Source organism: Massilia hydrophila, assembly GCF_020208145.1.
GTDB lineage: Bacteria > Pseudomonadota > Gammaproteobacteria > Burkholderiales > Burkholderiaceae_D > Telluria > Telluria hydrophila.
Window position 1 is genome coordinate 681823 of sequence record NZ_JAHYBX010000001.1, and the last position, 111293, is coordinate 793115.

Here is a 111293-nt window from a genome sequence, read left to right on the forward strand (position 1 = left end):
CGGCGTCCAGCGATCCCCAGTCGAAGAAGCCGGAAAAGGAAAAGCACAATCCGCATCCGCCGTTTTCCAAGCGCCAGTTCATCCAGTGCCTGCAGACGGGCGCCCAGCGCTTCGGCTGGGAACGGCGCAACGCCAGGCCGGCCTCGGTGCGCGACGGCCGCTGGCTGGTCGGCATGGGCATGGCCGCGGCCTTCCGCGACAACCTGCTCACCAAGTCGGCGGCCCGGGTGCGCCTGGACCGGCGCGGCATCCTGACGGTGGAAACCGACATGACCGACATCGGCACCGGCAGCTATACCATCATCGCGCAGACCGCCAGCGAGATGATGGGCGTGCCACTCGAGCGGGTGCGGGTGCGCCTGGGCGACTCGAGCTTCCCTGCATCCTGCGGCTCGGGCGGGCAGTGGGGCGGGAACAATTCGACGGCAGGGGTGTATGCGGCCTGCATGAAGCTGCGCGAGGCGGTGGCGCGCCAGGCCGGGCTGGATCCGGAACGCGCCATCTTCGCCGATGGCCTGGTGCGCGCCGGCGGGCGCAGCCTGCCCCTCGGCGAGGCGGTGGGCGGGCGCGAGCTGGTGGGCGAGGACCTGATCGAATACGGCGACATCAACACCCGCTTCCAGCAATCCACCTTCGGCGCCCACTTCGTGGAAGTTGGCGTGGACGCGGTGACCTGCGAGGTGCGCATCCGGCGCATGCTGGCCGTGTGCGCGGCCGGGCGCATCCTCAATCCGAAGACCGCGCGCAGCCAGGTGATCGGCGCCATGACGATGGGGGCGGGCGCGGCCTTGATGGAAGAGCTGGCGGTCGACAAGCGGCTCGGCTACTTCGTCAACCACGACCTGGCCGGCTACGAGGTGCCGGTGCATGCCGACATCCCGCACCAGGAAGTGATCTTCCTCGACGAGGTCGATCCGATGTCCTCGCCCATGAAGGCCAAGGGCATCGCGGAGCTGGGCATCTGCGGGGTGGCGGCGGCGATCGCGAACGCGGTCTACAACGCCACCGGGGTGCGGGTGCGCGAGTACCCGATCACGCTCGACAAGCTGATCGGCGGCATGCCGCTGTCGGTATAAGGCGGGGACGCTTGCGGCGCGGTGACAATGCGTGAGCCGATCCGCTTGCGCATCTGCTATCCTCGCCTGCTTCGATCCCGCGCATTTCGCAGCATGAAGCAGTCCGCCACCCTCATCGCTCCCGCACCGGCACAGCGCCGCCTCGACTGGCTGCAGGTGGCCGCCGGCTTCGCGCTGCTGTCCTGCATCGTGATGGTGTGGCGCTGGGGCGGCACGGTGGCCGATTCGCAGGCCTACTACGACACCGCGCGCTGGCTGCGCGGCGAGCTCCCGGCCAGCAGCCTGGAGGCGCCTTTCCCGTACCGGCTCCTGGTGCCGGCCCTGGCGGCGGCGCTGCCCGGCGAACTGCGCAACGGTTTCGCCATGCTCAACTGGCTGCTGGTGACGCTGGCGGCCTGCCTGGCGTCGGCCGCCGTGCTGCGCGCCGGCCTCGGACCGCGCCGGGCGGTGGCGGCCGGGCTGCTGCTGATCGTCTCGCTGCCGACCTTCTGGTATGCGCCCTACCTGGTGGTCGATCCTGGTTCGGTCTGCGCGCGCGCCGCCTTCGTGCTCGGAGTGGTGAGCGGCCAGCCCTGGCTGGCCGCCGCGGCCGGCCTGGCCGGCACCGCCGTGCGCGAAGAGAACATCCTGCTGCTGGTGTGGCTGGTCGCGATGCGCCGCATCGCCATCCTGCCCGGCCTGGCCGTGCTGGCCGCGGCGCTCGCATGGATCGTCGCGGTGCGCTGGTGGCTGGTCACCGGGCTGCCGGCCTATCGCTGGACGCCCGGCTGGCGCCAGGTACTGCGCGCGCTGGGCGACTGGCGCTCGCTGGCGTCGATCGCCGGCAGCGCCGTGCTGGTGGCGCCGCTCGCGCTGCTGGGCTGGCGCGCCGCGCCGCCTGTCGTGCGGCCGCTGGCGGGGCTGCTGGCCCTGATGGCGCTGCCGCCGCTGTACGCGGCCCTGTGCGTGCGCGTCGATGGCCGCGCGGTGTGGGGCCTGTATCCGTTCCTGCTGCCCTTTGCCGCCTGCGCCGGGCTCGAACGGACGGCGCGCCGTTGACGGATTCGCTGGAAAGGCTATACTGGCCTGACAGTCCCGCCATTTCACCCAGACGCTCCCAGACCGGTCCACCCATGCATTCACCACGCTTTCCATCGCCGCACTCGGGCGCCTGCCGCCAGGGCAGGGGCTTTGCCGCGTCCGTGGAGCGTGATTGCGCGGCCGTGTCGCGAGCGGTGCAGCAGTCTTCGCGCAACCTCGCCTGGCTCGTCCGGGCTCGGTGAGGACCGTCCGCACGCGTTTTTCCGTCCTCCCGAGCGCCCCGCATCTTCGACTATCGCGCCAGCCGGCTTCCTTCAGCGCCGGTACGCCATCCGCCCGCCATGGCGCGGGCACACTATCAGGAGTAGACAATGAAACCGACCATCCTCGTGTCCTGGCTGGACATGGACCGCCTCGACCGCATGCTTGATGCCGTGCCGGCCTCGCAAGTCGCCGCGCGCGACGCCCTGCTCGAAGAACTGGGCCGCGCCACCCTGGCCGAACCCCAGGACATCCCGCCCGACGTGGTCACCATGAACTCGCGCGTGCGTTTTTCCTTCGACGACGCGGAGGAAGAGGTGACGATGACGCTCACCTATCCGAAGGACATGGCCGGCCAGCCCGACCAGCTGTCGATCCTGACGCCGGTCGGCACCGCATTGCTCGGCTTGAAGGTGGGCGACACCATCCGCTGGGAGCGGCCGGACGGCGCCATGTTCGCACTCACCGTGCGCGGCATCGAATACCAGCCTGAAAGCGACGGGAAATACCACCGCTAGCGGGGCGCGCTTCGCCTCCCTGCAGCAGCGCGACCAGGGCGGCCACGATGGCGCAGGCGATCCAGGCCGACCACAGCGTATGGCTCAGGAAGTGCGCTCCGCGCATCTGCTGCATCCAGCCCAGCGCCAGCCCCGGCAGCAGGCACAGGCCGAGGGCGCGCAGCGCCCGGCGTGGCGGACCGGGCAGCCATAACACCACCAGCGATACCAGCCACAGCGCGCTCGAGGCGTGGCCGGCCGGCAGGCAATGGCCGGGCAGGACGCCGGGCGGCAAGGACGCGAACAGGCGTAGATGGGGCGCGGCGCCGCCGTAGCGCGCCAGGTCCCAGGGACAGTAGGCGTTGCTGGTCTGCTTGAGCAGGCTGGTGACGAGCGGCACCAGCACGGCCGCCCAGGCAATCACGCGCAGCCGCAGCCGCGCGTAGTGCCGGTCGAGCGGCGCCTGCGGCCAGAGCGCGTCGGCCAGCGCGGCGCCGATGAACAGGACCGCCAGCGCCGTCAGCACGGCCTTGAGGAAGGTATGGCCGAAGCTTAGCGTCAGCCAGGCCTCGCGCCACGGAAAGGAGGCGCTGGCGCGGTCGTACAGGAGGTCGGCCAGCAGCAGGTCGGCATCCGTCCAGTATCCGAGCGCGAGGATGCCCAGCGCGGCCAGCGCCAGCGCTGCGGCGCTCCAGCCGCAGGCCGCGGCGCCAAGCAGCCGCCGCGGGACCGCCTCGCGCTCCGGGTGGACGCCGGCCGGGGCATCCGCTTCAGCCTGGGCCGCAGGCAGGGAATCAGTTGCGAACGCAGGCATGGAACAGGTCGAGGCGGGGATTCAGGACGGCGGTCTCGATGTTCAGCATGCCGAGCACCGAGTGGAACACATTGTCGTGCGAAAGCGTCTGGTCGCGCCGCGCCTGCAGGCAGGCACGGTCGATGCGGAAGCGCTGGCTGAAGCCGTCCGACATCCAGAGCATCATCGGCACATGGGTCTGCTCGTCGGGCGCGAACAGGTAGGGCGCGCCGTGCAGGTACAGGTTGCCTTCGCCGAGCGATTCGCCGTGGTCCGAGAAGTACAGCAGCGAGGTGTCGAGGTCGCTGTCGCGCGCTGCCTCGCGCAGCATGTCGATGGTGCGCGCCAGGAAGGTGTCGGTGTAGAGAATCGTGTTGTCGTAGGCGTTGACGATCGAGGCACGCGTGCAGCGCTCGAATTCGCTGGTCTCGCACACCGGCCCGAAGCGGCCGAAGCCTGCCGGATAGCGCTTCGCATATTCCGGACCGTGGCTGCCCTTCTGGTGCAGGACGACGACCAGGTCCTTGCCCGGACGCCGGATCAGTTCCGGCAGGCCGTCGAGCAGGACTTCGTCATGGCATTCGTCGCTGCTGCAATGCGGCTTGCCGGGCGCCGGCGCCGACAGGTCGGCGAATTCCACGCGCGCGCAGACGCCCTTGCAGCCGGAATTGTTATCGCGCCAGAGCACGCGCAAGCCCGCGTGCGCGAGCACGTCGAGCAGGCCTTCCTGGTTGCCGGCGCTACTGTCGTCGTAGTGCTCGCGGGCAAGGGCGGAGAACACGCAGGGCACCGACACCGCGGTGGCGGTGCCGCAGGAGCGGACCCGGGTGAAGTTGATCAATCCCGGTTCGCGCGCCAGCAGCGGATTGGTCGGACGCGCATAGCCGTCCAGCGAGAAGTTGGCGGCGCGCGCGGTCTCGCCGACCACGATCACGGTCACCGTGCGGCGCGCCTGGCCGGCCCAGCGGCTGCCCTTGACGGCGTCGCGGCCGATCGGGGTCAAGGGCGTCGGCTTGCTCCAGCGCTGGCGCAGGTAGCCGTTCAGCGCCTGCACCACGTTGGTGGGCGTGAGCAGGTAGCGCAGTTCGCGATGCTCGCGCACGGCCGGCGCCAGGGTCTTGAACAGCAGCACCAGCAGGATGACGGCCGCGGCCAGCGCGCCGGCGGCGATGCCAACCCGCTGCGCCAGACCGCGCGCCCCTGTTGGAAACCGGACCTGCACCCGCGCCACCAGCAGCGAAGGCAGGCCGGCGGTCAGCGCGACGAAGGCGGCCAGGCGCCAGTTCAGCAGCTCGCCCGCTTCGCGCAGGTCGGTCTCGACCACGTTCTGGATCATTGTCCGGTCGATCAGGATGCCGTATTCGTTGATAAACCACGCCGAGGCGGAGGCGATCAGGAGGAAGGCGATCAGCGCCGGCTTGGCGACGAAGCGGAAGCTGAACGGGGTCAGGAGCGCGTGGAACAGCAGCAGCACGATGGCGAAACTGCCGGCTAGCAGTGGCAGGTGGGCCAGCGAAACGCCGCCGACGGCGTGGATGAAGGCCGACCAGAAGTTGATGTTGGCGGCGCTGGCCAGTAGCAGGGAAACGGCAAAGACCAGCAGGTTGGCGCTGATGCGCGGGGAGGAGAGCTTGTGCACTTCGGTATCGTTTCAGGGCGTGCAGCCGGAATGGCGGCAGTCCTGGCAAGGATACGCAGCGCGGCGTCAGCGCCCCGTCAGCGGGACGTTAGGCTGGCGTGAACCCGGGTCCGACGTGAAGCCGATGGTGAAGCGGCTGCCACCCTCGGCCCGGGCTTCGTAGGCGAAACCGGCTCCGAGGAAGTCGCAGATGCGGCGCGCCAGCGCCAGCCCGAGGCCGGTGCCGCCGGACCCGCTGGACGGCACGCCGCCGCCGCTGCCCAGGGTGGCGACCACGGCGGGCGGCAGGCCGGGCCCGGTGTCTTCGACGACGACCCGGCCGGGCAGCACCCGCAGCACGACTTCGCCGGCGTCGGTGTACTGGCAGGCATTGCGCACCAGGTTGCCGATCGCGGCCGCGCACAGCTCGCGCGGCGCGCGCACCGCCAGCGCCGCGCTCTCGTCGAAGCGCAGCGCGACCGGCTTGCCTGCCAACAGCGAACGGTACTTGTCCGCTTCGTCGCGCGCGACCTTGGCCAGGTCGACCGGGGCCTGGCTCCCCAGTTCGGGGGCGCGCGCCAGCAACAGCAGCACGGTGACGCATTCCGCCGCTTCGCGGGCGGCGCGGTAGATGCGCTCGGCCGGGGCGCGCAGTGCGGGCGGGGCGTCCTGCAGCAGGATCTCGGCGGCGCCCATGATGACGGTCAGCGGGCTGCGCAGCTCGTGGCTGACATCGCCGGTGAAGTAGCGTTCGCGGTCGAGGAAGGCGCGCAGCTCCGCGGTGTGGGCCTGCAGCGCGCGGGCCAGCACCCCCAGTTCGTCCTTGCGCCCGGTCAGGGTTGGCGGGACGCTGTCCTGGCCGACCGCCTGCGCCAGTTCGCGGATCGGCGTCACCACGCGCGTGCCCAGGAAGCCGCCCAGCAGCGTGGCCAGCAGCATGAAGCCGACGAACACGGCGGCGAACATCGAGTACACCACCAGCTCGATCTTGTCATAGTCGCTTTCATGGTCGACCAGCACCCAGCCGCCCTGCGCGTCGTGCCCGGCCAGCACGTGCAGGCGGGTGGGACCGACGTCCACCTTGTGCACGCCGTCGGCCAGGCCGCGCAGCGGGGCGGGAATCGCCGCGCCGCGCTGGAAGCGCAAGCCGGCAGGCATGTCCACGTCCAGGCCGGCGGTGTGGCGCGGCGCGGCCCAGGCCACGGCGGCCTCGAGCCGCTTGTCGACCAGCTGCACCTCGATGCCTTCCACGGCGACTGCGGCGATTGCGGCGAACAGGGCGGACGCGCCCAGTCCGAACAGGACAAAGGCGACCACGATGCGCCGCTTCAGCGAGTCAGCGCGGCGCATCGCGCTCGGACGGGCGAGGGTCCGGTTCCGGCTGCACCAGGCGGTAGCCGACGCCGGCGACGGTCTGCAGCATCGGTGTGGCGAAGGGCTTGTCGAGCGCCTGGCGCAAGGCGTGGATGTGAGTGCGCAGGGCGTCGCTGTCGGGACGGTCGTCGCCCCACACGGCCTGCTCGAGCGTCTCGCGGCTGACGATGCGCGGCGCCGCCGCCAGCAGGCAGCGCAGCAGCGTATAGCCGGTGCGGGTGAGCTGCACCGGCACGCCGGCGCGGCTGGCTTCCTGCATCCCGGGGTCGTAGCGCAGTTCGCCGAAGCGCAGGGTAGCGTGCAGCGCGTGGGCCGAAGCCGCGCGCCGCACCAGCGCCTTGAGGCGCACTTCGAGTTCGACCAGCGAGAAGGGCTTGACCAGGTAGTCGTCGGCGCCGCTGTCGAAGCCGGCCACCTTGTCGCTCAGGCTGTCGCGGGCGGTGAGCATCAGCACCGGCGTTGGCTTGCCGAGTTCGGTGCGCAGCTTGTGGCACAGTTCCAGCCCGTTCAGGCCGGGCAGCATGACGTCGAGCACGATCACATCGTAGTCGTGCTCGGACGCCAGCGCCAGTCCGCCGTAGCCGTTGCGGGCCGAATCGAGCTGGTGGCCGCGCGGTTCCAGGAAACCGTAGAGGTTGGCGAGGATGTCAGGGTGGTCTTCGACGATCAGGATGCGCATCCGCCTATTCTAGTGCACAGCTGCCGTGTTCAGCCATCCATCGGTACGGCGGCGTTGGCAAACGGACAGGCTTGCATTATCGTAGGCAGGTTTTCACGCGCTTCGCCTCGAAGCCTTCCCGACCGCTACCGAAAGCCGCCATGCCACGACTCCTTGCCGCCGCCATCCTTTGCCTGGGTTTCCTGGGCGTGCTCAACACCGCCCGGGCCGCCCCGGCCGATCCCGCCCTGGCCAGCCAGGTGAACGCCTTCGTCGACGCATGGCACGACGACGCCGCCCACGCGCGCATGGCGTATTTCGACAAGATCGCCCCGGACGGCGTCTACATCGGCACCGACCGCACTGAACTGTGGCAGCGCGACGCGTTCAAGGCCTGGGCCAGGAAGTACTTCGAACGCAAGTCGGCCTGGAACTTCAAGGCGACCCGCCGCAACGTCTACGCCTCGGCGGACAAGTCGCTGATCTGGTTCGACGAACTGCTCGACACCCCGAACATGGGCCCCTGCATGGCCAGCGGCGTGATCCGCAAGACGGCCACCGGCTTCGAGATCGTGCACTACCAGCTGTCGATGGCGGTACCGAACGAGTTGGCGGGGCAGGTGACGAAGCTGATCGCCACCGGAAAATAAGGCGGCCCGTCCGCCACGCACCGTACGCGCTGCGGGTATCATCCACCCATGATGCACCTGAATCCTCCCTACGTCGGCCGGTTCGCGCCATCCCCGACCGGCCCGCTGCACGCCGGTTCGCTGGTCGCGGCCCTGGCCAGCTATCTCGACGCCCGGGCGCACCATGGCCGCTGGCTGGTGCGCATCGAAGACATCGACGAGGGCCGCAGCGTGCCCGGCGCGGCCGAGGCCATCCTGGCCCTGCTCGAACGGCTGGGCATGCGGGCCGACGGCGAGGTCGTGTGGCAAAGCCGGCGCAAGCACCTGTACCAGGCGGCGGCCGAGCGCATCGCCCACCACACCTATCCGTGCGGCTGCAACCGGCGCGAGATCGCCGATTCGCGCCTCGGTTTCGCTCCCGACGGCGCGGCCATCTATCCAGGTACCTGCCGCCATGGGTTGCCGCAAGGACGCGCCATGCGCAGCCTGCGCCTGCGGGTGCCGGAGCCGGGGTATGACGTGGTCGGCTTCAGCGACCGCTTCGCGGGCGACGTGAGCCAGCGCCTGGCGGCCGAGTCGGGCGACTTCGTGCTGAAGCGTGCCGACGGCTTCTGGGCCTACCAGCTGGCGGTGGTGGTGGACGATGCGGAACAAGGCGTCACCGACGTGGTACGCGGTGCCGACCTGCTCGACTCGACGCCACGCCAGATCTTCCTGCAGCGCGTGCTCGGGGTGCCGACCCCGCGCTACCTGCATGTGCCGGTGGTGCGCAATGCCGATGGCGAAAAGCTTTCCAAGCAGACCGGCGCGCTGGCGCTGACCCCGGGCGACGAGGCAGGAGCGGTGGAAGCGCTGCTGCAGGCCGCGCGTTTCCTGCAACTGGAGCTGGAGTTGGGACCAGGCCAGCCGGCATCGCTGGCGGCGTTCTGGGATGCGGCGCTGCCGGCCTGGCGCCGCTTGCTGGCGTCGCGGCCGGGTGCGGCACTGGCCTGAGGACGCGACGCGATCCGCCCGCGGCCCTTGCCTTATTGCGGGTTGCGCATGATGGTGATCTGGCCGTCCGCTTCCAGGAAGGCGCACTTCATTTCCGGGCGCGGGCAGTCGTGCTCGCGCAAGGCTTCCTCGAGGTCGGACTCGGACAGGCGGCAGCGCCGTACGATCTTCTCGAAGAACACGCCGTCGCGCCCGATCAGCACGGCGCTGCCATCGACGAACTTCTCGAAGCGCGCGCTGCGCGAACTGGCCAGGGCCACCAGGGAATTGATGGCCACCAGGGTGGCCGCGGCGATCAGGCCGCCGACGAGGGAGTCGTCGCCGCCGTTCAGCGAGTTCGAGACCGCCTCGGACAGCAGCATCACGACCAGCAGGTCGAAGGGCGTGAACTGGCCCACGGTGCGGTGCCCGGACAGGCGCACCATGACCAGCAGCAGCAGGTAGACGGCCAGGCCGCGGACGATAAATTCCCACCAGGGCAAATCCATGTCGAACATATCCACTCCGTGAATGACACCGACCGGACTATTGTAATCAAATCGTCAACATCCTGGTTTCAAGCGTGCGCCCGGGCTCATCCGGACGGAGGAGGCAGGCAGGGCGGGGAGCCAGGCGGCTGCGCGGCTTCCCAGGCGGCCAGCGCCTCCTGGTAGCGCGCCAGCGATTCTTCGTAGAGGTCGAACACGCAGGGCACGCAGCCGCTGCGGCAGCAATCCTCGAGCTCCGGCGCAAGGGGCGGGACAGGGCGGGCGGACGCAGGCACGGGGACGTCGGGCGTGTTCATGGAACGAGAATAAATGATCCAGGCCCCTGCGTCGAGCCGCGCCCCGCTGCCCCTCGCTAGCCGCGCCGGTAGGTGTGCAGCTGGAATACCGGCCTGCCCCCTGCGCGGCCGCATACACCGTCCATGGTTTCGTCCTTGCCCAGGACGTGGGTGAGCCGGCTGCCCTCGGGCTTGCCGGCGCAGGCCGCGTGGGCCGCCTCGGGTACTTCCGGCAGCGGTGGCGGGGCGGGCGGTGCCGGTGGCATGGCGGGCAGCGCAGGGATGGCAGGCATCGGGGGGAGCGCGGGTAATGCGGGCGGCGCGGGCAGTGCGGGCAGGGCCGGTGCATGCCGTGCGCGCCGTCCCGCCGGCGCTGCCGGCGGGGCCGGAGGCGCCGGGATCGCGGACGGTTCGGGCGGTGCCGGCGGAGGTGGCGGAGCTGGCGGGGCCGGCGGCGACGGGCAGTTCCCGTTCACGGTCGCGGTGCAGGTGACGTGGACGAACACGCCGGCGTGGGCGCCGGGCGTGCTCCCTCCCAGCAGGACCAGGGTGGCCAGGATGGCCAGGACGGGCTTGCGTGAGGTGTGGTTGCGGTGCATGGTGGTCTCCTTGGCTGCGGCCCGCGCCGGTGGCGGGCCATGGATGCATCATGCCCCCCAAATGTGGAGAAAACGTGGAGCGGCGCCGCTACAGGTCGTAGCGGTAGCCGAGGCCATAGATCGAGCGGATCGCGTCCAGCCCGGGCGCGGCGGCATCGATCTTGCGCCGTAGATTCTTGACGTGGCTGTCGATGGCGCGATCGGTCGCATCCAGGCTGTCGGCGCGCGCGCAGTCGAGTAGCTGGGCGCGCGAAAAGACCTGGCCCGGACGGCGCGCCAGCGCGGCCAGGATCGCGAACTCGCTCGGCGTCAGGTCGAGCGGCTGGCCATGCACCAGGACCCGGCGCGCCGCCTCGTCGACCAGCAGGACAGCAGCAGGGGCAGGGGCGGACGCCGTACCCCCGGCGCGGCGCAGGATGGCCTTGATACGGGCCATCAGCTCGCGCGGGCTGAACGGCTTGCACAGGTAGTCGTCGGCGCCGGCCTCGAGCCCGAGCAGGCGGTCGATTTCCTCCACGCGCGCGGTCACCATGATGACCGGCAGCGCACTGCGCGCGCGCAGCGCGCGGCACAGGGCCAGGCCGTCCATGCCGGGCAGCATCAGGTCGAGCACGACCAGCGCGGGCGGCTCGTCCCGGATCGCCGCCAGCGCCGCGCGGCCGTCGCCGATCACGCGCGCCGTGTAGCCGGCCGCGCGCGCATAGTCGGCCACCAGCGCGGCCAGTTCCGCTTCGTCCTCGACGATCAGGATGGTCTGGCTCATGCGCGCCGGCCTTCTTCCGCGGCCAGCGGCAGCGCGAGGGTCGCGCGCAGGCCGCCCAGGGTCGAGTGGGCGAAGTCGAGCCGCCCGCCTTGCGCCTCGAGCAGGCGGCGGCACAGCGCCAGGCCGAGCCCGGCACCGCCGTGGGCGCGGCCGCGCGAGGCGTCGACCCGGTAGAAGCGTTCGCCCAGGCGCGCCAGCGCTTCATCGGGCACGCCGGGCGCACTGTCTTCGAGCACCAGGTGCAGATGTGCGGATCCGGCCTGGGCCTGCAGGCGCAGGCGTCCGCCCGGCGCCGTATAGCGCAGGCTGTTCTCGAACAGGTTGTCGAGCACCTGGCGCAGACGGTCGGGGTCGGCCAGCACCGGGCCGGCAACGGGCGGCGCACCCAGCTCCAGCGCCAGCCCGGCGGCCTGCAGGCGCGCGGCGAAGCCCTGCGCGTGGGCGGTGGCGAAACGCCACAGGTCGAGCGCAACCGGCTTGCAGTCGAGGGCGCCGACGTCGGCGCGCGCCAGCGCATACAGTTCGTCGATCAGCTTGTTCAGGCTCAGTACCTGGCGCAGCATCGCCGCCAGCGTGTCCGGGGTAGCGCTGCGCACGCCATCCTGCAGCGCTTCGAGCTGGGCGCGCAGCACGGCCAGCGGGGTGCGCAGCTCGTGCGAGGTGTCGGCCACCCACTGGCGGCGCGCGCCCTCGGCGCTGCCGAGCTGTTCGGCGAGCGCGTTGAAGTGACGGGCCAGCTCGCCCAACTCGTCGCTGCGGGTATCGGCCAGCCGCACCGTGAAGTCGCCCTGCGCCAGGGCGCCGGCACCCGCGGCGAGGCGCGCGATCGGCTGGCGGAAGTGGCGCGCCAGCAGCACCGCCGCCAGTGCGCTCAGGGTCACCGCCACGGCCACGATCAGGGCCAGGCTGCTGCGCAGCTGCTCGAGGAAGGCGAGCGCCATGGCGTCGCTCGGCCGCGGGCTGCGGGCCACGCCCAGGTAGCCCAGCGTGCGCCCATCGAGCACGATGGGGCGGCGCGCCAGCGGCAAGACACCCTCCGGCGGCAGCGCGCGGCCCGCGAGGTAGGCGCCCCCGGCATCGAGCAAGGTGACGCGCTGCGCGAGCGAAGCGCCGGCAGGGTCGGCAGCGTCGGCCGGGACGGATGGCGGCGCTGGAGCGAAGGGCAGGGGCGGCAGGAGCGCCGGGGGCGCGGGTGGGGCTGGCGGTACGGAGGGCGCGGGAGGCGCCGGCGGAGCAGGTGGCGCGAGCGACAGGGCATGGCGGATGTCCGGCTGCCCCGCCCCGCGCTCCCCGCGCTCGGCATGGTCCGCGCTCGCGCTGGCCGGCGTGGGCAGCTGCGGCGCCGCGGCGGCGGCCGGCGCCTGCGGGGCGGCGGTTACGGGAGTCACGGGAGGCACGGGAGGCACGGCAGGCGGGGCGGGCACACGGCGCTGGCGGGCCTCGTGCAGGCGCGCTAGTTCGGCCGCGACCCAGCCGCGCCTGGCATCGGCCGCGGGCAGGAAGGTCCAGCCGCCCGCATCGCGGTAACGCGCGGCCAGGGCGCCCGACAATTCGTCGAGACGGTCGAGTTCGATGCCAACCGCATAGTCGCCAAAACTCGCCAGCACGTTCTGGCGCAGCAGGTAAACGGCGCTGGCGGCTACCGCGAGGATGGCGAGCAGGACCGACAGGAAGAGGCGATGGCCAATGGAGAATTTCACAATAGGAGGTCAGTCCGGGACTACATGGTGCAAATCAATTTGTTCTAAGTATTGCTTTCCAGCGCCGCATCTGTTCTACCACGGCAGCAAATCATAAAAATTTTGCACGAATAATTACTTCCTGAATGCCAGCAAATTCACTGAAGGTGGCAAGGTATTGTCCTACAAATCGCTTGCCGAAAGTCCGTGGTGTGCTATGGAGGCCTTGGTTAGGATGACCCTGTCTCAGCCACTTCGGCTGGTCATTCAACAATGAACAGGAGGCAACTATGGCATCGAACAAGCAAACCGGCAACCAGGGCGGCAACCAGGGCGGCAACCAGTCCAACAAGCAGTCCGGCAACCAGGGCGGCAGCAAGCAGAGCGGCGACACCAGCAACCGCGGTTTCGCTTCGATGGATCCGCAGCGTCAGCGTGAGATCGCTTCCGAAGGCGGCCGTGCCGCGCACGCCTCGGGCAATGCGCACGAGTTCGACTCGGAAGAAGCGCGCCGTGCCGGCTCGATGAGCCACGGCGGCGGCGGTGGCGGCAGCCAGCAGAGCGGCGGCCAAGGTGGCCAGGGTGGCCAGGGTGGCCAGGGTGGGCAGGGCGGCCAGCGTGGCCAGGGTCAGGGCGGCAACCAGGCAAGTAGCGGCGGCACCCGCGGCGGCACGCCTGAGCAGCATGCGCGTGCCGGCTCGCAGAGCCACAAGAACGACAAGGGCTGAGGCCCGGTGCGGGGCGTGGGCGCGCTTGCTGGCTGCGCGCGCCACGCCCCTTGGCAAGCTCAATATACGTCGCGGCGGTAGCGGCCTTCGGCGCTGAGCGCGTCGAGGCCGCCGGCGCCGAGGATCTCCAGCAGCGCCTCGTGCACGCCGCCTGCCATCCCTTGCAGGCTGCCGCAGACGTAGATCGCGGCGCCATTTTCTACCCAGCGGCGCAGTTCCTGCGCCTGTTCGCGCAGCCTGTGTTGCACGTACGGGGCCGGTCCGCCATCGCGCGAGAAGGCCAGGTCCAGGCGCGCCAGTGCGCCCGCCGCCAGCCAGCCCTGCAGCTCCTCGCGGCACACGAAGTCGTGGGCCGCGTTGCGCTCGCCGAACAGCAGCCAGTTATCGCCCTTGCCCTGATCGATGCGGGCCTTGAGCAGCGCGCGCAGGCCGGCCAGGCCGCTGCCGTTGCCGATCGCGACCAGCGGCCGCGCGGCATTGCCATTCAGGCGGAAACGCGCGTGCGCGCGGACCCGTAATGAAATCCTGTCTTCCGGCGTGGCGCCCTGGCATAGCCAGCCCGAGGCCGCGCCGGGACTGCCATCAGGGCGCCGCTGCAGGCGCACCAGCAGTTCCAGCCGGCCCTCGGACGGCAGCGAAGCGATCGAGTATTCGCGCGGGTGGTCCGGGTCCGCCGGCACGCTCACCTGGGCCAGGTCGCCCGCTTCCCAGTGCGGCAGCGCGCCTGCGCGCGGTGCCAGCGCGATGCGCAGCAGCGGTGCGCCGGCGCTGCCGGGATTGAGCACGGTGCGTTCCAGGATGCGCCAGTCGCCATAGGCCGGTGCTTCCCAGTCGGGCGCGTCGCTGGTGCCGGCCAGGCGTCCGAGGTGCTGCTGCCACGCCGTGAGCGCGGCCGGGTCGCCGCGGTCGACGTCGATGCGCTCGAACAGGGGCGTGGCGCCGCGCGCCGCCAGCCAGCCGTCGAGGGCGCGTCCGAAGCCGCAATAATGCGTGTAGCTGCTGTCGCCCAGCGCCAGTACCGCATAGTGCAGGTGCGCCAGGTCGGGTGCGCCGGCCATGGTGGCGCCGGCGAAGCGCGCGGCGCTGTCCGGCGCATCGCCTTCGCCATAGGTGCTGGCGATGAACAGCACGCGCGTCGCGCGCGCCAGCATGTTGTCCGCCAGGTCCGACATGCAGACCGCGCGCGCCGGCAGGCCGCCGGTGCGCAGGGTGGCGGCGCTCTGGCCGGCCAGGTACTCGGCGCTGCCGGTCTGGCTGGCATAGACCACCAGCCAGTCGGCCTCGCCCGACCCGGGCTGCGGCTTCGGGCGCGGCGCACGGGCGCGCCAGATCGCCAGGCACATGGCCAGGTAGCCGCCGCACAGGGCCAGCGCGCTGCCCCAGCGCAGCGGGTCGGTGCTGAATGCCGCCAGCATCATTGCAGCAGGGCGCGCCAGGCGGCCGAGCGGTGTTCCACCAGGGCGCTGCCGCTGCCGCGCACCAGGTAGCGCGCCGCGATCCCGCGCGCGTCGGCAAAGGCGATGCCGGCGCCGGGACCCATCACCGTCAGCGCGGTGGACAGGGCGTCCGCCGCCATGCAGCGGTCGGCGACCACCGTGCAGGACGCGACCCCGTTGTCCAGGGGGCGGCCGCTGCGCGGGTCAAGCGTGTGCGCCAGGCGTCGGCCGTCGTGGGTGAAATGGTTACGGTAGTCGCCCGAGGTGGCGATCGCCAGGCCGTGCAGGGCCACCACGGCCTGCGGCGCGGCGCCATCCGGCACGCCCTCGATCTCGACCCACCACGGTTCGCCGTCCGGCTTCATGCCGGCGCCGCGCAGTTCGCCGCCGACTTCGAGCAGGTAGTGACGCACGCCGTGCCGTTCCAGGCACAGGGCGAGGCGGTCCACGCCATAGCCCTTGGCGATCGCGGACAGGTCGAGCTGCACGCCGCCCGGCTGCAGCAGGCGGCGCCCGGCACGCTCCAGGCGCGGCGTATTGCCGGCGCGGCGCGCCAGGGCGGCGGCCAGGTCCCGCTCCTGCGGCGGCTGGAAGTCCGGGGCGTCGTGGCGCCCGTGCGGGCCGAAGCCCCACATCGCCACCAGGGCGCCGGCGGCCGGATCGTAGGCGCCGTCGGTGTCGGCATGCACCTGCAGGGCCAGTTCCATCACTTCGTGGAACTGCGGCGGCAGCGGGTGCCAGCTGCCGCCAGGCGCGCGGTTGTAGCGCGAGAGCAGGGAATCGGTTTCCCAGTGGCTCATCTGCTCGACGATCTCGTCCAGTTCGCACTGCAGCGCGGCGGCCAGGTCCGCCTGCTGGCCGGGCGGGACCAGCATGCTAGCCGACCAGCCCGTCCCCATGGACCGGCCCGCGGCCTGGCGCAACGTGCTGCCCGCTGGCGGCAGGGCCAGGTCGATCGCGTGGGGAACCAGGACGGCGCGCATCGCTCCCCTTATTCCGGCAGGATCTCGAAGGTGGCGGAATAGGCGTAGCGGCGCGAGCCCGGCTCGCCCGGTCCCTTGCCCTGGTCCACTGGATACTTGGCGCTCAGCCAATAGCGGTTCGGCGCCGGCAGGGTGAAGCTGGCTTCGCCCTTGGCATCGGTGCTGAGGCGGATCTCGTTGATCGTGCCGCGGTACTTGACCCCGGCCGGCACCATGCTGAAGGGGAAGTTGGCGAGCGGCTTACCGTCCAGCTGGAAGCGGAACTTCGCCGGCTCGCCCGCGCGCAGGTCGTTCGGGTGGGTGACCGGCACCAGCTCCAGGCCCTGGCCGCTCGGCTTCAATGCGCCGTTCGACAGCTTGTTGGCGGAGACGAAAGTCTCCATGCGGGTGTGGGTCGTGGATTGCTGGATGTCGGTGGCCCCGGCCGGGATCTCCTTGGCCACGCTCTGTTCGGTGCCACGGAAGCGTTTGGTCTCGCCGCCGACCTTGTAGCTGCCCATGACGTTGTTCGACACCATCGCGATGCGATAGGTGCCGTCCTGCGGCAGGCGCAGGTCGAGGGTGCTGCGCAGCTTGCCGAGCACGGCGCCCTGGGCCAGGGCGGTGATGCCATCCGGGCCGGTGACGGTCACGCCGTCCATGCGCAGCGGCACGTGGTCGAACTCGAACAGGCCTTCCGAGACGGCGCCGTCGATGGTGACCCAGGCTTCTTCCTTCTCGACGAAGGAGGTGGAGGGCAGCATCCAGCCGCGGTGGGCGCTGGCGGCGAAGGACAGGCTGGCCAGGGCCAGCAGCAGGACGGACTTCTTGGCGAGGTGCTTCATCGTGGGGTCTCCGGACGGTGTTATTGGATGGCGATCGCGACGGCGCCGAGTTCTTCCTTGCCGCTGGCGCTGGCCGCCAGCTTGCCCTTGGCGGGCAGGGTGAAGGGCACGCGCACCAGTTCGCGTCCGCCAGCTTCGCGCGCCGCTTCCACCACCAGCTTGTAGTCGCCGGCCGGGAGCTTATCGGTGGCGCCCGCGAACTTCATGCTGTGGCTGCCGGCCGCCCTGGTGGCGCCGCTCACGCCATCGATCGGCAGCGTGAGGTCGCGCCCCGCCTTGCGCCACCAGGTGCGCAGGTCCTTGACCCATTTTTCGCCCGCGTTGTCCTTCTTCTTGACGTCGTACAGCAGCGCCAGGTTGGAGGCGATGGCGCCGTCGCCCTTCTCGATCCAGATCGCGACGTAGGGCTTGTGGTATTCAGCCACCTGCAACTGGGGCAGTTCGAACTTCACGGACAGGTCGGCAGCCACGGCCCAGCTTGATACGAAGGGCAGGGTCAGTGCGAGCGAGTGGGACAGTTTCATGAGCTTGCCTTATAGGGATGAGGTAACGAGAAGATCAGCTTGTCAATCAATGGACGAACAGCAGGGCGATCACGGCCGGCAGCACGATGCCGAAGCCGATCACCGGCCAGGTCGAAGGCCGGTTGGCCGCGTGGTATTTCAGGATCAGGAAGCCGGTGACGCAGAACACCACGCAGGCGATGGCGAAGATGTCGATGAACCAGCTCCAGACGGTGCCCGTGTTGCGGCCCTTGTGCATGTCGTTGAGCCAGGAGATCCAGCCGCGGCTGGTTGCCTCGTATTCGGCGCCGCCATCGACGGCGATGCGCAGCCAGGCGTCGCCGCCCGGGCGCGGCAGGGCGACGTAGGCGTCTTCCTCGCTCCATTCGGCGCGCTTGCCGCGCACGTCGAGCGGGAAGCTGGCGTTGGCCCAGTCCGCGATCTCGCTCGGCAGCGGCACCTGGGCATCGACATGCTGCGCCGCGAATGCTTCCAGCTGGGCGCGCAGCGGTTCCGGCAGCGTGCGTTTCAGGCGCGTGACTTCGGGCTTGGCCTCGATCTGGGCCGCGTGGTTGAGGGTGAAACCGGTAAAGCTGAACAGGAGCATGGCCATCAGGCAGATCGCCGAGCTGATCCAGTGCCACTGGTGCAGCTGCTTGAGATAGACGGCGCGCCGCGCGCCGGGCAGGGCGGGCGCTGCTGGCGAGGAAGTGGCTGACGTGGATGGTCCGGTTGAGCTCATCGTCAAATGATAACGATTATCATTTACGTGGTCAACCGCCTGCGTGCACCTTTACAAATAGAAATAATAAAAACTGGCGGCAGTGACTGTCCGGCGCGAAAGCTTGCGTTACAATGTTGCGGGCCGTGCCAGGCCGCCTGGACGCGTCCTGGCCCGGCCAGCCAATGAAATACGTCCTTCCCCCACAACTTGATGTAGTAAGTGCGATCCGCTAACCGGTCAGGCCGTGTCGCGGAAGGTTAGACTAACCCGCCCCAACCTCGCGAAGCGCGAAGAAAGGTGAGCAAGAATGATGCAGCAACAGAATGCGAACTCGTACCTGTTCGGCGGTAATGCGCCGTACGTGGAAGAGTTGTACGAAGCCTACCTGAACAATCCGGGTTCGGTCCCGGAAAACTGGCGCGCCTATTTCGACCAGATGCAGCACGTGCCCGCCGTCGACGGCTCCAGCCGCCCGGACGTGGTGCACTCCTCGGTCGTCGCCTCCTTCGCGGAACGCGCCAAGCAGGGTCCGATTCGCACCGTGGTCGCCAACCCCGACCCCGAACTCGGCCGCAAGCGCGTCGCCGTCACCCAGCTGATCGCCGCCTACCGCTACCTCGGTTCGCGCTGGGCCAACCTGGACCCGCTGCAGCGCCAGGAACGTCCGCCCCTGCCGGAACTCGATCCCGCCTTCTATGGCTTCACCGAAGCCGACCTCGACACCGTCTTCACCATCAGCAATACCTACTTCGGGAAAGAAACCGCGCCGCTGCGCGAAATCCTGAACATGCTGCGTGATACGTACTGCCGTTCGATCGGCGCCGAGTTCATGTACATCAGCGATCCGACCGAGAAGCGCTGGCTGCAGGAGCGCCTGGAGTCGATCCGCTCGACCCCGACCTTCACCGGCGACAAGAAAAAGCACATCCTCGAGCGCCTGACCGCGGCCGAAGGCCTGGAGCGCTACCTCCACACCAAGTACGTCGGCGCCAAGCGCTTCTCGCTGGAAGGCGGCGAATCCTTCATCGCCTCGATCGACGAAGTCATCCAGCGCGCCGGTGAAAAGGGCGTGCAGGAAATCGTCATCGGCATGGCCCACCGCGGCCGCCTGAACGTCCTGGTCAACACCCTGGGCAAGAGCCCGGCCGACCTGTTCGAAGAATTCGAAGGCAAGCACGCCGACGACCTGCCGGCGGGCGACGTGAAATACCACCAGGGCTTTTCGAGCGACATCTCGACCCCGGGCGGCCCGGTCCACCTGTCACTCGCTTTCAATCCATCCCACCTCGAGATCGTCAACCCGGTCGTCGAAGGCTCGGTCAAGGCGCGCATGGAACGCCGCGGCGACCGCAAGGGCAAGGAAGTGCTGCCGATCCTGGTGCACGGCGACGCCGCATTCGCCGGCCAGGGCGTGGTCATGGAAACCCTGAACCTGGCCCAGACCCGCGGCTACGGCACCGGCGGTACCGTCCACATCGTCATCAACAACCAGATCGGCTTCACCACCTCGGACCCGCGCGACGCCCGTTCGACCATCTACTGCTCGGACGTCGTCAAGATGATCGAGGCGCCGGTGCTGCACGTGAACGCCGACGATCCGGAAGCGGTCGTGCTGGCCTCGCAGATCGCGATGGACTACCGCACCGAATTCGGCAAGGACGTGGTGGTGGACATCGTCTGCTACCGTAAACTCGGCCACAACGAGCAGGATACCCCGGCCCTGACCCAGCCGCTGATGTACAAGAAGATCGCCAAGCACCCGGGCACCCGCAAGCTGTACGCGGAAAAGCTGGCGGCGCAGGGCACCATCGAAGCCACTGGCGGCGACCAGCTGGTGGCCGAATACCGCAACGCGATGGATGCAGGCAAGCACACGGTCGACCCGGTGCTGACCAACTTCAAGAACAAGTACGCCGTCGACTGGGCGCCGTTCCTGAACAAGAAATGGACCGACGCCTGCGACACGGCCGTGCCGCTGACCGAACTGAAGCGCCTGGCCGAACGCATCACCAAGGTGCCGGAAGGCTTCAAGCCGCACTCGCTGGTCGAGAAAGTCCTGAACGACCGCGCCACCATGGGCAAGGGCGAGATGAACCTCGACTGGGGCATGGGCGAGCACCTGGCCTTCGCCTCGCTGCTGTCCTCGGGCTATGCGGTGCGCCTGTCTGGCCAGGACGCTGGCCGCGGCACCTTCGTGCACCGCCACGCCGTGCTGCACGACCAGAACCGCGAGCGCTGGGACCAGGGCATCTACCTGCCGCTGGCCAACGTCTCGGACAACCAGGCCAACTTCACCGTGATCGACTCGGTGCTGTCGGAAGAAGCGGTGCTCGGCTTCGAGTACGGCTACTCGACCGCCGAACCGAATACGCTCACCATCTGGGAAGCCCAGTTCGGCGACTTCGTCAACGGCGCCCAGGTCGTCATCGACCAGTTCATCGCCTCGGGCGAAGTGAAGTGGGGCCGTGCCTCGGGCCTGACCATGATGCTGCCGCACGGCTACGAAGGCCAGGGTCCGGAGCACTCGTCGGCCCGCATCGAGCGCTTCCTGCAGCTGTGCGCCGACAACAACATGCAAGTGGTGCAGCCGACCACGGCCGCCCAGATCTTCCACCTGCTGCGCCGCCAGATGGTGCGCCAGTTCAGGAAGCCGCTGGTGATCTTCACGCCGAAGTCGCTGCTGCGTAACAAGGATGCCGGCTCGCCGCTGACCGACCTGGCCAAGGGCGGCTTCCTGCCGGTGATCGGCGAGGTGGACGAGAAGATCGATCCGTCCAAGGTCAAGCGTGTGCAGGTTTGCTCGGGCAAGGTCTACTATGACCTGGTCAACACCCGCAAGGCACGTGGCGCCAGCGACGTGGCGATCGTGCGTATCGAACAGATGTACCCGTTCCCGCACAAGGCTTTCGCCGCCGAACTGAAGAAGTTCAGCAACGCGACCGAGGTGGTGTGGGTGCAGGACGAGCCGCAGAACCAGGGTCCGTGGTTCCAGATCCAGCACAACATCTTCGAAAACATGGAAGATGGCCAGCGCCTGGCCTATGCCGGCCGCTCGGCATCGGCGTCACCGGCGGTCGGCTATGCCGACAAGCATGTGGCGCAGCAAAAGGAGCTGCTGGAGACCGCGTTCTCGAAGTTGAAGGGTTTCATCCTCACCAAGTAAGCAAGAAGAAAAACACCACTGCCCCCGGCGCTCAGGCCCGGGGGCCTTTGCATACAGAATACATAAACGGAGCTACATCAAATGGCACAAATCGAAGTCAAGGTCCCCCAACTGTCGGAATCGGTTGCTGAAGCAACCCTCCTGTCCTGGCACAAGAAAGTCGGCGAACACGTGTCGCGCGACGAGAACATGATCGACATCGAGACCGACAAGGTGGTCCTGGAACTGCCGGCCCCGAGCGAAGGCGTGATCGTCCAGCTGCTCAAGGCCGACGGCGCCACCGTCGTCGCTGGCGAAGTCATCGCCATCATCGACACCGAAGCTTCGGCCCAGACCAGCCCGATCGCGGTGAAAGCCGTCCCGTCGGCCGCCCCGAATGCGCCGATCGAAGCCCCAGCCGCTGCCACCGCCGCAGCGCCGTCCGGCTCGAAAGGCGATGTCGCCATGCCGGCCGCCGCCAAGATCCTGGCTGACAACAACATGAGCGCATCGGATGCCACCGGCACCGGCCGCGACGGCCGCGTGACCAAGGGCGACGCCCTGGCCGCCGTTGCCAACAAGCCGGCCGCAGCTCCCGCGGCGGCCGCCGCTCCGGCACCGAAGCTGCAGCAAGTGGCCGCCCCGGTCGCGAACCTGGGCGACCGTCCGGAAGAGCGCGTGCCGATGAGCCGCCTGCGCGCCCGCATCGCCGAGCGCCTGCTGCAGTCGCAGCAGACCAACGCCATCCTGACCACCTTCAACGAAGTCAACATGAAGCCGGTCATGGACCTGCGCGCCAAGTACAAGGACAAGTTCGAGAAGGAACACGGCGTCAAGCTGGGCTTCATGTCCTTCTTCGTCAAGGCCGCCGTCGCCGCGCTGAAGCGCTACCCGATCCTGAATGCGTCGGTCGACGGTAACGACATCGTCTACCACGGCTACTTCGACATCGGTATCGCCGTCGGTTCGCCGCGCGGCCTGGTGGTGCCGATCCTGCGCAACGCCGACCAGATGTCGATCGCCGACATCGAGAAGAAGATCGGCGAATTCGGCCAGAAAGCCAAGGAAGGCAAGCTGACCCTGGAAGACCTGACCGGCGGCACCTTCTCGATCTCGAACGGCGGCACCTTCGGCTCGATGATGTCGACCCCGATCATCAACCCGCCGCAGTCGGCGATCCTGGGCGTGCACGCCACCAAGGACCGCGCCGTCGTGGAAAACGGCGAGATCGTGATCCGTCCGATGAACTACCTGGCGATGTCGTACGACCACCGCATCATCGACGGCCGCGAAGCCGTGCTGGGCCTGGTGGCCATGAAGGATGCGCTGGAAGATCCGTCGCGCCTGCTGCTCGACCTGTAATCGACGGCAGGCTTGTATGCAGACATGCCCGCGCTCGCGGGCATGTCCCCAACACCAGTGAGGACCGCCATGATCTCCGATGAAATCCGGCGTTTGCACGAACTGCACCAGGCCGGCGCGCTCTCCGACGCCGAATTCGAGCAGGCCAAGGCGAAAGTCCTGGCCAGCGAGAAGGTGAGCCTGGACAAGGATGGCCGCAGCACCGGCACTGGCACCAGCGCCAGCGCCAGCGAGGGCCCGGCGCCCGGCAGCTTCGAGGCCAAGCTGCGCTCCCTGCGCCGCTCGCGCCACGACCGCTGGCTCGGCGGCGTCTGCGGCGCCCTGAGCATCGGCTTCGGCATGGACATCTATGCCTGGCGCCTCGTGTTCGTCCTGCTGGCCCTAGTAACCTCCGGTGTCGGGGCGCTGGCTTATCTGGCGCTGTGGATCTTTATCCCAGAAGAATAAATAAGGAAGCTATTCATGAGTAACGAGAAACAATTTGACGTCGTCGTGATCGGCGGCGGCCCCGGCGGCTACATCGCCGCCATCCGTGCAGCCCAGCTCGGCTTCAAGACCGCCTGCATCGACGCCTGGAGCAACGCGGCAGGCAAGCCGGCCCCCGGCGGCACCTGCACCAACGTCGGCTGCATCCCGTCGAAGGCCCTGCTGCAGTCGTCGGAACACTTCGAGCACGCCGGCCACGCCTTTGCCGACCACGGCATCAAGGTCGGCGGCCTGGAACTCGACCTGCCGACCATGCTCAAGCGCAAGGACACCATCGTCAAGCAGAACAACGACGGCATCCTGTTCCTGTTCAAGAAGAACAAGGTGAGCTTCTTCCACGGCCTCGGTTCGTTCGGCGGCAAGGATGAAAACGGCTACACCGTCAACGTGACCGGTCCGACCAATGACACCTTGACTGCCAAGAACGTCGTCATCGCGACCGGTTCGAACGCCCGCCAGCTGCCGGGCGCGGAATTCGACGAGAAGCTGATCCTGTCGAACGAAGGCGCACTGGCGATCGACGCCGTGCCGAGCAAGCTGGGCGTGATCGGCGCCGGCGTCATCGGCCTGGAAATGGGCTCGGTATGGCGCCGCGTCGGTGCCGACGTCACGGTGCTGGAAGGCCTGCCTACTTTTCTCGGCGCGGTCGACGAGCAGATCGCCAAGGAAGCGCACAAGCTGTTCACCAAGCAGGGCTTGAGAATCAACCTGGGCTGCAAGATCGGCGCGATCACCAAGGGCGAGAACAACGTCACCGTCAACTACGCCGATGCGACCGGCGCCGAGCAGACCGCGACGTTCGACCGCCTGATCATCTCGATCGGCCGCGTGCCGAACACCAACGGCCTGAATGGCGAAGCGGTCGGCCTGCAGCTGGACGAGCGCGGCTTCGTGGTCGTGGACGACGAATGCCGCACCAGCCTGCCGGGCGTGTGGGCAGTCGGCGACGTGGTGCGCGGCCCGATGCTGGCGCACAAGGCGGAAGAAGAGGGCGTCGCGGTTGCCGAGCGCATCGCCGGCCAGCACGGCCACGTCAACTTCAACACCATCCCCTGGGTCATCTACACCTCGCCGGAAATCGCCTGGGTCGGCAAGACCGAGCAGCAGCTCAAGGCCGAAGGCGTGGCGTACAAGGCCGGCACCTTCCCGTTCATGGCCAACGGCCGTGCGCGCGCGCTCGGCGATACCTCGGGCATGGTGAAGTTCCTGGCCGATGCCACGACCGATGAAATCCTGGGCGTGCACATCGTCGGCCCGGTCGCCTCGGAGCTGATCTCGGAAGCCGTCGTCGCGATGGAGTTCAAGGCCTCGTCGGAAGACATCGCCCGCATCTGCCACGCGCACCCGTCGCTGTCGGAAGCCGTCAAGGAAGCCGCGCTGGCGGTGGACAAGCGTTCGCTGAACTTCTAAGTAACACAGGCGTTACCGCCTTGGTAGGGTGGGCGGGTTCCCCGCCCGCGCGTTCAACTTCCGCGTGAATGGCCTCGGAGCGGGCCAGGATGCCTGGTTTGAACGCGTGGGCGGGAGACCCGCCCACCCTACGTTTTAACGATTGAATTAGATGAACGTCCAAGAGTATTACCAGCACGCGCTGACCGAGCGCGGCTTCACGTCCGACCCGGCGCAACAGGCCGCCGTGGACCGCCTGCAGCAGGCGTACGACGACTGGGTCCGGTACAAGGCCCAGCGGTCGTCCGCTTTCAGGCGCCTCATCAACCGTCCCGACGTCCCGAAGGGCGTCTACATGTGGGGCGGGGTAGGGCGCGGCAAGTCCTTCCTGATGGACTCGTTTTATTCCGTGGTGCCGGTGGTGCGCAAGACGCGCCTGCACTTCCACGAATTCATGCGCGCCGTGCACGGCCAGCTGGACGAACTGAAAGGCGTGGCCGATCCGCTCGACGAAGTCGCGAAGCGCATCGCGAAAAAATACCGCCTGATCTGCTTCGACGAGTTCCACGTTTCCGACATCGCCGACGCGATGATCCTGTACAACCTGCTCAAGGCCCTGTTCGACAACGGTGTCTCGTTCGTGATGACCTCGAACTACGAGCCTTCCACCCTGTATCCGGACGGCCTGCACCGCGACCGCATGCTGCCGACCATCGCACTGCTGAAGGACAAGCTCGACATCCTGAACGTGGACGCCGGCAACGACTACCGCAAGCGCGCGCTGGAGCAGGTGCAGGCCTACTACACCCCGCTCAACGCGAAGTCCGACCAGCTGCTCCGCGCGGCCTACGCCAAGGTGGCCGACACCGCCGACGAGAGTCCGATCGTGCACATCGAGAACCGCGAGATCCGCGCCCTGCGCCGCGCCGGCGGCGTGATCTGGTTCGACTTCGCCACCCTGTGCGGCGGGCCGCGCTCGCAGAACGACTACCTGGAATTGGCTTCGCGCTTCCATACCGTGATCCTGTCCGGCATCCCGGCCATGTCGGCCGGCCAGTCCTCGGAAGCGCGCCGCTTCACCTGGCTGGTGGACGTGTTCTACGACCACAAGGTCAAGCTGATCATGTCGGCCGCGGTGGAGCCGGAAGAACTGTACACGCAAGGCATGCTGGCAAACGAATTCCACCGCACCGTCTCGCGTATCATTGAAATGCAGTCGCGCGAATACATGCTGGCCGAGCGCCGCGGCGCGGCGGACGCCATCGCCTGAACCGAAAGGAAACCATGAACACGCATCCCATCCTGCGCGCACGCGCGGCCGGCCTGGCGCTGGCCGCGGCCCTGAGCCTGGGCGCCTGCGCCAGCGTCGCGCCCGGCCCGACGGCCGACGCGGTCGAGCCGAGCACGTCGCTGGCCCAGGCCGACGCGCGGCTGACGGCGGTGGCCGTCGAGCGCACGGCGATCGAAGCGCGCTATGCCGAACGGGAAGCGCTCTGCTACGAGAAATTCTTCGTCAACCACTGCCTGGACGAAGCCAAGGAGCGCCGCCGCGTGGCCCTGGCCGCCCAGCGCAACATCGAGATCGAGGCCGAGCGCTTCAAGCGCCGCAGCAAGGTGGAGGAGCGGGACCGCGAGATGGCCGCCGCAGAAGCCGCCTACCAGGCCGAGGAAGCCCAGCTGGCGGCCGAGTCGGCGCCACCCAAGCCGCGCGAGACCAGCGAGCTGCCGCCGCCCAAGCCGTCGGCCACGGCCGCACGTGTGGCGCGCCGCGATGCCCGCGCCGCGCAAGAGGCGGCGAGGGCGCCGCTGGAGGCGGCCGAGGCGGCGGAGAATGCGCGTGCCTTTGAAGATCGCAAGCGCCGCGCGGAACAGAAGCAGCGCGACGTGGCCGAACGGGTCGCCGAGCGCGAGGCCAAGGCGGCCGCCCGCCGCGCCGAGGAAGAACAGGCCAAGGCCAAGAGGGCGCAGCAGCAGCCGGTACCCGCGCCCGCGCCCAAGCGCTAAGGGCGCGCGGCGCTCAGCCCGCCCGGCCGGGCTTGCCGGCCGCTCCCGCTTGCAGCGGCTGGACCAGCTTGATGATTGCCAGCGAGCAGTTGCCCCCCTTGCCCTGGGACCGTTCCTGCGCCTTGTTGATCAGCATTTCGGACGCCTGGCGCGGCGTGGCCCTGCTGGTCGCGGCCGCCAGTTCCGCATCGGTGAAGAAGTGCCATAACCCATCCGAGCACAGCAGGAACCCGTCGCCCGGCGCCAGCCCTTCGTGACTGCCGATGGTGACGAAGGGGTGCTTGCGGCTGTTGCCCAGCACGTTCAGCAGCAGCTTCGACTTGCGGTGGTTCCTGGCCGCCTCTTCCGGCAGGCGTTCGCTGGCCACCAGGTGCTGGACGTAGGCGGCATCGTTGCTGCGCGCGACGCATTTGCCGTCCTGGAAACGGTACAGGCGCGAATCGCCCACGTGGCCCCAGACCGCTTCGCCGTGCGGACTAAGTACCAGCCCGACGAAGCTGGCGTGGGCTTCGGCCTGGCTGGCGACCGCGTTCATCTTGATCACCAGGTGGGTCTCGTCGACGATGTCGCGCAGCAGCCGGGCCAGGCGCTCGCGGCCCGGCCCCTCGCCCGGCTTGAACTCGTCGAAGACCTGGCGCGCCGTGTGCAGCAGCTGGTCCGAGGCGGCCGCGCCGCCGCTGCCGTCGGACAGCACGGCCAGCACGTAGCCAGGGGCGCGCGCCCCGGTCAGCAGGGCGACGCGATCATTCTGCTGCGGGCGGTTTCCGATGTGCTGGGCAGTCCCGGCTTCGATCTTGAATGTTGTCATAAACCACTATTTCCTAGACGCCTGCGCCGATCTTTGTTGGCGGCAACCTCAGCCTGGATTAAACTATGCACCCAGAAGCCGTGGTGTTGCAAGCCGAACACAGCCGGCCGCTACCCAGCCGCAGCATGCCGGCGCCATTGCCACGCTCCCGCAAACGCCTTGAACCGAACTGTTTGGAACAGCTACCATGACCGACGTCCAGGATATCCAGCGCCGCATCATCGAACTCGACGTGGAACACCGCGACCTGGATGCCGTCATCTCGATGCTGGCCGCGGACGGCCATGCCGACCAGCTCCAGCTGCGCCGTTTGAAAAAGCGTAAGCTGCAGCTCAAGGATCATATTACGCTGCTGAAGATGCAGCTGGTGCCCGATATTCCGGCCTAAACTGCGGCCTGCATCCGCGGCCTGAAACCGCGGCCTGGAACCGCAGCCCGAGATCCGGGCCTGAGAGCGCGGCCGGAAGCCGCCACCGGCGAACCCAACAACAGCCATTAAGAAATACGCATTTTGACCGACCACCTTCCCGCCTCCGCTGCGGATTCCGGCGCTGGCGCCAGAAGCGGCGATGTCCTGCCGCCCGCCTGCACTCCCGGCAAGTACGACGACGAGCTGGACCGCCTGTTCGGCCCCGGCGGCCCGCTGGCGCCCGCGGTCGGCACCTTCAAGCCGCGCCAGTCGCAGACCGAGATGGCCAAGGCCATCGCCCAGGCGATCGCCGACCAGAAGGTCTTGATGGCCGAAGCCGGCACCGGCACCGGCAAGACCTTCGCCTACCTGGTCCCGGCGCTCCTCTGGGGCGGCAAGACGATCATCTCGACCGGTACCAAGAACCTGCAGGACCAGCTGTTCCTGCGCGATATCCCGACCATCCGCGCCGCCCTGCGCGCCCCGGTGTCGGTGGCCCTGCTCAAGGGCCGCTCGAACTACGTCTGCCACTTCCACCTGGAACGCACGCTGAACAACGGGCGCCTGACCTCGCGCGACGACGTCGGCCACCTGCGCGAGATCTCGCGCTTCATCAAGATGACGAACTCGGGTGACAAGGCGGAGCTGGCCAAGGTGCCGGAGACCGCCACCGTCTGGAACCTGGTCACCTCGACCCGCGACAGCTGCATGGGCGCCGAGTGCCAGTACTACCAGGACTGCTTCGTGATGAAGGCGCGCAGGGAAGCGCAGCAGGCGGACGTGGTGGTGGTCAACCACCACCTGTTCTTCGCCGACGTGGCGCTGAAGGATACCGGCGTGGCCGAGCTGCTGCCGTCGGCCAACACCATCATCTTCGACGAGGCGCACCAGCTGCCCGACACGGCGACGCTGTTCTTCGGCCAGTCGGTCTCGACTTCGCAGGTGCTGGAACTGTGCCGCGACGTGCTGGCCGAGGGCCTGGCCCATGCCCGCGGGCCGGACTGGGCCAAGGTCGTCACCGTGGTGGAAAAGGCCGCGCGCGACCTGCGCCTGACCTTTCCGGAAGGCGGCACCCGCCTGTCGCTGCCGCAGATCCTGCCTACCTCCGCCTTCTTCCCGGCGCTGGACAAGCTCAAGGAAGAACTGGCCGGCATGATCACGGTGCTGGAAGAGCACGCCGCGCGCGCCGAAACGGTCGAGGCCTGCCGCGTCCGCGCCCAGGAGCTGGCGGCGTCCTTCGACGCCTGGAAGCCGGATACGAAGAAGGGCAAGGCGGTGGAAGGGGACGACGCGGCCGTGCTGTGGGTCGAGGCGTTCAATTCCTCGCTGCAGCTGCACAAGACGCCGCTGTCGATCGCGCCGATCTTCACCGGCCAGCGCGAAGGCACGCCGCGCAGCTGGATCTTCACGTCGGCGACGCTGGCCGTGAAGAACGACTTCAAGCATTTTTCCGACCAGATGGGCCTGACCGGCGAGCCGGCCATGACCTGGCCCAGTCCCTTCAATTATGGCGAGCAGGGCATCCTGTACGTGCCGACCGGGCTGCCGGAGCCGAATTCCTTCCAGTACACCGACGCCTGCGTCGACAAGGCGCTGCCGGTGATCGAGGCGGCCGGCGGGCGTACCTTCTTCCTGTGCACCACCATCCGCGCCGTGAACAAGGTGGCCGAGCGCCTGCGCGAGGAATTCGCCGCGCGCGGGCTGGACTTCCCCCTGTTCGTGCAGGGCGAGCGGGGACGCACCGAGCTGCTCGATTCCTTCCGCAACGCCGGCAATGCGGTGCTGGTGGGCAGCCAGAGCTTCTGGGAAGGCGTGGACGTGCGCGGCGATGCGCTGTCCCTGGTCATCATCGACAAGCTGCCTTTCGCCCCGCCCGACGACCCGGTGCTGGCGGCGCGCATCGAGGTGATGGAAAAGCAGGGCCTGAACGGCTTCATGCACCATCAGCTGCCGGAGGCGATCATCACCCTGAAGCAGGGCGCGGGGCGCCTGATCCGCGACGTCGACGACCGTGGCGTGCTGATGATCTGCGATCCGCGCATCATCACCAAGCCCTACGGGCGCCGCATCTGGCAGAGCCTGCCGCCCTTCAAGCGCACGCGGGTGCAGGAAGAGGTGATCGACTTCTTCAACCCCGGAGCCCTGGCTGACGCGGCGGACCTGAACGCCTGACGGGGCTTTGGTAGGGTGGGCGGGTTCCCCGCCCACGCGTTCAACAAGCAGTAATGCGCTACGGAGCGGACAGGGATGCGTGATCTGACCGCGTGGGCAGGGAACCTGCCCACCCTACGATGGGCGTTACGGGCAGATCACTACTTTTCCGGTCACCTTGCGCTGCGCCATGTCCGTCAATGCCCGCGCCGTCTCCGCCAGCGGATAGCGCGCCGACACCAGCGGCTTGAGCTTGCCTTCCGCCATCCAGCCCAGCATCTGCCGCATCGCCGCCAGGTTCGCCGCCGGTTCCTTGCGCACGAAGTCGCCCCAGAACACGCCGACCACCGAGGCGCCTTTCAGCAGCATCAGGTTCCAGGGCAGCTTCGGGATCTCGCCCGCCGCGAAGCCCACCACCAGGTGGCGCCCGCGCCAGGCGATCGAGCGCAGCGCCGGTTCGCTGTACTTGCCGCCAACCGGGTCGTAGATCACGTCCGGCCCGCGCCCGCCGGTGGCCGCCTTCAGTGCCTCGCGCAGCTCTTCCCGTTCATAATTGACCAGCACGTCCGCGCCGTGGGCGCGGCACACCGCCAGCTTGTCATCGCTCGAAGCGGCCGCGATCACGCGCGCCCCCACGGCCTTGCCGATCTCGATCGCCGCCAGGCCCACGCCGCCAGCCGCGCCCAGCACCAGCAGGGTCTCGCCCGGCTGCAGGGCGGCGCGGTCCACCACGGCATGGTGCGAGGTGCCATAGGTGAGGGTGATCGCGGCCGCGGTATCGAAGTCCATGCCAGGCGGGATCGGCATCAGGGCCGCGGCCGGAGCCAGCGCCTGTTCTGCAAAGGCGCCGGTGCGGGTGAAGCCGATCACCGCCTGGCCCGGCGCGAAGCCGGTCACCCCTTCACCCACCGCGCGCACCGTGCCGGCAAATTCGTTCCCCGGCGTGAACGGCAGTTCGGGCCGCACCTGGTACTTTCCCTGGACCGTCAGCACGTCCGGGAAGTTGACCCCGGCCGCCTTCACGTCCACCGCCACCTCACCCGCACCGGGTACCAGGTCGGGCAGGTCCTCGATGACGAGATGGTCGATCGGGCCCCAGTCCTTGCAACGCACGGCTTTCATGTTGTTTCTCCTCAGGTTCGTTAGCGGGCGCATTATGCCTGAAGGGCGCCCGGTACCGGAATGGCTTGCGTGGCAATACAATTGCAACATCCTTGGTGAGATAAGTCGCCTTTGGGCAACAAAAAACGCAGCCCCGGCGAACGAAGGTGGGGTTGCTTCAGGTAAAATCCCAGACATGCGAATTCTTATCAGTAACGATGACGGCTACCTGGCGCCTGGTCTCAGCGCGCTGGCCGAGGCCTTGTCCGCGATCGCGGACATCGTGGTGGTCGCGCCCGACAGCAACCGCTCGGGCGCGTCGAATTCGTTGACACTGGACCGTCCGCTGACGGTGCAGAAGGCTGCCAACGGTTTCCACTTCGTGAACGGCACGCCGACCGACTGCGTGCACATCGCCCTGACCGCGATGGGCGACGCCCCGCCCGACCTGGTCGTCTCCGGCATCAACAATGGCCAGAACATGGGCGACGACACCCTGTACTCCGGTACCGTCGCGGCCGCAACCGAGGCTTATCTGTTCGGCATCCCGGCAATCGCCTTTTCACAGGTGAATCCGGGCTGGGCCCACGTCGACGCCGCCGCCCGGGTCGCGCGCGAGATCGTCGAGCGCCGCTTCGACAAGCTCGAGCTGCCTTTCCTGTTCAACGTGAACATCCCGAACCTGCCGTACGAAGAGATCGGTCCGCTGACGCCGGCGCGCCTGGGCCGGCGCCACCAGGCCGAGCCGGTGGTGCGCGCGCAGGATCCGCGCGGACGCGAGATCTTCTGGATCGGCGCACCCGGCGCTTGCCGCGATGCGGGCGAGGGCACCGACTTCCATGCCACCGCGCAGGGCAGGGTGGCGATCACGCCGCTGCAGGTCGATCTCACCCACCGGGCCCAGCTCGACCTGCTGCGGGGCATCCTGTGAGCGGCAGCGGCGACGACAAGCGCAGCACCTTTCCGCTGCCGCTGTCTTCGGTGACCGGATCCGGCACGCGCCGCCCGGGAGCGCCGGCGCCGGTTGCCACGCCCCAGACCGCCACCCGCAACGCCGCCCACACGGCGGCCGGCAAGGGCGCCGCGCTGCCGCCGGCGGCGCCGCTGCCCTCGCCGCGTCCGCCCGGCTATGCGCAGGTCCATCCGGCCAGCGCCCCGGTCGCGCCGCGTTCCGAACTGATGGCATCGGAGGCCGTGCGGCGCGCCATGGTGGCGCGCGTGGCGCGCCAGGGCGTGCGCGACGGGACCGTGCTGGGCGCGATGGAAGCGGTGCCGCGCCACCTGTTCATCGAGCCGGCCCTGTCGGCCCAGGCCTATGTCGACGCCTCGCTGCCGATCGGGCACAACCAGACCATTTCGCAGCCCTACATCGTGGCGCGCATGATCGAGGCGATGCGCGAAGCGCAGCCGGCCGGCGGCCTGCTGGGCCGGGTGCTCGAGATCGGCACCGGCTGCGGCTACCAGGCCGCGGTGCTGGCCCTGGTGGCGCGCGAGGTGTATTCGATCGAGCGCATCCGACCGCTGCACGAGCTGGCCAAGAACAACCTGCGGCCGCTGAGGATGGCGAACCTGCGTTTGCAATATGGCGATGGTATGCTAGGCTTGCCGCAGGTTGCGCCCTTCGACGGCATCATCCTCGCCGCGGCGGGGCTCGAAGTGCCGCGCGCCCTGCTCGAACAACTGGCCATCGGCGCGCACCTGGTCGCGCCGGTTGGCGCCCAGGTCCAGCACCTGCAACGCATCACCCGCATCGGCAAGAACGAATGGGCCAGCGAGACGCTGGAAGCCTGCCATTTCGTGCCGCTGCGCCCCGGCACCGTCTAGCGCGCTGCGCGCGGGTGGCCTGTTGGCCACTGCCGGGTCAACCCAGCCGGCGCGGCCGGCGTTGAAGAGCCTGGTCCGCCTGGCATGGCCGCACCTTGACGGTGCATGGTCGACGATGTCCGCCGGCGCGTCCCGTCCTGCCCCCGTGGACCGGAGGCGCGCGCCAGAACATGAACGGAAAACAGAAAGACAATGAACCAAGCACCCCGATTAGCACTGCTCACCCTCGCCCTCGGCCTGCTGGCCGGCTGCAACTCCCTTACCCGCGAGGCCCCGGTGGTCGAACGCACCACGCGGCCGGCGGCCGAGCGTCCCCGTCCGAACCAGGCCGCGCGCGCGGAAGAACCGAAGGACGAGAAAGGCATGTACACCGTGCGCCGCGGCGACACCCTGCTGCGCATCGCGCTGGACCATGGCCAGGACTACCGCGACCTGGTGGCCTGGAACAACCTGGCCGATCCGGATGACATCAAGGTAGGCCAGACCCTGCGCGTGGCCGGGCCGGAGCGCAACGCGCGCGCCGCCAGCGTGCAGACCCAGCCGGTGCCAACGCCGCCGAGCGCGACCCCGCCGCGCAAGACCGCGCCGCGCGCCGACAAGCAGCCGTACAACGACAGCGTCGCCCAGGCCCAGCCCGAATCGGGTTCCCGCACCGAGCCGCGCAGCGTCCCGGTCCCGGCCGCACCAGCACCAGCACCGGCCGCGCCGGCGTCCGCCATCGCGGCGGGCACCACCGTCACCGCCAGCGACGACGAGAAACTGAGCTGGATGTGGCCGGCCGACGGCCGCATCGTCGCCACCTTCGACGAGGCGCGCAACAAGGGGATCGACATCGCCGGCCGTCCAGGCCAGCAGGTGGTGGCGGCCGGCGCCGGCAAGGTGGTCTTCGCTGGCAGTGGCATCCGCGGTTATGGTAATCTTGTTATCGTCAAGCATAACAACAATTTGCTGTCGGCATACGCGCACAACCGCAAGATCGTCGTCAAGGAAGGCGACAACGTGGCCAAGGGCCAGATGATCGCGGAAATGGGCGATTCGGATGCCGATTCGGTGAAACTGCATTTCGAAATTCGCCAACAGGGCAAACCCGTCGACCCGTCGAGGTTCCTGCCCGGCCGATAGGAAGGGTATGACGCAGCCTCCGCACTCGCTGGACCAGCAGGATACAGACGAGTTTCCGGACGATCCGGAGCGCGAAGGAGCGCCTGCGGCTGAAGAGGAGGAGCTCGCGTCCCCCCATCCCGAAGTCGCCTCGGTGGACGAGCTGCGCAAGGTCTTGCAGGCCGAGCTCGCCACCGATACCACCCAGCACTACCTGAACCAGATCGGTACCCGGCCGCTGCTGTCGGCCGCCGAGGAAGTCGGCATCGCCACCCAGGCCAAGGCGGGCGACTTCGCGGCGCGCCAGAAGATGATCGAGCACAACCTGCGCCTGGTGGTCTCGATCGCCAAGCACTACATCAACCGCGGCGTCGTGCTGCTCGACCTCATCGAGGAGGGCAACATCGGCCTGATGCGCGCCATCGACAAGTTCGAGCCGGAGCGCGGGTTCCGCTTTTCCACCTACGCCACCTGGTGGATCCGCCAGAGCATCGAGCGCGCCATCATGAACCAGGCGCGCACGGTGCGCCTGCCGGTGCACATGGTGCGCGAGCTGAACGCGGTGCTGCGCGCCAAGTACCACCTCGAGGCCAAGGAGCGCGACGGCAAGGACGCCTCGGCCGAGGACATCGCCAGCCTGGTCGGGCGCCCGGTGGAAGAGGTGCAGGACATCCTGGCCCTGTCGGAACATGCCGCCTCGCTCGACGCGCCGCTCGACAGCGACCCGGGTTCGAGCCTGATGGACATGTTGCCCGACGACGGCGGGGCCAGTCCGGACGCGCGCGCCGAGCAGCACGAGATGACCGAGCTGGTGCGCGACTGGATGGCGCGCCTGCCGGACAAGCAGCGCCTTGTCGTCACGCGCCGCTTCGGGCTGGACAACGATGACCCGGCGACGCTGGAAACCCTGGCCGAGGAGATGGGCGTGACGCGCGAGCGGGTGCGCCAGATCCAGCAGGAAGCCCTCGTCAAGCTCAAGCGCTCGATGGCCGCGCGCGGCGTGGTGCGCGACTCGCTGCTCTGACCGGCCCGGCCGGCGCCAGGTAGCGCCGGCCCCGTTTCCTTGCTATCATGCCCGCCGGGCCGCTTGCGCCCATTTTTTATTTGCGAACTCCCCGCACAGCCAGTCCTGTGCCCACTCCCTATTTTCTTTTGACCAGCATGCAAGAAACTTTCATCGACATCAAATCCCTGGATGCGGACGCGCGCGGCGTCGGCCACCTCGAGAACGAAGACGGCAGCCCCGGCAAGGTGATCTTCGTCGAAGGCGCGCTGCCCGGCGAACGCGTCAGCTTCGAGACCCTGCGCAAGAAGAAGAACTGGGAGTCGGGACGCATGCTCACGCTGCAGCGCGCCTCGTCGATGCGGGTGGAGCCGAAATGCCAACACTTCGGCTACTGCGGCGGCTGCTCGATGCAGCACCTGGAGGCATCAAGCCAGGTGGCGATGAAGCAGCGCGTGCTGGAAGATAACCTCTGGCACCTGGGCAAGGTGAAGTCCGAGATGATCATGCGCCCGATGTACGGCCCGACCTGGGACTACCGCTACCGCGCGCGCCTGTCGGTGCGCCACGTGGCCAAGAAGGGCGGGGTGCTGGTCGGCTTCCACGAGCGCGCCTCGTCCTACGTGGCCGACATCACCTATTGCGAGATTCTGCCGGACCACGTGGCGCGCCTGATCGTGCCGCTGCGCGAGTTCGTCGGCCAGCTGTCGATCTACAACCAGATGCCGCAGATCGAAGTCGCCATCGGCGAAGAGGTGACCGTACTGGTGATGCGCATCATGGCTCCCTTGAGCCCGGCGGACGAGGAACTAGCGAAGGCCTTCGCCGACCAGTGGGGCATCCAGTGGTGGCTGCAGCCGAAGGGCCCGGACACCGCCTATCCCTATTACCCGCTCGGCAAGGAGCTGTACTACACGCTGCCGGAATTCGGCATCCGCATGCCATTCAAGCCGACCGACTTCACCCAGGTGAACCACCAGATCAACCGCGTGCTGGTGGCGAAGGCCCTGCGCCTGCTGGACGTGCAGCCGGGCGAGCGCGTGGCCGACCTGTTCTGCGGCCTGGGCAACTTCACGCTGCCGCTGGCGACCCAGGCGCGCGAGGTGGTAGGCATCGAAGGCAGTACGGCGCTCACCACGCGCGCGCTGGAAAACGCGCAGGCCAACGGCCTGGCGCGCAAGACCTCGTTCTCGACCCGCAACCTGTTCGAGGTGACCAAGGACGACCTGGTCGCCCTCGGCCGTTTCGACCGCATGCTGGTCGACCCGCCGCGCGACGGCGCGATGGCCCTGGCGCTGGCGCTGGCCGACCTGCGGGAGACGCACGAGGAGCTGATGCCGCAGCGGATCGTGTACGTGTCCTGCAGCCCGTCCACGCTGGCGCGCGACGCCGGCATCCTGGTGCACAAGGCGGGCTATGTGCTGAAGAAGGCAGGGGTGTGCAATATGTTCCCGCATACCTCGCACGTGGAGTCGATCGCGGTGTTCGAGCTCGGTGCGAAGCCGGCGGCTGCCGCCGCATTCGAGCTTCCCGCCGAAGCCGTATAAGCGTAGGGTGGGCGGCTTTGCCGCCCACGCGGTCAACCCACGGCACTGCAGCCCGCGCAGCTGTTCAACTTACAACGATCACCGCGTGGGCGGGGACCCGCCCACCCTACGAAATCCGCTCTAGCGACGCGGGCAATAAAAAAGCCGACCAGCGGTCGGCTTTTTCGTTTCGGCTGGAACCGTCAGTCGCGGTCGCCGCCGGCAATGCCCAGCAGGTGCAGCAGGCTGGTGAAGATGTTGTACACGTCGAGGTAGATCGACAGCGTGGCCGAGATGTAGTTGGTCTCGCCGCCGTTGACGATGCGCTGCACGTCGTACAGGATGAATGCCGAGAAGATGCCGATCGCGAGCATCGAGATCACGATCGACAGCACCGACATCTGCAGGAAGATGTTGGCCACGGCCGCCAGCAGGATCACGATCACGCCGGCGAACAGCCAGCTGCCCATGCCCGAGAAGTCGCGCTTGGTGGTGGTGGCGATGCTGGCCATCACGGCAAACACGCAGGCGGTGCCGCCGAAGGCGGTCATGATCAGCGTGCCTCCGTTGCTATAGCCCAGCGTATGGGTCAGCAGCGGCGCCAGCATCAGGCCCATGAAGAAGGTGAAGCCGAGCAGGAGTGCGACACCGATGGCCGAATCCTTGAATTTCTGGATCGCGAACATGAAGCCGAAGGCCACGACCATGAACATGATCAGGCCGAGACCGCCGAGCTGCAGCGATACGCCGACGAAGGCGCCCAGCACGGTCGGGATCATCGACAGCGCGAGCAGCCAGTAGGTGTTGCGCAGAACATTGTTGCGCGCGACCTGGCCACGGCCTGCCTTGGTCAGGTCGATCGTACTGCGGGGTTGCGAATTAGGGAACATGGTGCCTCCGGTTGGTGGATGAGCGTCACTGAAAACCATACTAGCAAATGCTTAGCAGAGCCTTAAATCGGGACGATTTTGCGCAGCAACTCTACCACTTTGCTTGCCAGTGCCGCAATATCGGCTATATGAGGGATGTATGGTAAAATTAAAGGTTGATTCAGTTCCAAATCGGGTCGCAAGAACCCCTTCAAGTTCTTGAAAAAAATCATTTTTAATATTGGAGTTTACATGGCAATCGAACGCACCCTGTCGATCATCAAACCGGACGCAGTTGCAAAAAACGTGATCGGCCAAATCTATAGCCGCTTCGAAGGCGCTGGCCTGAAAATCGTTGCTGCCCGCATGACCCAGCTGTCGCAGGCCGAAGCCGAAGGCTTCTACGCCGTGCACGCCGCACGTCCGTTCTTCAAGGACCTGGTCAACTTCATGATCTCGGGTCCGGTGATGATCCAGGTGCTCGAAGGCGAAGGCGCGATCCTGAAGAACCGCGACCTGATGGGCGCCACCGATCCGAAGAAAGCCGACGCCGGCACCATCCGCGCCGACTTCGCCGACTCGATCGACGCCAACGCCGTGCACGGTTCGGACGCTGCTGAAACCGCTGCCGTGGAAATCGCGTACTTCTTCCCGGCACTGAACGTCTACTCGCGTTAATTAGTAGGGGGAGCGCATCCGGGGCGCGCCCCGGTAAATTTCCCCCGGACTAATTTAAATGAGTAAACCACTCGCCCGCGGCCTCGGGTCGGCGCGAGTGGTTTCAGGAAATAAAGGATTTTGCCATGACGACGCTCACCAACCTGCTGGACTTCGATCCCGCGCAACTCGTTGCGTACTGCGCCGAGCTGGGTGAGAAACCGTTCCGCGCCAAGCAGCTCCAACGCTGGATCCACCAGTTCGGCGCGTCGGATTTCGACGACATGACCGACCTGGCCAAGTCGCTGCGCGAGAAGCTCAAGACCCGCGCCGAGATCCGTGCGCCGGGCATCATCAGCGATCACACGTCGAGCGACGGCACCCGCAAGTGGCTGGTCGACGTCGGCAATGGCAATGCCGTGGAAACCGTGTTCATCCCGGAAGAAAACCGCGGCACGCTGTGCATCTCGACCCAGGCAGGCTGCGCCGTCAACTGCCGCTTCTGCTCGACCGGCAAGCAGGGCTTCAACCGCAACCTGACCGTGGCCGAGATCATCGGCCAGCTGTGGATGGCCGAGTTCGAGCTGCGCCGTACCAAGGGCATCGAGCCGGGTCCGAAGGGCGAGCGCCAGATCACCAACGTGGTCATGATGGGCATGGGCGAGCCGCTGCTCAACTACGAGCCGACCGTTACCGCCCTCAAGCTGATGCTGGACGATAACGCCTATGGCCTGTCGCGCCGCCGTGTCACCCTGTCGACATCGGGCGTGGTGCCGAACATCGACAAGCTGTCCCAGGACGTGCCGGTGGCCCTGGCCGTGTCGCTGCACGCGTCGAACGACGCCCTGCGCGACATCCTGGTGCCGCTGAACAAGAAATACCCGCTGCGCGAACTGCTGGCCGCCTGCAAGCGCTACCTGGCATTCGCCCCGCGCGACTTCATCACCTTCGAGTACTGCATGCTCGACGGCTTCAACGATTCCGACGAGCACGCGCGCGAGCTGATCGCGCTGGTGAACGACCCGGTGGTCGGCGTGAACTGCAAGTTCAACCTGATCCCGTTCAACCCCTTCCCGGAATCGGGCCTGACGCGCTCGAAGAACCCGCGCATCAAGGCCTTCGCCGAGGTCCTGATGAATGCCGGCATCGTCACCACCGTGCGCAAGACGCGCGGCGACGACATCGACGCCGCCTGCGGCCAGCTGGCAGGGGAGGTCAAGGACCGCACCCGCGTGGCCGAGCGCATGGAAAAGATGGCCGAGTACCAGAAGAAGTTCGGCGCCGATTTCGGGCGCATCGTGGAGATCCCGTCCTGATGGTGCGCGCAGCCGGCCGCGCCGTGTTCCTGGCGCCCGTCCTTGCGTTCGGCCTGCTGGCCCTGCTGGCCGGCTGCGCCAGCAATGGCGCCGGCAGCGGCGGCGAACTGAAGACCGCGTCCGACGTGACCGTGACGGAAAAGCGCGCCGCGATCCGCCTGCAGCTGGCGGTCGGCTACTACCAGAACGGCCGCTACGAGACCGCGCTGGACGAGGTGAAGCAGGCGATCGCCATCGATCCCTCGAATGCCGAAGCCTATGGCCTGCGCGCGCTCATCTACACGGCGATGGGCCAGCTCCAGCTGGCCGACGACAACTACCAGCATGCCCTGCGCATCGAGCCGCGCAACCCGGACCTGTCGAACAATTACGGTTCCTTCCTGTGCCAGTCGCTGAACAAGCCGGCGCAGGCGATGTCTTATTTCGACGCCGCGCTGCGCAATCCGGCCTACCAGACGCCGGTAAGCGCGCTGGTGAATGCGGGCGTGTGCAGTATCCGCGGCAAGAATTTCCAGGCTGCCGAGCGCTATCTGCTCGACGCCTTGCGCTACAACCCCGACCTGCAAGCCACCAATGCGGGACTGGCGCGGATTTATTACGAGCGGCGCGACTACACGCGCGCCGGTTTTTTCATTAACCGCCTGATCGAGACTTCGAAACTCGACACGCTGTCGGCGGATGCGCTCTGGCTGGCGCTTCGGGTGCAGCGCAAGACCGGCGAGCGCAGCCTGGAGCCGAGCCTGGCTGCCCAGTTGCGGCGCCGCTTCCCCGGTTCGCCCGAATATGCGGCTTTCGAGCGCGGCGCATTTGATGAGTGAGACAAGTACCATGAACGAGCATGCAGACCAGCCGGCCACGCCTGGCAAGGACGCCGGCATTCCCGGCACCACCCTGCAGTCCCAGCGCGAGGCGATGGGCTGGAGCGTGGAGCAGGTGGCCGACCAGCTGAAACTGGCGCCGCGCCAGGTCGTGGCGCTGGAAGCGGGCGACTACGCCTCGCTGCCGAGCCCCGCGGTCACGCGCGGTTTCGTGCGCGCCTATGCCAAGCTGCTGAAGATCGACGCCGCCCCGCTGGTGGCCAAGATCGAGATGAACATGCCGCCGGAAGCCCGCGCCGGTGCTACCGCGAGCCTGCCGCGCCGTGAACAGCGTCCGACCTCGTTTTCGCAGAGCCGCTTCCCGATCGGCGGCAAGCGCAACCGCGTGCCGGCCGGCCTGATCGCCGGCGCCATCGCCGTGATCGCGGCCGGCGCCGCGCTCTGGCATTTCGGCCTGCTGCCGGGCAGCCAGCGCGAGGATGCCGCCGCCGGCGCCGTGCTCGAGACGCCGATCGTGAGTCCGGCGGCGCCGGCTGCCCCGGCCGTGCATGATCCGCTGCAGAACCCGTCCGTGCCCCTGATCTCGGTGCCGGCCCCGGGCAGCACGCCGCCGGCCCCGGCCGCCTCCCCGGCTCCAGGCACCGCACCCGGCACGACGGCGCCGGCCACGCCCGCGACGCCTCCTGCCGCCAGCCTGGCCGCGCCGCCGGCCACCGCCGCCACCGTTACTGCGGCCGCCGGCGCGAATCCCCTGGTGCTGGACGTGCGCGAGGATTCCTGGATCGAAGTGCGTCCGGCCCGCGGCGGCAAGCCGCTGCTGTCGCGCCTGGTCAAGGGGGGCAGCACCGAGACGCTCGAGGTGGCCGAGCCGGTCAGCCTCGTGGTCGGCAACCCGGGCGGCGTGTCGGCCACCCTGCGCGGCGCGGCCGTCGGCCTGCCGCAGGTGCCGGGCAAGACCATCGCCCGCGTCTCCCTGAAATAAGCATTGGACAGCCAGAGCATGGAACAGAACATGATCGTCAACGACGCCTGCCCGGCAGCGCCGGCAGGACCGATTCCCTCCGGCCCGCTGGCGCGCCGCGCCAGCCGCAAGGTGGCGGTCTCGCACGGCCAGCGCACCGTCTGGGTCGGCGGCGACGCGCCGGTGGTGGTGCAGTCGATGACCAATACCGATACCGCCGACGCGATCGGCACCGCGATCCAGGTGAAGGAACTGGCGCGCGCCGGTTCCGAGATCGTGCGCATCACGGTGAACACGCCGGAAGCGGCGGCCGCCGTGCCGGCGATCCGCGAGCAGCTCGACCGCATGGAGATCGACGTGCCGCTGGTAGGCGACTTCCACTACAACGGCCACCTGCTGCTGCGCGACTATCCGGAATGCGCGCAGGCGCTCTCCAAATACCGCATCAACCCGGGCAACGTGGGGCAGGGCGCCAAGCGCGACACCCAGTTCGCCCAGATGATCGAGATCGCCGCGAAATACGACAAGCCGGTGCGTATCGGCGTCAACTGGGGCTCGCTCGACCAGTCGCTGCTGGCGCGCATCATGGACGAAAACGCGTCGCGTGCGAATCCGTGGAGCGCGCAGGCCGTGATGTACGAAGCGCTCATCACTTCCGCGATCGAGAACGCCGTACGCGCCGAGGAAGTGGGCCTGGCGCGCGACAAGATCATCCTGTCGTGCAAGGTCTCGGGCGTGCAGGACCTGATCGCGGTGTACCGCGAACTGGCGCGTCGCTGCGACTACCCGCTGCACCTGGGCCTGACCGAGGCCGGCATGGGCAGCAAGGGCATCGTCGCCTCGACCGCGGCGCTGTCGGTGCTGCTGCAGGAGGGCATCGGCGACACCATCCGCATCTCGCTGACCCCGGAACCGGGCGGCGACCGTAGCAAGGAAGTCGTGGTCGGCCAGGAAATCCTGCAGACCATGGGCCTGCGCAAGTTCACGCCGATGGTGATCGCCTGCCCGGGGTGCGGGCGCACGACGTCCACCGTGTTCCAGGAACTGGCGGACAATATCCAGACCTTCCTGCGCGAGCAGATGCCGGAGTGGAAGAAGACCTACCCGGGCGTGGAAGCGATGAACGTGGCCGTGATGGGCTGCATCGTCAACGGTCCGGGCGAATCGAAGCATGCGAACATCGGCATCAGCCTGCCGGGCACGGGCGAGTCGCCGGCCGCACCGGTGTTCGTCGACGGACAGAAATACGCCACCCTGCGCGGCGAGCGCATCGTGGAGGAGTTCAAGACCATCGTGCTGAACTACGTGCAGAAGAACTACAGCCAAGAGGCAGTGGCGCAATAAGATATCCGTACGGTGGGCGGCAAAGCCGCCCACCGTACGAAAGAAAGCTAACAATATGTCCAAACCAGAAAAAATCGTCGCCGTCAAAGGCATGAACGACATCCTCCCGCAAGACGCACCGATGTGGGAGCTGTTCGAGAACACCGCCGAGACCATCCTGAAAAGCTACGGCTACCAGAAGATCGTCACCCCCATCGTGGAGGACACCAGCCTGTTCGCGCGCGCGATCGGCGCCGTTACCGACATCGTCGAGAAGGAGATGTACTCCTTCGAGGATTCGATGAACGGCGACCAGCTGACCCTGCGTCCCGAGGGCACGGCCGGCGCGGTGCGCGCCGTCATCGAGCACAACCTCGTCTACGACGGCCCGAAGCGCCTGTGGTACAAGGGCCCGATGTTCCGCCACGAGCGTCCGCAGCGCGGCCGCTACCGCCAGTTCTTCCAGATGGGTGCGGAAGCCGTCGGCTTCTCGGGCCCGGACATCGACGCCGAGCTGATCATGCTGTGCCGCCGCCTGTGGGACGACCTGGGCCTGCAGAACGTGCGCCTGGAGCTGAACTCGATCGGCAATGCCGACGAGCGCCTGCGCCACCGCGCCGACCTGATCGCCTATCTCGAGAAGCACGAGGACATCCTCGATGCCGAAGCCAAGCGCCGCCTGCACAGCAATCCGCTGCGCATCCTCGACACCAAGAACCCGGCCATGCAGGAAATGGTCAATGGCGCGCCGAAGCTGCTCGACTACCTGGGCGAGGAGTCGCTGGCCCACCTGGAAGGCCTGAAGAAGATCCTCGATCGCAACGCCGTGCAGTACACCATCAACCCGCGCCTGGTGCGCGGCCTGGATTACTACAACCGCACCGTGTTCGAGTGGGTTACCGACGAACTGGGCTCGCAGGGCACGATCTGCGCGGGCGGCCGCTACGATCCGCTGATCGAGCAGTTCGGCGGCAAGCCGACGCCGGCGGTGGGCTTCGCGATGGGCATCGAGCGCATCATCGAGCTGATGAAGGGCCTGGGCGACACCCAGGCACCAAGCCAGTGCGACGTCTACCTGGTGCACCAGGGCGAGGAAGCCCAGCAGCAGGCCTTCATCCTGGGTGAGCGCCTGCGGGATGCCGGCCTGGATGTTGTGTTACATTGCGCAACGCCGGCCGGCGCGGGCAGCTTCAAGAGCCAGATGAAGAAGGCCGACGGCAGCGGCGCCGCCTTCGCCGTGATCATCGGCGAGGACGAGGTCGCGTCCGGCCAGGCCGTGGTGAAAGCCATGCGCGGCGAGGCGAGCGAACAGCAGCAGTCGAAAGTGGCCTTCGAGGCGGTGGTCGATCACGTGGTCGACCAGATCGTCGGCGGCGGACACGATTGCGATGACGAGAACTGCAACGAGCACGGCCACCACCACCGTCCCTGATCCAGCAACAGACCGATCCACCACCACTAGAAAAACATAGAGCAGACCATGGCATACGACCTCGAAGAACAGGAACAGATAGCGAACTTCAAGGCCTTCTGGGCCCGTTTCGGCAACCTCATCATGGGCGTGCTGATCGTCGCGCTGCTGTCCTACGCCGGCTACAACTATTGGAAGTCGCACCAGCGCAACCAGGCGGTGGAAGCCTCGGCCCTGTACGACAGCCTGCAGGAATCGCTGGCCGCGAACGACAATGCCAAGGTCCAGCGCATCGCCGGCGACATGCAGCAAAAATACGCGGGCACCGTGTACGCGCAGATGGCAGCCCTGGGCGCGGCCAAGACCGCGTTCGAGGCGAACGACCTGAAGACCGCCAAGACCCAGCTGCAATGGGTGGTGGATAAGGGCGGCGAGGAATACCAGGCCATCGCCAAGGTGCGCCTGGCCGGCGTGCTGCTCGACGAGAAAGCCTATGACGCCGCCCTCAAGCTGCTGAACGACAAGTTCCCCGAGCAGTACGCGGCCGAAGTGGCGGACCGCAAGGGCGACGTGCTGGCGGCGCAGAACAAGCTGGCCGAAGCACGCCAGGCCTACGTGGCCGCGCTGGCCGCCATGCACAAGGATCATCCGGGCCGCCAGCTGGTCCAGGTGAAGCTCGAAGCCATCGGCGGCACCGTGCCGGCCGCGGCGGATGGGGCGAAACAAGCGCAAGCGCCCGCCGCCGCCGCTTAAGATCCCGATCGACAGGCCCGCGCCCGCCCCTGCGGCGAGCGCGGGCTTTGCGTCCTCTACAGTCCAGGAACAAGGTTAAAGAATATGCGTATTAGCAGCAAACTTGTCGGTGTTGGTGTACTGGCCCTGATGACGGGCTGTTCGAGCCTGAGCCCGTCCAGCGCGATCAACAAACTCAGCGGCCTGAATCCGTTCTCGTCGAAGTCGAAGGCCGACCAGCCGGCCGCGCTGGTCGAACTGCAGGCGACGATGGCCGTGCGCACCGCGTGGAAGCTGGACATCGGCAAGGCCGGCGCCTACCAGTTCTCGCCCGCGCTGGCGGGCAACACGGTGGTGGTGGCCGGCGCCGGCGGCGACATCGCACGGGTCGAGGCCACGACCGGCCGCCTGCTGTGGCGCACCAAGGCCGGCAGCGAACTGACGAGCGGCGTCGGCACCGACGGTAACCTGATCGTGGTCGGCGGCGCCAAGGGCAGCCTGATCGCGTTCGACATGGACGGCAACAAGCTGTGGACCTCGCAGCTGTCGAGCGAGCTGCTGTCGGCGCCCGCCGTGGGGCAGGGCATCGTCGTCGCGCGCAGCCTGGACAACCGCATCGTGGGCCTGGACGCCAAGACCGGCGACAAGAAATGGACCGTGCAGCGCACCTCGCCCGCGCTGACCCTGCGCACCGCGCCGGGCATGGTGGTGAGCGGCAGCGACGTCATCATCGCCCAGCCGGCCGGCCGCCTGTCGTCCTTCCTGCTGGCCACCGGCGCACCGCGCTGGGACGTCGAAGTGGGCGTCGGCCGCGGCGCCACCGAACTCGAACGCGTGACCGACATCGGCGGCTACCCGGTGCTGTTCGAGGGCGACGTCTGCGCCGTCACCTACCAGGGCCGGATCGGCTGCTTCGACGCCGCCGCCGGTTCGACCAAGTGGACCCGCGACATGTCGTCCGAAGTCGGGGTGGCGGTCGACCAGCGCTTCGTGTTCGCGCCGGACGACAAGGGCGCACTGTACGCCTACAACCGCGACACCGGCGCCAACGCCTGGAAGAACGACAAGCTGGCCTTCCGCCGCCTGTCCACGCCCGTCTCCTACGGCCGCGCCGTGGCGGTGGGCGACTACCAGGGCATCGTGCACTTCCTGTCGCGCGAGGATGGCGCTTTCCTGGCGCGCGCCGCCACCGATGGCAGCCCGATCGTGGGTACGCCGCTGGTGGCCGGATCGCACCTGATCTTTCAAACACAAAACGGAACTGTGGCCGCGATCGCGGTCGAATAGAATAAAACAATGAAGCCGGTAATTGCACTCGTTGGTCGCCCAAACGTCGGGAAGTCGACCCTATTCAACCGCCTGACCCGCTCGCGGGACGCGCTGGTGGCCGACCTCCCTGGCCTGACCCGCGACCGCCACTATGGCGAAGGCCGGATCGGCGAACGGCCGTTCCTGGTCATCGACACGGGCGGTTTCGAACCGGTCGCCAAGGAGGGCATCATGCACGAGATGGCGCTGCAGACGCGCCAGGCGGTGGCGGAAGCCGACGTCGTCGTGTTCATCGTCGATGGCCGCCAGGGACTGACTCCGCACGACAAGACCATCACCGACTACCTGCGCAAGCAGAACCGCAAGGTGATGCTGGTGGTGAACAAGTCGGAAGGCATGAAATACACCTCGGTCACCGCCGACTTCTACGAACTCGGCATGGGCGACCCGTACGTGATTTCCGCCGCCCACGGCGACGGCGTGCACGACCTCGTCAACGAGGCGCTCGACTTCGCGTTCGAGAACCGTCCCGACGAGGAAGACGAGCCGGAACACCCGGACCATGGCATCAAGATCGCCATCGTCGGCCGCCCGAACGTCGGCAAGTCGACCCTGATCAACACCCTGGTCGGCGAGCAGCGCGTGATCGCCTTCGACATGCCGGGCACCACCCGCGATTCGATCGAAGTGCCTTTCGAGCGCGAAGGCAAGAAGTACACGCTGATCGACACCGCAGGCATCCGCCGCCGCGGCAAGATCTTCGAAGCGATCGAGAAGTTTTCGGTGGTCAAGACCATGCAGTCGATCTCGGACGCCAACGTGATCATCCTGCTGCTCGACGCCCAGCAGGACATCTCGGAGCAGGACGCCCACATCGCCGGCTTCATCCTGGAATCGGGCCGGGCGCTGGTGGTGGCCGTCAACAAGTGGGACGGCCTGCAGTCGGACCAGCGCGACCAGGTCAAGACGGACCTCGACCGCAAGCTCGATTTCCTGTCCTTCGCCAAGACCCACTTCGTGTCGGCCCTGAAGGGTACCGGCATCAGCCAGCTGATGAAGTCGGTGGATGCGGCCTACGCCGCGGCGACCGCCAACCTGTCGACGCCGCGCCTGACGCGCGCGCTGCAGGAAGCGATCGAGAAGCAGGAACCGAAGCGCAAGGGCAGCACCCGTCCCAAGATGCGCTATGCGCACCAGGGCGGCCAGAATCCGCCGGTCATCGTCATCCACGGCAATGCGCTGGAAGCGGTCAGCGAGCCTTACAAGCGCTACCTGGAGAGGCACTTCCGCGATACCTTCAACCTGGTCGGGACCCCCGTGCGCCTGGAGCTGCGTACCGGTAAGAACCCGTTTGCCAAGGAGCAGAAATAGCCAGTGCAGTACGACAAAGAGTGGCGAAACAGGTTACAGTAGCTTAGGGCTTTCATTCGCCAAGCTGAATCGGGCCCAAGCACTTGAAATTTGGCAAATCGCCTCGACTTTTTAACTACAACAACATTACGGAGCTGTTATGAGCAACAAAGGGCAACTGTTACAAGACCCATTCCTGAACGCACTGCGCAAGGAGCACGTCCCCGTCTCCATCTACCTTGTGAACGGCATCAAACTGCAAGGCCATATCGAATCCTTCGACCAGTACGTCGTCCTGCTGCGTAACACCGTGACCCAGATGGTCTACAAGCATGCCATTTCCACCGTCGTCCCGGCTCGCGCCGTCAACCTTAACCTCGACTCCGAAGCAGAGTAAGGCCGATGGCTGACGCCCCCGGCAACACCACCATGCGCGCAGCGCTGGTCGGCATCGACTTCGGTACTGGCGACTTCACCGCCAGCCTGGAAGAGCTGTCCCTGCTTGCGCGCTCCGCCGGCGCCGACCCGATCACCACGATCACGGCCCGGCGCAGCAGTCCCGATCCCGCACACTTCGTCGGCAGCGGCAAGGCAGACGAAATCAAGCTGGCCTGCCAGCTCGACGCGATCGACATCGTCATCTTCAACCACGCCCTGTCGCCGGCCCAGCAGCGCAACCTCGAGCGCCGCCTGGAAGTGCGCGTGGTCGACCGTACCAGCCTGATCCTCGACATCTTCGCCCAGCGCGCCCAGAGCCACGAGGGCAAGCTGCAGGTCGAGCTGGCCCAGCTGCAGCACCTGGCCACGCGCCTGATCCGCGGCTGGACCCACCTGGAACGGCAAAAGGGCGGTATCGGCCTGCGCGGTCCGGGTGAAACCCAGCTCGAGACCGACCGCCGCCTGATCGGCGAACGTGTCAAGCAGCTGCGCGTCAAGCTGACCAAGCTGCGCAAGCAGCACGAGACCCAGCGCCGCCAGCGCGGACGCAACCAGACCTTCTCCGTGTCCCTGGTCGGCTATACCAACGCCGGCAAGTCGACCCTGTTCAACACGCTGACCAAGGCCGGCGTGTACGTGGCGAACCAGCTGTTCGCCACCCTCGACACCACCAGCCGCCGCCTGTACCTGGGCGACGAGGTGGGCAGCGTGGTCATCTCGGACACGGTCGGCTTCGTGCGCGAACTGCCGCACCAGCTGGTGGCGGCCTTCCGCGCCACGCTGGAAGAGACCATCCATGCCGACCTGCTGCTGCACGTGGTCGACGGCAATTCGCCGGTGCGCATGGAGCAGATCGAGCAGGTCAACGAGGTGCTGCGCGAGATCGGCGCCGACCACGTCCCGCAGATCCTGGTCTGGAACAAGATCGACGCGGCCGGGCTCGAGCCTGGAGTCGAGCGTGATGAGTATGATAAGATCAGCCGCGTTTTCGTCAGTGCCCACAGCGGAGCAGGCCTGGACCTGCTGCGCGAAGCCATCGTCGAGGCGGCGAAGGCGGCACGCTCGGAAGATGTGCGCGATGGGGAAGAACCGGCGGTGGGCGGCTCCCCGGTCAATCCCACAGAGAACAATATGACCAACTCCACCCATCTCGGGCCACACTAGCCTATGCTCGTTTCTTTACTCAAGCGTTGCGGCATCAAACTGTCGCTCAACGACCCGCGCTGGGGCCACCGGCCGCAGGGCGACCACAAGGCCCAGGAGGGCCGCCGGCCGGGTGAAGGCCCGCCCGACCTCGATCAACTCTGGCGCGACTTCAATGCGCGCCTCAACCGCATGTTCGGCGGCCGCAACAATGGCGGCGGCGACGGCGGCAATGGCGGCACGGGCCGCGGCGACATGCGCGGCGCCGGCGTGACGGCCGGCGTGGTCGCGGCCATCGTGGCCCTGATCTGGCTCGCCAGCGGCGCCTTCATCGTGCAGGAAGGCCAGACCGGCGTGGTCACCACCTTCGGCAAGCTGAGCCATACGACCGGCTCTGGCTTCAACTGGCGCTGGCCGTATCCGATCCAGGCCCACGAGACGGTGAACGTGTCGCAGATTCGTACCGCCGAAATCGGCTACCGCGCGAACGTGCGCAACAAGCAGCCGCAGGAATCGCTGATGCTGACCGATGACGAGAACATCATCGACATCCAGTTCGCGGTGCAGTACACGCTGAAGGACCCGGTGCAGTGGCTGTTCAACAACCGCGAGAACGACGAGACCGTGCGCCAGGTGGCCGAGACCGCGATCCGCGAAGTGGTCGGCCGCAGCAAGATGGACTTCGTGCTGTACGAGGGCCGCGAGAAGGTGGCGGTGGACGTGCACCAGATGATGCAGCAGATCCTGGACCGCTACGCGCTGGGCGCCCTGGTCACCAACGTGACCATGCAGGGCGTGCAGCCGCCGGAGCAGGTGCAGGAAGCCTTCGACGACGCCGTCAAGGCCGGCCAGGACCGTGCCCGCGCCAGGAACGAAGGCGAGGCCTATGCCAACCAGGTGATTCCGCAGGCGCGCGGCCAGGCCTTCCGCCTGCAGCAGGACGCCGAAGCCTACCGCTCGATGGTGGTGGAAAACGCGACTGGTAACGCCTCGCGCTTCGACCAGGTGGTGGCGGCCTATGCCAAGGCCCCGGCCGTCACGCGCGACCGCATGTACATCGACACCATGCAGCAGATCTTCTCCAGCACCAGCAAGGTGATGGTCGATTCGCGCGCCGGCAATCCGATGATCTACCTGCCGCTGGACAAGCTGATCGGCCAGAACGCCGGTGCCGACGGCGTCGGCAGCAAATCGGGTCCGGTGCCGGTGCCGCAGTCGGCGCCGCCGGCGGACGTCATGCAAGCCATGGATTCGGTGCGCCAGCGCGACAGCCGCAGCCGCGATTCCTCACGTGACCGGGAGAGCCGTTAATGAACCGCCTCGTAACTTTATTTGTGGCGGGCTTCATTGCCCTGATGCTGCTGTCCTCGACCGTGTTCGTGGTGGACCAGCGCCGCTTCGCCATCGTGTTTGCCCTCGGTAAGGTCGGGGATGTGATCACCGAACCGGGCCTGCACTTCAAGCTGCCGCCGCCGTTCCAGAACGTGATCTACCTGGACAAGCGTATCCTGACCCTGGATACCCCTGACGCCGACCGTTTCATCACGGCCGAGAAGAAGAACATCCTGGTGGACGCCTTCATGAAGTGGCGCATCACCGATCCGCGCCTGTACTACGTCAGCTTCGGCGGCGACGAGAACCGCGCGCGCGACCGCCTGTCGCAGATCATCAAGGCGGCCCTGAACGACGAGATCACCAAGCGCACCGTGCGCGAAGTGATCTCCGGCGAGCGTGGCCGCGTGATGGAAGCGGTGAAGCAGAAGGTGATCGCCGAGGCCAGGGAGATCGGCGTGGGCGTGGTGGACGTGCGCCTCAAGCGCGTCGACTACATCGAGCAGATCAACAACTCGGTGTACGAACGCATGAAGGCCGAGCGCGTGCGCGTGGCCAACGAACTGCGTTCGACCGGCGCCGCTGAATCCGAGCAGATCCGCGCCGACGCCGACCGCCAGCGCACCGTGATCATCGCCGAAGCCTTCCGCGAGGCCGAGAAGGTCAAGGGCGAGGGCGATGCCAAGGCCACCGCGATCTATGCGGAATCCTTCGGCAAGAACCCGGAGTTCGCCAAGTACTACCGTTCGCTCGAAGCCTACCGCGCGACCTTCAAGAACCGCGGCGACGTGATGGTGGTGGATCCGAACTCGGAATTCTTCAAGTACTTCAAGCAGCCGGGCAGCAAGTAATCCGGTGTGGCTTTCGCAGGGTGGGCGGACTCCCCGCTCACCCTGCCTATCGGTCTATACAAGCGTTGCAACATGGCACTCTGACAAGCTATCCAGCCTGTCAAACCAACATCCCCCGCCTACGCCTTATCATTTTCGGGTAAAATTGACGATTCGGCGCGCGCACCGTGCGCCGGCACGCCTGTGCCTATTGCATTGCTCTTTACAAACAACCCGTAAGCTGTCTGCCCATGCCAAATTGGCTATTGCCTGAAAATATCGCCGATGTCTTGCCGTCCGAGGCGCGCAAGATCGAGGATCTGCGCCGCAAGATGCTCGATACCTTCCGCCTGTACGGCTATGAACTGGTGATGCCGCCGCTGCTCGAGTACGTCGAGTCGCTGCTGGCCGGGGCAGGGCAGGACACCGAGCTGCGCACCTTCAAGGTGGTCGACCAGCTGTCCGGCCGCCTGCTCGGCCTGCGTGCCGACATGACCACGCAGGTGGCGCGCATCGACGCCCACCTGCTCAACCGCGACACCGTCACCCGCCTGTGCTATGCCGGCAGCGTGCTGCACACCCGTCCCTCGGGCCTGCACGCCACCCGCGAGCCGATCCAGATCGGTTGCGAGATCTACGGCCACGCCGGCCTGGAAGCCGATGCCGAGATCCAGGAGCTGGCGCTCGGTGCGCTCGCGTTGGCCGGCTTCGACAGCGTTCGCCTCGACCTGTGCCACGTGGGCATCCTGCGCGCCTTGCTGGCCGAAGACCCGGCCGCGCGCCGCGACGAAGCCCAGCTCATCGCCATGCTGCGTGCCAAGGATACGCCCGGCCTGGACGCCATCACGCAAAATTATTACCCCGCGACCCGCAAGGCCCTGCTGGCGCTGCCGCACCTGTACGGCGACGTCGAGGTGCTGGGCCGCGCGAAGGAAGCCTTGCCGGCGCTGCCCGGCATCACCCGTGCGCTGGCCGAACTGGCCGCGCTGGCGGCGAGCGCCATCGGCCGCGCCGAAGTGGCGATCGACCTGGCCGACCTGCGCGGCTACCAGTACGAAAGCGGCGCCATGTTCGCGCTCTACGTGCCGGGCCTGCCGAACGCGGTGGCCAGGGGCGGGCGCTACGACCATGTGGGCGAAGCGTTCGGGCGCGCGCGTCCGGCCACCGGCTTTTCGCTCGACCTGCGCGAACTGGCGCGGCTGCTGCCGCTTGCTTCGCGCAAGCATTCGATCCGCGCGCCGTGGGGGAATGCGCCGGAACTGAAGGAAAAAATCGCTGACCTGCGCAAGGCAGGCGAAGTCGTGATCCAGTCCATGCCGGGTCACGACAATGTTCAGGACGAGTTCGAGTGCGACCGCGTGCTCGTCCTCGAAAACGGAAATTGGATTCTCAAAAACTTAGGTTAAGTGATGTCAAATACTAACGTGGCAAAGAACGTCGTTGTCATCGGCACCCAGTGGGGCGATGAAGGTAAAGGCAAGATCGTCGACTGGCTGACCGACCATGCGGCCGGCGTCGTCCGTTTCCAGGGCGGCCATAACGCGGGTCACACCCTCGTGATCAAGGGCCAGAAGACCGCGCTGCAGTTGATCCCCTCGGGCATCATGCGCGAAGGCGTGGCCTGCTACATCGGCAACGGCGTTGTCGTCTCGGTCCCGGACGTGATGCGCGAAATCGACAAGCTGCAGGCCGCCGGCATCGAAGTGGTGTCGCGCCTGAAGATCTCGGAAGCCTGCCCGGTCATCCTGCCTTACCACGTCGCCATCGACAAGGCGCGTGAAGCCAAGCGCGGCGAGAACAAGATCGGCACCACCGGCAAGGGCATCGGCCCGGCCTACGAAGACAAGGTCGCCCGCCGTGCGATCCGCATCGCCGACCTGCTCAACGAAGAGCGCTTCGCCGAGAAGCTCAAGGAAAACCTCGAGTACCACAACCACGTGCTGGTCAACTACCTGGGCGCCGATCCGATCGACTTCCAGACGACCTACGACGACGCCATGGCCCTGGTCCCGCGCCTGCGCCCGATGGTGGGCGACGTCTCGTCGCAGCTGTACGCCGCCCACAAGGCCGGCGGCAGCCTGCTGTTCGAAGGCGCGCAAGGCTCGCTGCTCGACGTCGACCACGGCACCTACCCGTTCGTCACCTCGTCGAACTGCGTGGCGGGCAATGCCGCCGCCGGCGCCGGCGTCGGTCCGGGCATGCTGCATTACATCCTCGGCATCACCAAGGCCTACACGACCCGCGTGGGTTCGGGTCCGTTCCCGGCCGAACTGCCGACCGACGCCGGTGTGGGCGAGCACCTGTCGCGCATCGGCCACGAGTTCGGCACCGTGACCGGCCGTGCCCGCCGCTGCGGCTGGTTCGACGCCGCGCTGCTGCGCCGCTCGGTGCAGATCAACGGCGTGTCGGGCATGTGCCTGACCAAGCTGGACGTGCTGGACGGTATCGAGTCGCTGAAGCTGTGCACCGGCTACAAGATCGACGGCCGCGAGGTGGACATCTTCCCGGTTGGCGCCGAAGAAGCCGCGCTGTGCGAACCGGTGTACGAAGAGATGCCTGGCTGGCTTGACTCGACCGTCGGCGCCAAGTCGATGGAAGAACTGCCGGCCAATGCCCGCGCCTATATCAAGCGCATCGAAGAACTGGTGGGCGTGCCGATCGACATGGTGTCGACCGGCCCGGACCGGGAAGAAACCATCGTGCTGCGCCATCCGTTCGCTGCATAAGACCCATTATAAAAATAGGAATAGCCTGAAATGAACACCCCTGCATCGACCGACAAGGACCTCTGGGTTTCGTGGGACGAGTACAACCGCCTGGTCGAGCGCCTCGCGCTGCAAGTGTACGAATCGAACTGGAAGTTCGACATGGTGCTGTGCCTGGCGCGCGGCGGCGTGCGTCCGGGCGACGTGATCTCGCGCATCTTCGATGTGCCGCTGGCGATCCTGTCGACCAGCTCCTACCGCGAAGAAGCCGGCACCAAGCAGGGCAACCTGGACATCGCCAAGTACATGACGATGACCAAGGGCCCGCTGGCAGGCCGCATCCTGCTGGTCGACGACCTGGCCGATTCGGGCGTGACCCTGCAACGGGTGCGCGAGCACCTGCAGGCCAACTACCCGGACGTCTCGGAAGTGCGTTCGGCCGTGATCTGGGTGAAAGGCACGTCAAGCTTCACGCCGGACTACCACCTGGAAGACCTGCCGCACAATCCGTGGATCCACCAGCCCTTCGAAGACTACGACGGCCTGCGTCCGCACCAGCTGGCGGCGTGGATGAAGAAGTTCGAACAGTAAGCTGCTTCGCCATCCAGGCAAAGCGAACGGGCAGGAAAGGCGCAAGCCTTTCCTGCCCGTTTCGCATTGATCAGCCGCTCTCGTGAAGCGGCGCCCGCGGCGCGCGATGCAGCTCCGTTCGTGGCGGAGGTTCGGAGCGGCGCGGCAAGGTCTCGATAAAGTCCCTTCATCATAGTGACAGCATGCAAAAAGGTGCTTTCGTAGTTTCCCGGTATCTCCGGATTTATGGGAGAATCTCCTGTGTCAATTAGAAAACATAGGGATTTCTTCTCATGCACCTCGATGCAAAGCCCAAAAAGGACGAACTCGACGAGATCGACCGCAAGATCCTGCGCATCCTGCGGGTCGAGGGCCGCATCACCAACCAGGCGCTGGCCGAGCGTGTGCACCTCTCGCCCACGCCCTGCTGGAACCGGGTGCGCGCCCTGGAAGAGCAGGGCTATATCGAAGGCTATGCCGCGATCCTGTCCCAGCGCGCGCTGGGCCTGCCGGACACGGTGCTGATCGAAGTGACGCTGGACCGGCACGACGACGACATGCTGGTCCGGTTCGGCGAGGAACTGGCCAGGCTGCCCGAGGTGATGGAGGCGAACCTGCTGACCGGCGACTACGACTACCTGATCAAGGTGGCGGTCTCCGGCACGGAAGGCTACGAACGCTTCCTGCGCACCCGCCTGTACAAGATCCCCGGCATCCGCCACAGCCGCTCGACCTTCGTGCTGCGCACCCTGAAGCGGGTCCATTCGGTAGAGCCCTGAAACCGATCAAATGTGTGTGGCGGCATGCCACTCTGTTAAGATGCGGCCTGCCGCGCCGGACCCTCGACAATAACAATCATGACCCAAAGTTTTTTCCAGACCTTCATCCTGCTGATCCTGGTGACCGATCCCTTCGGTAACGTGCCGCTGTTCGCGGCCGCCCTGAAGGACGTTCCGGTCCAGCGCCGGCCCCGCATCGTCGTGCGCGAATGCGCGATCGCATTCCTGCTGCTGCTGGTATTCATGTTCTTCGGCCAGCACTTCCTGGCGGCCCTGCACCTGTCGCCGGTGGCGCTGCGCATCGGCGGCGCGGTGATCCTCCTGATCATCGCGATCCGCATGATCTTCCCCCATCCTGACGGCGTGCTCGGCCGCAGTGAAGGGGGCGAGCCTTTCATCGTGCCGCTGGCGATTCCCGCGCTGGCCGGTCCATCGGCGCTGGCCACGGTGCTGCTGTTCAGTTCCGGCAGCCTTGCCGAGACCATGGTGCATGTGGCGGCGCTGGCCGCCGTGGGCGTCGTCTGGCTGGCCGTGTTCCTCAGCGCCGAACGCCTGCAGCAAAAGCTCGGCCCGCAGGTGATGACGGCCTTCGAGCGCCTGATGGGCCTGATCCTGACGGCGATGTCGGTCGAGATGCTGCTGGGCGGTATTCGCGAGTTCGTGCAAACCCTGTGACCGCAGGCGTGCGGAGGCAAGCGACCTCTTTCTGGCACACTCTTGCCAAGACGATCAGTACGGCCAAGGCCATATGCAACAGAGAATGAACAGCGAACACCAGACGCCTTCCGAATGGCTGCCCTTCCTCAGCGGGGGCGGCCAGATGGGCGCCATGATGCGGGCCCATGACTGGTCGGTCTCGCCCCTGGGGCACCCGCGCGGCTGGCCGCAGGCGCTGCGCACGACGGTCGGGCTGATGCTCAATTCGAAGTTCCCCATGTTCGTGGCCTGGGGTCCGGAGCTGGGCTTCCTGTACAACGATTCCTACGCGACCATCCTGGGCGAAAAGCACCCGCAGGCGCTGGGCAGGCGCTTCCACGACATCTGGCGCGAGATCTGGGACGACATCCACCCGCTGATCGTGCGCGCGCTCAAGGGCGAGTCCACCTACATGGACCGGCTGCCGCTGCGCATGAACCGCCATGGCTACGACGAGGACACCTGGTTCCGCTTTTCCTATTCGCCCGTGCGCGACGAGGACGGCACCGTGGCCGGCATGTACTGCGCCTGCGTCGAGATGACCGGCGAAGTGCTGGCGGAACGCTATCGCGAACAGGAGAACCAGCGCCTGATGACGCTGTTCGAGCAGGCGCCCGGCATCTTCGCCGTGCTGCGCGGCCCGGACCACGTGTTCGAGATCGCCAACGAATCCTACCTGCAGCTGATCGGCCGCCGCGAGCTGATCGGCAAGCCGGCGCGCGAGGCCTTGCCCGAAGTGGCCGGGCAGGGTTTCTTCGAACTGCTCGACCAGGTCTACCATTCGGGCGAGCCCTTCGTTGGCCATGCGGTGCCGGTGCGGGTCCAGCGCGACGCCAGCGGGCCGCTGGAAGAGCGCTACGTCGACTTCGTGTACCAGCCGATCCGCGGTCCCAAGGGCGAGGTGGAAGGCATCTTCGTGGAAGGCAGCGATGTCACCGTGCGCAAACGGGTGGAGGATGACCTGCGCGCCGCCAACCGCCAGAAGGACCAGTTCCTGGCGATGCTGGCGCACGAGCTGCGCAACCCGCTGGCCCCGATCACCACCGCCGCCCAGCTGCTGCAGCGCGGCAGCCTCGATCCGCAGCGGGCGCGCCATGCGAGCGAGATCATCGTGCGCCAGGCCGAGCACATGACCGACCTGGTGAACGACCTGCTGGACGTCTCGCGCGTGACGCGCGGACTGGCCGAGATCGAGAAGGAAGACCTGGACGTGGCCAGCATCGTGCACGGCGCCGTGGAGCAGGTGCGGCCGCTGCTGGACGCGAGGCGCCACGCGCTGAGGATCGAGCTGCCGCCGCAGGCTCTGCACGTCTCGGGCGACCGCACGCGCCTGGTGCAGGTGGTGTCCAATATCCTGAACAACGCGGCCAAGTACACCCCTTCCGGCGGCGAGATCGCGCTGCGCGTGCGCAGCGAAGAGGGCGAAGCCGTGATCGCCGTGCGCGACAACGGCCAGGGCATCGACCCCCAGGTGCTGCCCTACATCTTCGACCTGTTCACCCAGGCCGAACGCACCCCCGACCGCTCCCAGGGTGGCCTGGGCATCGGCCTGGCGCTGGTGAAGAGCCTGGTAGCCCTGCATGGCGGCCGGGTGGCCGCCCACAGCGAAGGCGTCAACCACGGCAGCGAATTCGTGGTGCGCCTGCCGCTGCTGCGCGCCGCGCCGGCGCCGGACGCGGGGCGCCCACAAGCGCAGGGGCAGGAAGGCCCGGTGCGGGTGCTGGTGGTCGACGACAATGCCGATGCGGCCCAGATGCTGGCCACCCTGCTGGAGGCGCACGGGCACGCCGTGAGCGTCGAGTACGACGGCACCACCGGCCTGGCACGCGCCCTGCGCGAGCAGCCCGAGGTCATGCTGCTCGATATCGGCTTGCCCGACATGGACGGCCACGAGCTGGCGCGCCGCCTGCGCGCCGCGCCCGATACCGCCGGCGCCTGCCTGATCGCGCTCACCGGCTATGGCCAGAACGAAGACCGCGAACGCGCGCGCGAAGCCGGCTTCGACCGCCACCTGGTCAAGCCGGCCGACCTGTCCGAACTGCTGCACATCCTGGCGGCGGTGCGCGGCACGGGCGGCTGAACGCCCGGCCATCCGTGCGCGGCGCGTGGGCGCGGCCGGTGTAAGCTGAGCCCGGGACAACAACGGGGCAGGTCATGAGAAGCTGGAGAATCGCGGAGCGCGACGTGGCGCTCGACCGCAGCTGCGAAGGCGCGCGCAAGAGCGGGGGACACTGGCACGCCGAGGGCTGCCCGGCGCTGTACGCGGCCATGACGGTGGAGCTGGCGGTGCTGGAAAAATTCGTCCACGCCGAGGGCGACCAGCAGGACCTGGTGCTGGTGGCGGTGGACCTGCCGGACGACCCGGCGCTGGGTCTGGACGTGGCGCGCGATGCGCTACCGGACGGCTGGGACGACCTGGACGACGGCGGCAGCGCTGCCGAATTCGGTACCGCCTTCCTGCAACAGCGCCACCACCTCTACATGCGGGTGCCCTCGGTAATCGTGGGCGAGGGGGGCAACCTGGTCATCAATCCCGCGCATCCGGCGTATGCCCGGGTAAAGCTCAGCATCGCGCGCAGCTACCGCTTCGATCCGCGGATGTTCGGCCGGCCCGCGTAGCATGACCGGCCGCGGGACGGACGGGAACCCTACTTGCCCAGGATCGACACCACGTTGTCCGCCCCCGGCGCCCCGAAGGCCTGCTGCTTGAGCACATGCAGCTGGTCGCGCACCTGCGCCGCCTTTTCGAACTCGAGGTTTTTGGCATGGTCGACCATGAGCTTCTCGAGACGCTTGATCTCCTTGCTGATCTGCTTCTCGCTCATCGACTCGACCTTGGCCGTGGCCGCCTCGTCGACCAGGCCTTCGCCCATCGCCCGTTGCGCGGCGTTGCTGTAGACGCCGTCGATCATGTCCTTGATCTTCTTGTTCACGCCCTTCGGCACGATGCCGTGCGCCTCGTTGAAGGCGATCTGCTTGGCGCGCCGGCGTTCGGTCTCGTCGATCGCCTTCTTCATCGAGTCGGTCATCTGGTCGGCGTACAGGATCGCCACGCCGTTCAGGTTGCGCGCCGCGCGGCCGATGGTCTGAATCAAGCTGCGTTCGGAACGGAGGAAACCTTCCTTGTCCGCATCCAGCACCGCCACCAGCGACACTTCCGGCAAGTCCAGGCCTTCGCGCAGCAGGTTGATGCCGACCACCACATCAAAAGTGCCCAGGCGCAGGTCGCGCAGGATCTCGACGCGCTCCACGGTCTCGATGTCGCTGTGCAGGTAGCGCACCTTGATGCCGTGGTCGCTCAGGTATTCGGTGAGCTGCTCGGCCATGCGCTTGGTCAGCGTGGTCACCAGCACGCGCTCGTCCCTGGCGATGCGGTCGGTGATCTCGCTCATCAGGTCTTCCACCTGCGAGCGGGCCGGCTTGACGATCACTTTCGGGTCGACCAGGCCGGTGGGGCGCACCACCTGCTCGACCACGTTGTCGGCCTTGCCCTTCTCGTACTCGGCCGGGGTGGCCGACACAAAAATGGTCTGGCGCATCTTGTTCTCGAATTCCTCGAACTTCAGCGGCCGGTTGTCCAGCGCCGAGGGCAGGCGGAAGCCATAGTCGACCAGGTTGACCTTGCGCGAGCGGTCGCCGTTGTACATCGCGTTGAGCTGGCCGATCATCACGTGCGACTCGTCCATGAACATCAGCGCGTCCTTGGGCAGGTAGTCGATCAGGGTCGGCGGCGGTTCGCCCGGCATCGAGCCGGACAGATGGCGCGAGTAATTCTCGATGCCCTTGGTAAAACCGATCTCGGCAAGCATCTCGAGGTCGAAGCGGGTGCGCTGCTCGAGGCGCTGTTCCTCGATCAGCTTGTTCTCTTTACGGAAGTACTCGAGGCGGTCGCGCAGCTCGGCCTTGATCGATTCGACCGCGCGCAGCACGGTCGAGCGCGGCGTCACGTAGTGCGAGCCCGGATACACGGTGAAGCGCGGGATCTTCTGCCGCACGCGGCCCGTGAGCGGATCGAACAGCTGCAGCGATTCGATCTCGTCGTCGAACATCTCGACCCGGATCGCCAGTTCCGCGTGCTCGGCCGGGAAGATGTCGATGGTGTCGCCGCGCACGCGGAAGGAACCGCGCGCGAAGTCCATCTCGTTGCGCGTGTACTGCATCTGGATCAGGCGCGCGATGATGTCGCGCTGGGCCACCTTGTCCTTGTGACGCAGCGTCAGGATCATCTTGTGGTATTCGTTCGGGTTACCGATACCGTAGATCGCCGACACGGTGGCGACGATGACGACATCGCGCCGCTCCATCAGCGACTTGGTGCACGACAGGCGCATCTGCTCGATGTGCTCGTTGATCGACGAGTCCTTTTCGATGAACAGGTCGCGCTGCGGCACGTAGGCTTCCGGCTGGTAGTAGTCGTAGTAGGAGACGAAATACTCGACCGCGTTCTGCGGGAAGAACTCGCGGAATTCCGCATACAGCTGGGCCGCCAGCGTCTTGTTCGGCGCAAACACGATGGCCGGACGGCCGGCCTTGGCGATGACGTTCGCCATCGTGTAGGTTTTACCGGAACCGGTCACCCCGAGCAGGGTCTGGTACATCAGGCCGTCGTCGATGCCCTCGATCAGGCCTTCGATCGCGGTCGGCTGGTCACCGGCCGGCGGGAAGGGCTGGTGCAGCTTGAAGGGCGAGCCGGGGTAGGTGATGACGGTGGGTTCCGGAGCGTTTGCGATGGATAAATCAGCCATACTTTCAGACCTTTGCTAGAATGGGAGTCCGCTTGCGGCACTGCAGCATGACTATACAAGCAGTGTCGTTCTCTACAACCGCTGCGAACCCACCGACGAAATCCAGTTTATCACGATGACTTCCACAGCCTCCGCCAGCCTCTTCGGCGCCATCGACATGGCGCCCCGCGACCCGATCCTGGGCATTACCGAAGCGTTCAACGCCGATACCAACCCGGCCAAGATCAACCTGGGCGTCGGCGTCTACTATGACGATAAAGGCAAGGTTCCTTTGCTGCAGTGCGTGCAAAAGGCGGAAGCGAAGCTGATGGAGCAGCCGGCGCCGCGTACCTACCTGCCGATCGAAGGGCTGGCGAGTTACGACAAGGCCGTGCAAGAGTTGGTATTTGGGGCCGACAGCGCCGTAATTCAAGAGAAGCGTGCGGTCACCGTGCAGGCCCTGGGCGGCACCGGCGCGCTCAAGCTGGGCGCCGATTTCCTCAAGCGTTTCGCGCCTGGTTCGGATGTCTACATCAGCGACCCGAGCTGGGAAAACCACCGCGCGCTGTTCGAGAGCGCCGGCTTCACCGTCAACAACTATACCTATTACGACCCGGCTACCCACGGCGTGAATTTCGAGGGCATGCTGGCTTCCTTGAGGGCGATGCCGCGCGGCTCGATCGTCGTGCTGCACGCCTGCTGCCATAACCCGACCGGTGCTGATCTCACCCAGGACCAGTGGACCCAGGTCATCTCGGCCGTCGTCGACAATGGCCTGGTGCCTTTCCTCGACATGGCCTACCAGGGCTTCGGCGCCGGCATCGCGGAAGACGGCGCCGTGGTGCGCCGTTTCGCCGAGACCGGCGTGCCGCTGCTGGTGTCGAACTCGTTCTCGAAGTCCTTCTCGCTGTACGGCGAGCGCGCCGGCGCGCTGTCGATCGTGGCCACCAGCTTTGATGAAGCGGCGCGCGTGCTGTCGCAGCTGAAGCGCGTGATCCGCACCAACTACTCGAACCCGCCGACCCATACGGCCAAGGTAGTCGCGATGGTGCTGTCGACCCCGGAACTGCGCCAGCTGTGGGAAGAGGAACTGGCCGGCATGCGCGTGCGTATCAAGGAAATGCGCGGCGCCATGGTGGAGAAGCTGAAGGAAAAGGCGCCGGGCCACGATTTCGAGTTCGTGCGCGAGCAGGTCGGCATGTTCTCGTACTCGGGCCTGACCAAGGAGCAGGTCGGCAAGCTGCGCGAGCAGTCGATCTATGCGGTGGACACGGGCCGCATCTGCGTGGCGGCCCTGAATTCGACCAATCTCGACCGCGTCGTTGACGCCGTGGCAAAGGTGCTTTAAAATCGCGGCTCTTCGGAATTGCAGCAGTTTCGATTCCGGAGAGCAGCAAAAGTGGCTGTGTGACATGCGCTGAATTTGACAGCGTGGCACTGCAAACATATAATGCTGCAATCAATTCCCTGATAGCTCAGTCGGTAGAGCGACGGACTGTTAATCCGCAGGTCCCTGGTTCGAGTCCAGGTCGGGGAGCCAGAATTCGGAAGGCCACATCGCAGGATGTGGCCTTTTTTGTTTTTCGGGGTCGCCCAGTGAAGCATCTACCATCGAGCAAACGCATCGCCATCGCGGGACAGGTCCTGCGCTTTTCGCTGTCGGAGCAGGGCAGTCCGACCATCGTCCTGCTCGGCGGGTCGGGCAGTGCGCTGGAAACCTGGCACAAGCTGTACCCCGACATCGAGGAGCTCGGCACGGTGCTGGCCTACGACCGCGCCGGGGTGGGCGGCAGCAGCCGGGCGCGCGAAGCACAGCTGGGCACGACCGTGGTCCTGCAGCTGCGCGCGCTGCTTCGCGAATCCGGCGCCAGGCCGCCTTTCCTGCTCGTGGGCCACGCCTTCGGCGGCCTGCATGCGAACCTGTTCGCGCGGCTCTATCCGGAAGAAACCTGCGGCGTGCTGTTCCTGGAAGCGACGGCGCCGGACGACGTGCTGCACCTGAAGCGCCGGCGCTCCTGGTTGCAGCGGGCGGCGGCCGGCCTGCTCGACCGGGTGTCGCCGCTGGACCCGGATGACGAAGTCAGCAACGAAGAAGAGACCGTGGCGGAGATCGCCGAGGCTCCGGACTTCCCGCCAGTACCGGTGACGGTGCTGTCGGGCGCACGGCGCCTGCCGCGCTGGATCGTCTCGCGTGCTGCGGCGCAGGAGCGGGCGCGCAACCAGGACGGCCTGGCGCGCCTGTCGCCGCTGGGCGAGCGGGTGCTGGCCACGCGCAGCGCCCACTTTCCGCAGTCGTCGGAACCGCAGCTGGTGCTGGACAGCCTGGCGGCGCTGGCGCGGCGCGCGAGGCGCTGAGAATCTTGCTTTTCGATAGCATAGTGCTTCGCATAATCGAAAAGCGCTGCTATAATATGGCCTCTTTTCCCTGATAGCTCAGTCGGTAGAGCGACGGACTGTTAATCCGCAGGTCCCTGGTTCGAGTCCAGGTCGGGGAGCCAGAATGCGAAGGGCCGCGTGTGAACGCGGCCCTTCTTGTTTGGTCGTGGCCGGTGCCGGATAGTTTATAAAAGACACTGGTCAAATCCAGACCGGGTCGCTATAATGCGGCCTCCTTTCCCTGATAGCTCAGTCGGTAGAGCGACGGACTGTTAATCCGCAGGTCCCTGGTTCGAGTCCAGGTCGGGGAGCCAGAATACGAAGGGCCGCGTGTGAACGCGGCCCTTTTTGTTTATTCGGCGCGCGTGCCCGGCACCCGCCCGGCCTGCCGCCGCCGTGTCAGCGGAATTTCTTGCGGTTCGATGTGGCGGTGCGGGCATAGAAGCCGGGCGGCTTCTTCGCCACCCAGTCGATGAAGCCCCGTATATCCGCGTGCCCACGCAGCGCGTCCCAGGTGTGGTAGTGCTGCAGCAGTTCGCGTTCGGTCAGGGCGGAATGGATCTTGCGGTGGCAGATTTTATGGATCGGAAACTGCTCCTTGCCCTTGAAGCTTTTCGGAACCAGGTGGTGGCGGTCGATGTTGACGTTTCCCAGCACGCGGCCGCACAGCGGGCAGTGGGCTTCCTGTGCAGGGGGCGTCTCCTGGGGTTCGGCGCGGCGCTTGAACATGGGGACAAGATGGCGCCGGCAGTCCTGAAACGCAAGGCGCACGCCTCAAATCCATCATTTCTGTCCACTCTCCCGAATGTAGTAGAATCAACGCTTACCTTTTTGCAAGATCGTGACGCATCTTCGAGTCCGCCGCAATGATTGACGATCGCCCTGAATGTTCCGTTCTCCTCATCGACGATGAGCCCTTCGCGCAAGACATCATTGCGCACGGCCTGCAGGGCTGCACTGGCCACACCCTGTGCTACGAGTCGAGTCCGGCGCGCGCGGTGGAGGTGGCGCGCGAGGTGCGCGCGACCGTGGTGCTGGTCGACTTGCGCATGCCCGACCTGGACGGGTTCGAGGTGACCGCGCGCCTGCGCGCCCATCCCGACACCGAAGACCTGCCGGTCATCGTGCTCTCCTCCGAAGACGACCCCGACATCAAGGCGCGCGCCTTCGCGGTGGGCGCCAACGACTACCTGGTCAAGTGGCCCGATCCGCGCGAACTGGTGGCGCGGGTGCGCTACCACAGCGGCGCCTGCATCGCGCGGCGCCAGCGCGACGCCGCTTTCGCCTCGCTGCGGGTGAGCCAGGAGCAGCTGGCCGCCAGCCAGTCGGCGCTGCACCAGGCCCAGAAGATGGAAGCGATCGGGCAGCTCACCGGCGGCGTGGCGCACGACTTCAACAATGTCCTGCAGATCATCGGCGGCAACCTGCAGCTGCTGAAACTGGTGGGCAACCTGAGCGACAGCGCGAAAAGCCGGGTCGAGATGGCGCTGTCAGGCGTCGAGCGCGGCGCCAAGCTGGCCGCCCACCTGCTGGCCTTCGCGCGGCGCCAGCCGCTGCAGTCGGTGGTGATCGATCCCGGCCACCTGCTGCGCGAGATGGACGACATGATGCGGCGCGTGCTGGGCCCGAGCGCGCGGGTGGTCACCGAGATCGCGCCCGGCCTGGGCAGCACCATGGTCGACCCGAACCAGCTCAACAATGTACTACTGAACCTGGCGATCAATGCGCGCGACGCCATGGGCGGGGCCGGCACCCTGACCATCCGCGCCTGCAATATCGATGCGCCGGCCGGTGCCGAGCCCGCCTCCGCTCCCGCTTCCGCGCTCCCGGCCGAGATACCGCACGGCCATTTCGTGATGATCGAGGTGGCCGACACCGGCAGGGGCATGGCGCAGGAAGTGCTGCTGCGCGCCTTCGAACCCTTCTTCACCACCAAGCCGACCGGGCAGGGCACGGGCCTGGGCCTGTCGATGGCCTACGGTTTCGTCAAGCAGTCCGGCGGCGAGATCGTGCTGCGCAGCGAACCGGGCCAGGGCACCAGCGTGCGCATCTACCTGCCGCGCAGCGACGCCGCGCCGGCCCCTGTCGAACAGGTGGCCAGCGCGCCGCTCACCGGCGGCCTGGAAACCATCCTGGTGGTCGAGGACGAGCCGGAAGTGCGTTCCTCGACCTGCGGCATCCTGTCCGCGCTCGGCTACGACGTGCTGGAAGCGCCCGATGCCGAGAGCGCGGTGAAGATCATCGAGAGCGGCCGCCATGTGGACCTGGTGTTTTCCGACGTGATCATGCCGGGTCCGGTGAGCAGTCTGCAGCTGGGCGAGATCGCGCGTCGCTGGCTGCCCTGGGTACAGGTGCTGTATACCTCGGGCTATGCGGAAGGGGTGCTGGCGCACGAGGGCAAGCTGGATGCCTCGGTGCACCTGCTGCAGAAGCCCTACCATCCGGACGCGCTGAGCATGCGCATCCGTCACCTGCTGCGTCACGCCAGGCGCGGCCAGCAGGCCGCCGCGCGCCAGGCCGACCTGCACCAGGCGCCGGTTTCAGGCCAGCGTCCTCACTTCGGCTTGACGTAGCGGCGCGAGCCCGGCGGCGGTTCGTTCAGGACCGCCCAGAAGATCCCGAGGTCGGCGATGGCGCGCACGAACTCGGCGAAGTCCACCGGCTTGACCACGTAGGCGTTCACGCCCAGCTCGTAGCTGCGCAGCACGTCCTGCTCTTCCTTCGACGAGGTCAGCATCACCACCGGGATGCTGCGCAGGGCGTCGGTGTCGCGGATTTCCTTCAGCACCTCGAGCCCGTCCACCTTGGGCAGTTTCAGGTCGAGCAGGATCACGGCCGGGTTGCCGGCGATGCGCTGCGCGAACTCGCCGCGCCGGTGCAGGTAGTCCAGGGCTTCGGCGCCATCGCGCACGACCACCACTTCGTTGGCAAGCTGGCTCTTGGCCAGTGCGATCAGGGTCAGTTCGAGGTCGTGGGGATTGTCCTCGACCAGCAGGATGGGCTTGAGCATCGCTTGCCTCAATGGGATGGATGTTTCGGAATGCTGAACGAGAAGGTTGCGCCTTCTCCCTGCTTCGACGCGGCCCAGACGCGGCCGTTGTGGCGCTCGACGATGCGGCGCACGTTGGCCAGGCCGATGCCCGTGCCCTGGAAGTCTTCCATCCGGTGCAGGCGCTGGAATACGCCGAACAGCTTGTGCACGTATTCCATGTTGAAGCCGGCGCCGTTGTCGGCCACGTGGAACACGATGAAGTCCTCGTCTTCTTCGGACGTGATGGTGATGACCGCCGGGTCGCGCCCGCCGGTGAACTTGACCGCGTTCGACAGCAGGTTGAGCAAGGCCAGGTGCAGGAAGCTCGGGTCGGCCCAGACGGACGGCAGCGGCTCGATATGCCAGTCGACGTTGCGGCCCTGCATCTCCATGCCGAGCTTGTCGATGCAGGCGGCCACCAGCTCGTTCATGTCAACCATGGTCGGACGCAGCGCGGCGCGCCCCATCTGCGAGAAGGACAGCAGGTCGTCCACCAGCTTGCCGGCCAGGCGCGCCGATTCCTTGATGTTCTTCAGGAAGCGCTGGCGCCGTTCCGGGTCCTCGGCGCCGCCCGGCTCGAGCAGCAGGTCGGAGAAGCCGACGATGTGGCGCAGCGGCGCACGCAGGTCGTGCGAGACCGAGTACGAGAAGGCTTCCAGTTCCTTGTTGGCGCGCCCCAGTTCTTCCGCCAGTTCGGCCATCTGTTCGGCGCGCTCGAGGGCGATGCCCAGCAGCGCGCTGCGAAATTCCACCGTCAGCTCGATCTCGGCCACGTGCCAGGGCAGGCTGCGTCCGTGGATGGTCTCGCGCCAGGCCTGGAAGCTCAGGCGCGGGGTCAGCTGGGCCGGGTCGGAAGGCGACGCCTGCTTGCCGTGCGGGTTGCCGGCCCACTCGATGGTCTGCACCACCTCCGGGCGGAACCACAGCAGGTAGTGCTGGTGGATGCGCGAGATCGGCAGCGCGAGCAGGCCGCTGGCGTTGCGCACCAGGTCGGCGCCGGGCGCATACGCGTCCTTCAGGTGGTCGGTATGGTAGATGTCGCTGTGGCCGCCGTGCAGCGAGAGCCAGTCGGCCAGGGCGCGGATCTGCGTTTCGTCGGGGGTGTCGCCATAGGTCAGCACGCGGTCGTCGACCACGATCGCGACCCCGCCCGCGCGCGCGAAGCGCAGCAGTTCGGGGAACACGGCGCTCATGTTCTCGAGGAAGTCGGCGCCCTTGGTCAGGCGGCCCAGCATCTCGACCATGATGCGACGCACCTCGAGCCGGAACTGCAGCTCGCTGGCGTCCTCGCGCGATTCGATGCACAGCGCCAGGATCTGGCCCAGCTGCTCGCAGGCGGTGCGCTTGTCGACCGGCACCGGGCAGGGCGCCGCGTTGTGGCACGAGATCAGGCCCCACAGCTTGCCCTTGACCACCAGCGATACCGACATCGAGGCCAGGGTGCCCATGTTGCGCATGTATTGCAGGTGCACCGGCGAGACGCTGCGCAGGGCCGCGAAGGACAGGTCGTTGCGTGCGCCGGTCACGGGATTGAGCTCGGGCACCAGCGGCGCCGGCGTGTAGTTCGCGTCCTGGATCACCCGGATCGGCGACAGCGTGTACAGCGCGCGCGCCTGGGCCGGCACGTCGCTGGCCGGGAAGTGCTGGCCGAGGTAGGAGTCGTAGCCGTCTTCCTTCGATTCGGCCAGCACGCGGCCATGGCCGTCGGCGTCGAACTGGTAGACCAGCACCCGGCCGTAGCCGCTCACCTCGCGCACCCGGCGCGCCGCCAGATCGGAGAGCGCCGGAATCGTCGCGGCCTGGTTGACCTTCACCAGGAAATCGCCCACCAGCGGATAGAGGTTGCGGAAGTCGGCCGCGCGGCGCCGGTTCACGCCCTCGAACTCGAGGATGGTCACCCCGTCCCAGGCGTGCGCCAGCACGTCGAAGTGGGCACCGTTGGCGGTGGTGACGGTGCCGATATAGGACGGACGCGCGATCAGCTCGGTAGCGGCGATCTCGGCCGCGATGCGTTCCATGGCGGCTTCGCCCACCACCGCCGCCAGCGGCAGGCCGACGACGTCGCGCGCCGCCACGCCGGTCCAGTCGGCCAGGTTGGCGCTCGCCTGCAGCACCTGCAGCGCGGACCCGAGCGTCAGCAGGAAGCCATGCGGCTGGATGCTGCCCGGGGTGCGGATCGGTTCATCGGCACAGCGGCTGAGATCGAGGGTGTCGGTGGGGGCCTGGCTCATGGGGGAAGGGCGGGCTGCAAAAGGAACAACGCGCTATTGTAACGTCAAATCCGGCATATCTCTGCAGTCAGGACACAAATTCGGATGGCAATCTGTCTATACAAGTCAAAAGCGAGTCAGGCGGGCGGATGTTTTTTGTCAAGTAGCGCTATGATGCATATTTTGCGATAGCAGACAGGCAGCCGCGCCATGCAAGACCCCCTCAATCCTTCCCTGACCGACGAGCAGCGCCTCCAGTACCTGATCGCGGGCATCAGCGACTACGCCATCTACATGCTCGACCCGTCCGGCCGCATCGCCAGCTGGAACGCGGGCGCGCAGAGCCTGAAGGGCTATGCGCCGCAGGAGATCCTGGGACAGCACTTCTCGCATTTCTACACGCCGGACGACCAGGCCGATGGCCTGCCGGCGCGCGCATTGGCGCATGCGCTGGCGCACGGCAAATACGAGGCCGAGGGCTGGCGCGTGCGCAAGGACGGCAGCCGCTTCTGGGCCAATGTGGTGATCGATGCCATCCACGACGAGCAGGGCAAGCTGCTCGGCTACGCCAAGGTCACCTGCGACGTCACCCAGCGCAAGCAGGCCGAGGATGCGCTGCGCGAGAGCGAACAGCGGTTCCGGCTGCTGGTGCAGGGCGTGACCGACTACGCGATCTACATGCTGTCGCCGGAAGGGGTGGTCACCAACTGGAACGTCGGCGCCGAGCGCATCAAGGGCTATACCCACGACGACATCGTCGGCAGCCACTTCTCGCGCTTCTACACGGACGAGGACCGCGGCGCCGGCCTGCCCGCGCACGCGCTCGGCACCGCCGCGCGCGAGGGGCGCTACGAGGCCGAGGGCTGGCGCCAGCGCAAGGACGGCAGCCGCTTCTGGGCCCACGTGATCATCGACGCGATCCAGGGCGAAGACGGCAAGCTGCTCGGCTTCGCCAAGATCACGCGCGACCTCACCGAGAAGAAGCAGGCCCAGGAAGCGCTGGAACAGGCCCAGCTCGCCCTGTTCCAGTCGCAGAAGATGGAATCGATCGGCCAGCTCACCGGCGGCGTGGCGCACGACTTCAACAACCTGCTGTCGGTGCTGGCCAGCGGCCTCGAGCTACTGAGCCTGAGCCGCAGCGGCAGCGACGCCAAGACGATCGACAGCATGCGGCGCGCCATCGACCGCGGCGCCACGCTCACCCAGCAGCTGCTCGCTTTCGCCCGCCAGCAGCCGCTGCAGCCGGAGACGCGCAGCATCAACCGCCTGATCTCGGGCTTCGAATCCGTGCTGCGCCGCGCCGGCCATTCGGGGATCGAGTTCGAATTCCAGCTCGACCCGCAGGCCGGCAGCGCGGTGGTGGATGCGGCACGCTTCGAATCCGCCCTGCTCAACCTGGTGGTCAACGCCCGCGACGCCATGCCCGAGGGCGGTACCCTGCGGCTGGAAACGGCCCAGGTGGCCCTGGCCGAGGGCGACGTGACGGGGCTGGCGGCGGGGCACTATGTGCGCGTGACCGTGGCCGACACCGGCACCGGCATGACGCCCGAGACGCTGCGGCGCGCCTTCGAACCCTTCTACACCACCAAGGAAACCGGCAAGGGCACCGGCCTTGGGCTGTCGCAGGTGTACGGCTTCATCAAGCAGTCTGGCGGCGAAGTGCTGGTCGACAGCGCACCTGGCGTCGGCACCACGATCACGATCTACCTCCCGGCCGTCGGCACCCAGGACCGCGAAGCGGCGCACGGCGGCAGCGAGACCGTGCTCATCGTCGAGGACGAGCCGGACCTGCTGGACGTGGCCTCGGCCCTGTTCATCAGCATGGGCTACGACGTCGCCACCGCCGCCAGCGGCCAGGAAGCGAAGAACGTGCTGGCCAGCCGCGATGTCGACATCCTGTTTACCGACATCGTCATGCCGGAGGGCGTGAACGGCATCGAGCTGGCCGAGTACACGCGCGCGCACTACCCCGGCGTCAAGCTGATGCTGGCGTCCGGCTACCCGCCGCCCAAGCTCGGCCTCGAGGGCGCGCAGCTGGGCAACTACACCTTCGTGAGCAAGCCCTACCGCCTGTCCGACCTGGCACGCGGGCTGCGTAGCGCCGGGCAGGGCGGGCCTGCGTCCTGAGGATGCCCGGGCCTAGGTCCTTGACCGCGCGGGCTAGTTGGTGGCCTTGTTCGAGCCGATCGAGGTGCTCGGCGCCGCGCCGGCATCGGGCGCGCCCGCCGGGGGCGCGGTGACGGAGGCGGTCATGCTGGCCTTCTCGGCGGCGTCGATGTCGCCGGTCCAGACCACGTAGTCGTCCACTGAGTACAGCCGGCAGGGCTCGCTGCTTTTCGCGGTGCAGGTGGCCAGCGCGCGGCCATCCGGGTCTTCGCCTTCCTCGGCCCAGGTCCAGGCGCCGCTCGGGGCGACCGCGAAGGCGCGCGGCGTCATCTTGGTCAGGTATTCCTGGTAGGCGCGGCGCCCGTTCTCGGACAGGTAGGGCACGGCCTCGACGTCGTCGACCCGGGCATAGTCGGTGCGCGCCGGAGAGGGCGGGGCAGGCACCTCGTGGATTACTTCGGTCGGCATGCCGATCCCCTTCAGGAAGCGCATGGTCTCGTCCAGCCAGACCTTTTCTCCGTCGCGGCTGGCCAGCATGCCATGCGCGTCGCGCTTGAAGGCCGCGAACTCGACCAGGCGCGCGCGCCCGCCGCTGCCCTCGAAGGCGGCATGCATGCGCTGCGCCAGTTCCGGGCCGAACAGGGAGTCGTTCTGGCCATACATCCACAGGGTGGGCAGGGTGGCGCGCGCGCCGTACTCGGAAAACGCGGACACCAGGGCCGTGCGCCAGGCGCAGCGGTCGCTGTCGTCGCGCAGGCCGCCGGCGAAGTTGATCAGGCCCCGTACGCCCGGCTGGTGGCGGGTGCCGAGGGCGATCGTGGCCAGCCCGCCATAGGACTGGCCGGCCACCACGATGCGGCTGGCGTCGACCCAGCGCTGCTGGCGTGCATAGGCCAGGGTGGCGGCGATGTCCTCGGCCTGGGCGTAGCCGTTGGCCTTCATGTCGCAGCCATGGTCGCGGTAGCGGCCGGTCGAGTTGGCGAAGCCCTGGCGCATCGGTACCATTACCGCATAGCCGCGTTTCACGAAGGCGGTGGCCATGTGGTAGAAGCGGTCGCGCTGCTGCAGGCTGGGGCGGCCCGGATCCTTGCCGTGGTTGATGATGATGAGCGGGAAGGGGCCGGGGCCGTTCGGCTGGAACACCGTGGTCTCGAGCATGGCGCGGCCCTGTGGGCCGGCCGGCACCTGCTCGATGTGCTCGTTCATGCGGTAATCGAGCTGCAGCTCCTGCTGGACTGCGATGCCGGGAATCATGGCGGCGGCAGCCAGGACGGCGGCGATCAGGTTTCGTGGCGTGAAACGTGGAAGCATGTTGACTCTGACTCGGCTGCTTGCGATGAGGAACAATTTCCGCATGGCATAAATTGATTCTAAGTACGCAGAAAAGGCAGAGCAATATCAAGTAGTTCAGTTCCGAAGCAAAATTTTCGTGGCGTGCAAAAGTGATCACACCGGCGTGCCCGGCAGCCGGACAGGCGGATGGATGGGCGTCCGACGCGGTTTTTCGCGAGCGGCTATGATGCTCACCTCATGCGCAACTCATGCAAACCTCACAACGAACGGGAAGGAACGGCGGATGAGCAAGTACGCGCCGCGTGAGTGGGCGCCCGACGAAAAGCCGATGCTTCCGGGCTCGCCCTCCACGCCTGCCCATTCGACCCCGCTGCGCTTCGCCTACCTGTTCGTCGGCATCCTGATCACCATCACCGGCGGACTCGGCAACGCCCTGGTATCGGTCAACCTGGTCAACCTGCAGGGCACGCTCGGCGCCTATTCCACCGAGACCGCGTGGCTGCCGGCGGTGTTCGTGATGGCCAATGCCTCGATGAACCTGCTGCTGGTGAAGTTCCGCCAGCAGTTCGGGCTGCGCCTGTTTACCGAGTTCTTCCTGGTGCTGTACGCCCTGGTCACCTTCGCCCACCTGTTCGTGGGCGACCTCGGCTCGGCGATCGCTGTGCGCGCCGCCCATGGCATGCTGGCGGCGGCGGTGTCGCCGCTCGGCCTGTACTATGTGCTGCAGGCTTTCAAGAAGGAGTGGCGCCTGCGCGGGGTGGTGCTGGCGCTCGGCTGCGCCCAGCTGGCCCTGCCGCTGGCCTACCTGTTCTCCGGCGACCTGCTGCAGATCGCCGAGTGGCGCGGCCTGTACATGTTCGAGCTTGGCCTGGCCCTGGTCTCGCTGGGCGCGGTGCTGCTGCTCAAGCTGCCGCCGGGCGACCGCTTCCAGGCCTTCCGGCCGATGGACTTCGTCACCTTCGCCCTGTTCGCGCCCGGCATGGCCCTGCTGTGCGCCGCGATCGCCTTCGGGCGCGTGCTCTGGTGGTTCGAGGCTCCGTGGATCGGCGTGGCGCTGGCCGCCGCCTTCGTCCTGCTGGCGGCCGCCGTGTGCGTCGAGCACAACCGTACCAATCCGCTGCTGAACATCCGCTTCTTTACCAGCGCGAACATCGTGCGCCTGGCGCTGTCGATGCTCCTGGTGCGCATCGTGCTGTCCGAGCAGAGCGTGGGCGCGGTGGGTTTCCTGCGCGCGGTGGGGCTGGACAACGACCAGTTGCAGACCCTGTACGGCATCGTGCTGTGCGCCACCATCGCCGGCGTGGTCGTCTCGGCGCTGACCATCAACGTCGCGCACCTGATGGCGCCACAGGTGATCTCGCTGCTGATCATGGCGCTCGGCGCCTGGATCGACGCCCACGCCAGCAACCAGACCCGCCCCGAGCAGATGTACCTGAGCCAGAGCCTGCTCGCCTTCGGCGGCGCCCTGTTCCTGGGGCCGCTGGTGATCTCGCTGATCGGCAGCGTGATCGCCAATCCCGCCAACCTGATCAGCTTCTCGGTGTTGTTCGGCCTGACGCAGAACCTGGGCAGCCTGCTCGGTTCGGCTCTCGTGGGCACGTTCCAGATCGTGCGCGAGAAATTCCATTCCTCGATCATCGTCGAGCAGCTCAGCAGCCTCGATCCGCTGGTGGCCGGCCGGATCCAGGCCGGCGCCGCCGCCGTGGGCCAGCTGGTGGCCGACCCGGCCGCGCGCACCCGCCAGGGCGTGGCCTCGCTGGCGGCCAGCGCCACCCGCGAAGCCAATATCCTGGCCTACAACGACGTGTTCCTGGTGCTGGCGCTCCTGGCAGCAAGCAGCGCCGCCTGGATCTTCCTGCACGCCGCCTGGCTGCACTATTTCCCCGCTCCCAAGGCCGTGCCGGCGCCGCCGGCGCCGGGGACGCCACCTCCACCCGAACCGGTCACCGACTGAGCCCAAAGCCATGCCCGAACCAACGACCTCTCCCCCCAACAAGCGCTCGCGCCGCATCCTGCTGAGCGCGCTCCTGTTCAGCGCCATCGCCGTGGCCGGCGCGCTGCTGGTGCTCTACGCCTGGAAGCTGCCGCCCTTTCGCACCACGCTGCAGAGCACCGAGAACGCGCGGGTGGCGGGCCAGGTGACGATCATCAGTCCGCAGCTGAGCGGGTATGTGGTCGAGGTGCTGGTGCAGGACTTCCAGGCGGTGCGCCAGGGCCAGCTGCTGCTACGCATCGACGACCGCATCCCGGCGCAGCGCCTGGAACAGGCGCGCGCCGAACTGGCCACGCGCCGCGCTGCGCTCGCCAACTACGCGCAGACCAGCCGCAGCGCGCAAGCCACCATCGAACAGAGCCAGGCCACGCTGGCAGCGGGCGAAGCACAGGCGCGGCGCGCCGAGGCCGACCTGCGCCGGGTGGAGGAACTGGCGGCCGACGGCTCGCTGTCGGCGCGCGAACGCGACGCCGCGCGCGCCGCGCGCGCCCAGGCGCTGGCCGCGCGCGACCAGGCCAGGGCCGCGCTGGAAATCGCGCGCCAGAACCAGCGCTCGGTGGGCGTGAGCCGCGCTTCGCTGGAAGCGGCGGTGGCGAATGCCCAAGCCCAGGTGAAGCTGGCCGAGATCGACCTGTCGAATACCCGCATCCATGCGCCGCGCGACGGCCAGCTGGGCCAGGTGACGGTGCGCCACGGCGCCTTCGTCAATGCCGGCGCCCAGCTGACGGCCCTGGTGCCGAAGCAGTTGTGGGTCATCGCCAACCTGAAGGAAACCCAGATGGCCAACGTGCGCCTGGGCCAGCCGGTGCGCTTCACGGTCGATGCGCTCGGCAATGCCACCCTGCGCGGCCAGGTGGAGCGGATCGCGCCGGCGACCGGCTCCGAATTCGCGGTGATCACGCCGGACAACGCGACCGGCAACTTCGTCAAGATCGCGCAGCGCATCCCGGTGCGCATCAGCATCGCTCCCGGCCAGCCGCTGGCCGAGCGCCTGCGGCCGGGAATGTCGGTGGTGGTGACGATCGACACTGCCGCCGCGCCTGCGGGCAGGGTAGTGCGATGAAGCGGGCGATGCGCGCGGTCCGCAGCCTGGCGCCGCTGCTGCTGGCAGGCTGCGCGATGGCGCCGCAGCCGGCACCATCACCGACCCTGGATGTGCCAGCGGCCTGGCGCGGCGCCGCAGCACACGCCGGCACCGGCGCCGCCGTGGCGCCCGGCTGGTGGCAGTCCTTCGGCGACGCGCAGCTCGACGCGCTGGTGCGGCGCGCCCTGGCCAGCAACGGCGAGCTGCGCATTGCGCGCGCGCGCCTGCAGGAATACGGCGCCCGCGTGCGCATCGCCGCCGGCGCCCAGCAGCCGGCCTTGAGCCTGGCGCTCGGGCCGGGCCGGGCGCGCGCCATCGGCCCGCTCGGCCAGCCCGTCGTCGTGACCTCGGTGAGCGGCAGCGTGCAGGCGGCCTACGAGCCCGACCTGTTCGGGCGCCTGGGCAGCGCGACCGAAGCGGCGCGCTTCGAGGCGCTGTCGCAGGAGGCGGCGCTGGAAGCCGTGGCGCTGTCGGTGGCGGCCAACACCGCCTCCGGCTACCTGAACCTGCTCGGCCTGGACGCCCAGCTGGCGCTGGCTCGCGCGACGCTGGCCTCGCGCGAGCGCTCCTTCACGCTGGCGCGCCACCAGTTCGAGGTGGGCTACAGCTCGCGCCTTGAAATGTCGCAGGCCGAGGCCGAGCTGCACGCCACCGCCGCGGTCGTGCCGCAGCTGGAGCGCGCGATCGCGCAGCAGGAGGGGGCGCTGAACCTGCTGGCGGGCGCCAGCCCCGGCCCGGTGGCGCGCGGTGCGCCGCTGCTGGCGCTGCGCCTGCCCGCCATCGGGCCCGGGCTGCCGTCCGAACTGCTGCGGCGCCGTCCGGACATCGCCCAGGCCGAGCGCGCGGTAGCCGCCAGCGATGCCAGCCTGGCCGCCGCGCGCAGCCAGCTGCTGCCATCGATCCGCCTGAGCGCCACGCTCGGGGCGCAGGGCCACAGCCTGGGCGAGCTGCTGCAGTCGCCGACCGCCCTGTGGAGCATCGGCGGCAGCGTGCTGGCGCCCCTGTTCGATGGCGGCCGCCTGCGCGCGCAGGCCGAGATCGCGGGAACGGTGCGCGACCGCGCCGTGTTCGCCTATGAGAACGTGGTGCGCGGCGCCTTTGCCGAGACCGAAAACGCGCTGGCCGCCATCGACGGCCTGACGCGCCAGCTGGCGCAGGCCGAGGCACGCCGCCGCGCCGCCGGCGAGACCTTGCGCGTGGCGCACAACCGCTACGCCAACGGCTACGCCTCCTACCTGGAAGAGCTGGATGCGCAGCGCAATGCCTTCAGCGCCGAGAACACGGTGCTGCAGCTGCGGGCCAGCCTGCTGGCGGCACACGTGGACCTGTTCCGGGCGCTGGGCGGCGGCTGGAGTGCGTCCGAATGAGCGGCGCGATGACGGCGGCGGACGGCGTGCCGGGCCGACGGGCCTGCTGCGCGGCTTGCCTGCGTCCGCGATCGGCCTGCATCTGCCGCTGGATCGCGCCGGTGGCGCCGCGCGCCGCGCTGCTGGTGCTGCAGCATCCGCTGGAGGCGGCGAATGCGAAGAACAGCGCGCGCCTGCTGCACCTGAGCGTGGCGGGCAGCGTGCTGGCGGTGGGAGAGGCATTCGGAGCGGACGAGCTCGACGAGCTGCTGCACGCGGGCGGGCGGCGCCCCGTGCTGCTGTATCCGGAGACGCCGGGCGAGACGGCCGCGGCGCCTGACGACGAGGCGGGCCCCGACCAGCTGCGCCTGGTGCTGCTCGACGCGACCTGGCGCAAGAGCCGCAAGATGCTGTACCTGAATCCGGCGCTGCAGCGCTTGCCGCGGCTGGCGCTGCGCGACGTGGCGCCGTCGAACTACCGGATCCGCAAGGCGCATGCGCCGCACCAGCTGTCGTCGCTGGAAGCGGGGGCGCTGGCGCTGGGGCAGCTGGAAGGCGACCCGGCGCTGGCGGGGCCATTGCTGGACGCGTTCGCGGGCTTCGTGGAACAGCAGGCGGGGTATGTGCCGCAGCGGCAGGAGGCTGGAGCCGCTTGAATTCGCGGCGGCCAGGGCGTAAGATACTGTATGAATATACAGTATGGAGTCGATGTGCCTGACCGCGATCCCCCTGGGCAGCGCCAGCCTCTGGACGAGCAGCCGATGCTCGCCCCGCGTCCGCTCGCGCGCAAGGGCCGCGGCGCGGTCTCGAACCTGCAGGGGCGCTACGAACGCAATGGCCGCGAGGACTTCGACGACGGCTGGGAGCGCGACGAAGATGCATGCGCCAGCCTGCGCACCGTCGTCAGCGACGAACAGGCCCGCAGCATCCTCACGCGCAACGCCTCGCCCGACATCCCCTTCAATGTCTCGCTCAACCCCTACCGCGGTTGCGAGCACGGCTGCATCTACTGCTTCGCGCGGCCGACCCACAGCTACCTCGGCCTGTCGCCCGGGCTCGATTTCGAAAGCCGCCTGTTCGCCAAGGTCAACGCGGCCGACCTGCTGCGGCGCGAGCTGGCCCGGCCCGGCTACCTGCCCGAGCACATCGCCATCGGCGTCAATACCGACGCCTACCAGCCCTGCGAGCGCGAACGGCGCCTGACGCGCGCGGTGCTCGAGGTATTGAGCGAGTGCCGCCATCCGCTGGGCCTGATCACCAAGTCGGCGCTGATCGAGCGCGACATCGACCTGATCGCGCCGATGGCCGCGCGCAACCTGGCCTGCGCCGCCATCACGCTCACCACGCTCGACCCGGAGATCGCGCGCACGCTGGAGCCGCGCGCGGCCGCTCCTGCGCGCCGCCTGCGCACCATCCGCACGCTCACCGAGGCGGGCATTCCGGTGAGCGTGAGCGTGGCGCCGATCATCCCCTTCGTGACGGAGCCTGAGATCGAGCGCATCCTGGAAGCGGCGGCCGACGCCGGCGCCATCGGCGCCCACTACGTGGTGCTGCGCCTGCCGCATGAGGTCAATCCGCTGTTCCAGGAATGGCTGCAGGCGCATTTCCCGGAGCGGGCACAGCGCGTGATGAACCGGGTGCGCGACCTGCGCGGCGGGAAGGACTACGACAGCGACTTCGGCAAGCGCATGCACGGCGAAGGCGTGTGGGCGGACCTGATCCGCCAGCGCTTCACGAAAGCCGTCGAGCGTCTGGGCATGGGGGAATTCCGCGGACGTTTCGGGCGACTGGACGGCTCGCAGTTCCGCAAGCCGCTGGTGGTGCCGGCCGGTCCGGCCGGGGAGGCCAGGGGCAGGGCTGCGGGGCAGCTGGATCTGTTCTAGCTTAGGGGCCAGCCGCCGTGCGCGAAGCGGGCTTACCGCTGCTTCCCGATCCTGCCGTGGATGTCGTTCACCATCATCAGCGCGGCCGAGCCGTACAGCTTGTGGTACTCGGCGACCATCTCGCCGCTGGTGATGACCGGGTCGGTCTCCACCCACGTCCTGGCCTGTTCGATGTCCGGCGTCGCCATCACGAAGATGCCGCGCCGGCCTTCCTTGCCGTCCAGCGGGCCGGCGACGACCAGTTTCTTCTCGGCCGCGAGCCGGTTCATGTTGGCGAAGTGGCCTTCGAAGACCTTGGCGCGCTCGGCCTTGTCCTCGACCTTCTTCGGACCGGTCTTGAGGATCACGAACACGTAGGGACGCATGCCGCGCTCGTCGGCGCCGAGCGATGCCGCCAGTGCCGCGTCGTAGTGCGGCGCGGGCGCCGCGGTTTGGGCGGAGGCACTCTGCAATGCGCACAGTAGCGCGCAGGCCAGCGTTCCCAGCATCTTCCTGGTCATCCCGTTCTCCCTGTTCTGGCGCGCCCCGGAAAGGGGCGGGCGCATGTAGTCGTGTGCCGCGATTCTAGCAAGCTTCGTCCGCGGCAGGGGCGGTCCTCAGACCCACAGCCGGTAGATCCAGAAGGATTCGTCCTCGATGTAGCGCTCGGCGAACTCGGTGGGCGGGAAGCCGCAGATCTGGCGCGTAACGCGGCTCAGGTGGGCCTGGTCGGAAAAACCTTCGTCGAGCGCCAGCGTGGCCCAGTCGAAGGGCCGGCCGGCCTCGTAGCGTTCGCGGGCCGCGAAGAACAGGCCTTCGGTGCGGGTCAGGGTCTGCCACTCGCGCAGCGAGCGGCCGCTGAAGGTCTTGATGCGGCGTTCGACCTGGCGCGCGCTGTGCGTGCCGCGCCACTGGTGCGCCTGCCAGGCAAGGCGCTGCACCCAATGGCGGCCCATCTGGCGCAGCGAGGGCCGGGCCGCGTCGCCGCCTTGCGCCGCGCGCCAGCGCGGGGCCAGATGGGCCTCCAGCACGCGCATCGCGGCGCCATCGTCGCACGCGCCCAGCAGCGCGTCGAGCAGGGGGTGCCAGTCGGCGCCCAGCACGGTGTGTGCCGGCTGGAAGCGGTCCTGGATGGCGCCCAGCGCGATCCCGAACAGGCGCGCGGCGGCCTCCGGCAGGAAGCAGGCCATGTAGCCGCGGTCGCAGTGCGGCGACCAGCTGGTGGTCGGATGGGAATGGCTGCCCGAGATCACGATCCGGGCACCGAAGGGCTGCCACTGCCCCTGCGCGTCGACCAGGCCGATGTCCTCGGTGTCGAACCACGACAGGGTGACGACCGGCGAGGCGGGAAAGTGCGACAGGCGCTGGGCCGGGGTCAAGGCCAGCTGCGCGACGTCGCGGCTGACCAGGGCCAGCAGCGCGCCCTGCAGCGCGATGCGCGGCAGGGTGAGCCGGTCCGGCGGCGCCTTGCCGTCCAGGCGTACGCGCGGCGCACGCGCCGATCGGTCGGGGCAGGGGGCGAAACGCTGATGACTGTCTGGGGCCATGCGCCAGCAGTATAGGGATCCGCGGCCGGCCTGTCGATGTCGTTTGCGTTCAAGACAGCGGCCCCGCAAGCGGGAAGAATGCGCTGCATGGACACGACCACACCGACCCGATGCCCCTTCCATGCGCAAGCCAGCCCGGCGCCCTCCGGCGACGGCCAGCACGAACACGCCATCCTGCAGCCGAGCGGCGCCTGGCCGCCGGGCCCGCCCTCCGGTCTCACCGGCTGGAGCCTGCTGGCGCGCATGGCGCGGGGCCTGCCCGAAGCCCTGGCCGACTGGCGCCGCCAGTACGGCGACCTGGTGCACCTGCGCATGTGGCCCGAACATCAGCTGGTGGTCAGCGATCCGCGCCTGGTGCGCGAGCTGCTGGTGAATCACCATGCTTCCATCGTGCGCTGGGAGCGCGGCATCCGGGTGTTTTCCTACCTGCAGGGCAACAGCGTGCTGGTGGCGGAAGTTGCGCCCTGGTCCGCCAAGCGCCAGGCGCTGCAGCCGGCCTTCGCACCGAAGTCGGTGCAGGAGTTCGTGCCGACCATCGCGGCGGCGGCGCGCGGCGCGATGGCGCACTGGGAGGCCGGACCGGCCATGCCGATCGAGAGCGCGCTGACCGCGCTCACCATGGACGTCATCCAGCGCATGATGTTCTCCAGCGCGCTCGGCGACGAGGCGCGCAGCATGGAAGCGGCGGTCCACGATGCGCTGGTGGCGGGCAATGCCGAGATGTTCTGGCCGGCCAGCGCGCCCGACTGGCTGCCCTGGAAGCGCCGCAAGCGCCGCGCCCGCGCCCTGCTGTCCGGCCTGATCGGGCGGCATGTGCAGGCGCGCCTGGACTTGCCGGAGGCGCACTGGCCCCGGGACCTGCTCAGCCGCCTGCTGGCGCTGCACCGCGCCGATGCCGCGGCCTGGCCGCTCGATGCGGTGCGCGACGAATGCATGACCGCCTTCCTGGCCGGACACGAGACCACGGCCGCGAGCCTGAGCTGGTGGGCCTGGTGCATGGCGGCCAACCCGGCCGCCCAGGAGGCGGCGCGGCGCGAGGTCGGGAAGGTGCTGCAGGGACGCGATCCGGCGCCCGATACCCTGGCGCAGCTCGGCTACCTGGGCCAGACCCTGAACGAGGCGATGCGCCTGTATCCGGCCGCGCCGGTCCTGATGAGCCGGCGCGCGACGCGCGGCTTCGTGCTGGATGGCTGGACCATCCCGGCGCGCACGATGTTCATGATTCCGGTATTCCTGATGCACCAGGATCCGCGCTGGTTTCCCGAGCCGCAGGCGTTCCGGCCGGAGCGCTTCGCGCCGGATGCGCCGGCGATCCCGCGCGGCGCCTTCATGCCCTTCGGTGCCGGCCCGCGCGTGTGCCTGGGTCAGCACCTGGCGCAGGCGGAGATGACGGCCGTGGCGGCCATGCTGCTGCAGCGATTCGCATGGTCGGTGCCGGAAGGCCAGGGCGCGCCCGAAGCCGTGCTGAATATTTCGCTGCGGCCGAAACAGGCCTTGCGGCTGGACGTGGCGCGGGTGGGGTAGATACAAGGGCGGGCCCGCGCGCCACCCTGCGCGACAGGGCAGGCTTAGCGCGCGCCGCCCAGGCAGGCGAGCAGGTGGCCTTCGATGGCGTGCACGTGGGCGTCGTGGTGGCCGAGCGCGCGCAGGGCTTGCGCCAGGTCGAGCAGGTAATCGCTGTTCGGGCCGCTGGGACCGCGTGCGCCCGCGATCTGGTGCGCGATCTCGCGTTCGCTGGCCGGGCCGAGGAAGGCGGCGTTCTGCTCGGTGGCGATGTAGACGATGCCTTCGGCCGCGTCGCCATCCTCGAACTGCATCGCGGTGGCCAGGCGCAGGTAGCCGTTCTTCTCGCGGTGGTCGAGGTGGGCGAATTCTTCCGGCGTGACCAGGTAGGCCATGCCGTGGCAGACGGCGCCTTCGTCGGGCACCAGGGTTGCCACCCGGCCCGGCGCGGTTTCGGTGCCGCGGTGGTCGTGCGAACCCTGCCAGAAGCGGCGGCTCCAGCCGCGGATGCTGGCCGGACGCCGTTCGAGGAAGGGGAAGTCGGCCTTGAAGATCAGCGAGCCGTAGCCGAACAGCCACACGCTGGCGTGGCGGTCGAAGCGGTCCATCAGGCGGTTGATGGCGATGGTGTTGAGTGACATCGGTGTAAGAAACAGGAAATGCAGGTCCGTATTGTAGGGCGCACGCCCGCGCCGTGCACGGGTGCGGCTTCGCGCGGCGCCGTGGCAGGGCCGGCGCTGGCGGCTCGCCCGCGCGTCAGGCGCTGGTCCGCTGCACGAACCGTTCGAGGAAGCCGATGAAGCGTTCCGCCGCCGGCGACAGCGAGCGCCCGGGGCGCGTATAGATGAAGAAGCGCCGGCTCAGCACCGGCTCTTCCAGCGGCCGCATCACCAGGCCGTACAGGCTGGCCAGCGGCGCCGCATAGGGCAGGCAGACCGTCACCCCGAGCCCGGCCGCGGCCATCGCCAGCGCCGTGGTCATGAAGGTCACCTCGTTGGCCGGCTTCACCGGCACCTCGCGCAGCGCGCCATGCAGGGCGTGGACCTCGTCCAGCAGGCGCTCGGTGAACTGGCCCTGCAGCGAGATCAGGGGATGGCGCGCCACGTCCTTCCAGGTCAGGCGCGCGGCGCTTTCAAGCTGGTGTCCCTTCGGGAAGACCAGCGCGAAAGGCATCTCGAACAGCAGGCGCGCATCGAGCGGCGGCGCGGGTTCGCGTTCGGGTCCGACGCCGAAGTCGGCCTCGCCCGACAGCACGCGCGCGATCACGCTTTCGACCGCCGTGTCGCCCAGGCGCACCTCGATCTCCGGATAGTCCTTGCGGAAGGCGGCGATCGCCTCCGGCATCAGGGTGCAGGACAGCAGCTGCGGCGCGGCGATGCGCACGATGCCCTTCTTCAGGCGGGTGTGGTCGGCCACGTTGGCCAGCGCGCCGTCGAGGTCGTCGATCATCTGGCTGAACAGGGGATAGAGTTCGCGCCCGATGTCGGTCAGGAGGGCGCGCCGCGTGCTGCGGTCGACCACCTTGGCACCCAGGGTCTGCTCCAGCTCCTTGATCAGGCCAGAGAGCGCCGACTGCGTCACGTGCATCGCCTGCGCGGCGAGCGTAAAGTTGCCTGTCTTGGCCAGGGCCACGAACGCGCGCATCTGGCGCAGGGTCGGATTCATAAGATAATCTGATAAATCGGGCGAAAAATACTGTTTGAATGATAGTACCTTTTGTTCGCATAATGGCGAAAAGCAAACACCCAGCAAAGGAAACCCCATGAAACTCGCCACCCTCAAGACCGGCGGCCGCGACGGCACCCTGGTCGTCGTCAGCCGCGACCTGGTGACCTGCCAGGCCGTCCCGAAGATCGCTCCTACCCTGCAGTACGCCCTCGACCACTGGGAGGAAGCCGCGCCGCAGCTGCGGAAGGTGTACGAGCGCCTGAACCTCGGCACGGCCGACAAGGCCGAGTCCTTCATCGAGGAGGAATGCCATTCGCCGCTGCCGCGCGCCTACCAGTGGTGCGACGGCTCGGCCTACATCAACCACGTCGAGCTGGTGCGCAAGGCGCGCAATGCCGAGGTGCCGGAATCCTTCTATTCCGATCCGCTGATGTACCAGGGCGGCTCCGATTCCTTCGTCGGCCCCTGCGACCCGATCGCCGTGCTGTCGGAAGACTGGGGCGTGGACCTGGAGGCCGAGGTGGCGGTGGTCACCGGCGACGTGCCGATGGGCGCCAGCGTCGACGAAGCGGCCGCCGCGATCCGCCTGGTAATGCTGGTAAACGACGTCTCGCTGCGCAACCTGATCCCGAACGAGCTGGCCAAGGGCTTCGGCTTCTACCAGTCCAAGCCGGCCAGCGCTTTTTCCCCGGTGGCGGTCACCCCCGACGAGCTGGGCCAGGCCTGGCAGGACAGCAAGCTGCACCTGCCACTCCTGGTGACGCTCAACGACAGTCCTTTCGGGCGCCCCAACGCGGGCGAGGACATGAGCTTCAGCTTCGCCCAGCTGGTGGCGCATGCGGCCAAGACGCGCGAACTGGGCGCGGGCAGCATCATTGGCTCGGGCACGGTGTCGAACAAGCAGGGCAGCCTGCATGGCTCGAGCATCGCCAATGGCGGCGTCGGCTACTGCTGCCTGGCCGAGGTACGCATGTACGAGACGATCGAACAGGGCAAGCCGGCCACGCCCTACCTGGCGTATGGCGACACGGTGCGCATCGAGATGGTCGACGGCGACGGCGCCAGCATCTTCGGCGCCATCGACCAGGAAGTCGCGCGCTACCATCGCAAGTCGTGAAAGGAAGCGGCATGAAGCTCTACACCTACTTTCGCAGCTCGGCCGCGTACCGGGTACGCATCGCGCTCAACCTGAAGGGGCTCGACTACGAGGCCGTGCCGGTGCACCTGCTGCGCGACGGCGGCCAGCAGCTGGGCGCGGACTACCTGGCGGTCAACCCCAGCGGCCTGGTGCCGGCGCTGCAGGACGACGGCCTGGTGCTGAGCCAGTCGATGGCCATCCTCGAATACCTCGACGAGGTCTATCCGGTGGCGCCGCTGCTGCCGAAGGATGCGCTGGGCCGTGCCCGCGTGCGCGAGCTGGCGCAGATCGTCGCCTGCGACATCCACCCGATCAACAACCTGCGCGTGCTGCGCTACCTGGTCAAGCAGCTGGGCCAGCCGGACGAGGTCAAGACCGACTGGTACCGCCACTGGGTGATCGAGGGCCTGCGTTCGCTCGAAGCGCACCTGGCGCGCAACCCGGGCACGGGCGCTTTCTGCCACGGCGACACGCCGACCATGGCCGACTGCTTCCTGGTGCCGCAGGTGTTCAACGCGAAGCGCTTCGACATCGACGTCGAGGCCTACCCGACCATCGCCCGCATCGACGCCCTGTGCGCGGACCTGCCGGCCTTCAAGGCCGCGCATCCGTCCCTGCAGCCCGACGCGGAATAGGGCGGGGCTGGGGCGGGGCGGCGTCCGGCCATCGCGGCGGGGCGCCGCAACGATCAATGCCGGGTCGGCGACCGGTCCGGCGCCGACGGCGTCGAGATCTCGTCGAGCGCCTCGTCCGCCGAGCCGGCCGACTTGGTGGCGATGTCGCCCAGCGACACGATCCCGACCAGCTGCTTCGACGCTGCGTCGATCACCGGCACGCGCCGGATCTGCACGTCGCCCATGGTGCTCATCACTTCGTCCACGCCCTGGTCGCTGAAGCAGGTGCGCACGTCGGTACTCATCACGTCGCCCACGCAGGTCCGGTCCGGCGCCTGGCCCGCCGCCACCGAGCGCACCGCGATGTCGCGGTCGGTGATCATGCCCACCAGGCGCTCGCCGTCGCAGACCGGGATCGCGCCCACGTTCAGGTCGTCCATCATCTGCGCCGCGCGCTGGATGGTTTCCTGCGGCGAGATGGTCTGCACATCGGGTGTCATCACTTCACGGATCGTTTGCATGCTGTCCTCCTGTTCGGTTGGCACAAAATCATGCCCTGAATCGCAAAAGGCGGACGCCAGCTTGACGGTGGGAATGCGGCTCCCGGGCGCGGCCGGGCAGGCTACAATCCCGCCTCTTCCCTGACACCGGACCCGCATGCCCAAGCATCCCATTCCCGACCCGATCCGCGCCGCCCTCGACCTGGCCGACCCTTCCTGGCGCCCGGTGCTGGAGGCGGGCCTGCAAGCGCTCGCCGCCGCCGATCCCGCCTACCTGCCGGCGCTGGCCGCCGACGACTACCTGCCGACGGAAGGCCGCCTGTTCGCCGCCTTCGCCCAGCCGCTGGACCGGGTGCGCTACGTGCTGGTGGGAGAAGGGCCTTACCCGCGCGCCGAGAGCGCGACCGGGGTCTGCTTCATGGACGGGGCGGTGGACGGGTTGTGGTCGGAGACCGGCCTGTCCAAGCCGGTCAACCGCGCCACCTCGCTGCGCAACTTCATGAAGATGCTGCTGGTGGCAGGTGGCAGGCTGGAGGCCGGCGACACCGGCGGCAGCGCGCTGGTGCCGGTAGCCGCGCACGCCCGCGATGCCGCCTCAAGCACGATCCAGACCCTGGCCCAGCTGCAGGACAATCTGCTGGCCCAGGGCTTCCTGCTGCTGAACGCGGCCCTGGTATTTCGCAGGCACGTGCCGCCCGCGGTCGATGCGCGTGCCTGGCAGCCCTTCCTGCAGGCGGTGCTGGCGGCCCTGGCCAGCCGGCCGCAGCCGCCGCTGCTGGTGCTATGGGGAAAGATCGCCGAGCAGCTCAAGAAGCTGCCGGAGACGGCGCGCCTGCCACGGATCCAGGCCGAGCATCCCTATAACCTGTCCTTCATCCAGCACGCCGGCATGCAGGCGCTGTTCGGGCCGATGGAATTGCTGCGCCTGCGATAAACGCCAAGGGGCGCAGAAAGGTCGCGCGGGGGGGCTGGGAAAAACCGGGTCCCGAGACAAGCGGTCGGGATTTTGCTATACTTGACTAAATCAATCGGGTAATCGGTTTATTTCAAGACGCGCAGTGGAAAACCATGTTGCGCCGCACCGATGACTTGAAGAAGTGCAATATTTTACAAGAACCGGGGTTGCGATGCGTCTGACCACCAAAGGCCGTTTTGCTGTTACTGCGATGATCGATCTCGCCCTGCGCCAGGGCAATGGTCCGGTTACGTTGTCGGGCATCAGCCAGCGCCAGGCCATTTCGCTGTCCTACCTCGAACAGCTGTTCGGCAAGCTGCGCCGCCACGAGATCGTCGAATCGATCCGCGGCCCCGGCGGCGGCTACAGCCTGGCCCGCCCCGCCGACCGGGTGACGGTGGCCGACATCATCATCGCGGTCGACGAACCGCTCGATGCCACCCAGTGCGGTGGCAAAGAAAACTGTCACGGCGCCGACGCTGCTTCCGGCACCCGTTGCATGACCCATGAACTGTGGACCACGCTGAACGCCAAGATGGTCGACTACCTGGACTCGGTCTCGCTGCAGGACCTGGTCGACCAGCAGAAGCAGAAAGAACAAGCCGTTGTGGTGGTGCACCGTACCGCCGCCAGCGCCGCCGTACAAAATTGAAACCGGAGTGAACCCATGAACGCGCCTTTGGACAAACAAATCGAGCAGAGCTTCGTCACTGCCCCGCATTTCCCGATCTACATGGATTACTCGGCGACGACGCCGATCGATCCGCGCGTGGCCGACAAGATGATCCCCTACCTGCGCGAGCAGTTCGGCAACCCCGCATCGCGCAGCCACATGTACGGCTGGAGCGCCGAAGCGGCGGTGGAGGAAGCGCGCGCCAACGTGGCGGCCCTGGTCGGCGCCGATCCGCGCGAGATCATCTGGACCTCGGGCGCGACCGAATCGAACAACCTGGCCCTGAAGGGCGCCGCCCAGTTCTACAAGACCAAGGGCAAGCACATCATCACGGTCAAGACCGAGCACAAGGCCGTGCTGGACACCGTGCGCGAACTGGAGCGCCAGGGCTTCGAGGCGACCTATCTCGAGCCGCAAGATAATGGCCTGATCACCGTCGCCCAGCTGGAAGCGGCGCTCCGTCCGGACACCATCCTGGTCTCGGTCATGCTGGTCAATAACGAGATCGGCGTCATCCAGCCGATCGACGAGATCGGTGAACTGTGCCGCGCGAAGGGCATCATCTTCCATTGCGACGCCGCGCAGGCGACCGGCAAGGTCGAGATCGACCTGAACAAAACCAAGTGCGACCTGATGACCTTCACCGCGCACAAGACCTACGGCCCGAAGGGCGTCGGCGCCCTGTACGTGCGCCGCAAGCCGCGCGTGCGCCTGGAAGCGCAGATGCACGGCGGCGGCCACGAGCGCGGCCTGCGTTCGGGCACGCTGCCGACCCACCAGATCGTGGGCATGGGCGAAGCCTTCCGCCTCGCCAAGGAAGAGATGGCGTCGGAACTCGAGCGCGTGAAGGCGCTGCGCGACCGCCTGGCCAAGGGCCTGCTGGAGATCGAAGAGGTCTACATCAACGGCGACATGGACCACCGCGTGCCGCACAACCTGAACGTCTCGTTCAACTACGTCGAGGGCGAGTCGCTGATCATGGCGATCAAGGACATCGCCGTGTCCTCGGGTTCGGCCTGCACCTCGGCCTCGCTGGAGCCGTCCTACGTGCTGCGCGCCCTGGGCCGCAGCGACGAGCTGGCGCACAGCTCGATCCGCTTTACCATCGGCCGCTTCACGACCGAGGAAGACATCGACTTCGCAGTGAATCTGCTGAAGGCCAAGGTCGGCAAACTGCGCGAACTGTCGCCGCTGTGGGACATGTTCAAGGAAGGGATCGACCTGAACTCGATCCAATGGGCAGCCCACTAATTTCGCAAGCATTCAAGGAGTAACACCATGGCATATTCGGACAAAGTACTGGACCACTACGAAAACCCGCGCAACGTCGGCGCCTTCGACAAGGGCGACGATGCGATCGGCACTGGCATGGTCGGCGCGCCGGCCTGCGGCGACGTGATGAAGCTGCAGATCAAGGTCAACGACCAGGGCCTGATCGAGGACGCGAAGTTCAAGACCTACGGCTGCGGCTCGGCCATCGCCTCGAGTTCGCTCGTGACCGAATGGGTCAAGGGCAAGTCGCTGGACGAAGCGCTGTCCATCAAGAACACCCAGATCGCCGAAGAACTCGCGCTGCCGCCGGTGAAGATCCACTGCTCGATCCTGGCCGAGGACGCGATCAAGGCCGCCGTGGCCGACTACAAGGCAAAGCACGCCGAGAAGGCGTAAACCGCAAGCACAGACTGGAGTCACCGACATGGCAATCACCCTGACTGAAAAAGCCGCGAAGCACGTCAACCGCTACCTCGAACGCCGGGGCAAGGGCATCGGCTTGCGCTTCGGTGTGCGCACCACCGGCTGCTCCGGCCTGGCCTACAAGCTCGAGTACGTCGACGATGCGACCCCGGACGACAATGTCTTCGAATCGCATGGCGTGAAGGTCTTCGTCGACCCGAAAAGCCTGCCCTACATCGACGGCACCGAACTGGACTTCGCGCGCGAAGGCCTGAACGAGGGTTTCCGCTTCAATAACCCGAACGTCAAGGACAACTGCGGCTGCGGCGAAAGCTTCCGCATCTGACGCCACGATGAAGCAGAACCACTTCGAGCTGTTCCAGCTCCCCAGCAGCTTCACCGTCGATGGCGAGGCGCTGGACGCGGCCTACCGCGAAGTCCAGGGCCGGGTGCACCCGGACCGCTTCGTGAACGCGACCGACGCCGAGAAGCGTGTCGCGATGCAGTGGGCGACGCGCGCCAACGAAGCCTATGCGACCCTGCGCAATCCGCAGAAGCGCGCCCAGTACCTCTGCGAGATCAACGGCGTCGATCTGCAGACCGAGTCCAACACGGCGATGCCGGCCAGCTTCCTGATGCAGCAGATGGAATGGCGCGAGGCACTCGAAGACGCCCGCGCCGCGAAGGATGCCGGCGCGCTCGATGCGCTCGACGCGCAGCTGCGCCGCGAGCGCAAGGACATGCTGGAGCAGGTCGGCGGGCAGCTCGATGCGGGCGACTATCATGGCGCGGCGCAGACCGTGCGCGCGATGATGTTCCTCGACAAGTTCGGGGAAGAGGTACAGTACGCGTTCGAAGCATTGGACGCGTAAAAGGTAAACGTCGAATGGTCGCGATACGTAGGGTGGGCGGGGCACCACATGCCGGTGGCATGTGGTGCGTACGCCCACGCGTCCAAATAGAGCATGCATTTCGACGAGGCGACCGATAGTTGAACGCGTGGGCGGCGAAGCCGCCCACCCTACAAGAACAATACAGGTAACACGACCATGGCACTACTCCAAATCGCCGAACCCGGCATGTCCACCGCCCCGCACCAGCACCGCCTGGCGGTTGGCATCGACCTCGGCACCACCAACTCGCTGGTTGCCACCGTCCGCAGCGGCAGCCCGGAAGTGCTGAGCGACGAGGACGGCCGCTCGCTGCTGCCATCGGTCGTGCGCTACCTCCCGAACGGCCACGCCAACATCGGCCACAAGGCGCAGGCATGCCAGACCACCGATCCGAAGAACACCATCGTTTCGGTCAAGCGCTTCATGGGCCGCGGCCTCAAGGACATCTCTCATGCCGAGAACCTGCCGTACGACTTCGTCGACGGCCCCGGCATGGTGCAGATCAACACCGTGGCCGGCGTGAAAAGCCCGGTCGAAACCTCGGCCCAGATCCTGGCCACGCTGCGCCAGCGCGCCGAGGATTCGCTCGGCGACGAACTGGTCGGCGCCGTCATCACGGTGCCGGCCTACTTCGACGACGCCCAGCGCCAGGCCACCAAGGACGCGGCCCAGCTGGCCGGCCTGAACGTGCTGCGCCTGCTGTCCGAGCCGACCGCCGCCGCCATCGCCTATGGCCTCGACCAAGGCAAGGAAGGCGTGTACGCCGTGTACGACCTCGGCGGCGGCACCTTCGACATCTCGATCCTCAAGCTCTCGAAGGGCGTGTTCGAGGTGCTGTCCACCGGCGGCGACTCGGCCCTGGGCGGCGACGACTTCGATCACCGCCTGTTCTGCTGGATCGTCGAGCAGGCCAGGCTGGCCCCGCTGTCCGACCAGGACACCGCCACCCTGATGGTCAAGGCGCGCCAGGCCAAGGAACTGCTGTCCACTAACGAAGAAACGACGGTCGAGGCGATCCTGAAGTCGGGCGAGATCGTGCAGGTGACCGTCACCGCGCAGGTCTTTGCCGAGATCACCAGGCACCTGGTCGGCAAGACCATGAACGCGATCCGCAAGGCGATGCGCGATGCGAACGTGGCGGTCGAGGATGTCGACGGCGTCGTGATGGTGGGCGGCGCCACCCGCATGCCGCACGTGCGGCGTGCGGTGGGCGACTTCTTCCACACCATCCCGCACGCGAACATCGACCCGGACAAGGTAGTGGCGCTGGGCGCCGCCGTCCAGGCCAACCTGCTGGCCGGTAACCGCGCCGAGGGCGACGACTGGCTGCTGCTGGACGTCACCCCGCTGTCGCTCGGCATCGAGACCATGGGCGGCCTGGTCGAAAAGATCATTCCGCGCAACTCGACCATCCCCTGCGCCAGGGCCCAGGAGTTCACCACCTTCAAGGACGGCCAGACCGCGCTCGCGGTACACGTGGTACAGGGCGAACGCGAGCTGGTGTCCGACTGCCGCTCGCTGGCGCGCTTCGAGCTGCGCGGCATCCCGCCGATGGCCGCCGGCGCCGCGCGCATCCGCGTGACCTACCAGGTCGATGCCGATGGCCTGCTGTCGGTGTCGGCGCGCGAGACCCGTTCCGGCGTCGAAGCGTCGATCACCGTCAAGCCGTCCTATGGCCTGGGCGACGACGAAGTGGCGCGCATGCTGCAGGATTCTTATTCCTCGGCCCAGGGCGACATGCAGATGCGCGCGCTGCGCGAGGAACAGGTCGAGGCCGAGCGCATCCTGCTGGCCACGCAGTCCGCGCTGGATGCGGATGCTGAGCTGCTGGACGCGGCCGAGCAGGACGAGGTGGCGAAGCTGGTACACGGCGTGCGCGATGCGATCCACCGTTCCAACGACGCCTCGCTGGAAGCCGGACAGCGCCAGGACGGGCTGCACGCGGCGGTGCAGGCGCTGGCCAGGGGCACCGAGGAATTCGCGGCGCGCCGGATGGACAAGAGCGTGCGCAAGGTCCTGGCAGGCAAATCGCTGGACGAGGTCTAAGCATCATCTATACGTAGGGTGGGCGGTTCTTCCGCCCACGCGTTCAAATCGAGCATGCATTGCGGCAACGCGACCGATAGTTGAACGCGTGGGCGGCAAAGCCACCCACCCTACGAAAACAATCAACGAGGTAATCAAGTGCCACAAATCGTCATCCTTCCCCACCCGGTCTTCTGCCCCGACGGCGCCGTGCTCGAATCCCCCGCCGGCAAGTCGATCTGCGACGTCCTGCTCGAGAACGACATCGAGATCGAACATGCCTGCGACCGCGTCTGCGCCTGCACCACCTGCCACGTGATCGTGCGCGAAGGCTTCGACTCGCTCAACGAGCAGGAAGAAAAGGAAGAAGACATGCTCGACAAGGCCTGGGGCCTGGAGCCGAACTCGCGCCTGTCCTGCCAGGCGATCGTCGCCGACGAGGACCTGGTGGTCGAGATCCCGAAGTACACCATCAACCACGCAGCAGAGAAGAACCACTGAACGGGAGGGCCGCCATGAAGTGGACCGATGTCTCGGCGATCGCCGAGGCCCTGTACGAGCTCTATCCGGACGTCGACCCCGCCACCGTGCGCTTCGTCGACCTCCACAACTGGGTCGTCGCCCTCGACGGCTTCGACGACGACCGCCACCGCGGCGGCGAACGCGTACTGGAAGCCATTCAGGCGGCATGGATCGATGAAGCAAGCTAAGCACACCCCCAAACCGACCGCGGCGCCCGAACTGCCGCCGGAAGTCCGTCCCGGCCAGTCGATCGAGCTGCTGAAGGAATTGCACATCCTCACCCGGGACGGCAAGCTGAACCAGGACAGCCGGCGCAAGCTGAAGCAGGTCTACCACCTGTACAACTTCATCGAGCCGCTGCTCAACAACGTGCTGGAAAGCAAGGGGGGCGTGTCCCTGGTCGACCACGGCGCCGGCAAGTCCTACCTCGGTTTCATCCTGTACGACCTGTTCTTCAAGGGGCGCGAGGACGGTTCCCACATCTACGGCATCGAAACCCGCGACGAACTGGTGCGCAAGTCGACCGAGCTGGCCGCGCGCCTCGGCTTCGGCGGCATGTCCTTCCTGCCGCTGTCGGTGGCCGAATCGACCACTTCGACCCGGCTGCCCGAGACCATCGACATCGTCACCGCGCTGCATGCCTGTAACACCGCCACCGATGACGCGATCGACTTCGCGCTCAAGAAAGGCGCCAGGCACATGGTGCTGGTGCCCTGCTGCCAGGCCGAGGTGGCGAGCGTGCTGCGCAAGAACAAGGGCAAGGACCTGGGCCGCAGTGCCCTGACCGAGATCTGGCGCCACCCGATCCACACCCGCGAGTTCGGCAGCCAGATCACCAACGTGCTGCGCTGCCTGCGGCTGGAGGCGCACGGCTACCAGGTCACGGTCACCGAACTGGTGGGGTGGGAGCACTCGATGAAGAACGAACTGATCGTCGCTACGTATAAAAACCTGCCGCGCCGCCGCCCGGCCGAGCGCCTGCAGGAGGTGATGGCCGAACTGGGCCTGGACGAGATGAAGCAGCGCTTCTACACCCCCATTGAAGCAAACTAAGCAGCAAACCAAGCAAACCAAGCAAACCTAGCGGACCGAGAACGAGATGAGCGACCCGAATCAAGAGTGGATCGACCTGCGCAGCGATACCGTGACCCAGCCGTCCGAGGCGATGCGTGCCGCGATGGCCGCAGCAAGCGTCGGCGACGACGTGTATGCCGACGACCCCTCGGTCAATCGCCTGCAGGAGTACGCGGCCGAGCTGTTCGGCTTCGAGGCCGGCCTGTTCGCGCCCTCGGGCACCCAGACCAATCTGATCGCCCTGATGACGCATTGCGCGCGTGGCGATGAGTACCTGGTCGGCCAGGAAGCGCATACCTACAAGTACGAAGGTGGCGGCGCCGCGGTGCTCGGTTCGATTCAGCCGCAGCCGATCGCCAACCAGGCGGACGGTTCGATCGCGCTGGCCGATATCGAGGCCTACATCAAGCCCGACGACATGCACTTCGCGCGCACCCGCCTGCTGGCGCTGGAAAATACCATCGGCGGGCGCGTGCTGCCGCAGGACTACGTCAGGGCGGCGACCGGCCTGGCGCACAGCCGCGGCCTGGCCACCCACCTGGACGGCGCCCGCATCGCCAACGCGGCCGTCAGGAACGGCATCAGCCTGCGCGCGGCGGTACAGGGCTTCGACACGGTCTCGGTTTGCCTGTCGAAGGGCCTGGGCGCGCCGGTCGGGTCGGTACTGCTCGGTCCCAGGGCCTTCATCGAGCAGGGCAAGCGCTGGCGCAAGATGCTGGGCGGCGGCATGCGCCAGGCCGGCGTACTGGCGGCAGCGGCGCAGTATGCGCTCGAGCACAACGTCGAGCGCCTGGCCGAGGACCATGACAACGCCGCCGCGCTGGCCCAGGGGCTGGCGCAGATCGCGGCGCTGAAGGTCGGCACGCCGCAGACCAACATCTTCTGGCTCGACATCCCGGCCGCCGCCTGCGCGCCGCTGCGCGAGGCCCTGGCGGCTGCCCGCATCCGCGCGACGGTCGGTCCACGCATGCGCCTGGTGACCCACCTGGACGTGAGCGCCGCCGACGTGGCGCGCACCGTCGACGTGTTCGCGGACTTCTTCGCGCAATGGCGGGAACAATGACGGCCGAGGCCATCCGCCTGGCCAAGCGCGTCGCCGCCCAGCTGGGCTGCTCGCGCGCCGAGGCCGAGCGCTACATCGCGGGCGGCGGCGTCGAGGTAGACGGCGCCGTGGTGGAAGACCCGGCCAGCCGCGTCCTGCCGGCACAGGACGTGCGCGTGCTGCCGGGCGCCTCGGCCGAGGAAGCGCCGCCCGTCACCATCCTGCTGCACAAGCCGGCCGGCATGAACTCCGGCGTCGGCACCCGCGGCGAACCCGCGCTGGCCTGCCTGGCGCCGGAAACGCTGGCGCAGGCCCACGGCCAGCCGCGCTTCCTGCAGCGCCACCTGCACAAGCTGACCCTGACCAGCCCGCTCGAAACCGATGCCAGCGGACTGGTGGTGTATACCCAGGATTTCCGCGTCGTGCGCAAGCTGGTGGAAGAGGGCGAGCGGGTGGAACAGGAATTCATCGTCGACGTCAGCGGCGCCATCCGGGACGGCGGCCTGGCGCTGCTGAACCATGGCCTGCACTTCAACGGCAAGCCGATCGCGCCGATGAAGGTCAGCTGGCAGAACGAGCGCCGCCTGCGTTTCGCCCTCAAGGGCGTCAAACCGGGGCTGATCGACCACATGTGCCGCGAAGTCGGCCTGGAGATCGTCGACCTGCGGCGCATCCGCATCGGACGCCTGCCGATGGCGGGCCTGCAGCCCGGGCAGTGGCGCTACCTGCTCGACTACGAACGCTTCTAGCCGGCGCGCCGCCCCAGCAGCCGTAGCCCGAAGGCGGCACCCACCGCCAGCGCGCCAATCGCCAGTACCAGCGCCCCGTTCGGCGGCGGGTCGCGCCGCTGCCCGCTGTGGATGCCGCTCGGCGCGGACGGCGGCGCATACAGCGCCCCGCGCGTCTGCGGCACGCGCTCGGCTTTCCGGGCCCACCGGTCGAGATACAGGTTCATGCCCGATGCGATCAGGTTCGGCGCCACGAAATTGCTCAGCCTGAACAGGGTGGCCGGAGCCCCGACCGCGGTGGTCGGCCTTGGATGGCGCGCCAGCGCGAGCACGGCGTCCGCCACCGTCTCGGGCCTGAGCGCTCCTGGCGGATACGACATCTTCGCGCCCGTGTAGTTGGCGCCGTGGGCGAAACCCGGCGTGTCCACGAAGGTCGGGTAGACGTCGCAGACGTGGATATGCGGCCGCTTGCCCAGTTCCGCGCGCAAGGCTTCGCTGAAGCCGCGCAGCCCGTACTTGCTGGCCGAATAGGCCGCCGCGTAGGGCGAGGCGACGAAGCCGCCGGCCGAGATCATGTTGACCCAGATGCCGTGGTCCTGCTCGAGGAAGATCGGCAGCACCGCATGGGCATCGTTCATGTGGGACAGCAGGTTGGTCTCGATCACGCGGCGGTGGTCATCGATGGGCACGTCGGCGAACTTGCCGACCACGCCCGCGCCCACGTTGCTGAACCACAGGTCGATCCGGCCGAGGGTGGCGCGCGCCTGGCGCGCGAACGCTTCCACCGCGGCGGCATCGATCGCGTCCACCACCACGGCCTCGGCGCTGCCGCCGGCTTCGCGGCAGCGCCGCACGATGTCGTCCAGTCCCTCCTTGCCGCGCGCGCCCAGCACGAGTTGGGCGCCCTCGCGCGCGAAGGCAATGGCGGTGGCGGCCCCGATGCCGCTCGAGGCGCCCATGATGACGATGCGCTTGTCCGAAAGCTTCATGGCTTACCCTTCTTCAAGGTTCAGTGGAAGCCTGCGATTATTCCGTGCTTTGCGGATGGGGCGCGTTCGAATGCCGCGCGGAAAGCGCTGATCAGCCGGGCTGGCCCTAGGGTCTGTCTGACTGAGCGAAGGCGAAGAATGAGAGAATTAGATCGGGAGGGCTATGAAGATGAGCCGAACTGATCTAACCGAGAAGCAATGGCGGCGGTTGGAATCCCATCTGCCGCCAAATCCGCATCACGGTCATGCTTATGTCGAGCACCGACATGTGATCAATGGAATCCTGTGGCGTTTAAGGACTGGGGCGCCTTGGCGCGACATTCCAGCGCGCTACGGGCCTTGGCAGACCTGTTATGACCGGTTTGTCCGCTGGTCGCGCGACGGTACCTGGAAGCGCTTGCTCACAGTCATGCAAGCGGCAGCCGATGAAGCTGGCCTGATCGATTGGGATGGCGCTGCGCTCGATGCTACACACATCAAAGCTCACCGTAGCGCCGCCGGGGCCCGCAAGAAATTGCCTGCGGCGGAAAAAAGGGGCTCATAACTGACGAGTGGCTCGGCCGATCGCGCGGCGGCATCACCAGCAAGATTCACCTGTGTGTTGATGGGCACGGTCTGCCCTTGTCGATTGTCGTCACTGCTGGACAATGCAGCGATGCGGCAAATCTTGGACAGGTTCTCGATGCCATCTCGGTACCGCGTCCTGCCCGTGGCCGGCCTCGCAAACGTCCCTCATGCTTGCGCGTCGACCGCGCCTATGGCGCACGTCATTATCGACAGCAGATCCAAAACCGCGGGATACGCTGTGTGTGTCCTGAACGTCTCGATGCGCAGAAAAGCCGACTGCGCAAAGGACGCAACGGTGGCGCGCCACCAAGGTTCGACGTCGAAGCTTACAAAGGCCGCAACGTCGTCGAGCGGGCGATCAACCGGCTGAAGGACTTCCGCGCCGTTGCAACGCGTTACGACAAGCGCGGCCATAACTACCTCGCCGCAGTCATCGTGGCGACAATAATGTTATGGCTTCCCTGAACTCAGTCAGACAGACCCTAGCGCGCGGCCTTGCGCGGCGCCTTCGGCAGGGCGATCAGGCGGGTGCCGGCCAGGCGGTCGTGCAGGAACTGGCGGTCCTTGTCGAACAGCGCCGTCAGCGCCCAGGCCGCCATGCCGAGCGCCAGCGCGATGCCGACCTGCGCCTTGTCGTGCAGGCCAAAGGCCCAGCACACGGCGAGCGCCGGCGCGAACCAGCCCCAGGCCAGCAGGAAGCGCGCCGCGGCGGTCCGCAGTGGCAGCTTGTGGCAGCCCAGCTTGACCACCTTGATGCGCCAGGTCTTCATGGCCAGCGTGTGGCCGCTGTCGATCCAGCACCACATGAAGTAGGCGGCCGTCACCAGCAGCAGCCACAGCTTCATGCCTTCCCTGGCCAGCGGATGCTGGCTGTTCAGGGTCACCAGCATGTAGGCCGCGATCGCCAGCATCTCGACCGCGAACAGGAGCAGCGCTTCGTACAGCATGGCCGTGACGCGGCGCAGGATACTGGGAGTGGCGACCGGGACCGGCTTAGAAGGGGACATTGAGTGCGTTGCTTGCATTCGGTGCGGGCTGGGCAGCGGGTGACGGGGGAGCCGGTGCGGGCGATGCCACCGATGCCGGCGCAGGGGCAGGCGCGGGGGCGGCAGCCGGCGCCTGTGGCACGGCGCCGGGCGCGGTCGGGGCGGCGGCCGGCGCCGGGGCAGGGCCGGTAGCGGTGGCCGGCGCGCCGGCCGGCGGCACGATGCAGGCGGTGCCGCGCCGCATCGCGCCCGGCGGGCAACTGACCGGCGCGGCGATCATGGGCGTATGCGGCATCGCCGGCGCGCCCTGCGGACGGCTGCCGCCCGAACGGGCCAGGCGCCGCTTTTCCTCTTCCGACAGCTGTTTGTAGCTTTCCCAGCTCGCGGCCTTCTCGTCGGGGGCCAGCTTGCGGGTCTTGCTGTAGTTCTCGCGCGCCAGCTCGCGCTGGGCCGGCGTCAGGCGCATCCATTGGCGCATCCGTTCGTGCACGCGCGCCTGCTCGGCCGGGGTCATCGAGGCGAAGCGCTGCGACATCTCGAGCCAGCGGCGCTTGCGCATGCCTTCCAGGCTGTTCCATTCGGGCTGCAGGGGCTTCAGTGCCGCCTGCTGGGCGCGCGTCAGTTCGCGCCAGAGCGGGCGGTCGAGGGTTTTTGCGGGTGGCTTGGCCACGGCGGCCGGAGGCGCGCCGGCGCCGGGCGCCGGGGCCGTCGACGCGGAGCGGTTGTACAGCGCCCAGGTCACCACTCCGGCGACCAGGACCGCGGCCGCGGTGAACACGACGGCGAGGCGGGGCTTCGGCGCGCTGTTCGTCATTGCTGGCGCTGGCGCGACTCCACGTAGGCATTGAAGCCATGGTCGAGGTACGCGGTCAGCGGCAGTTCGTCGGCCAGTACGGCGGCGTCGAGCTCGGCCATGGCGGCCAGCCGCTGCTGCTGTTCATACTGGTACACGCCGCCCATGCCGATGACCAGGGCCAGCATCGGCGCCGCCACCGCCAGGCGCGCCAGTCCGGGGGCGCTGAACAGGGAGGCGGCGAAGGCCGGCAGGCCGAACAGCGGCCGGCTGGTACGGGACGCATCGGGCTTCTTGCGCGACAGGGCCAGCGCACGCGCGGCGGCCAGCCGCTCGGTCGTGGAGGCCGGCAGCGCGTCGAGGTTCTCGTTCAGGGCGTGGCGCAGCTTGTACGCCAGGTTGATGTCATCGGTGTTCATAGCTTGATTCCCTTGGCCTTGAGCGCCTCGGCGAGGGCGTGGGTAGCGCGGGAGCAGTGCGTCTTGACGCTTCCCTCGGAACAACCCATCGCTTCGGCCGTTTCGGCCACGTCCATGTCCTGCCAGTAACGCATGAGGAAAGCTTCCCGTTGACGCGTGGGGAGTTTTTCTACTTCCTGTTCGATGAGGCGCAAAGTTTGTGCGCGCTCAAACTGGTCGGCGGTGGATTCCGCGGCGGCCGTGCCTTGCTCGGCTTCATAGGAAGAAAGTATATCAAACTCCTCATCCTCCCCGTCCGGCCGGCTGAAGCCCGAGAACAGGCTGATCCAGGTATTGCGGACCTTTTCGCGGCGGAAGTAATCAAGGATGGTCGTCTGCAGGATGCGCTGGAACAGCATCGGCAGCTCGGCCGCCGGCTTGTCGCCATATTTCTCGGCCAGCTTGATCATCGCATCCTGCACGATGTCCAGTGCCGACTCGTCCTTGCGCACCGCGTATACCGCCTGCTTGAACGCACGCCGTTCGACATTCTCGAGGAAGTCGCTGAGTTCTTTGTCTGTGGCCATGCGTGCGGGAAGGGGCGTATTGCGAATGCCGTAAGGAAAACCCACGAATCCTAGCAAAAAACCATCGCCCGTGCATCCAATTCGCGCAGCGGCCTTCCGGCCGCGGCTTCCAGCGTCGCCGGCCCAGGCCGCGGCGCAGCAGGCGCACAGCGGCCTGGCGCACCATTCTGGCGCACAAAAATAATCCGCGTTATGCCTTGACCAGAATGGTGCAACGCAGTAATGTGTTCTGACGCTTTGCACCCCCGAAGCTCTCCGGTCACCTGGTGAAGGCCCACAAGCCATCTCCGGATTGACGCGCTTTCATTTGTAGGCAGTTTGCTCCGACCCGCGCCACAAGCGCGAGAGATGCGTATAAACGCTACAGACACTCAAGCCGAACGAGTTGCGCCCAGCGCCCGTGCGTAAGGACCCTATTGGTGTCCCGAAACACAGACGTGCACGCAGAGAGAAGGGAAGCATGAGGGTTGTCGCGCACTTCGCATTTCGTTAGGAACGGGCATCCGATCAAACTCCCTTTGGGTCTTGAAAGGAATGAACATGAGTAACGAAACATCGGCCTCCGGGTCGTCGGCGCCCATCACCGGCGCTGAAATCGTGGTGCGTTGTCTCGCGGAAGAGGGCGTCAAGCACGTCTTCGGTTATCCCGGCGGGGCAGTCCTCTACATCTACGACGCCATCTTCAAGCAGGACAAGTTCCAGCACGTCCTGGTTCGCCACGAACAGGCCGCGGTGCACGCCGCAGACGCCTATTCGCGCAGCTCCAACACCGTCGGCGTCGCCCTCGTGACCTCCGGTCCGGGCGTCACCAATGCCGTCACCGGCCTGTCCACGGCCTACATGGATTCGATCCCGATGGTGGTCATCACCGGCCAGGTGCCGAGCCATGCGATCGGCCAGGATGCCTTCCAGGAATGCGATACCGTCGGCATCACCCGTCCGGTGGTCAAGCACAACTTCCTGGTCAAGGATGTGCGCGAACTGGCATCGACCATCAAGAAAGCCTTCTACATCGCCCGTACCGGCCGTCCCGGCCCGGTGCTGGTCGATATCCCGAAGGACATCAGCATGCACAAGTGCGCCTACGCGTATCCGCGCGAGATCGAGATGCGCTCGTACCGTCCGGTGGACAAGGGCCATGCCGGCCAGATCCGCAAGGCCGTGCAACTGCTGCAAGGGGCCGAGCGGCCGATGATTTACGCGGGCGGCGGCGTGATCCTGGCGAATGCCTCGGACGAACTGAACCGCCTGGTCGACAAGACCGGCTTTCCGGTCACCAACACCCTGATGGGCCTGGGCGCCTCGCGCTCTTCCAGCCCGCACTTCGTGGGCATGCCCGGCATGCACGGCACCTACGAAGCGAACATGGCGATGCAGCACTGCGACGTCCTGATCGCGATCGGCGCGCGTTTCGACGACCGCGTGATCGGCAACCCCAAGCACTTCGCCAGCAACCCGCGCAAGATCATCCATATCGACATCGACCCTTCGTCGATCTCGAAGCGGGTGAAGGTTGACATCCCCATCGTCGGCAACGTCAAGGACGTGCTGGTCGAACTGCTGTCGCAGCTCGATGCCAGCCAGGCCGCGACCAATACCAGTGCGCTGCAGGCATGGTGGAAGCAGATCGCCGAATGGCGCGGCAAGGAATGCCTGGCCTATGCGCCGTCGAATGAGCTGATCAAGCCGCAATCGGTCATCGAGCAGTTGTACAAGGTCACGGACGGCGACGCCTTCATCACCTCGGACGTCGGCCAGCACCAGATGTGGGCCGCGCAGTACTACGGCTTCGACAAGCCGCGCCGCTGGATCAATTCGGGTGGCCTGGGCACCATGGGCGTGGGCCTGCCGTACGCGATGGGCGTGCAGATGGCCAACCCGGACGCGACGGTGGCCTGCGTCACCGGCGAAGGCTCGATCCAGATGTGCATCCAGGAGCTCGCCACCTGCAAGCAGTACCACCTGACGCCGAAGATCATCCTGCTGAACAACCGCTTCCTCGGCATGGTCCGCCAGTGGCAGCAGATCGACTACGGTTCGCGCTACTCCGAGTCCTACATGGACTCGCTGCCGGACTTCGAAAAGCTGGCCGAGGCCTACGGCCACGTCGGCATGCGCATCGAGAAGCCGGGCGACGTCGAGGGCTCACTGCGCGAAGCCTTCGCGATGAAGGACCGCCTGGTGTTCATGAACTTCATCACCGACCAGAGCGAGAACGTCTGGCCGATGGTCAAGGCCGGCAAGGGCCTGAATGAAATGCTGCTCGGCTCGGAGGACCTGTAATGCGACACATCATTTCCGTCCTCCTCGAGAACGAAGCCGGCGCGCTGTCGCGCGTGGTCGGGCTGTTCTCGGCACGCGGCTACAACATCGAAACCCTGACCGTGGCGCCGACCGAAGACGCGACCCTGTCGCGCATGACCATCGTCACCAGCGGCTCGGACGACATCATCGAGCAGATCACCAAACACCTCAATCGCCTGATCGAGGTGGTGAAGGTGGTCGACCTCACCGAAGGCCAGCACATCGAGCGCGAACTGATGCTGATTAAAGTGCGCGCGGTCGGCAAGGAGCGCGAAGAGATGAAGCGCACCGCCGACATCTTCCGCGGCCGCATCATCGACGTGACCGAGAAGACCTACACGATCGAGCTGACCGGCGCCAAGAGCAAGCTCGATGCCTTCATCGACGCCATCGACCGCGCCTCGATCCTGGAAACGGTCCGCACCGGCGGCTCCGGCATTGGCCGCGGCGAACGCATTCTGAAGGTTTAACACGATACATCGCATTCGTAGGGTGGGCGGTCCTCCGCCCACGCGTTCAACCGCCGCCTGCCTACCTCATACATCCAAAATTACAAGGAATAATCATGAAAGTGTTCTACGACAAAGACTGCGACCTCTCCCTCATCAAAGGCAAGAACGTCGCCATCATCGGCTACGGCTCGCAGGGCCACGCGCACGCCCAGAACCTGAGCGAATCGGGCGTCAACGTCACCGTCGGCCTGCGCCGCGGCGGCGCGTCCTGGAACAAGGTCGAAGCGGCCGGCCTGAAGGTCGCCGAGGTCGACGAGGCGGTGAGGAACGCCGACGTCATCATGATCCTGCTGCCGGACGAGAACATCGCCGAGGTCTACAAGAACAACGTCGAGCCGAACGCCAAGCAGGGCGCCGTGCTGGCCTTCGCCCACGGCTTCAACGTGCACTACGGCCAGGTGGTGCCGCGCGCCGACCTCGACGTGATCATGATCGCACCAAAAGCGCCCGGCCACACCGTGCGCGGCACCTACCGCCAGGGTGGCGGCGTGCCGCACCTGGTCGCGGTCTACCAGGACAAGTCGGGCGCGGCGCGCGACATCGCGCTGTCCTACGCCATGGCCAACGGCGGCGGGCGCGCCGGCATCATCGAGACCAACTTCCGCGAAGAGACCGAGACCGACCTGTTCGGCGAGCAGGCCGTGCTGTGCGGCGGTACCGTCGAGCTGATCAAGGCCGGCTTCGAGACCCTGGTGGAGGCGGGCTACGCGCCCGAGATGGCCTATTTCGAGTGCCTGCACGAACTGAAGCTGATCGTCGACCTGATCTACGAGGGCGGCATCGCGAACATGAATTACTCGATCTCGAACAATGCGGAATACGGCGAGTACGTGACCGGTCCGAAGGTCGTCACCTCGGCAACGAAAGAGGCGATGAAGCAGTGCCTGAAGGACATCCAGACGGGCGAATACGCGAAGAGCTTCATCCTCGAGAACAAGGCCGGCGCCCCGACCCTGATCTCGCGCCGCCGTTTGACGAGCGAGCACCAGATCGAGGAAGTCGGCGCCAAGCTGCGCGCGATGATGCCGTGGATCGCGAAAAACAAGCTGGTCGATCAGTCGAAGAACTAAGCTGCCGCGGTTTCGTAGGGTGAGCGGCTCTGCCGCCCACCCTACAATTGAAGACAGTTGCAACTGTCCATTACAAATTCACGAAAGCGCGCGTGAAGCCAGTATCGTATAAGTAAGGCCACCATCCGCCTGTTTACTTGTTACTGGAGAATAAAAAATGAAGCTTTCCCGATCGCTCGTCGCCGCCGCCCTGGTGCTGGCCTTCCACGCCGGCGCCCAGGCCCAGACCGCCCCGTCCACCGCCGGCACCCTGGTCGTGGTCCCTGCCTTCGGCGAAGTCAAGCATGCCAACGACCGGGCCACGCTGACGTTCGCCGTCGAAGAGCATGACAAGGACAAGAATGCCGCCGCGGCGCGCGTGAACCGCAAGATGAAGGAAGGCACCGAACTGGTGCGCCGCGCCGATCCGAAGGCCGAGCTGAAGACCATGGGCTACTATACCTACCCGGTCTACGCCGAGGTGCCGCCGATGCCGCAGCCGGCCACGCGCACCCCGGCGCCGCCGGTGCCGGTGTCCTGGCGCGTCGGGCAATACCTGGAAGTAAAGACCACCAGCCTGGCCGAGCTGCCGAAAACGGCCGCCGCCGCGCAGAAGGTCCTGCAGATCAATGGCGTCAGCTTCGACCTGAGTCCGGCCCTGGAAAAGCGCCTCGACGACCAGCGCATCGCCGCCACCTACCGCAACCTGAACGAACGCATGGCATCGATCGCCGGCGCGATGGGCCGTTCGCTGCAGGACGCCGTGCTGGAAACGGTCGACTTCGAGGGTTCGGGCAATTACGCGGGCGAAGCCAGGCCGGCGGCGGAACCGATGATGATGCGCATGAGCGCCAAGCGGGAAGGGGCCGACGCGATGCCGGAACCGAGCTTCGAACCGGGCGAGACCACGCTGCAAATGCGTCTGGTGGGCAAGTTGCGATTCAAGTAGCAATAGCTATTCGCTAACAAGGGTCCGCGCCTCTATAATGCCGGGAACGCATTCATGACCACGGATCCTTATGCCGACCTTTCCACGACGCAGGCCACCGGGCGCCGCGCCCAAGCCGCCACGATTTTCCCGCCTGAAAAAGCGTTTCGGACGCCGTGCCGACCGTGTCCAGGGCGAGCGCGGCCGCGGCATCTACCTGCTGCCGAACGCCTTCACCACCGGCGCGCTGTTCTGCGGCTTCTACGCGATCGTCATGGCGATGAACCAGCGTTTCGAGCACGCCTGCTGGGCGGTGTTCATCGCCATGATCCTCGACGGGCTCGACGGCCGTATCGCGCGCCTGACCAATACCCAGTCCGAGTTCGGCGCCCAGTACGATTCGCTGTCCGACATGGTGTCCTTCGGCGCCGCACCGGCCCTGGTGATCTATGAATGGTCGCTGCGCGGCCTGGGCAAGCTGGGCTGGATCGCCGCCTTCATCTACTGCGCCGGCGCCGCGCTGCGCCTGGCGCGCTTCAATACCAACATCGAGGTCATCGACAAGCGTTTCTTCCAGGGCTTGCCGAGCCCGGCCGCAGCGGCGCTGGTGGTGGGCTTCATCATGATGATGACCGACCCCGACATCAACGTCAGCTCGCGCCAGGTGGACTGGGTTAGCTGGGGCATCGCCGTGTTCGCGGGCCTGACCATGGTGTCGAACGTGCCCTTCTACAGTTTCAAGGACGTCAATTTCCGCAAGTCGGTGCCCTTCATCGTGGTGTTCCTGATCGCACTGGCCCTGGCCTTGCTGGCGATCGACCCGCCCAAGGTGCTGTGGCCGATCTTCGTGATCTATGGCCTGTCCGGCTACGCGGTGTTCGCCTGGCGCGCCGCCAAGGGCAAGCCGGTGAGCATCATTCCGCTCGACGACGACGAACCGGACGAGCGCCTGCGCCGCTAGCCTGGCGGCGCTGGCAGGGAGGCGGCCCGCGCCGCGGCGCCTCACCATCCCATCTTGTCCTTCGGCTCGTACAGTGGGTCCAGCCCGTTCAGCATCTGCCGTACCACGCCCTGGCGGTCGAAGTGCACGTGCATCAGCGAGTTCCAGACGCCGGCTTCCTTGTAGCGGTAAGACCAGACCTCCCAGTCGCGCATGGCGACGAAGGAGGTTTCCGACGGCCTGCCAATGGTGCGCAGGACATCTTCCTTGGTGGCAGCATCCACCTTGATCGTGGCAAATTTTTCTCCGGTGAGCACCTGTTCGTAGGAGGCCAGGCGCCCGTCCGGTCCGATGCGCGCCATCCAGGTGTGCTGGCCCATCGGCCCGGTCGCATATTCGAACAGGCGCTCGTTGCCGGCGCCGTAGATGGCGGTCGGCGCGCCCATCTTCTGCTGCACCACCTCGGCCGAGTCGCCGATGCTGGGTGCCTGGCGCAGCAGGCCGGCACAGCCGCCGAGCAGGGCGAGCGCCGCGACTGTTGTAAAACTGATCAATTTGTTCATTATCCAGCCCTCCAGACGCCGCAAATCGCCATCATCCTCCATTTGGGCGCTGCAAAGGGTGGCCGCGCATCCGGTTTTCCCCTATACTGGCGGGTCTGTCCGTTTTGGGCAGTCGAGAAAGAAGCAATTTGACAATCACGGTGCGCTGGGTTTCGACTCATGCACCGCATGTGAAAGGTAACATCATGACCGTAGAAAACATCAACAAAGCGGCGATCATCGCCGACAACGCACGTGGCCAGAACGATACCGGTTCGCCGGAAGTCCAGGTCGCACTGCTGACCGCACGCATCAACGAACTGAACGGCCACTTCAAGGCACACCAGAAGGATCACCACTCGCGTCGTGGCCTGATCATGATGGTCAACCGCCGCAAGAGCCTGCTGGCTTACCTGAAGAGCAAGGACGCCAACCGCTACCGCGACCTGATCGCCAAGCTCGGCCTGCGTAAGTAATCCTTGGTCAAGACGATTTAGTCACGAAATGCCTGCGCCAGATACCTGTCGCGGGCATTTTTTGTTTCTGTTGTTGCTTGTTGTTGAGTAAATGGCGGTTTAAAAAACCGCCCGTGGTGAGGTGAACGACAGCTCCTGAAAATCTGTCGGCAAATAGAAAGGGAATACCCATGTTTAATAAAGTTTCGAAAACCTTCCAGTACGGTCAACACACGGTCACCCTGGAGACGGGTGAAATCGCGCGCCAGGCAAGCGGCGCTGTCGTCGTGTCGGTCGAAGACACCGTCATCCTGGCCACCGTGGTCGCCAAGAAGGACGCCAAGCCGGGCCAGGACTTCTTCCCGCTGACCGTCGACTACATGGAGAAAACCTACGCAGCCGGCAAGATCCCGGGCGGCTTCTTCAAGCGCGAAGGCCGTCCTTCGGAAAAGGAAACCCTGACCTCGCGCCTGATCGACCGTCCGATCCGCCCGCTGTTCCCGGAAGGCTACCTGAACGAAGTCCAGGTCATCATCCACGTCCTGTCGGTCAACCCTGAGATCGATCCGGACATCCCGGCCATGATCGGCGCCTCGGCTGCGCTGTGCATCGCCGGCATCCCGTTCAACGGCCCGATCGGCGCGGCACGCGTTGGCTACGCGAACGGCCAGTACATCCTGAACCCGACCACCACCGAGCTGAAGACCTCGCAGATGGACCTGGTCGTGGCCGGTACCGAGCACGCCGTGCTGATGGTGGAATCGGAAGCCCAGCAGCTGTCGGAAGAAGTCATGCTCGGCGCGGTCGTGTTCGGCCACGAGCAGATGAAGGCCGTGATCGACGCCATCCACGACCTGGTGGCCGAAGGCGGCAAGCCGGAAGTCGAATGGAGCCCGGCACCGAAAAACGAAGAACTGATCGCCAAGGTAAACGAACTGGCTGGCGCCGCCGTGCGCGACGCTTACCAGACCCGCGAGAAATCGGCCCGCCAGCAGAAGCTGAAGTCGATCTCGGGCGAAGTGATGGCGGCCCTGGCTGCCCAGGGCGTCGCAGCCGATGCGGCCGAAGTCGGCAACATCCTGTTCGACATGGAAGCCAAGGTCGTGCGTACCCAGATCCTGGACGGTGAGCCGCGCATCGACGGCCGCGACACCCGCACCGTGCGTCCGATCGCGATCCGCACCAGCGTGCTGCCGCGTACCCACGGTTCGGCCCTGTTCACCCGCGGCGAAACCCAGGCACTCGTGGTCGCCACCCTCGGCACCGCGCGCGACAGCCAGAAGATCGACGCGCTGATGGGCGAGTACACCGACGACTTCATGATGCACTACAACATGCCTCCGTTCGCCACCGGCGAAACCGGCCGCGTGGGCACCCCGAAGCGCCGCGAAGTCGGCCACGGCCGCCTGGCCAAGCGCGCGCTGGTCGCCGCGCTGCCGTCGGCGGACGAATTTTCATACTCGGTGCGCCTGGTCTCGGAAATCACCGAATCGAACGGTTCCTCGTCGATGGCATCCGTCTGCGGCGGCTGCCTGGCGCTGATGGACGCCGGCGTGCCGATGAAGGCGCACGTCGCCGGCATCGCCATGGGCCTGATCAAGGAAGGCGGCAAGTTCGCGGTCCTGACCGACATCCTGGGTGACGAAGACCACCTGGGCGACATGGACTTCAAGGTGGCCGGTACCCCGGCCGGCATCACCGCCCTGCAGATGGACATCAAGATCCAGGGCATCACCAAGGAAATCATGCAGGTGGCGCTGGCGCAGGCCAAGGAAGCGCGCCAGCACATCCTGGGCGAGATGCAGAAGGCCGTGCCGAGCGTGAAGACCGAGCTGTCGGACTTCGCCCCGCGCCTGATCACCATCCGCATCAACCCGGAAAAGATCCGTGACGTGATCGGCAAGGGCGGCGCCGTCATCCGCGCGCTGACCGAAGAGACCGGCACCCAGATCGACATCACCGACGAAGGCGTCGTGACCATCGCGTCGGTCGACGCTGCTGCCGGCCAGGAAGCCAAGCGCCGCATCGAAGAGCTGACCGCATCGGTCGAAGTGGGCAAGACCTACGACGGCACCGTGCTCAAGCTGCTGGACTTCGGCGCGATCGTCCAGGTCATGCCGGGCAAGGACGGCCTGCTGCACATCTCGCAGATCGCCAACGAGCGCGTCAACGCCGTGGCTGACTACCTGAAGGAAGGCCAGGGAGTGCGCGTGAAGGTCCTCGAGACCGACGAGCGCGGCCGCCTGAAGCTGTCGATGAAGGCTGCCGATCCGGTGGAAGGCGCGGCGCAGTAATCCTCGCCTAGCCTGGGCGGCTCGCCGCTCGAAATAGAAAGAACCGCCAGTGCGTGAGCCTGGCGGTTTTTTGTTGTGGGAGCAGGGGCGCATCCTGCAAGTGTGTCGTGACCATAATGCAAGAAGTGTTATAGTTGATTATTTACTTTAAGGATGGGATCGCACGCTCGTGTTCCGCGTAGTACCCACTCCATTCAACCATCCAATGCTAGGAATCGAACAGATGACCACGAAGGATTACGCCGCCCTCATCAGCCAGCTCATCCAGGAACACCAGGCCGACATCGGCGCGGAATGGATCGCGCAGCTGGAAGCGCTGATCGTGCGCGGAACTTCCAGCTCGAAAGAGCAGTTGCGCAGCCATTGCCAGCAGTTCCTGTCGGCCTTTGCCAGTGCCACCCGCGGCGGCGAACTGGGCAACATCGACCATCGCTCGTGGGACGAAGTACGTGACCTGCTGGCCGAGATCTCCTCGAGCCGCGCCAAGTCCGGCTCGACCCCGAGCGAGACCGCCACCTTCGTGTTTTCGCTGAAGCAGCCGCTGTTCGCGGCGCTGCGCCAGGGCTTCGGCGCCGATGCCGAGGCAGTCGCCGTCAGCTCGTGGAACATCAGTACCCTGCTCGACAAGCTCGGCCTGTACACCATCGAAGTGTTCCAGAAGACCAAGGACCAGATCATCGTGCGCCAGCAGCAGGAGCTGCTCGAGCTGTCGACGCCGGTCGTCAAGCTGTGGAACGGCATCCTGGCGCTGCCGCTGATCGGCACCCTGGATTCGGCCCGCACCCAGGTGGTGATGGAAAACATCCTGCAAAAGATCGTCGACACCGGCGCCGTCATCGCCATCATCGACATCACCGGCGTGCCGACCGTCGACACCCTGGTGGCGCAGCACCTGATGAAGACCATCGCCGCCGCGCGCCTGATGGGCGCCGACTGCATCATCTCGGGCATCCGTCCCCAGATCGCGCAGACCATCGTGCACCTGGGCGTGAACCTGGAGGATGTCGTCACCAAGGCCACCCTGGCCGACGCCTTCCTGGTCGCGCTCGAGCGCACCGGCACTTCCGTCGTCGCCAAGGCATAAGCGAAACAAACATGGAACGCATCCCTATCCTGCGCATGGGCGACCTGCTGCTCGTGACGATCCAGGTCGACATGCACGACCGCCTTGCCATGCAGCTGCAGGACGACCTGACCGAACGCATCGTCAGTGACGGCGCCAAGGGTGTCCTGATCGACATCTCGGCGCTCGACCTGGTCGATTCCTTCATCGGCCGCATGATCAGCAACACCGCCGCCATGGCGCGCGTGCTCGATGCCAGGACGGTCGTCGTCGGCATGCAGCCGGCGGTGGCGATTACCCTGGTCGAGCTGGGCCTGACCCTGCACGGCGTCAAGACGGCCCTGAATGTCGAAAAAGGCATGGCCCTGCTCGGAAAGAGCTATCGATAATGAACGGCGCGCAAACCGACGCAGTCCTGTTCGAGACCGTGCTGCTGGACCGCCACCGCCAGCACCGCGTTGCACGCGCCACCCTGCGCCTGCAGTCGGACGAGGACGTTGTAGGCCTGCGCAAGCAGGTGCGCGAGCGGGCGGTGGCGATTGCCCTGTCGCTGGTCGACCAGACCAAGCTGGTCACCGCCGCGAGCGAGCTGGGACGTAACACGATCAAGTACGGCGGCGGCGGCGAAGTCCACCTCGACAGCCTGTCCGATGGCATCCGCCAGGGCATCGGCCTGCTGTTCATCGATGGCGGACCGGGTATCCCCGACGTCGAGACCGCGCTGCGCGACGGCTACACCACCGGCGGCGGCCTCGGCCTGGGCCTGGGCGGCTCCAAGCGCCTGGCCGACGAGTTCGAGATCGACAGCCGTCCGGGAGAGGGCACGGCCGTGCTGGTGGTGAAATGGAAGCGCTGATCAGTTCGCTCAATGCACAGCAGGTGTTCGCGTTGACCCATGCGAGCGACGTGGCGGCGGTGCGGCGTGCAGGCCAGCGGCTGGCCGACACGCTCGGCTTCAGCGAGACCCGCGCCGGCCAGCTGGCGCTGATCATCACCGAGGCCGCCACCAACATCCTCAAGCATGCAGGGGAGGGCGAGATCCACGTCGGGCCGGCCCAGTCGGGCGCCGGCGTGGGCGTTGACGTGCTCGCGGTCGACAAGGGGCCCGGCATTGCCGACCTGGCGGCCTGCCTGGTCGACGGCGTGTCCACCGCCGGCACCGCCGGCACCGGCCTGGGCGCGCTACGCCGGCTGGCCGATGAATTCGATGTCCACACCGAGCCGGGCAAGGGCGCCGCTTTCTTCATGCGCCTGTGGCGTGAGTTGCCGCCACCCGAACCCTGCGGGGTCGAGGTCGGCGCGCTGTGGATGCCGATGGCGGGCGAGGAAGAATGCGGCGACGGCTGGGCGGTACGCTGCGACAGCCGCGGCGCGACCCTGCTGGCCGCCGATGGCCTGGGCCACGGACCGGAAGCGGCGCGCGCCGCCGCCGCCGCGGTGCACGCGCTGGCGGCGAGCAAGGACGCCGGGGCCGGCGCACTGATGCAGGCCGCCCACGACGCCCTGCGCCCCACGCGCGGCGCCGCGCTCGGCACCGCCCGCATCGACTACGAGGCCGGCGAACTGCGTTTCGCCGGCGTCGGCAACATCGGCGGCTGCGTCATCGACGGCGGGCGCCGCGCCCTGGTTTCGCACAACGGCATCGTCGGCCACAACGTGCGCAAGGTGCAGGAATTCGCGCTGCCCTTCGCGCCGGGCGCGCTGTGCATCATGCATTCGGACGGCATCCAGACCCAGTGGGACCTGGACCGGTATCCGGGCCTGGCCGGACGCAGCCCGATGCTGGTGGCGGCGATCCTGATGCGCGACTTCATCCGCCGTCGCGACGACGCCATGGTGCTGGTGGTGCGCCGGCACGGGAGCCCGCGATGAACCTGCACCGCATCCTCAGCGTGGCCCTGGACAGCGACCAGGACGTGGTGGTGGTGCGCCAGCGCGCGCGCCAGGTGTCGCAGCTGCTCGGCTTTTCGCAGCAGGACCAGGTGCGCGTGGCCACCGCGGTGTCCGAGATCGCGCGCGCGGCCTGCCACCAGGGCTCGGGCGGGCGCGCGTCCTTCCTGCTGGGCCGCAACCTCGGACGCCAGCACCTGGAAGTGACGATCAACCCGGGCGCCGGCGAGCGCCTGCTGTCGGCGCCGCCCGGGCCTGACGAAGGCATCAGCCGCGCGCTGCCGCAGCTGGCCCTGATCAGCGCGCACCGCCTGATGGATTCCTGCGACGTCGAGCCGGAGGAGGGCATGGTCACCGCGGTCACGATGCGCAAGGCGCTGCCGCCCCAGGCCATGGTCGACAGCGTACGCCTGGCCGAGATCAGCGCGCGCCTGGCCGGCAGCCCGGTCTCGAACACGCTGCAGGAGCTGGAGCAGCAGAACCGCGAGCTGCTGGCCACGCTGGCCGAGCTGCGCGAGCGCCAGGAAGACCTGCTCTCGCTCACGCGCGAACTGGAAGACACCAACCGCGGCATCGTCGCCCTGTACGCCGAGATCGAAGACAAGGCCGAGCGCCTGCGCCGCGCCGACGAGATGAAGTCGCGCTTCCTGTCGAATACGAGCCACGAGCTGCGCACCCCCTTGTCCTCGATCCGCGCCCTGTCCCAGCTGCTGCTGGACCGCATGGACGGCGACCTGACACCGGAGCAGGAGCGGCAGGTGGAATTCATCGCCACGGCCGCCAATGACCTGTCCGAGCTGGTCAACGACCTGCTCGACCTGGCCAAGATCGAGGCCGGCAAGATCGAGGTGCAGCTGGCGCCGGTCGTGGTCGAGAACCTGTTCCGCGCGCTCAAGGGCATGATGCGCCCGCTGGTCGACGACGGCCGCGTGGAGCTGGTGTTCGAAGCCTCGGACATGCTGGAGCCCTTCGACTCCGACGAAGGCAAG

Annotated in this window: 109 protein-coding genes and 3 tRNA genes (2 of these 112 only partly in view); 79 read left to right on the forward strand and 33 right to left on the reverse strand. The window is 67.2% G+C overall.

Features of this window, described 5'->3' with window-relative positions:
- The 3 genes from LE190_RS03060 to rnk form a co-directional block, all read left to right on the forward strand.
- A protein-coding gene (locus tag LE190_RS03060) for a xanthine dehydrogenase family protein molybdopterin-binding subunit (RefSeq protein ID WP_225237327.1) crosses the window boundary here: on the forward strand, positions 1 to 1076 show its final stretch. It extends 1183 nt beyond the left edge of the window; 1076 of the gene's 2259 nt are visible here — the last part of the coding sequence; its start codon lies off the left edge, out of view; its stop codon occupies positions 1074 to 1076.
- A gap of 93 nt (positions 1077 to 1169) precedes the next feature.
- Positions 1170 to 2114, forward strand: coding sequence for a hypothetical protein (locus tag LE190_RS03065; protein ID WP_225237328.1), 945 nt, complete (start codon positions 1170 to 1172; stop codon positions 2112 to 2114).
- Between the two features lie 353 nt (positions 2115 to 2467).
- Entirely contained in the window at positions 2468 to 2875 is a 408-nt protein-coding gene (rnk, locus tag LE190_RS03070) for a nucleoside diphosphate kinase regulator (RefSeq protein ID WP_224942687.1), read from the forward strand.
- Here rnk and LE190_RS03075 read toward each other — a convergent pair.
- The 4 genes from LE190_RS03075 to LE190_RS03090 all read right to left on the reverse strand — a co-directional run bounded on the left by LE190_RS03075 (position 2820) and on the right by LE190_RS03090 (position 7318).
- Entirely contained in the window at positions 2820 to 3668 is an 849-nt protein-coding gene (locus LE190_RS03075; protein ID WP_225237329.1) for a phosphatase PAP2 family protein, read from the reverse strand. The genes rnk and LE190_RS03075 overlap by 56 nt on opposite strands.
- Positions 3649 to 5286, reverse strand: a complete 1638-nt coding sequence (locus LE190_RS03080) for a phosphoethanolamine--lipid A transferase (RefSeq protein WP_225237330.1) — start codon at positions 5284 to 5286, stop codon at positions 3649 to 3651. The genes LE190_RS03075 and LE190_RS03080 overlap by 20 nt, the downstream gene beginning before the upstream one ends.
- 66 nt (positions 5287 to 5352) lie before the next feature.
- Positions 5353 to 6615 carry a sensor histidine kinase gene (locus LE190_RS03085; RefSeq protein ID WP_225237331.1) on the reverse strand — a complete coding sequence of 421 codons (1263 nt, stop codon included), beginning with the start codon at positions 6613 to 6615 and terminating at the stop codon, positions 5353 to 5355.
- Positions 6602 to 7318 carry a response regulator transcription factor gene (locus LE190_RS03090; RefSeq protein WP_225237332.1) on the reverse strand — a complete coding sequence of 239 codons (717 nt, stop codon included), beginning with the start codon at positions 7316 to 7318 and terminating at the stop codon, positions 6602 to 6604. Before LE190_RS03090 ends, LE190_RS03085 begins: the two co-directional genes overlap by 14 nt.
- Positions 7319 to 7458: 140 nt before the next feature.
- On the opposite strand from LE190_RS03090, the gene LE190_RS03095 reads away from it, so the two are divergent.
- Positions 7459 to 7947, forward strand: a complete 489-nt coding sequence (locus LE190_RS03095; protein ID WP_225237333.1) for a nuclear transport factor 2 family protein — start codon at positions 7459 to 7461, stop codon at positions 7945 to 7947.
- A gap of 51 nt (positions 7948 to 7998) precedes the next feature.
- Entirely contained in the window at positions 7999 to 8919 is a 921-nt protein-coding gene (gluQRS, locus tag LE190_RS03100; protein WP_225238043.1) for a tRNA glutamyl-Q(34) synthetase GluQRS, read from the forward strand.
- Positions 8920 to 8951: 32 nt separating this feature from the next.
- Here gluQRS and LE190_RS03105 read toward each other — a convergent pair whose 3' ends face one another.
- From LE190_RS03105 to LE190_RS21995, 5 genes are all read right to left on the reverse strand, one after another.
- Positions 8952 to 9416 carry a DUF421 domain-containing protein gene (locus tag LE190_RS03105; protein WP_225237334.1) on the reverse strand — a complete coding sequence of 155 codons (465 nt, stop codon included), beginning with the start codon at positions 9414 to 9416 and terminating at the stop codon, positions 8952 to 8954.
- 77 nt (positions 9417 to 9493) lie between these two features.
- Positions 9494 to 9682 carry an oxidoreductase-like domain-containing protein gene (locus tag LE190_RS03110; protein ID WP_439847457.1) on the reverse strand — a complete coding sequence of 63 codons (189 nt, stop codon included), beginning with the start codon at positions 9680 to 9682 and terminating at the stop codon, positions 9494 to 9496.
- A 77-nt stretch (positions 9683 to 9759) separates the two neighbouring features.
- Positions 9760 to 10281, reverse strand: coding sequence for a hypothetical protein (locus LE190_RS03115; RefSeq protein ID WP_225237336.1), 522 nt, complete (start codon positions 10279 to 10281; stop codon positions 9760 to 9762).
- Between the two features lie 88 nt (positions 10282 to 10369).
- A complete protein-coding gene (locus LE190_RS03120; protein WP_225237337.1) occupies positions 10370 to 11044 on the reverse strand; it encodes a response regulator in 675 nt (224 codons plus the stop codon).
- Positions 11041 to 12744, reverse strand: coding sequence for an ATP-binding protein (locus tag LE190_RS21995; protein WP_225237338.1), 1704 nt, complete (start codon positions 12742 to 12744; stop codon positions 11041 to 11043). Before LE190_RS21995 ends, LE190_RS03120 begins: the two co-directional genes overlap by 4 nt.
- A gap of 269 nt (positions 12745 to 13013) precedes the next feature.
- On the opposite strand from LE190_RS21995, the gene LE190_RS03130 reads away from it, so the two are divergent.
- Positions 13014 to 13451, forward strand: a complete 438-nt coding sequence (locus tag LE190_RS03130) for a KGG domain-containing protein (RefSeq protein ID WP_225237339.1) — start codon at positions 13014 to 13016, stop codon at positions 13449 to 13451.
- Between the two features lie 59 nt (positions 13452 to 13510).
- Here LE190_RS03130 and LE190_RS03135 read toward each other — a convergent pair whose 3' ends face one another.
- The 5 genes from LE190_RS03135 to LE190_RS03155 are packed head-to-tail and all read right to left on the reverse strand — an operon-like array spanning position 13511 to position 17939.
- On the reverse strand, positions 13511 to 14869 hold the full coding sequence (locus tag LE190_RS03135; RefSeq protein WP_225237340.1) for a sulfite reductase subunit alpha: 1359 nt from the start codon (positions 14867 to 14869) through the stop codon (positions 13511 to 13513).
- Positions 14866 to 15870, reverse strand: a complete 1005-nt coding sequence (locus tag LE190_RS03140; RefSeq protein ID WP_225237341.1) for an FAD:protein FMN transferase — start codon at positions 15868 to 15870, stop codon at positions 14866 to 14868. Before LE190_RS03140 ends, LE190_RS03135 begins: the two co-directional genes overlap by 4 nt.
- Before the next feature lie 8 nt (positions 15871 to 15878).
- On the reverse strand, positions 15879 to 16694 hold the full coding sequence (locus LE190_RS03145; RefSeq protein WP_225237342.1) for a DUF4198 domain-containing protein: 816 nt from the start codon (positions 16692 to 16694) through the stop codon (positions 15879 to 15881).
- 20 nt (positions 16695 to 16714) lie between these two features.
- Positions 16715 to 17218 carry a DUF2271 domain-containing protein gene (locus LE190_RS03150; RefSeq protein ID WP_225237343.1) on the reverse strand — a complete coding sequence of 168 codons (504 nt, stop codon included), beginning with the start codon at positions 17216 to 17218 and terminating at the stop codon, positions 16715 to 16717.
- A gap of 46 nt (positions 17219 to 17264) precedes the next feature.
- Positions 17265 to 17939 carry a PepSY-associated TM helix domain-containing protein gene (locus LE190_RS03155; protein ID WP_225237344.1) on the reverse strand — a complete coding sequence of 225 codons (675 nt, stop codon included), beginning with the start codon at positions 17937 to 17939 and terminating at the stop codon, positions 17265 to 17267.
- A 289-nt stretch (positions 17940 to 18228) separates the two neighbouring features.
- Between LE190_RS03155 and LE190_RS03160 the strand changes: the two genes are divergently transcribed.
- The 6 genes from LE190_RS03160 to LE190_RS03185 all read left to right on the forward strand — a co-directional run bounded on the left by LE190_RS03160 (position 18229) and on the right by LE190_RS03185 (position 26304).
- Entirely contained in the window at positions 18229 to 21084 is a 2856-nt protein-coding gene (locus tag LE190_RS03160) for a 2-oxoglutarate dehydrogenase E1 component (RefSeq protein WP_225237345.1), read from the forward strand.
- 81 nt (positions 21085 to 21165) lie between these two features.
- Positions 21166 to 22425, forward strand: a complete 1260-nt coding sequence (gene odhB, locus LE190_RS03165) for a 2-oxoglutarate dehydrogenase complex dihydrolipoyllysine-residue succinyltransferase (protein WP_225237346.1) — start codon at positions 21166 to 21168, stop codon at positions 22423 to 22425.
- Positions 22426 to 22494: 69 nt separating this feature from the next.
- The gene (locus LE190_RS03170; RefSeq protein WP_225237347.1) at positions 22495 to 22872 is read left to right on the forward strand and encodes a PspC domain-containing protein; all 378 of its coding nucleotides are present in this window, start codon (positions 22495 to 22497) and stop codon (positions 22870 to 22872) included.
- A gap of 15 nt (positions 22873 to 22887) precedes the next feature.
- On the forward strand, positions 22888 to 24321 hold the full coding sequence (gene lpdA / locus LE190_RS03175; protein ID WP_225237348.1) for a dihydrolipoyl dehydrogenase: 1434 nt from the start codon (positions 22888 to 22890) through the stop codon (positions 24319 to 24321).
- Positions 24322 to 24472: 151 nt separating this feature from the next.
- Positions 24473 to 25570 (forward strand): cell division protein ZapE, encoded by a 1098-nt coding sequence (gene zapE, locus LE190_RS03180; RefSeq protein WP_225237349.1) that lies wholly within the window; start codon positions 24473 to 24475, stop codon positions 25568 to 25570.
- A 14-nt stretch (positions 25571 to 25584) separates the two neighbouring features.
- Positions 25585 to 26304, forward strand: coding sequence for a hypothetical protein (locus LE190_RS03185; RefSeq protein WP_225237350.1), 720 nt, complete (start codon positions 25585 to 25587; stop codon positions 26302 to 26304).
- 13 nt (positions 26305 to 26317) lie between these two features.
- On the opposite strand, the gene LE190_RS03190 is transcribed toward LE190_RS03185, so the two are convergent.
- On the reverse strand, positions 26318 to 27112 hold the full coding sequence (locus LE190_RS03190; protein ID WP_225237351.1) for a PP2C family protein-serine/threonine phosphatase: 795 nt from the start codon (positions 27110 to 27112) through the stop codon (positions 26318 to 26320).
- Between the two features lie 187 nt (positions 27113 to 27299).
- Between LE190_RS03190 and LE190_RS03195 the strand changes: the two genes are divergently transcribed.
- Both LE190_RS03195 and yoaA read left to right on the forward strand, forming a co-directional pair.
- The gene (locus LE190_RS03195) at positions 27300 to 27500 is read left to right on the forward strand and encodes a YdcH family protein (protein WP_027867157.1); all 201 of its coding nucleotides are present in this window, start codon (positions 27300 to 27302) and stop codon (positions 27498 to 27500) included.
- 123 nt (positions 27501 to 27623) lie between these two features.
- A complete protein-coding gene (gene yoaA, locus LE190_RS03200; RefSeq protein WP_439847458.1) occupies positions 27624 to 29693 on the forward strand; it encodes a DNA repair helicase YoaA in 2070 nt (689 codons plus the stop codon).
- A gap of 126 nt (positions 29694 to 29819) precedes the next feature.
- Here the strand turns inward: yoaA and LE190_RS03205 are convergent, their stop codons facing one another.
- Positions 29820 to 30794, reverse strand: a complete 975-nt coding sequence (locus tag LE190_RS03205; RefSeq protein WP_225237352.1) for an NADPH:quinone oxidoreductase family protein — start codon at positions 30792 to 30794, stop codon at positions 29820 to 29822.
- Between the two features lie 175 nt (positions 30795 to 30969).
- Here LE190_RS03205 and surE point away from each other — a divergent pair, with 175 nt between their 5' ends.
- The 5 genes from surE (at position 30970) to rlmD (ending at position 36248) form a co-directional block, all read left to right on the forward strand.
- On the forward strand, positions 30970 to 31704 hold the full coding sequence (gene surE / locus LE190_RS03210) for a 5'/3'-nucleotidase SurE (protein ID WP_225237353.1): 735 nt from the start codon (positions 30970 to 30972) through the stop codon (positions 31702 to 31704).
- Positions 31701 to 32597 (forward strand): protein-L-isoaspartate(D-aspartate) O-methyltransferase, encoded by an 897-nt coding sequence (locus LE190_RS03215; RefSeq protein ID WP_439847459.1) that lies wholly within the window; start codon positions 31701 to 31703, stop codon positions 32595 to 32597. Before surE ends, LE190_RS03215 begins: the two co-directional genes overlap by 4 nt.
- Positions 32598 to 32789: 192 nt before the next feature.
- Entirely contained in the window at positions 32790 to 33719 is a 930-nt protein-coding gene (locus LE190_RS03220) for a peptidoglycan DD-metalloendopeptidase family protein (RefSeq protein WP_225237354.1), read from the forward strand.
- A gap of 7 nt (positions 33720 to 33726) precedes the next feature.
- Entirely contained in the window at positions 33727 to 34722 is a 996-nt protein-coding gene (rpoS, locus tag LE190_RS03225; RefSeq protein ID WP_225237355.1) for an RNA polymerase sigma factor RpoS, read from the forward strand.
- Between the two features lie 137 nt (positions 34723 to 34859).
- The gene (gene rlmD / locus LE190_RS03230) at positions 34860 to 36248 is read left to right on the forward strand and encodes a 23S rRNA (uracil(1939)-C(5))-methyltransferase RlmD (RefSeq protein WP_225237356.1); all 1389 of its coding nucleotides are present in this window, start codon (positions 34860 to 34862) and stop codon (positions 36246 to 36248) included.
- Positions 36249 to 36430: 182 nt separating this feature from the next.
- Here the strand turns inward: rlmD and LE190_RS03235 are convergent, their stop codons facing one another.
- Complete coding sequence (locus LE190_RS03235) at positions 36431 to 37117, reverse strand: Bax inhibitor-1/YccA family protein (protein WP_225237357.1); 687 nt, start codon at positions 37115 to 37117, stop codon at positions 36431 to 36433.
- Positions 37118 to 37348: 231 nt separating this feature from the next.
- Between LE190_RS03235 and ndk the strand changes: the two genes are divergently transcribed.
- The 20 genes from ndk (at position 37349) to LE190_RS03335 (ending at position 58045) form a co-directional block, all read left to right on the forward strand.
- Complete coding sequence (gene ndk / locus LE190_RS03240) at positions 37349 to 37774, forward strand: nucleoside-diphosphate kinase (protein ID WP_224942622.1); 426 nt, start codon at positions 37349 to 37351, stop codon at positions 37772 to 37774.
- A 125-nt stretch (positions 37775 to 37899) separates the two neighbouring features.
- Positions 37900 to 39069 carry a dual-specificity RNA methyltransferase RlmN gene (rlmN, locus tag LE190_RS03245; RefSeq protein WP_225237358.1) on the forward strand — a complete coding sequence of 390 codons (1170 nt, stop codon included), beginning with the start codon at positions 37900 to 37902 and terminating at the stop codon, positions 39067 to 39069.
- Positions 39069 to 39887: a type IV pilus biogenesis/stability protein PilW gene (gene pilW / locus LE190_RS03250; RefSeq protein WP_225237359.1), complete on the forward strand. Its 819-nt coding sequence runs from the start codon at positions 39069 to 39071 to the stop codon at positions 39885 to 39887. Before rlmN ends, pilW begins: the two co-directional genes overlap by 1 nt.
- Positions 39888 to 39897: 10 nt before the next feature.
- Complete coding sequence (locus tag LE190_RS03255) at positions 39898 to 40869, forward strand: helix-turn-helix domain-containing protein (protein WP_225237360.1); 972 nt, start codon at positions 39898 to 39900, stop codon at positions 40867 to 40869.
- 30 nt (positions 40870 to 40899) lie between these two features.
- Positions 40900 to 42192, forward strand: coding sequence for a flavodoxin-dependent (E)-4-hydroxy-3-methylbut-2-enyl-diphosphate synthase (ispG, locus tag LE190_RS03260; RefSeq protein ID WP_439847468.1), 1293 nt, complete (start codon positions 40900 to 40902; stop codon positions 42190 to 42192).
- Positions 42193 to 42283: 91 nt separating this feature from the next.
- Positions 42284 to 43603: a histidine--tRNA ligase gene (hisS, locus tag LE190_RS03265; protein WP_229516851.1), complete on the forward strand. Its 1320-nt coding sequence runs from the start codon at positions 42284 to 42286 to the stop codon at positions 43601 to 43603.
- A gap of 48 nt (positions 43604 to 43651) precedes the next feature.
- Positions 43652 to 44335, forward strand: a complete 684-nt coding sequence (locus LE190_RS03270; RefSeq protein ID WP_225237363.1) for a YfgM family protein — start codon at positions 43652 to 43654, stop codon at positions 44333 to 44335.
- An 84-nt stretch (positions 44336 to 44419) separates the two neighbouring features.
- Complete coding sequence (gene bamB, locus LE190_RS03275) at positions 44420 to 45601, forward strand: outer membrane protein assembly factor BamB (RefSeq protein ID WP_225237364.1); 1182 nt, start codon at positions 44420 to 44422, stop codon at positions 45599 to 45601.
- Positions 45602 to 45610: 9 nt separating this feature from the next.
- Complete coding sequence (gene der, locus LE190_RS03280; RefSeq protein ID WP_224942583.1) at positions 45611 to 46954, forward strand: ribosome biogenesis GTPase Der; 1344 nt, start codon at positions 45611 to 45613, stop codon at positions 46952 to 46954.
- A 139-nt stretch (positions 46955 to 47093) separates the two neighbouring features.
- On the forward strand, positions 47094 to 47330 hold the full coding sequence (gene hfq / locus LE190_RS03285) for an RNA chaperone Hfq (protein ID WP_026354376.1): 237 nt from the start codon (positions 47094 to 47096) through the stop codon (positions 47328 to 47330).
- Positions 47331 to 47362: 32 nt separating this feature from the next.
- Positions 47363 to 48535 carry a GTPase HflX gene (gene hflX, locus LE190_RS03290; RefSeq protein ID WP_225238046.1) on the forward strand — a complete coding sequence of 391 codons (1173 nt, stop codon included), beginning with the start codon at positions 47363 to 47365 and terminating at the stop codon, positions 48533 to 48535.
- Positions 48536 to 48538: 3 nt separating this feature from the next.
- Positions 48539 to 49825: an FtsH protease activity modulator HflK gene (gene hflK, locus LE190_RS03295; protein WP_225237365.1), complete on the forward strand. Its 1287-nt coding sequence runs from the start codon at positions 48539 to 48541 to the stop codon at positions 49823 to 49825.
- Entirely contained in the window at positions 49825 to 50697 is an 873-nt protein-coding gene (gene hflC, locus LE190_RS03300) for a protease modulator HflC (protein ID WP_225237366.1), read from the forward strand. Before hflK ends, hflC begins: the two co-directional genes overlap by 1 nt.
- A 230-nt stretch (positions 50698 to 50927) precedes the next feature.
- Complete coding sequence (locus LE190_RS03305; RefSeq protein WP_225237367.1) at positions 50928 to 52082, forward strand: ATP phosphoribosyltransferase regulatory subunit; 1155 nt, start codon at positions 50928 to 50930, stop codon at positions 52080 to 52082.
- Positions 52083 to 52085: 3 nt separating this feature from the next.
- Positions 52086 to 53402, forward strand: coding sequence for an adenylosuccinate synthase (locus LE190_RS03310; protein WP_225237368.1), 1317 nt, complete (start codon positions 52086 to 52088; stop codon positions 53400 to 53402).
- A gap of 30 nt (positions 53403 to 53432) precedes the next feature.
- Positions 53433 to 53972 carry a phosphoribosyltransferase gene (locus LE190_RS03315; protein ID WP_224942574.1) on the forward strand — a complete coding sequence of 180 codons (540 nt, stop codon included), beginning with the start codon at positions 53433 to 53435 and terminating at the stop codon, positions 53970 to 53972.
- Between the two features lie 272 nt (positions 53973 to 54244).
- Positions 54245 to 54730, forward strand: a complete 486-nt coding sequence (locus LE190_RS03320; protein WP_225237369.1) for an Lrp/AsnC family transcriptional regulator — start codon at positions 54245 to 54247, stop codon at positions 54728 to 54730.
- 78 nt (positions 54731 to 54808) lie between these two features.
- A complete protein-coding gene (locus LE190_RS03325) occupies positions 54809 to 55405 on the forward strand; it encodes a MarC family protein (protein WP_225237370.1) in 597 nt (198 codons plus the stop codon).
- 85 nt (positions 55406 to 55490) lie between these two features.
- Positions 55491 to 57506, forward strand: coding sequence for a hybrid sensor histidine kinase/response regulator (locus LE190_RS03330; RefSeq protein ID WP_225237371.1), 2016 nt, complete (start codon positions 55491 to 55493; stop codon positions 57504 to 57506).
- Between the two features lie 74 nt (positions 57507 to 57580).
- Positions 57581 to 58045 carry an RES family NAD+ phosphorylase gene (locus LE190_RS03335; protein ID WP_225237372.1) on the forward strand — a complete coding sequence of 155 codons (465 nt, stop codon included), beginning with the start codon at positions 57581 to 57583 and terminating at the stop codon, positions 58043 to 58045.
- Between the two features lie 29 nt (positions 58046 to 58074).
- On the opposite strand, the gene uvrB is transcribed toward LE190_RS03335, so the two are convergent.
- Positions 58075 to 60171, reverse strand: a complete 2097-nt coding sequence (uvrB, locus tag LE190_RS03340) for an excinuclease ABC subunit UvrB (protein WP_225237373.1) — start codon at positions 60169 to 60171, stop codon at positions 58075 to 58077.
- A gap of 115 nt (positions 60172 to 60286) precedes the next feature.
- On the opposite strand from uvrB, the gene LE190_RS03345 reads away from it, so the two are divergent.
- From LE190_RS03345 to LE190_RS03365, 5 genes are all read left to right on the forward strand, one after another.
- Complete coding sequence (locus LE190_RS03345; RefSeq protein ID WP_225237374.1) at positions 60287 to 61498, forward strand: amino acid aminotransferase; 1212 nt, start codon at positions 60287 to 60289, stop codon at positions 61496 to 61498.
- A gap of 116 nt (positions 61499 to 61614) precedes the next feature.
- A tRNA-Asn gene (locus LE190_RS03350) sits at positions 61615 to 61690 on the forward strand.
- Between the two features lie 56 nt (positions 61691 to 61746).
- Positions 61747 to 62505 carry an alpha/beta fold hydrolase gene (locus LE190_RS03355; RefSeq protein ID WP_225237375.1) on the forward strand — a complete coding sequence of 253 codons (759 nt, stop codon included), beginning with the start codon at positions 61747 to 61749 and terminating at the stop codon, positions 62503 to 62505.
- A gap of 67 nt (positions 62506 to 62572) precedes the next feature.
- A tRNA-Asn gene (locus LE190_RS03360) sits at positions 62573 to 62648 on the forward strand.
- A 116-nt stretch (positions 62649 to 62764) separates the two neighbouring features.
- Positions 62765 to 62840: transfer RNA gene (locus LE190_RS03365), tRNA-Asn, on the forward strand.
- 85 nt (positions 62841 to 62925) lie between these two features.
- Here LE190_RS03365 and LE190_RS03370 read toward each other — a convergent pair.
- The gene (locus tag LE190_RS03370; RefSeq protein WP_225237376.1) at positions 62926 to 63255 is read right to left on the reverse strand and encodes a hypothetical protein; all 330 of its coding nucleotides are present in this window, start codon (positions 63253 to 63255) and stop codon (positions 62926 to 62928) included.
- Between the two features lie 137 nt (positions 63256 to 63392).
- Here LE190_RS03370 and LE190_RS03375 point away from each other — a divergent pair, with 137 nt between their 5' ends.
- On the forward strand, positions 63393 to 65099 hold the full coding sequence (locus tag LE190_RS03375; RefSeq protein WP_225237377.1) for a response regulator: 1707 nt from the start codon (positions 63393 to 63395) through the stop codon (positions 65097 to 65099).
- On the opposite strand, the gene LE190_RS03380 is transcribed toward LE190_RS03375, so the two are convergent.
- Both LE190_RS03380 and LE190_RS03385 read right to left on the reverse strand, forming a co-directional pair.
- Positions 65081 to 65536 (reverse strand): response regulator, encoded by a 456-nt coding sequence (locus tag LE190_RS03380; RefSeq protein ID WP_224942561.1) that lies wholly within the window; start codon positions 65534 to 65536, stop codon positions 65081 to 65083. The two genes, LE190_RS03375 and LE190_RS03380, sit on opposite strands and share 19 nt — an antisense overlap.
- 8 nt (positions 65537 to 65544) lie before the next feature.
- Positions 65545 to 67788, reverse strand: coding sequence for an ATP-binding protein (locus tag LE190_RS03385; protein ID WP_225237378.1), 2244 nt, complete (start codon positions 67786 to 67788; stop codon positions 65545 to 65547).
- 189 nt (positions 67789 to 67977) lie between these two features.
- Here LE190_RS03385 and LE190_RS03390 point away from each other — a divergent pair, with 189 nt between their 5' ends.
- A complete protein-coding gene (locus LE190_RS03390; RefSeq protein WP_225237379.1) occupies positions 67978 to 69894 on the forward strand; it encodes a hybrid sensor histidine kinase/response regulator in 1917 nt (638 codons plus the stop codon).
- 33 nt (positions 69895 to 69927) lie between these two features.
- On the opposite strand, the gene LE190_RS03395 is transcribed toward LE190_RS03390, so the two are convergent.
- On the reverse strand, positions 69928 to 71184 hold the full coding sequence (locus tag LE190_RS03395) for a dienelactone hydrolase family protein (RefSeq protein ID WP_225237380.1): 1257 nt from the start codon (positions 71182 to 71184) through the stop codon (positions 69928 to 69930).
- Between the two features lie 265 nt (positions 71185 to 71449).
- Here LE190_RS03395 and LE190_RS03400 point away from each other — a divergent pair, with 265 nt between their 5' ends.
- From LE190_RS03400 to LE190_RS03420, 5 genes are all read left to right on the forward strand, one after another.
- Positions 71450 to 73120 carry an MFS transporter gene (locus LE190_RS03400; protein WP_225237381.1) on the forward strand — a complete coding sequence of 557 codons (1671 nt, stop codon included), beginning with the start codon at positions 71450 to 71452 and terminating at the stop codon, positions 73118 to 73120.
- Positions 73121 to 73130: 10 nt separating this feature from the next.
- The gene (locus tag LE190_RS03405; protein ID WP_225237382.1) at positions 73131 to 74222 is read left to right on the forward strand and encodes an HlyD family secretion protein; all 1092 of its coding nucleotides are present in this window, start codon (positions 73131 to 73133) and stop codon (positions 74220 to 74222) included.
- Complete coding sequence (locus tag LE190_RS03410; protein WP_225237383.1) at positions 74219 to 75610, forward strand: efflux transporter outer membrane subunit; 1392 nt, start codon at positions 74219 to 74221, stop codon at positions 75608 to 75610. The genes LE190_RS03405 and LE190_RS03410 overlap by 4 nt, the downstream gene beginning before the upstream one ends.
- On the forward strand, positions 75607 to 76245 hold the full coding sequence (locus LE190_RS03415; protein ID WP_225237384.1) for a tRNA-uridine aminocarboxypropyltransferase: 639 nt from the start codon (positions 75607 to 75609) through the stop codon (positions 76243 to 76245). The genes LE190_RS03410 and LE190_RS03415 overlap by 4 nt, the downstream gene beginning before the upstream one ends.
- 105 nt (positions 76246 to 76350) lie before the next feature.
- The gene (locus LE190_RS03420) at positions 76351 to 77472 is read left to right on the forward strand and encodes a PA0069 family radical SAM protein (RefSeq protein ID WP_225238047.1); all 1122 of its coding nucleotides are present in this window, start codon (positions 76351 to 76353) and stop codon (positions 77470 to 77472) included.
- A gap of 32 nt (positions 77473 to 77504) precedes the next feature.
- On the opposite strand, the gene LE190_RS03425 is transcribed toward LE190_RS03420, so the two are convergent.
- Both LE190_RS03425 and LE190_RS03430 read right to left on the reverse strand, forming a co-directional pair.
- Complete coding sequence (locus LE190_RS03425; protein ID WP_225237385.1) at positions 77505 to 77972, reverse strand: YciI family protein; 468 nt, start codon at positions 77970 to 77972, stop codon at positions 77505 to 77507.
- Between the two features lie 96 nt (positions 77973 to 78068).
- A complete protein-coding gene (locus LE190_RS03430; protein ID WP_225237386.1) occupies positions 78069 to 78998 on the reverse strand; it encodes a helix-turn-helix domain-containing protein in 930 nt (309 codons plus the stop codon).
- 87 nt (positions 78999 to 79085) lie between these two features.
- Here LE190_RS03430 and LE190_RS03435 point away from each other — a divergent pair, with 87 nt between their 5' ends.
- Positions 79086 to 80522, forward strand: a complete 1437-nt coding sequence (locus LE190_RS03435) for a cytochrome P450 (RefSeq protein ID WP_225237387.1) — start codon at positions 79086 to 79088, stop codon at positions 80520 to 80522.
- A 44-nt stretch (positions 80523 to 80566) separates the two neighbouring features.
- Here the strand turns inward: LE190_RS03435 and LE190_RS03440 are convergent, their stop codons facing one another.
- Complete coding sequence (locus LE190_RS03440; RefSeq protein WP_225237388.1) at positions 80567 to 81142, reverse strand: gamma-glutamylcyclotransferase; 576 nt, start codon at positions 81140 to 81142, stop codon at positions 80567 to 80569.
- Between the two features lie 115 nt (positions 81143 to 81257).
- Positions 81258 to 82166 carry a LysR family transcriptional regulator gene (locus tag LE190_RS03445; RefSeq protein WP_225237389.1) on the reverse strand — a complete coding sequence of 303 codons (909 nt, stop codon included), beginning with the start codon at positions 82164 to 82166 and terminating at the stop codon, positions 81258 to 81260.
- Positions 82167 to 82263: 97 nt separating this feature from the next.
- On the opposite strand from LE190_RS03445, the gene LE190_RS03450 reads away from it, so the two are divergent.
- Positions 82264 to 83286, forward strand: a complete 1023-nt coding sequence (locus tag LE190_RS03450) for a fumarylacetoacetate hydrolase family protein (RefSeq protein ID WP_225237390.1) — start codon at positions 82264 to 82266, stop codon at positions 83284 to 83286.
- Positions 83287 to 83297: 11 nt separating this feature from the next.
- The gene (maiA, locus tag LE190_RS03455) at positions 83298 to 83942 is read left to right on the forward strand and encodes a maleylacetoacetate isomerase (RefSeq protein ID WP_225237391.1); all 645 of its coding nucleotides are present in this window, start codon (positions 83298 to 83300) and stop codon (positions 83940 to 83942) included.
- A gap of 53 nt (positions 83943 to 83995) precedes the next feature.
- On the opposite strand, the gene LE190_RS03460 is transcribed toward maiA, so the two are convergent.
- Positions 83996 to 84442 (reverse strand): CBS domain-containing protein, encoded by a 447-nt coding sequence (locus LE190_RS03460; protein ID WP_225237392.1) that lies wholly within the window; start codon positions 84440 to 84442, stop codon positions 83996 to 83998.
- A 136-nt stretch (positions 84443 to 84578) separates the two neighbouring features.
- Between LE190_RS03460 and LE190_RS03465 the strand changes: the two genes are divergently transcribed.
- The 12 genes from LE190_RS03465 to LE190_RS03520 all read left to right on the forward strand — a co-directional run bounded on the left by LE190_RS03465 (position 84579) and on the right by LE190_RS03520 (position 94028).
- Complete coding sequence (locus LE190_RS03465; RefSeq protein WP_225237393.1) at positions 84579 to 85355, forward strand: uracil-DNA glycosylase family protein; 777 nt, start codon at positions 84579 to 84581, stop codon at positions 85353 to 85355.
- Positions 85356 to 85548: 193 nt separating this feature from the next.
- Complete coding sequence (iscR, locus tag LE190_RS03470; protein ID WP_225237394.1) at positions 85549 to 86028, forward strand: Fe-S cluster assembly transcriptional regulator IscR; 480 nt, start codon at positions 85549 to 85551, stop codon at positions 86026 to 86028.
- A 15-nt stretch (positions 86029 to 86043) separates the two neighbouring features.
- Positions 86044 to 87300 (forward strand): IscS subfamily cysteine desulfurase, encoded by a 1257-nt coding sequence (locus tag LE190_RS03475; protein ID WP_225237395.1) that lies wholly within the window; start codon positions 86044 to 86046, stop codon positions 87298 to 87300.
- A 27-nt stretch (positions 87301 to 87327) separates the two neighbouring features.
- Complete coding sequence (iscU, locus tag LE190_RS03480) at positions 87328 to 87717, forward strand: Fe-S cluster assembly scaffold IscU (protein WP_225237396.1); 390 nt, start codon at positions 87328 to 87330, stop codon at positions 87715 to 87717.
- Between the two features lie 28 nt (positions 87718 to 87745).
- Positions 87746 to 88069, forward strand: a complete 324-nt coding sequence (gene iscA, locus LE190_RS03485) for an iron-sulfur cluster assembly protein IscA (RefSeq protein ID WP_027867668.1) — start codon at positions 87746 to 87748, stop codon at positions 88067 to 88069.
- 7 nt (positions 88070 to 88076) lie between these two features.
- Positions 88077 to 88595: a Fe-S protein assembly co-chaperone HscB gene (hscB, locus tag LE190_RS03490; RefSeq protein ID WP_225237397.1), complete on the forward strand. Its 519-nt coding sequence runs from the start codon at positions 88077 to 88079 to the stop codon at positions 88593 to 88595.
- 177 nt (positions 88596 to 88772) lie between these two features.
- Entirely contained in the window at positions 88773 to 90662 is a 1890-nt protein-coding gene (hscA, locus tag LE190_RS03495; protein WP_225237398.1) for a Fe-S protein assembly chaperone HscA, read from the forward strand.
- Between the two features lie 138 nt (positions 90663 to 90800).
- Complete coding sequence (gene fdx, locus LE190_RS03500) at positions 90801 to 91142, forward strand: ISC system 2Fe-2S type ferredoxin (protein ID WP_036249155.1); 342 nt, start codon at positions 90801 to 90803, stop codon at positions 91140 to 91142.
- Between the two features lie 14 nt (positions 91143 to 91156).
- Positions 91157 to 91351 carry a Fe-S cluster assembly protein IscX gene (gene iscX / locus LE190_RS03505; protein ID WP_225237399.1) on the forward strand — a complete coding sequence of 65 codons (195 nt, stop codon included), beginning with the start codon at positions 91157 to 91159 and terminating at the stop codon, positions 91349 to 91351.
- Positions 91338 to 92216, forward strand: a complete 879-nt coding sequence (locus LE190_RS03510) for a class I SAM-dependent methyltransferase (protein WP_225237400.1) — start codon at positions 91338 to 91340, stop codon at positions 92214 to 92216. Before iscX ends, LE190_RS03510 begins: the two co-directional genes overlap by 14 nt.
- A gap of 46 nt (positions 92217 to 92262) precedes the next feature.
- The gene (ltaE, locus tag LE190_RS03515; RefSeq protein ID WP_225237401.1) at positions 92263 to 93300 is read left to right on the forward strand and encodes a low-specificity L-threonine aldolase; all 1038 of its coding nucleotides are present in this window, start codon (positions 92263 to 92265) and stop codon (positions 93298 to 93300) included.
- Entirely contained in the window at positions 93297 to 94028 is a 732-nt protein-coding gene (locus tag LE190_RS03520; protein ID WP_225237402.1) for an rRNA pseudouridine synthase, read from the forward strand. Before ltaE ends, LE190_RS03520 begins: the two co-directional genes overlap by 4 nt.
- On the opposite strand, the gene LE190_RS03525 is transcribed toward LE190_RS03520, so the two are convergent.
- Positions 94025 to 94996 (reverse strand): SDR family oxidoreductase, encoded by a 972-nt coding sequence (locus LE190_RS03525; protein ID WP_225237403.1) that lies wholly within the window; start codon positions 94994 to 94996, stop codon positions 94025 to 94027. The genes LE190_RS03520 and LE190_RS03525 overlap by 4 nt on opposite strands.
- Positions 94997 to 95165: 169 nt before the next feature.
- Here LE190_RS03525 and LE190_RS03530 point away from each other — a divergent pair.
- Positions 95166 to 96028, forward strand: a protein-coding gene (locus LE190_RS03530) for an IS5 family transposase (RefSeq protein WP_374041198.1) whose coding sequence is annotated in 2 segments (ribosomal slippage) — positions 95166 to 95535 and positions 95535 to 96028 — 864 coding nt in all. Because the reading frame shifts where the segments join, the coding sequence is not laid out codon by codon here.
- 17 nt (positions 96029 to 96045) lie between these two features.
- Here LE190_RS03530 and LE190_RS03535 read toward each other — a convergent pair.
- From LE190_RS03535 to LE190_RS03550, 4 genes are read right to left on the reverse strand one after another with little or no spacing between them, the layout of a single operon-like run.
- On the reverse strand, positions 96046 to 96570 hold the full coding sequence (locus tag LE190_RS03535) for an RDD family protein (RefSeq protein ID WP_225237404.1): 525 nt from the start codon (positions 96568 to 96570) through the stop codon (positions 96046 to 96048).
- Complete coding sequence (locus tag LE190_RS03540; protein WP_225237405.1) at positions 96557 to 97363, reverse strand: DUF3106 domain-containing protein; 807 nt, start codon at positions 97361 to 97363, stop codon at positions 96557 to 96559. Before LE190_RS03540 ends, LE190_RS03535 begins: the two co-directional genes overlap by 14 nt.
- Positions 97360 to 97761, reverse strand: coding sequence for a DUF3619 family protein (locus tag LE190_RS03545; protein ID WP_225237406.1), 402 nt, complete (start codon positions 97759 to 97761; stop codon positions 97360 to 97362). The genes LE190_RS03540 and LE190_RS03545 overlap by 4 nt, the downstream gene beginning before the upstream one ends.
- Positions 97758 to 98327 (reverse strand): RNA polymerase sigma factor, encoded by a 570-nt coding sequence (locus LE190_RS03550; RefSeq protein WP_224943009.1) that lies wholly within the window; start codon positions 98325 to 98327, stop codon positions 97758 to 97760. Before LE190_RS03550 ends, LE190_RS03545 begins: the two co-directional genes overlap by 4 nt.
- A gap of 540 nt (positions 98328 to 98867) precedes the next feature.
- Between LE190_RS03550 and LE190_RS03555 the strand changes: the two genes are divergently transcribed.
- The 5 genes from LE190_RS03555 to pssA all read left to right on the forward strand — a co-directional run bounded on the left by LE190_RS03555 (position 98868) and on the right by pssA (position 104081).
- The gene (locus LE190_RS03555; RefSeq protein ID WP_225237407.1) at positions 98868 to 100610 is read left to right on the forward strand and encodes an acetolactate synthase 3 catalytic subunit; all 1743 of its coding nucleotides are present in this window, start codon (positions 98868 to 98870) and stop codon (positions 100608 to 100610) included.
- Positions 100610 to 101101 (forward strand): acetolactate synthase small subunit, encoded by a 492-nt coding sequence (ilvN, locus tag LE190_RS03560; protein WP_027867685.1) that lies wholly within the window; start codon positions 100610 to 100612, stop codon positions 101099 to 101101. The genes LE190_RS03555 and ilvN overlap by 1 nt, the downstream gene beginning before the upstream one ends.
- A 95-nt stretch (positions 101102 to 101196) precedes the next feature.
- Positions 101197 to 102213: a ketol-acid reductoisomerase gene (ilvC, locus tag LE190_RS03565; protein ID WP_225237408.1), complete on the forward strand. Its 1017-nt coding sequence runs from the start codon at positions 101197 to 101199 to the stop codon at positions 102211 to 102213.
- Between the two features lie 157 nt (positions 102214 to 102370).
- A complete protein-coding gene (locus LE190_RS03570) occupies positions 102371 to 103141 on the forward strand; it encodes an SIMPL domain-containing protein (protein ID WP_225237409.1) in 771 nt (256 codons plus the stop codon).
- Positions 103142 to 103211: 70 nt separating this feature from the next.
- Positions 103212 to 104081, forward strand: coding sequence for a CDP-diacylglycerol--serine O-phosphatidyltransferase (gene pssA, locus LE190_RS03575; RefSeq protein WP_225237410.1), 870 nt, complete (start codon positions 103212 to 103214; stop codon positions 104079 to 104081).
- A 41-nt stretch (positions 104082 to 104122) separates the two neighbouring features.
- On the opposite strand, the gene bamE is transcribed toward pssA, so the two are convergent.
- Positions 104123 to 104623, reverse strand: a complete 501-nt coding sequence (gene bamE, locus LE190_RS03580) for an outer membrane protein assembly factor BamE domain-containing protein (protein WP_225237411.1) — start codon at positions 104621 to 104623, stop codon at positions 104123 to 104125.
- 185 nt (positions 104624 to 104808) lie between these two features.
- Here bamE and rpsO point away from each other — a divergent pair, with 185 nt between their 5' ends.
- The 7 genes from rpsO to LE190_RS03615 form a co-directional block, all read left to right on the forward strand.
- The gene (rpsO, locus tag LE190_RS03585; RefSeq protein ID WP_224942505.1) at positions 104809 to 105078 is read left to right on the forward strand and encodes a 30S ribosomal protein S15; all 270 of its coding nucleotides are present in this window, start codon (positions 104809 to 104811) and stop codon (positions 105076 to 105078) included.
- 170 nt (positions 105079 to 105248) lie between these two features.
- Positions 105249 to 107351, forward strand: coding sequence for a polyribonucleotide nucleotidyltransferase (pnp, locus tag LE190_RS03590; RefSeq protein WP_225237412.1), 2103 nt, complete (start codon positions 105249 to 105251; stop codon positions 107349 to 107351).
- A gap of 223 nt (positions 107352 to 107574) precedes the next feature.
- Complete coding sequence (locus LE190_RS03595) at positions 107575 to 108435, forward strand: STAS domain-containing protein (protein ID WP_225237413.1); 861 nt, start codon at positions 107575 to 107577, stop codon at positions 108433 to 108435.
- Positions 108436 to 108446: 11 nt separating this feature from the next.
- Positions 108447 to 108803, forward strand: a complete 357-nt coding sequence (locus LE190_RS03600) for an STAS domain-containing protein (RefSeq protein WP_005666383.1) — start codon at positions 108447 to 108449, stop codon at positions 108801 to 108803.
- Complete coding sequence (locus tag LE190_RS03605) at positions 108803 to 109270, forward strand: anti-sigma regulatory factor (RefSeq protein ID WP_225237414.1); 468 nt, start codon at positions 108803 to 108805, stop codon at positions 109268 to 109270. The genes LE190_RS03600 and LE190_RS03605 overlap by 1 nt, the downstream gene beginning before the upstream one ends.
- Positions 109258 to 110286 carry an ATP-binding SpoIIE family protein phosphatase gene (locus tag LE190_RS03610; protein ID WP_225237415.1) on the forward strand — a complete coding sequence of 343 codons (1029 nt, stop codon included), beginning with the start codon at positions 109258 to 109260 and terminating at the stop codon, positions 110284 to 110286. Before LE190_RS03605 ends, LE190_RS03610 begins: the two co-directional genes overlap by 13 nt.
- A protein-coding gene (locus LE190_RS03615) for an ATP-binding protein (protein WP_225237416.1) crosses the window boundary here: on the forward strand, positions 110283 to 111293 show its 5' portion. 372 nt of this gene lie beyond the right edge of the window; the window shows 1011 of its 1383 coding nt (coding positions 1-1011); the start codon lies at positions 110283 to 110285; its stop codon lies off the right edge, out of view. Before LE190_RS03610 ends, LE190_RS03615 begins: the two co-directional genes overlap by 4 nt.

Excerpts from the sequence above, each read along its gene's own strand:
- LE190_RS03345 (WP_225237374.1), top strand. The coding sequence starts at position 60,287 with ATGACTTCCACAGCCTCCGCCAGCCTCTTCGGCGCCATCGACATGGCG.
- hscB (WP_225237397.1), top strand. The coding sequence starts at position 88,077 with ATGAAGCAGAACCACTTCGAGCTGTTCCAGCTCCCCAGCAGCTTCACC.
- LE190_RS03570 (WP_225237409.1), top strand. The coding sequence starts at position 102,371 with ATGAAGCTTTCCCGATCGCTCGTCGCCGCCGCCCTGGTGCTGGCCTTC.
- rlmN (WP_225237358.1), top strand. The coding sequence starts at position 37,900 with ATGACGACGCTCACCAACCTGCTGGACTTCGATCCCGCGCAACTCGTT.
- odhB (WP_225237346.1), top strand. The coding sequence starts at position 21,166 with ATGGCACAAATCGAAGTCAAGGTCCCCCAACTGTCGGAATCGGTTGCT.
- LE190_RS03205 (WP_225237352.1), bottom strand. The coding sequence starts at position 30,794 with ATGAAAGCCGTGCGTTGCAAGGACTGGGGCCCGATCGACCATCTCGTC.
- LE190_RS03145 (WP_225237342.1), bottom strand. The coding sequence starts at position 16,694 with ATGAAGCACCTCGCCAAGAAGTCCGTCCTGCTGCTGGCCCTGGCCAGC.
- bamE (WP_225237411.1), bottom strand. The coding sequence starts at position 104,623 with ATGAACAAATTGATCAGTTTTACAACAGTCGCGGCGCTCGCCCTGCTC.
- LE190_RS03430 (WP_225237386.1), bottom strand. The coding sequence starts at position 78,998 with ATGGCCCCAGACAGTCATCAGCGTTTCGCCCCCTGCCCCGACCGATCG.
- LE190_RS03525 (WP_225237403.1), bottom strand. The coding sequence starts at position 94,996 with ATGAAGCTTTCGGACAAGCGCATCGTCATCATGGGCGCCTCGAGCGGC.
- pnp (WP_225237412.1), top strand. The coding sequence starts at position 105,249 with ATGTTTAATAAAGTTTCGAAAACCTTCCAGTACGGTCAACACACGGTC.
- LE190_RS03390 (WP_225237379.1), top strand. The coding sequence starts at position 67,978 with ATGCAAGACCCCCTCAATCCTTCCCTGACCGACGAGCAGCGCCTCCAG.
- LE190_RS03475 (WP_225237395.1), top strand. The coding sequence starts at position 86,044 with ATGAACGCGCCTTTGGACAAACAAATCGAGCAGAGCTTCGTCACTGCC.
- LE190_RS03535 (WP_225237404.1), bottom strand. The coding sequence starts at position 96,570 with ATGTCCCCTTCTAAGCCGGTCCCGGTCGCCACTCCCAGTATCCTGCGC.
- LE190_RS03410 (WP_225237383.1), top strand. The coding sequence starts at position 74,219 with ATGAAGCGGGCGATGCGCGCGGTCCGCAGCCTGGCGCCGCTGCTGCTG.
- LE190_RS03235 (WP_225237357.1), bottom strand. The coding sequence starts at position 37,117 with ATGTTCCCTAATTCGCAACCCCGCAGTACGATCGACCTGACCAAGGCA.
- ilvC (WP_225237408.1), top strand. The coding sequence starts at position 101,197 with ATGAAAGTGTTCTACGACAAAGACTGCGACCTCTCCCTCATCAAAGGC.
- LE190_RS03600 (WP_005666383.1), top strand. The coding sequence starts at position 108,447 with ATGGAACGCATCCCTATCCTGCGCATGGGCGACCTGCTGCTCGTGACG.
- LE190_RS03385 (WP_225237378.1), bottom strand. The coding sequence starts at position 67,788 with ATGAGCCAGGCCCCCACCGACACCCTCGATCTCAGCCGCTGTGCCGAT.
- ilvN (WP_027867685.1), top strand. The coding sequence starts at position 100,610 with ATGCGACACATCATTTCCGTCCTCCTCGAGAACGAAGCCGGCGCGCTG.
- LE190_RS03130 (WP_225237339.1), top strand. The coding sequence starts at position 13,014 with ATGGCATCGAACAAGCAAACCGGCAACCAGGGCGGCAACCAGGGCGGC.
- LE190_RS03190 (WP_225237351.1), bottom strand. The coding sequence starts at position 27,112 with ATGACAACATTCAAGATCGAAGCCGGGACTGCCCAGCACATCGGAAAC.
- uvrB (WP_225237373.1), bottom strand. The coding sequence starts at position 60,171 with ATGGCTGATTTATCCATCGCAAACGCTCCGGAACCCACCGTCATCACC.
- LE190_RS03595 (WP_225237413.1), top strand. The coding sequence starts at position 107,575 with ATGACCACGAAGGATTACGCCGCCCTCATCAGCCAGCTCATCCAGGAA.
- LE190_RS03310 (WP_225237368.1), top strand. The coding sequence starts at position 52,086 with ATGTCAAATACTAACGTGGCAAAGAACGTCGTTGTCATCGGCACCCAG.
- pilW (WP_225237359.1), top strand. The coding sequence starts at position 39,069 with ATGGTGCGCGCAGCCGGCCGCGCCGTGTTCCTGGCGCCCGTCCTTGCG.
- LE190_RS03170 (WP_225237347.1), top strand. The coding sequence starts at position 22,495 with ATGATCTCCGATGAAATCCGGCGTTTGCACGAACTGCACCAGGCCGGC.
- LE190_RS03305 (WP_225237367.1), top strand. The coding sequence starts at position 50,928 with ATGCCAAATTGGCTATTGCCTGAAAATATCGCCGATGTCTTGCCGTCC.
- LE190_RS03160 (WP_225237345.1), top strand. The coding sequence starts at position 18,229 with ATGATGCAGCAACAGAATGCGAACTCGTACCTGTTCGGCGGTAATGCG.
- rpoS (WP_225237355.1), top strand. The coding sequence starts at position 33,727 with ATGACGCAGCCTCCGCACTCGCTGGACCAGCAGGATACAGACGAGTTT.
- hflK (WP_225237365.1), top strand. The coding sequence starts at position 48,539 with ATGCTCGTTTCTTTACTCAAGCGTTGCGGCATCAAACTGTCGCTCAAC.
- LE190_RS03095 (WP_225237333.1), top strand. The coding sequence starts at position 7,459 with ATGCCACGACTCCTTGCCGCCGCCATCCTTTGCCTGGGTTTCCTGGGC.
- LE190_RS03315 (WP_224942574.1), top strand. The coding sequence starts at position 53,433 with ATGAACACCCCTGCATCGACCGACAAGGACCTCTGGGTTTCGTGGGAC.
- LE190_RS03065 (WP_225237328.1), top strand. The coding sequence starts at position 1,170 with ATGAAGCAGTCCGCCACCCTCATCGCTCCCGCACCGGCACAGCGCCGC.
- LE190_RS03120 (WP_225237337.1), bottom strand. The coding sequence starts at position 11,044 with ATGAGCCAGACCATCCTGATCGTCGAGGACGAAGCGGAACTGGCCGCG.
- LE190_RS03395 (WP_225237380.1), bottom strand. The coding sequence starts at position 71,184 with ATGCTTCCACGTTTCACGCCACGAAACCTGATCGCCGCCGTCCTGGCT.
- iscX (WP_225237399.1), top strand. The coding sequence starts at position 91,157 with ATGAAGTGGACCGATGTCTCGGCGATCGCCGAGGCCCTGTACGAGCTC.
- gluQRS (WP_225238043.1), top strand. The coding sequence starts at position 7,999 with ATGCACCTGAATCCTCCCTACGTCGGCCGGTTCGCGCCATCCCCGACC.
- LE190_RS03540 (WP_225237405.1), bottom strand. The coding sequence starts at position 97,363 with ATGACGAACAGCGCGCCGAAGCCCCGCCTCGCCGTCGTGTTCACCGCG.
- ndk (WP_224942622.1), top strand. The coding sequence starts at position 37,349 with ATGGCAATCGAACGCACCCTGTCGATCATCAAACCGGACGCAGTTGCA.
- iscR (WP_225237394.1), top strand. The coding sequence starts at position 85,549 with ATGCGTCTGACCACCAAAGGCCGTTTTGCTGTTACTGCGATGATCGAT.
- LE190_RS03400 (WP_225237381.1), top strand. The coding sequence starts at position 71,450 with ATGAGCAAGTACGCGCCGCGTGAGTGGGCGCCCGACGAAAAGCCGATG.
- LE190_RS03465 (WP_225237393.1), top strand. The coding sequence starts at position 84,579 with ATGCCCAAGCATCCCATTCCCGACCCGATCCGCGCCGCCCTCGACCTG.
- LE190_RS03185 (WP_225237350.1), top strand. The coding sequence starts at position 25,585 with ATGAACACGCATCCCATCCTGCGCGCACGCGCGGCCGGCCTGGCGCTG.
- LE190_RS03195 (WP_027867157.1), top strand. The coding sequence starts at position 27,300 with ATGACCGACGTCCAGGATATCCAGCGCCGCATCATCGAACTCGACGTG.
- LE190_RS03105 (WP_225237334.1), bottom strand. The coding sequence starts at position 9,416 with ATGTTCGACATGGATTTGCCCTGGTGGGAATTTATCGTCCGCGGCCTG.
- LE190_RS03415 (WP_225237384.1), top strand. The coding sequence starts at position 75,607 with ATGAGCGGCGCGATGACGGCGGCGGACGGCGTGCCGGGCCGACGGGCC.
- LE190_RS03335 (WP_225237372.1), top strand. The coding sequence starts at position 57,581 with ATGAGAAGCTGGAGAATCGCGGAGCGCGACGTGGCGCTCGACCGCAGC.
- LE190_RS03445 (WP_225237389.1), bottom strand. The coding sequence starts at position 82,166 with ATGAATCCGACCCTGCGCCAGATGCGCGCGTTCGTGGCCCTGGCCAAG.
- hscA (WP_225237398.1), top strand. The coding sequence starts at position 88,773 with ATGGCACTACTCCAAATCGCCGAACCCGGCATGTCCACCGCCCCGCAC.
- zapE (WP_225237349.1), top strand. The coding sequence starts at position 24,473 with ATGAACGTCCAAGAGTATTACCAGCACGCGCTGACCGAGCGCGGCTTC.
- rlmD (WP_225237356.1), top strand. The coding sequence starts at position 34,860 with ATGCAAGAAACTTTCATCGACATCAAATCCCTGGATGCGGACGCGCGC.
- LE190_RS03555 (WP_225237407.1), top strand. The coding sequence starts at position 98,868 with ATGAGTAACGAAACATCGGCCTCCGGGTCGTCGGCGCCCATCACCGGC.
- LE190_RS03115 (WP_225237336.1), bottom strand. The coding sequence starts at position 10,281 with ATGCACCGCAACCACACCTCACGCAAGCCCGTCCTGGCCATCCTGGCC.
- LE190_RS03510 (WP_225237400.1), top strand. The coding sequence starts at position 91,338 with ATGAAGCAAGCTAAGCACACCCCCAAACCGACCGCGGCGCCCGAACTG.
- LE190_RS03325 (WP_225237370.1), top strand. The coding sequence starts at position 54,809 with ATGACCCAAAGTTTTTTCCAGACCTTCATCCTGCTGATCCTGGTGACC.
- iscA (WP_027867668.1), top strand. The coding sequence starts at position 87,746 with ATGGCAATCACCCTGACTGAAAAAGCCGCGAAGCACGTCAACCGCTAC.
- LE190_RS03255 (WP_225237360.1), top strand. The coding sequence starts at position 39,898 with ATGAACGAGCATGCAGACCAGCCGGCCACGCCTGGCAAGGACGCCGGC.
- pssA (WP_225237410.1), top strand. The coding sequence starts at position 103,212 with ATGCCGACCTTTCCACGACGCAGGCCACCGGGCGCCGCGCCCAAGCCG.
- LE190_RS03550 (WP_224943009.1), bottom strand. The coding sequence starts at position 98,327 with ATGGCCACAGACAAAGAACTCAGCGACTTCCTCGAGAATGTCGAACGG.
- LE190_RS03610 (WP_225237415.1), top strand. The coding sequence starts at position 109,258 with ATGGAAGCGCTGATCAGTTCGCTCAATGCACAGCAGGTGTTCGCGTTG.
- rnk (WP_224942687.1), top strand. The coding sequence starts at position 2,468 with ATGAAACCGACCATCCTCGTGTCCTGGCTGGACATGGACCGCCTCGAC.
- LE190_RS03270 (WP_225237363.1), top strand. The coding sequence starts at position 43,652 with ATGGCATACGACCTCGAAGAACAGGAACAGATAGCGAACTTCAAGGCC.
- bamB (WP_225237364.1), top strand. The coding sequence starts at position 44,420 with ATGCGTATTAGCAGCAAACTTGTCGGTGTTGGTGTACTGGCCCTGATG.
- LE190_RS03135 (WP_225237340.1), bottom strand. The coding sequence starts at position 14,869 with ATGATGCTGGCGGCATTCAGCACCGACCCGCTGCGCTGGGGCAGCGCG.
- LE190_RS03220 (WP_225237354.1), top strand. The coding sequence starts at position 32,790 with ATGAACCAAGCACCCCGATTAGCACTGCTCACCCTCGCCCTCGGCCTG.
- der (WP_224942583.1), top strand. The coding sequence starts at position 45,611 with ATGAAGCCGGTAATTGCACTCGTTGGTCGCCCAAACGTCGGGAAGTCG.
- ltaE (WP_225237401.1), top strand. The coding sequence starts at position 92,263 with ATGAGCGACCCGAATCAAGAGTGGATCGACCTGCGCAGCGATACCGTG.
- LE190_RS03435 (WP_225237387.1), top strand. The coding sequence starts at position 79,086 with ATGGACACGACCACACCGACCCGATGCCCCTTCCATGCGCAAGCCAGC.
- lpdA (WP_225237348.1), top strand. The coding sequence starts at position 22,888 with ATGAGTAACGAGAAACAATTTGACGTCGTCGTGATCGGCGGCGGCCCC.
- LE190_RS03420 (WP_225238047.1), top strand. The coding sequence starts at position 76,351 with ATGCTCGCCCCGCGTCCGCTCGCGCGCAAGGGCCGCGGCGCGGTCTCG.
- hflX (WP_225238046.1), top strand. The coding sequence starts at position 47,363 with ATGCGCGCAGCGCTGGTCGGCATCGACTTCGGTACTGGCGACTTCACC.
- LE190_RS03085 (WP_225237331.1), bottom strand. The coding sequence starts at position 6,615 with ATGCGCCGCGCTGACTCGCTGAAGCGGCGCATCGTGGTCGCCTTTGTC.
- LE190_RS03140 (WP_225237341.1), bottom strand. The coding sequence starts at position 15,870 with ATGCGCGCCGTCCTGGTTCCCCACGCGATCGACCTGGCCCTGCCGCCA.
- LE190_RS03460 (WP_225237392.1), bottom strand. The coding sequence starts at position 84,442 with ATGCAAACGATCCGTGAAGTGATGACACCCGATGTGCAGACCATCTCG.
- LE190_RS03375 (WP_225237377.1), top strand. The coding sequence starts at position 63,393 with ATGATTGACGATCGCCCTGAATGTTCCGTTCTCCTCATCGACGATGAG.
- LE190_RS03075 (WP_225237329.1), bottom strand. The coding sequence starts at position 3,668 with ATGCCTGCGTTCGCAACTGATTCCCTGCCTGCGGCCCAGGCTGAAGCG.
- LE190_RS03320 (WP_225237369.1), top strand. The coding sequence starts at position 54,245 with ATGCACCTCGATGCAAAGCCCAAAAAGGACGAACTCGACGAGATCGAC.
- ispG (WP_439847468.1), top strand. The coding sequence starts at position 40,900 with ATGATCGTCAACGACGCCTGCCCGGCAGCGCCGGCAGGACCGATTCCC.
- LE190_RS03150 (WP_225237343.1), bottom strand. The coding sequence starts at position 17,218 with ATGAAACTGTCCCACTCGCTCGCACTGACCCTGCCCTTCGTATCAAGC.
- rpsO (WP_224942505.1), top strand. The coding sequence starts at position 104,809 with ATGACCGTAGAAAACATCAACAAAGCGGCGATCATCGCCGACAACGCA.
- surE (WP_225237353.1), top strand. The coding sequence starts at position 30,970 with ATGCGAATTCTTATCAGTAACGATGACGGCTACCTGGCGCCTGGTCTC.
- LE190_RS03605 (WP_225237414.1), top strand. The coding sequence starts at position 108,803 with ATGAACGGCGCGCAAACCGACGCAGTCCTGTTCGAGACCGTGCTGCTG.
- LE190_RS03380 (WP_224942561.1), bottom strand. The coding sequence starts at position 65,536 with ATGCTCAAGCCCATCCTGCTGGTCGAGGACAATCCCCACGACCTCGAA.
- hfq (WP_026354376.1), top strand. The coding sequence starts at position 47,094 with ATGAGCAACAAAGGGCAACTGTTACAAGACCCATTCCTGAACGCACTG.
- LE190_RS03405 (WP_225237382.1), top strand. The coding sequence starts at position 73,131 with ATGCCCGAACCAACGACCTCTCCCCCCAACAAGCGCTCGCGCCGCATC.
- LE190_RS03425 (WP_225237385.1), bottom strand. The coding sequence starts at position 77,972 with ATGACCAGGAAGATGCTGGGAACGCTGGCCTGCGCGCTACTGTGCGCA.
- LE190_RS03440 (WP_225237388.1), bottom strand. The coding sequence starts at position 81,142 with ATGTCACTCAACACCATCGCCATCAACCGCCTGATGGACCGCTTCGAC.
- LE190_RS03155 (WP_225237344.1), bottom strand. The coding sequence starts at position 17,939 with ATGAGCTCAACCGGACCATCCACGTCAGCCACTTCCTCGCCAGCAGCG.
- LE190_RS03330 (WP_225237371.1), top strand. The coding sequence starts at position 55,491 with ATGAACAGCGAACACCAGACGCCTTCCGAATGGCTGCCCTTCCTCAGC.
- LE190_RS03450 (WP_225237390.1), top strand. The coding sequence starts at position 82,264 with ATGAAACTCGCCACCCTCAAGACCGGCGGCCGCGACGGCACCCTGGTC.
- LE190_RS03520 (WP_225237402.1), top strand. The coding sequence starts at position 93,297 with ATGACGGCCGAGGCCATCCGCCTGGCCAAGCGCGTCGCCGCCCAGCTG.
- hisS (WP_229516851.1), top strand. The coding sequence starts at position 42,284 with ATGAACGACATCCTCCCGCAAGACGCACCGATGTGGGAGCTGTTCGAG.
- LE190_RS03370 (WP_225237376.1), bottom strand. The coding sequence starts at position 63,255 with ATGTTCAAGCGCCGCGCCGAACCCCAGGAGACGCCCCCTGCACAGGAA.
- hflC (WP_225237366.1), top strand. The coding sequence starts at position 49,825 with ATGAACCGCCTCGTAACTTTATTTGTGGCGGGCTTCATTGCCCTGATG.
- maiA (WP_225237391.1), top strand. The coding sequence starts at position 83,298 with ATGAAGCTCTACACCTACTTTCGCAGCTCGGCCGCGTACCGGGTACGC.
- LE190_RS03545 (WP_225237406.1), bottom strand. The coding sequence starts at position 97,761 with ATGAACACCGATGACATCAACCTGGCGTACAAGCTGCGCCACGCCCTG.
- iscU (WP_225237396.1), top strand. The coding sequence starts at position 87,328 with ATGGCATATTCGGACAAAGTACTGGACCACTACGAAAACCCGCGCAAC.
- LE190_RS03090 (WP_225237332.1), bottom strand. The coding sequence starts at position 7,318 with ATGCGCATCCTGATCGTCGAAGACCACCCTGACATCCTCGCCAACCTC.